This is a genomic window from Nonomuraea sp. NPDC001831 (assembly GCF_042892035.1).
Classification (GTDB): domain Bacteria; phylum Actinomycetota; class Actinomycetes; order Streptosporangiales; family Streptosporangiaceae; genus Nonomuraea.
In genome coordinates, this window is the sequence record NZ_JBIATU010000002.1 from 1 (window position 1) to 115343 (window position 115343).

General features: G+C 71.5%; 99 protein-coding genes and 1 rRNA gene (1 of these 100 running past the window's edge). 38 read left to right on the forward strand and 62 right to left on the reverse strand.

Translation table 11 applies throughout. The annotated features are described in order from the left end of the window. Positions 1-300, reverse strand: a 16S ribosomal RNA gene (locus tag ACFYYW_RS05575); the annotation flags it as partial. 521 nt (positions 301-821) lie between these two features. Here ACFYYW_RS05575 and ACFYYW_RS05580 point away from each other — a divergent pair. Further along, positions 822-1847: an AI-2E family transporter gene (locus tag ACFYYW_RS05580; RefSeq protein WP_387645531.1), complete on the forward strand. Its 1026-nt coding sequence runs from the start codon at positions 822-824 to the stop codon at positions 1845-1847. Here ACFYYW_RS05580 and ACFYYW_RS05585 read toward each other — a convergent pair. The 4 genes from ACFYYW_RS05585 to ACFYYW_RS05600 all read right to left on the reverse strand — a co-directional run bounded on the left by ACFYYW_RS05585 (position 1824) and on the right by ACFYYW_RS05600 (position 6354). Beyond that, positions 1824-2543 carry a DUF6597 domain-containing transcriptional factor gene (locus tag ACFYYW_RS05585; RefSeq protein ID WP_387645534.1) on the reverse strand — a complete coding sequence of 240 codons (720 nt, stop codon included), beginning with the start codon at positions 2541-2543 and terminating at the stop codon, positions 1824-1826. The two genes, ACFYYW_RS05580 and ACFYYW_RS05585, sit on opposite strands and share 24 nt — an antisense overlap. A 36-nt stretch (positions 2544-2579) precedes the next feature. Next, the gene (locus ACFYYW_RS05590) at positions 2580-3434 is read right to left on the reverse strand and encodes a hypothetical protein (protein ID WP_387645536.1); all 855 of its coding nucleotides are present in this window, start codon (positions 3432-3434) and stop codon (positions 2580-2582) included. A gap of 86 nt (positions 3435-3520) precedes the next feature. Then, positions 3521-5296, reverse strand: a complete 1776-nt coding sequence (locus ACFYYW_RS05595; protein WP_387645538.1) for a hypothetical protein — start codon at positions 5294-5296, stop codon at positions 3521-3523. Then, on the reverse strand, positions 5293-6354 hold the full coding sequence (locus ACFYYW_RS05600; protein WP_387645541.1) for an ATP-binding protein: 1062 nt from the start codon (positions 6352-6354) through the stop codon (positions 5293-5295). The genes ACFYYW_RS05595 and ACFYYW_RS05600 overlap by 4 nt, the downstream gene beginning before the upstream one ends. A gap of 232 nt (positions 6355-6586) precedes the next feature. Here ACFYYW_RS05600 and erm point away from each other — a divergent pair, with 232 nt between their 5' ends. Further along, positions 6587-7414, forward strand: coding sequence for an ErmE/ErmH/ErmO/ErmR family 23S rRNA (adenine(2058)-N(6))-methyltransferase (gene erm / locus ACFYYW_RS05605; protein WP_387645544.1), 828 nt, complete (start codon positions 6587-6589; stop codon positions 7412-7414). On the opposite strand, the gene ACFYYW_RS05610 is transcribed toward erm, so the two are convergent. Further along, positions 7400-8743 (reverse strand): hypothetical protein, encoded by a 1344-nt coding sequence (locus ACFYYW_RS05610; protein ID WP_387645546.1) that lies wholly within the window; start codon positions 8741-8743, stop codon positions 7400-7402. The genes erm and ACFYYW_RS05610 overlap by 15 nt on opposite strands. A 117-nt stretch (positions 8744-8860) precedes the next feature. Between ACFYYW_RS05610 and ACFYYW_RS05615 the strand changes: the two genes are divergently transcribed. Then, positions 8861-10447, forward strand: a complete 1587-nt coding sequence (locus ACFYYW_RS05615; RefSeq protein ID WP_387645549.1) for a molybdopterin-dependent oxidoreductase — start codon at positions 8861-8863, stop codon at positions 10445-10447. Here ACFYYW_RS05615 and ACFYYW_RS05620 read toward each other — a convergent pair. The 6 genes from ACFYYW_RS05620 to ACFYYW_RS05645 all read right to left on the reverse strand — a co-directional run bounded on the left by ACFYYW_RS05620 (position 10434) and on the right by ACFYYW_RS05645 (position 20600). Further along, on the reverse strand, positions 10434-12260 hold the full coding sequence (locus ACFYYW_RS05620) for a chitinase (protein WP_387645551.1): 1827 nt from the start codon (positions 12258-12260) through the stop codon (positions 10434-10436). The two genes, ACFYYW_RS05615 and ACFYYW_RS05620, sit on opposite strands and share 14 nt — an antisense overlap. Next, positions 12257-13915 carry a carbohydrate binding domain-containing protein gene (locus ACFYYW_RS05625; RefSeq protein WP_387645554.1) on the reverse strand — a complete coding sequence of 553 codons (1659 nt, stop codon included), beginning with the start codon at positions 13913-13915 and terminating at the stop codon, positions 12257-12259. Before ACFYYW_RS05625 ends, ACFYYW_RS05620 begins: the two co-directional genes overlap by 4 nt. 75 nt (positions 13916-13990) lie before the next feature. Continuing rightward, the gene (locus tag ACFYYW_RS05630; RefSeq protein WP_352326095.1) at positions 13991-15679 is read right to left on the reverse strand and encodes a fibronectin type III domain-containing protein; all 1689 of its coding nucleotides are present in this window, start codon (positions 15677-15679) and stop codon (positions 13991-13993) included. Beyond that, positions 15676-17496, reverse strand: a complete 1821-nt coding sequence (locus ACFYYW_RS05635) for a cellulose binding domain-containing protein (RefSeq protein WP_387645558.1) — start codon at positions 17494-17496, stop codon at positions 15676-15678. The genes ACFYYW_RS05630 and ACFYYW_RS05635 overlap by 4 nt, the downstream gene beginning before the upstream one ends. 509 nt (positions 17497-18005) lie before the next feature. Further along, a complete protein-coding gene (locus tag ACFYYW_RS05640) occupies positions 18006-19835 on the reverse strand; it encodes a M14 family metallopeptidase (protein WP_364388978.1) in 1830 nt (609 codons plus the stop codon). A gap of 72 nt (positions 19836-19907) precedes the next feature. Then, positions 19908-20600 carry a nitroreductase family protein gene (locus ACFYYW_RS05645; protein ID WP_352327563.1) on the reverse strand — a complete coding sequence of 231 codons (693 nt, stop codon included), beginning with the start codon at positions 20598-20600 and terminating at the stop codon, positions 19908-19910. Between the two features lie 94 nt (positions 20601-20694). Here ACFYYW_RS05645 and ACFYYW_RS05650 point away from each other — a divergent pair, with 94 nt between their 5' ends. The 3 genes from ACFYYW_RS05650 to ACFYYW_RS05660 are packed head-to-tail and all read left to right on the forward strand — an operon-like array spanning position 20695 to position 22881. Further along, positions 20695-21207, forward strand: coding sequence for an Lrp/AsnC family transcriptional regulator (locus ACFYYW_RS05650; protein ID WP_352327564.1), 513 nt, complete (start codon positions 20695-20697; stop codon positions 21205-21207). 4 nt (positions 21208-21211) lie between these two features. After that, positions 21212-22123 (forward strand): ATP-binding cassette domain-containing protein, encoded by a 912-nt coding sequence (locus tag ACFYYW_RS05655; protein WP_364416944.1) that lies wholly within the window; start codon positions 21212-21214, stop codon positions 22121-22123. Continuing rightward, positions 22120-22881: an ABC transporter permease gene (locus tag ACFYYW_RS05660; RefSeq protein ID WP_352327566.1), complete on the forward strand. Its 762-nt coding sequence runs from the start codon at positions 22120-22122 to the stop codon at positions 22879-22881. Before ACFYYW_RS05655 ends, ACFYYW_RS05660 begins: the two co-directional genes overlap by 4 nt. 10 nt (positions 22882-22891) lie before the next feature. Here ACFYYW_RS05660 and ACFYYW_RS05665 read toward each other — a convergent pair whose 3' ends face one another. Beyond that, positions 22892-26053, reverse strand: a complete 3162-nt coding sequence (locus ACFYYW_RS05665) for a BTAD domain-containing putative transcriptional regulator (RefSeq protein ID WP_387645562.1) — start codon at positions 26051-26053, stop codon at positions 22892-22894. A gap of 149 nt (positions 26054-26202) precedes the next feature. Here ACFYYW_RS05665 and ACFYYW_RS05670 point away from each other — a divergent pair, with 149 nt between their 5' ends. Genes ACFYYW_RS05670 through ACFYYW_RS05680 form a run of 3 tightly spaced genes read left to right on the forward strand, consistent with a single transcriptional unit; the run spans position 26203 to position 27693 of the window. Then, complete coding sequence (locus ACFYYW_RS05670) at positions 26203-27105, forward strand: hypothetical protein (RefSeq protein WP_387645564.1); 903 nt, start codon at positions 26203-26205, stop codon at positions 27103-27105. 9 nt (positions 27106-27114) lie between these two features. Next, positions 27115-27348, forward strand: a complete 234-nt coding sequence (locus ACFYYW_RS05675; RefSeq protein WP_387645567.1) for a hypothetical protein — start codon at positions 27115-27117, stop codon at positions 27346-27348. A gap of 9 nt (positions 27349-27357) precedes the next feature. Further along, positions 27358-27693, forward strand: a complete 336-nt coding sequence (locus ACFYYW_RS05680) for a hypothetical protein (RefSeq protein WP_387645570.1) — start codon at positions 27358-27360, stop codon at positions 27691-27693. On the opposite strand, the gene ACFYYW_RS05685 is transcribed toward ACFYYW_RS05680, so the two are convergent. Both ACFYYW_RS05685 and ACFYYW_RS05690 read right to left on the reverse strand, forming a co-directional pair. Beyond that, entirely contained in the window at positions 27610-28209 is a 600-nt protein-coding gene (locus ACFYYW_RS05685; RefSeq protein ID WP_387645573.1) for a hypothetical protein, read from the reverse strand. The genes ACFYYW_RS05680 and ACFYYW_RS05685 overlap by 84 nt on opposite strands. Positions 28210-28267: 58 nt before the next feature. After that, positions 28268-29659 carry a selenium-binding protein SBP56-related protein gene (locus ACFYYW_RS05690; RefSeq protein WP_352327571.1) on the reverse strand — a complete coding sequence of 464 codons (1392 nt, stop codon included), beginning with the start codon at positions 29657-29659 and terminating at the stop codon, positions 28268-28270. A 106-nt stretch (positions 29660-29765) separates the two neighbouring features. Here ACFYYW_RS05690 and leuE point away from each other — a divergent pair, with 106 nt between their 5' ends. Beyond that, the gene (gene leuE, locus ACFYYW_RS05695) at positions 29766-30419 is read left to right on the forward strand and encodes a leucine efflux protein LeuE (protein WP_387645576.1); all 654 of its coding nucleotides are present in this window, start codon (positions 29766-29768) and stop codon (positions 30417-30419) included. A 203-nt stretch (positions 30420-30622) separates the two neighbouring features. After that, entirely contained in the window at positions 30623-31264 is a 642-nt protein-coding gene (locus ACFYYW_RS05700) for a VC0807 family protein (RefSeq protein ID WP_352322688.1), read from the forward strand. On the opposite strand, the gene ACFYYW_RS05705 is transcribed toward ACFYYW_RS05700, so the two are convergent. After that, positions 31172-32140 (reverse strand): hypothetical protein, encoded by a 969-nt coding sequence (locus tag ACFYYW_RS05705; RefSeq protein WP_387645580.1) that lies wholly within the window; start codon positions 32138-32140, stop codon positions 31172-31174. The two genes, ACFYYW_RS05700 and ACFYYW_RS05705, sit on opposite strands and share 93 nt — an antisense overlap. 17 nt (positions 32141-32157) lie before the next feature. Next, positions 32158-33333, reverse strand: a complete 1176-nt coding sequence (locus ACFYYW_RS05710; protein ID WP_387645582.1) for a sensor histidine kinase — start codon at positions 33331-33333, stop codon at positions 32158-32160. A gap of 392 nt (positions 33334-33725) precedes the next feature. Here ACFYYW_RS05710 and ACFYYW_RS05715 point away from each other — a divergent pair, with 392 nt between their 5' ends. The 8 genes from ACFYYW_RS05715 to ACFYYW_RS05750 all read left to right on the forward strand — a co-directional run bounded on the left by ACFYYW_RS05715 (position 33726) and on the right by ACFYYW_RS05750 (position 43281). Then, the gene (locus tag ACFYYW_RS05715; protein ID WP_387645585.1) at positions 33726-34343 is read left to right on the forward strand and encodes a DedA family protein; all 618 of its coding nucleotides are present in this window, start codon (positions 33726-33728) and stop codon (positions 34341-34343) included. A gap of 36 nt (positions 34344-34379) precedes the next feature. Next, the gene (locus ACFYYW_RS05720; protein ID WP_352322692.1) at positions 34380-35192 is read left to right on the forward strand and encodes a DMT family transporter; all 813 of its coding nucleotides are present in this window, start codon (positions 34380-34382) and stop codon (positions 35190-35192) included. A gap of 87 nt (positions 35193-35279) precedes the next feature. Continuing rightward, entirely contained in the window at positions 35280-36485 is a 1206-nt protein-coding gene (locus ACFYYW_RS05725) for a glycosyltransferase (protein WP_387645588.1), read from the forward strand. Continuing rightward, positions 36482-37156: a DUF998 domain-containing protein gene (locus ACFYYW_RS05730; RefSeq protein WP_387645591.1), complete on the forward strand. Its 675-nt coding sequence runs from the start codon at positions 36482-36484 to the stop codon at positions 37154-37156. The genes ACFYYW_RS05725 and ACFYYW_RS05730 overlap by 4 nt, the downstream gene beginning before the upstream one ends. 78 nt (positions 37157-37234) lie before the next feature. After that, entirely contained in the window at positions 37235-38026 is a 792-nt protein-coding gene (locus tag ACFYYW_RS05735) for a hypothetical protein (RefSeq protein WP_387645594.1), read from the forward strand. Continuing rightward, on the forward strand, positions 38023-38769 hold the full coding sequence (locus ACFYYW_RS05740) for an isocitrate lyase/phosphoenolpyruvate mutase family protein (protein ID WP_352322696.1): 747 nt from the start codon (positions 38023-38025) through the stop codon (positions 38767-38769). Before ACFYYW_RS05735 ends, ACFYYW_RS05740 begins: the two co-directional genes overlap by 4 nt. Positions 38770-38776: 7 nt before the next feature. Then, positions 38777-41743, forward strand: coding sequence for a BTAD domain-containing putative transcriptional regulator (locus tag ACFYYW_RS05745; RefSeq protein WP_387645598.1), 2967 nt, complete (start codon positions 38777-38779; stop codon positions 41741-41743). A 35-nt stretch (positions 41744-41778) separates the two neighbouring features. After that, a complete protein-coding gene (locus ACFYYW_RS05750; protein ID WP_387645601.1) occupies positions 41779-43281 on the forward strand; it encodes an MFS transporter in 1503 nt (500 codons plus the stop codon). On the opposite strand, the gene ACFYYW_RS05755 is transcribed toward ACFYYW_RS05750, so the two are convergent. Continuing rightward, entirely contained in the window at positions 43250-44488 is a 1239-nt protein-coding gene (locus ACFYYW_RS05755) for an MFS transporter (RefSeq protein ID WP_387645603.1), read from the reverse strand. The two genes, ACFYYW_RS05750 and ACFYYW_RS05755, sit on opposite strands and share 32 nt — an antisense overlap. 228 nt (positions 44489-44716) lie before the next feature. On the opposite strand from ACFYYW_RS05755, the gene ACFYYW_RS05760 reads away from it, so the two are divergent. Beyond that, entirely contained in the window at positions 44717-47281 is a 2565-nt protein-coding gene (locus ACFYYW_RS05760; RefSeq protein ID WP_387645605.1) for a PEP/pyruvate-binding domain-containing protein, read from the forward strand. A 46-nt stretch (positions 47282-47327) separates the two neighbouring features. Here the strand turns inward: ACFYYW_RS05760 and ACFYYW_RS05765 are convergent, their stop codons facing one another. The 9 genes from ACFYYW_RS05765 to ACFYYW_RS05805 all read right to left on the reverse strand — a co-directional run bounded on the left by ACFYYW_RS05765 (position 47328) and on the right by ACFYYW_RS05805 (position 57253). After that, the gene (locus tag ACFYYW_RS05765; protein WP_387645608.1) at positions 47328-48146 is read right to left on the reverse strand and encodes a serine hydrolase; all 819 of its coding nucleotides are present in this window, start codon (positions 48144-48146) and stop codon (positions 47328-47330) included. A gap of 176 nt (positions 48147-48322) precedes the next feature. Beyond that, positions 48323-49267, reverse strand: a complete 945-nt coding sequence (locus ACFYYW_RS05770) for a zinc-binding dehydrogenase (RefSeq protein ID WP_352322702.1) — start codon at positions 49265-49267, stop codon at positions 48323-48325. Between the two features lie 39 nt (positions 49268-49306). Continuing rightward, positions 49307-50200: an alpha/beta hydrolase gene (locus tag ACFYYW_RS05775; RefSeq protein WP_364416918.1), complete on the reverse strand. Its 894-nt coding sequence runs from the start codon at positions 50198-50200 to the stop codon at positions 49307-49309. A 60-nt stretch (positions 50201-50260) separates the two neighbouring features. Continuing rightward, the gene (locus tag ACFYYW_RS05780) at positions 50261-51655 is read right to left on the reverse strand and encodes an NAD(P)/FAD-dependent oxidoreductase (RefSeq protein WP_387645611.1); all 1395 of its coding nucleotides are present in this window, start codon (positions 51653-51655) and stop codon (positions 50261-50263) included. A 176-nt stretch (positions 51656-51831) separates the two neighbouring features. Continuing rightward, positions 51832-52626 carry an ABC transporter permease gene (locus ACFYYW_RS05785; protein ID WP_387645613.1) on the reverse strand — a complete coding sequence of 265 codons (795 nt, stop codon included), beginning with the start codon at positions 52624-52626 and terminating at the stop codon, positions 51832-51834. Between the two features lie 14 nt (positions 52627-52640). Continuing rightward, complete coding sequence (locus ACFYYW_RS05790; RefSeq protein ID WP_358283817.1) at positions 52641-53492, reverse strand: ABC transporter permease; 852 nt, start codon at positions 53490-53492, stop codon at positions 52641-52643. 2 nt (positions 53493-53494) lie between these two features. Further along, on the reverse strand, positions 53495-54688 hold the full coding sequence (locus ACFYYW_RS05795; protein ID WP_387645617.1) for a spermidine/putrescine ABC transporter substrate-binding protein: 1194 nt from the start codon (positions 54686-54688) through the stop codon (positions 53495-53497). 48 nt (positions 54689-54736) lie between these two features. Next, the gene (locus ACFYYW_RS05800; RefSeq protein WP_387645621.1) at positions 54737-55804 is read right to left on the reverse strand and encodes an ABC transporter ATP-binding protein; all 1068 of its coding nucleotides are present in this window, start codon (positions 55802-55804) and stop codon (positions 54737-54739) included. A 15-nt stretch (positions 55805-55819) separates the two neighbouring features. Then, on the reverse strand, positions 55820-57253 hold the full coding sequence (locus tag ACFYYW_RS05805) for a gamma-aminobutyraldehyde dehydrogenase (protein ID WP_387645624.1): 1434 nt from the start codon (positions 57251-57253) through the stop codon (positions 55820-55822). A gap of 203 nt (positions 57254-57456) precedes the next feature. Here ACFYYW_RS05805 and ACFYYW_RS05810 point away from each other — a divergent pair, with 203 nt between their 5' ends. Next, a complete protein-coding gene (locus ACFYYW_RS05810; protein WP_357995502.1) occupies positions 57457-57948 on the forward strand; it encodes an Lrp/AsnC family transcriptional regulator in 492 nt (163 codons plus the stop codon). Here ACFYYW_RS05810 and ACFYYW_RS05815 read toward each other — a convergent pair. Genes ACFYYW_RS05815 through speB form a run of 3 tightly spaced genes read right to left on the reverse strand, consistent with a single transcriptional unit; the run spans position 57945 to position 61044 of the window. Then, positions 57945-58610: a cyclase family protein gene (locus ACFYYW_RS05815; RefSeq protein WP_387647273.1), complete on the reverse strand. Its 666-nt coding sequence runs from the start codon at positions 58608-58610 to the stop codon at positions 57945-57947. The genes ACFYYW_RS05810 and ACFYYW_RS05815 overlap by 4 nt on opposite strands. After that, positions 58610-60115 (reverse strand): purine-cytosine permease family protein, encoded by a 1506-nt coding sequence (locus ACFYYW_RS05820; protein ID WP_387645627.1) that lies wholly within the window; start codon positions 60113-60115, stop codon positions 58610-58612. Before ACFYYW_RS05820 ends, ACFYYW_RS05815 begins: the two co-directional genes overlap by 1 nt. Then, entirely contained in the window at positions 60112-61044 is a 933-nt protein-coding gene (speB, locus tag ACFYYW_RS05825) for an agmatinase (RefSeq protein ID WP_352322711.1), read from the reverse strand. The genes ACFYYW_RS05820 and speB overlap by 4 nt, the downstream gene beginning before the upstream one ends. A gap of 70 nt (positions 61045-61114) precedes the next feature. Here speB and ACFYYW_RS05830 point away from each other — a divergent pair, with 70 nt between their 5' ends. Then, a complete protein-coding gene (locus ACFYYW_RS05830; protein ID WP_352322712.1) occupies positions 61115-62569 on the forward strand; it encodes a PucR family transcriptional regulator in 1455 nt (484 codons plus the stop codon). A gap of 10 nt (positions 62570-62579) precedes the next feature. Here the strand turns inward: ACFYYW_RS05830 and ACFYYW_RS05835 are convergent, their stop codons facing one another. From ACFYYW_RS05835 to ACFYYW_RS05850, 4 genes are read right to left on the reverse strand one after another with little or no spacing between them, the layout of a single operon-like run. Continuing rightward, positions 62580-65306, reverse strand: coding sequence for an alpha-mannosidase (locus ACFYYW_RS05835; protein WP_387645631.1), 2727 nt, complete (start codon positions 65304-65306; stop codon positions 62580-62582). Next, on the reverse strand, positions 65297-66385 hold the full coding sequence (locus ACFYYW_RS05840) for a Gfo/Idh/MocA family protein (RefSeq protein ID WP_387645633.1): 1089 nt from the start codon (positions 66383-66385) through the stop codon (positions 65297-65299). Before ACFYYW_RS05840 ends, ACFYYW_RS05835 begins: the two co-directional genes overlap by 10 nt. After that, positions 66382-67281, reverse strand: coding sequence for a TIM barrel protein (locus ACFYYW_RS05845; RefSeq protein ID WP_387645635.1), 900 nt, complete (start codon positions 67279-67281; stop codon positions 66382-66384). The genes ACFYYW_RS05840 and ACFYYW_RS05845 overlap by 4 nt, the downstream gene beginning before the upstream one ends. Beyond that, a complete protein-coding gene (locus ACFYYW_RS05850; RefSeq protein WP_387645638.1) occupies positions 67272-68450 on the reverse strand; it encodes a CehA/McbA family metallohydrolase in 1179 nt (392 codons plus the stop codon). The genes ACFYYW_RS05845 and ACFYYW_RS05850 overlap by 10 nt, the downstream gene beginning before the upstream one ends. A gap of 225 nt (positions 68451-68675) precedes the next feature. On the opposite strand from ACFYYW_RS05850, the gene iolC reads away from it, so the two are divergent. The 5 genes from iolC (at position 68676) to ACFYYW_RS05875 (ending at position 74250) form a co-directional block, all read left to right on the forward strand. Beyond that, positions 68676-69614 carry a 5-dehydro-2-deoxygluconokinase gene (iolC, locus tag ACFYYW_RS05855; protein WP_387645641.1) on the forward strand — a complete coding sequence of 313 codons (939 nt, stop codon included), beginning with the start codon at positions 68676-68678 and terminating at the stop codon, positions 69612-69614. Between the two features lie 17 nt (positions 69615-69631). Beyond that, positions 69632-70516 carry a deoxyribose-phosphate aldolase gene (locus ACFYYW_RS05860; RefSeq protein WP_352323816.1) on the forward strand — a complete coding sequence of 295 codons (885 nt, stop codon included), beginning with the start codon at positions 69632-69634 and terminating at the stop codon, positions 70514-70516. Beyond that, a complete protein-coding gene (gene iolB, locus ACFYYW_RS05865; RefSeq protein ID WP_352323812.1) occupies positions 70513-71352 on the forward strand; it encodes a 5-deoxy-glucuronate isomerase in 840 nt (279 codons plus the stop codon). The genes ACFYYW_RS05860 and iolB overlap by 4 nt, the downstream gene beginning before the upstream one ends. Beyond that, positions 71349-73184: a 3D-(3,5/4)-trihydroxycyclohexane-1,2-dione acylhydrolase (decyclizing) gene (gene iolD, locus ACFYYW_RS05870; RefSeq protein ID WP_387645645.1), complete on the forward strand. Its 1836-nt coding sequence runs from the start codon at positions 71349-71351 to the stop codon at positions 73182-73184. Before iolB ends, iolD begins: the two co-directional genes overlap by 4 nt. A 61-nt stretch (positions 73185-73245) precedes the next feature. After that, positions 73246-74250: an AI-2E family transporter gene (locus ACFYYW_RS05875; protein ID WP_352323815.1), complete on the forward strand. Its 1005-nt coding sequence runs from the start codon at positions 73246-73248 to the stop codon at positions 74248-74250. Here ACFYYW_RS05875 and ACFYYW_RS05880 read toward each other — a convergent pair. Next, positions 74231-74827 carry a PadR family transcriptional regulator gene (locus ACFYYW_RS05880; RefSeq protein ID WP_387645647.1) on the reverse strand — a complete coding sequence of 199 codons (597 nt, stop codon included), beginning with the start codon at positions 74825-74827 and terminating at the stop codon, positions 74231-74233. The genes ACFYYW_RS05875 and ACFYYW_RS05880 overlap by 20 nt on opposite strands. Before the next feature lie 65 nt (positions 74828-74892). Here ACFYYW_RS05880 and ACFYYW_RS05885 point away from each other — a divergent pair, with 65 nt between their 5' ends. Together ACFYYW_RS05885 and ACFYYW_RS05890 are read left to right on the forward strand one after the other, a co-directional pair. Beyond that, complete coding sequence (locus ACFYYW_RS05885; RefSeq protein WP_387645649.1) at positions 74893-76464, forward strand: FAD-dependent monooxygenase; 1572 nt, start codon at positions 74893-74895, stop codon at positions 76462-76464. A gap of 3 nt (positions 76465-76467) precedes the next feature. Beyond that, positions 76468-77115, forward strand: coding sequence for an HAD-IA family hydrolase (locus ACFYYW_RS05890; protein ID WP_387645652.1), 648 nt, complete (start codon positions 76468-76470; stop codon positions 77113-77115). Positions 77116-77130: 15 nt separating this feature from the next. Here ACFYYW_RS05890 and ACFYYW_RS05895 read toward each other — a convergent pair whose 3' ends face one another. After that, on the reverse strand, positions 77131-77631 hold the full coding sequence (locus ACFYYW_RS05895; protein ID WP_387645655.1) for a DivIVA domain-containing protein: 501 nt from the start codon (positions 77629-77631) through the stop codon (positions 77131-77133). A gap of 173 nt (positions 77632-77804) precedes the next feature. Here ACFYYW_RS05895 and ACFYYW_RS05900 point away from each other — a divergent pair, with 173 nt between their 5' ends. The 3 genes from ACFYYW_RS05900 to ACFYYW_RS05910 all read left to right on the forward strand — a co-directional run bounded on the left by ACFYYW_RS05900 (position 77805) and on the right by ACFYYW_RS05910 (position 80147). Beyond that, a complete protein-coding gene (locus ACFYYW_RS05900; RefSeq protein WP_387645658.1) occupies positions 77805-78617 on the forward strand; it encodes an ATP-binding cassette domain-containing protein in 813 nt (270 codons plus the stop codon). Positions 78618-78736: 119 nt separating this feature from the next. Continuing rightward, positions 78737-79408 carry a hypothetical protein gene (locus ACFYYW_RS05905; protein WP_387645661.1) on the forward strand — a complete coding sequence of 224 codons (672 nt, stop codon included), beginning with the start codon at positions 78737-78739 and terminating at the stop codon, positions 79406-79408. Between the two features lie 31 nt (positions 79409-79439). Continuing rightward, complete coding sequence (locus ACFYYW_RS05910; protein WP_387645663.1) at positions 79440-80147, forward strand: SGNH/GDSL hydrolase family protein; 708 nt, start codon at positions 79440-79442, stop codon at positions 80145-80147. 197 nt (positions 80148-80344) lie between these two features. Here ACFYYW_RS05910 and rlmN read toward each other — a convergent pair whose 3' ends face one another. Beyond that, positions 80345-81445 (reverse strand): 23S rRNA (adenine(2503)-C(2))-methyltransferase RlmN, encoded by a 1101-nt coding sequence (rlmN, locus tag ACFYYW_RS05915; protein ID WP_387645666.1) that lies wholly within the window; start codon positions 81443-81445, stop codon positions 80345-80347. Positions 81446-81599: 154 nt separating this feature from the next. On the opposite strand from rlmN, the gene ACFYYW_RS05920 reads away from it, so the two are divergent. Continuing rightward, entirely contained in the window at positions 81600-82622 is a 1023-nt protein-coding gene (locus tag ACFYYW_RS05920) for a suppressor of fused domain protein (protein WP_352323803.1), read from the forward strand. On the opposite strand, the gene ACFYYW_RS05925 is transcribed toward ACFYYW_RS05920, so the two are convergent. From ACFYYW_RS05925 to ACFYYW_RS05950, 6 genes are all read right to left on the reverse strand, one after another. Further along, entirely contained in the window at positions 82602-83441 is an 840-nt protein-coding gene (locus tag ACFYYW_RS05925) for a phosphatidate cytidylyltransferase (RefSeq protein ID WP_352323802.1), read from the reverse strand. The two genes, ACFYYW_RS05920 and ACFYYW_RS05925, sit on opposite strands and share 21 nt — an antisense overlap. Positions 83442-83498: 57 nt before the next feature. Beyond that, the gene (gene frr, locus ACFYYW_RS05930; protein WP_352323801.1) at positions 83499-84056 is read right to left on the reverse strand and encodes a ribosome recycling factor; all 558 of its coding nucleotides are present in this window, start codon (positions 84054-84056) and stop codon (positions 83499-83501) included. A 43-nt stretch (positions 84057-84099) separates the two neighbouring features. Further along, on the reverse strand, positions 84100-84798 hold the full coding sequence (pyrH, locus tag ACFYYW_RS05935) for a UMP kinase (protein WP_352323800.1): 699 nt from the start codon (positions 84796-84798) through the stop codon (positions 84100-84102). A gap of 145 nt (positions 84799-84943) precedes the next feature. Further along, the gene (gene tsf, locus ACFYYW_RS05940; RefSeq protein ID WP_352323799.1) at positions 84944-85777 is read right to left on the reverse strand and encodes a translation elongation factor Ts; all 834 of its coding nucleotides are present in this window, start codon (positions 85775-85777) and stop codon (positions 84944-84946) included. A gap of 930 nt (positions 85778-86707) precedes the next feature. Then, positions 86708-87628 carry a 30S ribosomal protein S2 gene (rpsB, locus tag ACFYYW_RS05945; RefSeq protein WP_387645671.1) on the reverse strand — a complete coding sequence of 307 codons (921 nt, stop codon included), beginning with the start codon at positions 87626-87628 and terminating at the stop codon, positions 86708-86710. A 242-nt stretch (positions 87629-87870) separates the two neighbouring features. After that, positions 87871-88485, reverse strand: a complete 615-nt coding sequence (locus ACFYYW_RS05950; RefSeq protein WP_387645674.1) for an ArsR/SmtB family transcription factor — start codon at positions 88483-88485, stop codon at positions 87871-87873. Positions 88486-88721: 236 nt separating this feature from the next. On the opposite strand from ACFYYW_RS05950, the gene ACFYYW_RS05955 reads away from it, so the two are divergent. Continuing rightward, the gene (locus ACFYYW_RS05955) at positions 88722-90044 is read left to right on the forward strand and encodes an MFS transporter (protein ID WP_387645677.1); all 1323 of its coding nucleotides are present in this window, start codon (positions 88722-88724) and stop codon (positions 90042-90044) included. Positions 90045-90606: 562 nt separating this feature from the next. Here the strand turns inward: ACFYYW_RS05955 and ACFYYW_RS05960 are convergent. Beyond that, positions 90607-91848, reverse strand: coding sequence for a GNAT family N-acetyltransferase (locus tag ACFYYW_RS05960; protein WP_387645679.1), 1242 nt, complete (start codon positions 91846-91848; stop codon positions 90607-90609). Between the two features lie 530 nt (positions 91849-92378). Between ACFYYW_RS05960 and ACFYYW_RS05965 the strand changes: the two genes are divergently transcribed. After that, entirely contained in the window at positions 92379-93545 is a 1167-nt protein-coding gene (locus ACFYYW_RS05965; RefSeq protein WP_387645681.1) for a M23 family metallopeptidase, read from the forward strand. Positions 93546-94809: 1264 nt separating this feature from the next. Here ACFYYW_RS05965 and ACFYYW_RS05970 read toward each other — a convergent pair. The 13 genes from ACFYYW_RS05970 to rpsP all read right to left on the reverse strand — a co-directional run bounded on the left by ACFYYW_RS05970 (position 94810) and on the right by rpsP (position 105656). After that, positions 94810-95838, reverse strand: coding sequence for a tyrosine recombinase XerC (locus ACFYYW_RS05970; protein ID WP_387645684.1), 1029 nt, complete (start codon positions 95836-95838; stop codon positions 94810-94812). A 306-nt stretch (positions 95839-96144) separates the two neighbouring features. Then, complete coding sequence (gene dprA / locus ACFYYW_RS05975) at positions 96145-97434, reverse strand: DNA-processing protein DprA (RefSeq protein ID WP_387645687.1); 1290 nt, start codon at positions 97432-97434, stop codon at positions 96145-96147. 55 nt (positions 97435-97489) lie between these two features. Then, on the reverse strand, positions 97490-99031 hold the full coding sequence (locus ACFYYW_RS05980) for a YifB family Mg chelatase-like AAA ATPase (RefSeq protein ID WP_352323793.1): 1542 nt from the start codon (positions 99029-99031) through the stop codon (positions 97490-97492). Next, on the reverse strand, positions 99032-99385 hold the full coding sequence (locus ACFYYW_RS05985; RefSeq protein WP_387645692.1) for a YraN family protein: 354 nt from the start codon (positions 99383-99385) through the stop codon (positions 99032-99034). A gap of 1042 nt (positions 99386-100427) precedes the next feature. Continuing rightward, complete coding sequence (locus tag ACFYYW_RS05990) at positions 100428-100751, reverse strand: DUF2469 domain-containing protein (RefSeq protein ID WP_026215037.1); 324 nt, start codon at positions 100749-100751, stop codon at positions 100428-100430. A 39-nt stretch (positions 100752-100790) separates the two neighbouring features. Continuing rightward, positions 100791-101459 (reverse strand): ribonuclease HII, encoded by a 669-nt coding sequence (locus tag ACFYYW_RS05995; protein ID WP_364416892.1) that lies wholly within the window; start codon positions 101457-101459, stop codon positions 100791-100793. Between the two features lie 50 nt (positions 101460-101509). Further along, positions 101510-102106 carry a signal peptidase I gene (gene lepB, locus ACFYYW_RS06000; RefSeq protein ID WP_352330985.1) on the reverse strand — a complete coding sequence of 199 codons (597 nt, stop codon included), beginning with the start codon at positions 102104-102106 and terminating at the stop codon, positions 101510-101512. Next, complete coding sequence (gene lepB / locus ACFYYW_RS06005) at positions 102106-102963, reverse strand: signal peptidase I (RefSeq protein WP_364389018.1); 858 nt, start codon at positions 102961-102963, stop codon at positions 102106-102108. The genes lepB (ACFYYW_RS06000) and lepB (ACFYYW_RS06005) overlap by 1 nt, the downstream gene beginning before the upstream one ends. A gap of 142 nt (positions 102964-103105) precedes the next feature. Then, positions 103106-103468 carry a 50S ribosomal protein L19 gene (gene rplS, locus ACFYYW_RS06010; RefSeq protein WP_352329490.1) on the reverse strand — a complete coding sequence of 121 codons (363 nt, stop codon included), beginning with the start codon at positions 103466-103468 and terminating at the stop codon, positions 103106-103108. A 137-nt stretch (positions 103469-103605) separates the two neighbouring features. Then, positions 103606-104385 carry a tRNA (guanosine(37)-N1)-methyltransferase TrmD gene (gene trmD / locus ACFYYW_RS06015; RefSeq protein ID WP_387645697.1) on the reverse strand — a complete coding sequence of 260 codons (780 nt, stop codon included), beginning with the start codon at positions 104383-104385 and terminating at the stop codon, positions 103606-103608. Then, positions 104385-104885 carry a ribosome maturation factor RimM gene (gene rimM, locus ACFYYW_RS06020; protein ID WP_358283744.1) on the reverse strand — a complete coding sequence of 167 codons (501 nt, stop codon included), beginning with the start codon at positions 104883-104885 and terminating at the stop codon, positions 104385-104387. The genes trmD and rimM overlap by 1 nt, the downstream gene beginning before the upstream one ends. 74 nt (positions 104886-104959) lie before the next feature. Continuing rightward, complete coding sequence (locus ACFYYW_RS06025; RefSeq protein WP_020546537.1) at positions 104960-105205, reverse strand: RNA-binding protein; 246 nt, start codon at positions 105203-105205, stop codon at positions 104960-104962. Between the two features lies 1 nt (position 105206). Then, positions 105207-105656 (reverse strand): 30S ribosomal protein S16, encoded by a 450-nt coding sequence (gene rpsP / locus ACFYYW_RS06030; protein WP_352329496.1) that lies wholly within the window; start codon positions 105654-105656, stop codon positions 105207-105209. Positions 105657-105910: 254 nt separating this feature from the next. Between rpsP and ACFYYW_RS06035 the strand changes: the two genes are divergently transcribed. Continuing rightward, positions 105911-107326 (forward strand): hypothetical protein, encoded by a 1416-nt coding sequence (locus tag ACFYYW_RS06035; protein ID WP_387645701.1) that lies wholly within the window; start codon positions 105911-105913, stop codon positions 107324-107326. Between the two features lie 347 nt (positions 107327-107673). Here ACFYYW_RS06035 and ffh read toward each other — a convergent pair whose 3' ends face one another. From ffh to ACFYYW_RS06060, 5 genes are read right to left on the reverse strand one after another with little or no spacing between them, the layout of a single operon-like run. Beyond that, the gene (gene ffh, locus ACFYYW_RS06040) at positions 107674-109227 is read right to left on the reverse strand and encodes a signal recognition particle protein (RefSeq protein ID WP_352329499.1); all 1554 of its coding nucleotides are present in this window, start codon (positions 109225-109227) and stop codon (positions 107674-107676) included. Positions 109228-109284: 57 nt separating this feature from the next. Then, positions 109285-109845, reverse strand: a complete 561-nt coding sequence (locus ACFYYW_RS06045; RefSeq protein ID WP_352350493.1) for an ATP/GTP-binding protein — start codon at positions 109843-109845, stop codon at positions 109285-109287. Positions 109846-109852: 7 nt separating this feature from the next. Then, on the reverse strand, positions 109853-110245 hold the full coding sequence (locus ACFYYW_RS06050) for a DUF742 domain-containing protein (RefSeq protein WP_352350303.1): 393 nt from the start codon (positions 110243-110245) through the stop codon (positions 109853-109855). A gap of 5 nt (positions 110246-110250) precedes the next feature. Continuing rightward, positions 110251-110673 (reverse strand): roadblock/LC7 domain-containing protein, encoded by a 423-nt coding sequence (locus ACFYYW_RS06055; protein ID WP_364389029.1) that lies wholly within the window; start codon positions 110671-110673, stop codon positions 110251-110253. Next, positions 110670-113495 carry a nitrate- and nitrite sensing domain-containing protein gene (locus ACFYYW_RS06060; RefSeq protein WP_364416886.1) on the reverse strand — a complete coding sequence of 942 codons (2826 nt, stop codon included), beginning with the start codon at positions 113493-113495 and terminating at the stop codon, positions 110670-110672. The genes ACFYYW_RS06055 and ACFYYW_RS06060 overlap by 4 nt, the downstream gene beginning before the upstream one ends. A gap of 462 nt (positions 113496-113957) precedes the next feature. On the opposite strand from ACFYYW_RS06060, the gene ACFYYW_RS06065 reads away from it, so the two are divergent. Both ACFYYW_RS06065 and ACFYYW_RS06070 read left to right on the forward strand, forming a co-directional pair. Beyond that, entirely contained in the window at positions 113958-114944 is a 987-nt protein-coding gene (locus tag ACFYYW_RS06065; RefSeq protein ID WP_352329415.1) for an ABC transporter substrate-binding protein, read from the forward strand. Then, positions 114944-115343, forward strand: the 5' portion of a protein-coding gene (locus tag ACFYYW_RS06070; RefSeq protein ID WP_358283732.1) for an ABC transporter permease. The gene runs 377 nt beyond the window's last position; only the first 400 of its 777 coding nucleotides appear in the window; it begins with the start codon at positions 114944-114946; its stop codon lies off the right edge, out of view. The genes ACFYYW_RS06065 and ACFYYW_RS06070 overlap by 1 nt, the downstream gene beginning before the upstream one ends.

The following is a 115343-nucleotide window of genomic DNA, read 5'->3' on the forward strand; positions in this document are numbered from 1 at the left end:
GGTCGCCCTCTCAGGCCGGCTACCCGTCGTCGCCTTGGTAGGCCACTACCCCACCAACAAGCTGATAGGCCGCGAGCCCATCCCCAACCGAAAAACTTTCCACCACCACCCGATGCCGGAGGCGGTCGTATCCGGTATTAGACCCAGTTTCCCGGGCTTATCCCAGAGTCAGGGGCAGGTTGCTCACGTGTTACTCACCCGTTCGCCGCTCGAGTACCCCGAAGGGCCTTTCCGCTCGACTTGCATGTGTTAAGCACGCCGCCAGCGTTCGTCCTGAGCCAGGATCAAACTCTCCAAACAATGCTTGGAAAAGTGGTTGAATCCCAACCAAAAAGGAATCCGTCCATCCGAAGATTTGGACGGGGTCATGCATGTGTTTCATGCACTGGCTTTTAACACACTGTTGAGTTCTCAAGAAACGGACGCGTACTTCCTCACCAGAACCCGTTCCCGGATCCCCGCTCGGAGGCGTTCATTTCGTCTTGCGTTCTTTCGTTGTGTCTTAATTCTTTCAGCCGTTCAAGTCTCTGTCAAATTGACCGGACTTGCTCGACCTGCTGGAATTAAGTCGCGCCCCGCTTCCGGGACAACCCCTCTAACTTACTCCCAAGCCCGACTCTTGTCGAATCGACCTTCCGTTGGACGCGAACGTCCGCCGGAGTGGCAGTGTCTGGAGGTGGCCCCCGAGTGAGTCCGGCGATCAACGCCTTCCTCGTGGGACTGGTGAACTCTATGTACGGTCCCCAGAACCGTCAAATCGGCGGCCCGCCACACGCCGGCGAGGCATGGTGGGTAGGTATTCCGCCGTGCGAGATCAATCCGTGCCGAGAGCACTCATCCTCCTGGTGGGCATCGCCGGCGCGGTGATCGCCCTGTTCGGGCTGCGTGAGGTCAATTCCATCGTCGGGCCCGTCGTCCTGGCGCTCGTGCTGGTCATCGCCGTGGCGCCGGTGCGCAGCTGGCTGGCGGCGCGGCGGGCGCCCATATGGGTGCAGGTGGCGGTGCCGTTCCTGATCGTGGTGCTGGTGCTGCTCGGCATGGTGGGGATCCTGACGATCTCCGTCACCCAGCTCGCCTCGCTGCTGCCGACGTACGCCAAGCAGTTCGAGGAGCTGCTGGCGGCGTCGCAGCACTGGGCCGCCACCCACGGGCTGGGCAACGACGTGCTGGCCAAGGCGGTGCAGGCGTTCGATCCCGGCCGGATGCTGGGGCTGGCGCAGAGCCTGCTCGGGAGCCTGATCGGCGTGTTGTCGAGCCTGTTCCTGATCGTGGTGCTGTTGCTGGCGATGTGCCTCGACGCGCCGGTGACGGCGCGCATCCTCACCACCGGCGAGGGGAACCGGCCGCAGCTGGTGACGGCGCTGGCGACGTTCGCGCACAAGACGCGGCGGTATCTCATCGTCTCGACCGTCTTCGGGCTGATCGACGCGGTTCTCGACGTCATCGTGCTGTCGTTGCTGGACGTGCCGTTGCCGCTGTTGTGGGGGGTGCTGGCGTTGATCGCCAACTACATCCCGAACATCGGGTTCGTCATCGGGCTGCTGCCGCCCGCCCTGCTGGCGCTCCTGCACGGCGGCGTCAAGACGATGGTGCTGGTGGTCGTGGCCTACATCGTCATCAACGTGGTCACGCAGTCGTTCATCATGCCGAAGTTCCTGGGGGACGCGGTGGGGCTCTCGACCACGATGACGTTTCTGTCGCTGATCGTGTGGACGTTCATGCTGGGGCCGCTCGGCGCGATCCTGGCGATCCCGCTCAGCCTGCTGGCACGGGCGGTGCTGATCGACAGCGACCCGAGCGCGAAGTGGGCGCAGGCGCTGGTGTCAGGCAAGATGCCGGACGGGTGAGAGCAGGCGGCCCAGCGGGACGCCGCTCAGCCGTTTCACGTCGTGGGACAGGTGGGCCTGGTCGGCGTAGCCGGCGCGGGCCGCCGCCTCCGCCGCCGGCACGCCCGCGCGGGCCAGGGTGAGCGCGTGCTGGAAGCGGACGACGCGCTGGAGGGTCTTGGGCGAGTAGCCGAAGGAGGCGACGCTGCGGCGGTGGAGCTGGCGTTCGCTGAGGCCGATGGCCCAGGCGACGTCGCGCACGCTGCGGCCCATGCGCAGCGCGCCGGCGATGGCGGACGCGGCCGGGTCGGGGGCGGGGGTCTCGCGCAGGCGGGTCAGGACGGCGGCGCGCATGGCCGCGAGCCGCGCCGCCGGGTCGGCCGCCATGGCCGCGTCGGCCAGCGAGGGCGGGACGGCGACGGCGGGCAGGGCGGCGAGCGGGACGCGGCGGTCGCGCAGCTCGTGGACCGGGACGCCGAAGACGGCGCCCGCCGCGCCGGGCTTGAAGCGGATGCCGACGTAGGCGTCGCCCGCCGCCATCGGGGTGGGCACCGGGCCGGTGTCGGGGCCGGCCACGAAGAGGCCGCCGGGCCCCCAGATGAGGTCGACGCAGGCGTCGGGCACCACCAGCTGCATGGTCTCGCCCTCGCTGACCTGCTGCCACACGCAGGCGACACGGCCGGAGAGAGCGTCGCCCGGGTGCCGTTCCGCGTACATGCCTCCAACGTACGCGACCCGGCCGACAGAATCGGCTCAGGCGGGCAGGCGGCCGTACGCGTGCAGGGTGCTCAGGCGCGCCAGGGTCAGGTGGCCGGCCCATTCGTGGGCGACCAGCGGGGTCCAGGTGTTCCAGTTCGGGTGCCAGCCGCCGTCCGGGGACTGGGCGGCGGCCAGGGCGTCCAGGTGGAGGTCGAGGGTGGCGGCGTCGAAGAGGGGCAGGGCCGACGGCGCGGGCGCGAAGTCGAGGGGGTGGTGCACCGCGCCTTCGGCGTGCGGGTCGAAGGTGACCGTGGCCAGGACGGCCTCGCGCAGCCGGGCGAACTCGGCGACGGCCCGTTCCCGGTCGGGGACGTGTTCGAGGAACACGAGCAGGGCGCGGGCCTCGTACGGAGTGGTCTGCGTGAGCCCGGCGATGCGCGACCAGCAGAAGTCGGTGGCCGGCCCGAGCCAGGGGTGGGTGACGCCGTGCTTGTGCAGCAGTCCGGCGAGCGCGGCGGTGGGGTTGAGGTCGCCGGGCGGGTCGTCGGGGGTCTGCCACCAGGGCGCGCGCGGCATGTCGCGGACGGACGGCAGCACGAACGGCACCCCGCCCCCGGCGGCCGTGATGCCCGTCAGGTAGTCGCAGGCGGCGGCGACCATCGGCGAGTCGAAGGCGTCGAGCTCGTCGAGGATCCAGAAGGCGACCTCGACCGGTTGCGGCTGGCTGGCGGCGCCGCGCAGGTCGGGTTCCAGGGCGTTGCCGAAGCCGCCGTCGGCGTTCTGGTAGCAGCGCAGAGCGTCGAGCACGCGGGCGCGGGAGCCGCCCGCGAACAGGGCCTCGAACCTCAGCCTGTCGATGAGCCTGCCGTGGAGTCGCAGGAATTGTGCCGCTCGGTCGAGTGTGTCCATGTCCGCTTCCGTCGAGAGAGCCGTGTCCGGCGACGCTACCGCCGAGGGCGGGGACGGGTCTTGTCGGAATCGGACGCGTCCGCGGGTCACTTCATGAAGAAGACCGGGCCGCGCGGCCGGAAGGGCAGCGGCGCGCCCTGGGGCACCAGGAAGGCGTGCTCGCGGCGGATGCGCAGCACGTCGCACTGCCCGTCGGTGATCAGCAGGATGGGGCCGTCGGGCGGGAAGTCGTCGGCGCGTTCGAGCAGCTTGACGCCGGGCTGGAGGATCGTGCCGCCCCGGCCGCGCACCCTGACCCGGCCGGCGATCTCCTCGACCGGCAGGTAGCCGGCGTCGTAGGCGGTGGCGTCGCAGAAGACGACCCTGGCCCGGGGCACGTCGCGGGCGGCGGCGTAGGAGGCGATGGCGCCGAGTGCCTTGCCGAGCAGCTTGACGTCCATGGAGCCGGAGGTGTCGAGGACGACGCCGAACGTCTTCCTGCGGACGACCTCCTCGGGCCGTACCCGGCCGGGGCGCGGGATGCCGGGGCTGGCGGCCTGGCGGCGGGAGGCGCGGGCGTACGAGCGGCGCGACTCCTCGGGCTGGAAGTGCTCGTCGAACCAGCGGGCGAGCTGGGCGTCCCAGGGCAGGGGCGGCTGTTCGAGCGCGCGGATCTCCTGTTCGAGCCCGGCGGGCAGCAGGCCGCGTCCGCTGGAGTGGTGGTAGGCCAGGCCGGTGCACAGGGCGTTGCGGTAGTAGTCGTCGAGGTCGACGTAGCCGCGGGCCTGGCGTGCCGGGCGGTCGAGCACGTCGCCCATGCCGCGGCCGCGCAGGGTGGCCAGCTTGCGCAGGCGTCGCAGGTCGCCGGCGATCCGGTCGTAGACGGCCTCGGCGGACATCGCGCCGAGCGACTGGTCGAACAGCAGCCCTTCGGGCATCTCGCCGACGCCCATCTCGACCAGCCAGCCGTTGATCACGTAGTCGCAGGCGACGTTCCACAGGTACGGCTCGCGCATGCCGGCCCGTTCGCCGTGCCGCAGGGCGGCGTGCAGCATCTCGTGGGCGAGCACGAAACGCCACTCGTGCTCGGTGTGCGTGGCCAGCGGGTTGACGTAGATCTCGGCCGCCTCGGCGCTGACGGCGGCGATCGAGATGTCCCAGGCCCTGGCCAGCTCGGCGTCCGCGACGATCTTCATGCCCGCGGCCAGCGCGCCGAGCAGCGGGTACGACGACATGAACCAGCGCAGCGCGCCGTCCCAGGGACCCTTGACGTGGCCTTCGACGGGGGTGCGCGGCGCGCCGGCCCGGTCGAGCGCGGACGTGGCGGACCAGGCGACGCCGATCGCGAAGCCGCGCTGGAAGTCGAAGTGCTCGGCATCCTCCTCGGTGCCGATGTGGAAGTCGGGCGGGCCGAGCGGCTGGAACGGGGGCGGGACGCCGGCCCTGCGCCACCGTTCGGAGAGCGTGACCTCGTCCTCCTCGGGCAGCTCGGCGGGCAGCGGCGCGGGACAGTGTCCGATCTTGACCGTGCGCAGGAAGCGGTCGACCGCCAGGCAGCAGGCGGCGTGGTAGGCGGGGTCGGGCAGGTCGCCGTCGACGTCCTTGGGGGCGCAGGCGCGCGGGTCGGCGTGGCCGAAGCCCAGGTGGAGCAGCAGGTGGGCGAAGACCCATGCCCACTCCGCGGCGGGGGCGCGGCGTTTGGGGTGGAAGGTGACGTCGCCGTCCTCGCTGACGACGGCCCACGTCTCGGGCGGCAGCCGGCCGTCGGCCGCCTCCAGCAGGGTGCCGTGCAGGCCGGCGAACAGCGGGTGGCCCTTGACGGCGGCCCAGCCGTTCATGACCTCGGCCCGCCAGGGGTCGGCCTTGGGCTTGCGGCGGCTCACGAGCGGGCCGCCATGAGCCGGGGCACGTCTCTGCCGATCTCGACGAGGAACCAGGTGGGCAGCGCGGGCGCGCCGTCGGCGTCGTTGGCGATGACGAGCTGGGCGCATTCGAGGGAGATCTCGGCCAGCTCGACGAGCAGCGTCTTGGCGCGGAAGCCGAGGTCGCGGCCGCGGGCGGAGGCGCCGCGCTTGTCGGCGGGCAGCTCCTTGATCAGGCGGGCGCGGAAGGTCTCGGCCAGGAAGTAGAGCAGGTCGCGCTCCTCGGGGCGGCGCGGCCAGGGCGCCTCGCCCTTGAGCACGGCGTCGAGGTCGTAGGCGTGCCGGACGGTCCTGACGTAGGCCCGGAAGGCGGAGGCGTGGGCGGTGGTGAGGGTGCCGAAGGCGAGCATCGCGAGGGTCTCGTCGCCGAGGTCGTCGCCGTAGGAGGTGAGCACGTCGGAGAGCATGTGCCAGGCGCGCGGCGAGGAGAACGGCTCCTCGGTCTTGGGCGGCGGGCTCCACAGGTGGTCGGGGCGCTGGACGAGGTAGTCGACGATCCAGGGGTGGATGCCGTGGGCCGCCGCCCACTTCAGCCAGTCGTCGGCCGAGGCGCGCAGGTGCACGTGGACCAGGCGGTTGATCAGGGCCGAGGCCATCGGGCGGGCCAGCGCGTTGTCGGTGGCCCGGTTGCCGGCGCCGATCACGACCGAGCCGGCGGGCAGCTCGTACGTGCCGATGCGGCGGTCGAGGATCAGCGAGTAGAACGCCTTCTGCACCTCGGGCGCGGAGGCGTTGAGCTCGTCGAGGAACAGGCAGTAGGGCTCGTCGCGGGCGATGGACTCCGGCGGCGCGAACCGGCTGCGCCCGCCGACCAGCTCGGGCACGCCGATCAGGTCTTCCGGGGCGAGCTGGGTGCCGAGCAGGGTGACGCAGTCGAGGCCGAGCGAGCCGGCGAACTCGCGTACCAGCGAGCTCTTGCCGATGCCGGGGGCGCCCCACAGGAAGACCGGGCGGACCACGGCGACGTGCAGCAGCACCTCGGGAAGCTGCGCAGGGGTGACGGTGACCGTTGCCTGCATGCCTCCAAGGGTGACGAACCGGGCGTTCCCCCGCATCACATTTAATCGTTTGCCCTGGTGGCGCCGTCCGGCCTACTGTCGGCGCCATGTGTTCCATGTTCTGCACCGTGTTCATCCGCATCCGCCGCGGCCGGGCTCTGGCCCGCTAGCGGACGGCTGACACCGCGCGTCCGCCGGCGCGCCCGGGGCCCTTCGAGACCTGTTCATCTCGAGGACCCGAAAGGGCAGTGCTGTGGCGCAGAACTTCGCGCACGGAAACTATTCACACACCCAGAAGCACGTCAGGAACGGCGGCGGCGGTCGTACGCCCGCCGACCGGCTCAGGCGTGAGCTCTCGCAGAACTTCCTGGCCGACCGGCATGCCGTGGAGCTGATGATCAAGGCGGCGGCGCCGGAGGGGCTGGTGCTCGAACCCGGCTCCGGGCCGGGCGTGCTCACGCTGGCGCTGGCCGAGGCCGGGGCGCGGGTGATCGGCTACGAGCTCGATCCCCGGCTCGCCGGGCGGCTGGCCTCGCGTACGCGTGACGATCCGCGGATCGAGGTGGTCAGGGGCGACTTCACGGCCGCGCGGGCGCCGCGTGAGCCGTTCGCGGTCGTGGGCAACATCCCGTACTCGGTCACGTCGAGGATCGTCGACTGGTGCCTGCGGGCGCGCGAGCTGACCTCGGCGACGCTGCTCACCCAGCGGGAGTACGCGCGCAAGCGCACCGGCGACTACGGCCGGTGGAGCCTGGTCACGGTGTCGTCGTGGCCGTGGTTCGACTGGCGGCTCGGCGACACGATCGGCAGGGAGAGCTTCCGTCCGGTGCCGTCGGTGGACTCGGCGATCCTGCGCCTGCGGCGGCGGCCCGAGCCGCTGGTGAACGATCGCGGAAGCTACCTGGAGCTGGTCGAGCTGGGGTTCGGCGGGGTCGGCGGCTCGGTGCGCGCCTCCCTGCGCCCGCGCTACCGGGGGGTGGACGCGGCGCTCGGCGAGGCGGGCGTGGCCCGCGACGCCGTCGTGGGCCACGTGCACCCGGACCAGTGGGTGAGCCTGTGGCGGCGGCTAGAGCGCCGTTGAGGTGATCTTCGGCGGGACGGCGGCGACCCTGTCCTGGGCCGTCGAGACGCGGCGGACCCAGGGCATGGCCAGCAGCAGCACCGGCAGCAGCACGATGGAGGCGCGTGACCAGTCGCGGTGGAGGTACCACCAGTCGTTGACTCCGAACTGCGTCATGTAGAGGTAGCCGTAAGCGGCCCAGAACGAGGTGCCGACGATGGCCGGCCAGGCCCACCTGGTCGGCCTGGCCACCAGGAACGGCATGAACCACAGCAGGTACTGGGCGCCGAGGCGGGGCGTCATGACCATGAAGACCAGCAGGATGGCCGTGGTCAGGTCGATCGGGTCGGCCCGCCGCCACAGCAGCAGGACGGCGACGACGCTGACGTAGATGAGCTTCGTGCCGAACGAGGCCAGCCCCGGCATCAGGGCCCAGTCGCCGCCGGTGAACCACGGGCTGTAGCCCCACTCGCCGACGATCGGGCGGATGTCCTGGATGGTACGGATGACGGCGGGGATCTCGTCGAGCGTGGTGCCCGCGAAGATCGGCGAGGTGAGCAGGAAGAACACCGGGACGATGCCGGTGATGACGAGGGCGGCGATCCGGGCGCGCAGGTGGGGCAGGAGCAGCAGCATGCCGGGGATCAGCCAGATCGGCCAGCTCTTGGCGCACAGCGCGAGGCCCATGAGCAGCCCGGCCAGCATGGCGCGCCGCAGGTCGGCGCGGTCGTCGGAGCCGGGCGTGAGGGCGCGGCGCAGCGTGGCGACAGGGCGGCGCGCCATGGCGCGAAGGCCGGCGACGTCGACGGTCGCGCCGGGACGGTCGGGCGCGCCGGGCCCGCGGGCGACCACGAACGCGGCCACGCCGAACACCAGCGCGACCGGCTCGACCTGGCCGTGGACGCTGGCGATGAGCACGGCCAGCGGGTTGAGCGCGTACTGGAAGGCGCGCAGGGACGCCTTGGGCCCGCCGGCCAGCTTGCCGACCAGCGGCACCAGCACGATGTCGGCGACGACGGTGACCAGGCGGCCGGCGTACTCCCACGGGATGCCGAGCCACAGCAGGATGCCGTAGACGTAGGGGATGGTGGGCAGGAAGTGCCAGCCGCCCTCGCTGGCCAGCACCGGGTCCTTGCCCTGCAGCACCGCCTCGCCGGCGGGCTTGAAGCTCTCCATGAAGTCGACGGGTTGCCATGAGTCGATCGCGGAGGTGTACATGATCAGCACGCGGACGGCGATGCCGACGAGCACGGCGACGTAGAGTGGCGGCCGCCAGTCGCGCCACTGGGCGACGAGGGCGAGCACGACACCGGTGACGAGGACGACCCCCGTGAGAACTGCGTAATCCATGGCGGCCCCTAGCCTGCCGTAACAATCTGAGTGCCGCCACCTGGGCTTCCAATTCTTATCCCCGACATGCGGACACGTAAGGCGATAGAACATGACTGTCTGTGTTGAACTTTTTCCATGGGGGGATCGCAGGTCAACCAGGCACTGGTCAGGCTCTACTTCGAGGTGAGGGACGGGGTCCGTGACCCGGTCGCGGCCTGGGCGAAACTCACAGGCAACTCTCAGGTCTACCAGGCGCGGCGCGGCGAGCGGCGCGTCCCGCTGGACGACGCCACGGCGGCCGAGCTGGCGGCGGCGGCGATCGTGCACACGGCGGCGGAGCACGGCGCGGACCGGGTCGCGGCGCTGGCGACGTCTCCGCTGGCGGGCGTGGTGGACGGGCTGGGCGGCGCGCTGCTGACCGAGCATCCGTGCGCGTCGGAGCAGGTGCTCGGGCCGCGGTTCACGGGGCCGGGCGCCGAGGACTGGGCGCGGGCGGCGTACGTGCTGCTGTGGGGGGAGAACAACCGGCTGGCCCGGACGGCGGACACGCCCTGGGTGATCGCCGGGCGGTACAAGGGCCAGAAGGTGGTGGCGATCGGCACCCACCCGACCCGGTTGTCCGACGAGACGCTGGTCGTGCGGCCGGGCACGGACGGCGCGCTGGCGATGGCGATGGGGCACGTGCTGCTGAAGGAGTTCTTCCTGGACCGGCCGCCGTTCGCCGCGCACGCGATGGAGCGGACGGACCTGCCGTTCCTGGTGCGGCTGCGCGAGCGCGAGGACGCGTACGTGCCGGGCGGGCTGCTCGGCCGGTCCTGCGACCGGCTCAGCGTGTACGGCGGCGAGGCGGTGCAGGTGCTGCTGCCGCGCTTCGACTTCGGGCCGGGCGTGCTGCGGCGCGGCGTGCCGGTCGTCAGGGACGGCGGCGAGCTGGTGACCACGGTGTTCGACCTGCTGCTGGCCGCCTATGGCGTGGCGCGGGACGGGCTGCCCGGGGTGTGGCCGCAGGGGTACGGGGACCGGGAGCCGTACACGCCGGGCTGGCAGGAGATCTACACCGGGGTGGCCGCCTCGCGGACCGTGAAGACGGCGCGGGAGCTGGGCGTGACGGCGGAGAAGACCGGCGGGCGGTGCATGATCGTGCCGGGCCGGCTGGAGACGCCGCACGCCGACACCGCCTACCGGGCGATGCTGGCGCTGCTGGTGCTGACCGGGTGCGGCAGCGGGTGGGCGCAGCCGGCGGGCGGTGCGGGGATCCCGCTGGTGCCGTACCTGTGCCTGCACGCCTGCGGTGAGGACCGCGCCGACGTGGGCGCGCTGAGCTGGGCCCTGTGCGAGGGCCTGTTCGCGCGCCGCACGTCGCGGTCGGTGCTGCTGGAGGCGGTGCGCGACGGGTGGCCGATGGCTCCCTCGCCGCGCGTGCTGGCCATCCCCCGGCCGATCTACCCGCTGCCGCCGGAGGTCGATCTGCTCATCGGCCCCGACGAGCAGTGCGACCTCGCGCCGCCGGACGCGGGCCTGGTGGCCGAGGCGGTGGCCCGGCTGGCCGGGCGGACGTCCCGGGCGGACCCGGACGGCACGCCGGCGGACGGGCGCATGCGCCTGCTGGTCGACCACGCCTGGATGCACGAGTACGGCGAGGCGCTGCCGACCTACCGTCCGCCGGGGTTGGGGGTGCCGCTCAAGCCCACCCAGCTCGTCCGGCCGTTCACAGGCCGTTGAGGTAGGCCCGGTGGCTCCTTGAGAACTCGAAGGCGTTGTACCTGTCCCAGTTGATCGACCAGGTCATCAGGCCGCGCAGGTTCGGGTAGACGCCGCGTGGCCGGTAGGTGCCGCAGTTGCTGCCCTTGGCCAGGCAGTCGAACGCCTTCTGGACCTCGGCGACGGTGGTGAACCCGTTGCCCGCGTTGGGCGAGGCGGGCAGGCCGATGGCCACCTGGTCCTGGCGCAGCGGCGGGAACACGTTGTTCGGGTTGCCCATGATCGGGAAGCCGGCCAGCAGCATGTCCGTCATGGCGACGTGGAAGTCGTGGCCGCCCATCGTGTGGTACTGGTTGTCCAGGCCGGTGATCGGCCCGGAGTTGTAGTCCTGCACGTGCAGCAGGGTCAGGTCGTCGCGCAGGGCGTGGATGACCGGCAGGTAGGAGGCGGCCCTGCTGTCGGCCGAGCCGTTCGGGCCGGGGCCGTAGAACTGGTAGCCGAGCTGCACGAAGAACGTCTCGGGCGCCATGGTGAGCACGAACTTGGCGCCGTAGCGGCTCTTGAGCGCGCGCAGCGCGGAGATCAGGTTGACGACGACGGGCGTGGTGGGGCTGGCCAGGTTGGTGTCGCCCTGGTTGAGGTAGAGGGAGTGGCCCTCGAAGTCCACGTCGAGGCCGTCGAGGCCGTACCGGTCGATGATGGCCGCGACCGACTCGACGAACTTGTCCCTGGCCGCGGTGGTGGTGAGCTGCACCTGGCCGTTCTGGCCGCCGATGGAGATCAGCACCTTCTTGCCCTGGGCCTGCTTGGCCTTGATGGCGGCGACGAAGTCCGCCTCGGGTTCGACGTTCGGGCACTCGGCGACCGGGCACTGGCGGAAGCGGATGTCGCCGGAGGTCACCGAGGTGGGCTCGCCGAAGGCGAGGTTGATGACGTCCCATTCGGCGGGCACGTCGGCCATGCGGATGTAGCCGGAGCCGTTGGCGAAGGAGGCGTGCAGGTAGCCGACCAGGACGCGCTTGGGCAGCCCGCCTCCCCCGCCGCCGCCGACGGTCGTGGTGCCGGTGGCCTCGGCGGTGTAGGGCGAGCAGTTGCCGACGGCGTCGCAGGCGCGGACCTTGAACCGGTAGGAGGTGGAGGCGGCCAGGCCGGTGGCGGTGTGGCTGGTGGCGGTCACGGCGACCGGGGCGCCGCCGTCGCGGGAGACCTCGTACCGGTCCACGCCGACGTTGTCGGTGGAGGCCGACCAGGTGGCGGTGAGCGAGCTGCTCGTCGCGCCGCCCACGGTCAGGTTGCCGGGGACGGTGGGGGCCTGGGTGTCGCCGCCGCCTCCGCCGCCGGGCGCGCCGTCCAGGACGACGTCGTCGGCGACGTAGGCGCTCTGGCCGTACCAGGAGTTGAGGTAGACGGTTACGGACGTGGTGGTGGCGCCGGTGGTGAACGTGGTGCGCAGCTGCGTCCAGGCCGAGCCGGGCGAGCCCCACGTCTGGGGGTCGGTGCCGCCGGTGCCGGTGGCGCCGAGGAAGACGTAGCCGCCCTGCACCCAGGCCGACAGCGTGTACGACGACGACGGCTGCACCTTGATCTGCTGCTGGCAGCGGGCGAGGTCGGCGCCGGCCGGGGTGGCCTTGAGCGCCTTCGTCCCGCCGTGGACGGGCGAGGTGACGGCGGCCGCGCCGGCGGAGGCGCTGCAGGTCCAGCCGGTCAGCCCGTCCTCGAAGCCGGGGTTGACGGCGATGTTGGCCGCCAGGGCGGGGGTGGCGGACAGGCCCGCCGTGCCGAGGGCGAGCGCGAGCGCCGCGACGGCGGTGCGCCACCTGAAGATGCCGGTCATCCGGTGAACCCCTTGAAGATGTTCGTGAACTCGTAGCTGGACTGGGAGATCCCGCTGCAGGTCGGGGAGACCTGGCCGTTGGGGCAGCCGCCGTTGTCGCGGGCGGCCGACCAGAAGCCGACGAATCCGATGTGGTTGCTGTTGGCCCAGGTCAGGAGCTTGCGGGCGTCGGCCTGGGTGGTGGTCATGCCGGTGTCGTTCTTGCCGATCATGGGGGTGACGCCGAGCGCGCGCCTGAGCTGGGCGTCGCTCCTGGCCGGCCAGACGCCCTTCATCTGGCCGAGCGTGGCCTGGGCGGCGGCGGTCATCGCGTCGCCCCAGTTACCGGTGTAACCGAAGTTCATCAGCATCGGGTTGACGATCACGTCGAGGCCCTTGGCGGCGGCGTCCTGGAGGATCTGCAGCGAGAACGGGTCCACGCCGTAGTCCTGGCCCTGCACGCGCAGGGTGTAGCTGATCACCGTGCCGCGCTCGGTCTGGAGCTGCTTGAGCGCGGTGTTGACCTTGTTCGCGTCGATGCTCGCCTCGACGTCGACGTCCAGGTGGTTGGTGCCGACGGTGTCGAGCACCTTCTTGTAGGCGGCCAGCAGCGCCGCCGAGGTGCCGCAGGCGTGCTCCAGGTACGGTCCGACCGCGCCGCCGCTGGCCACGACGACCTGGCCGCCCTGGGCCTGGAGGGCCTTGACGTCGTTGACGATCCGGGTGTCGGCGAGCGGGATGGTGCCGCCCCAGGCCGGGTTGCAGCCGCTGCTGTCGCCGAGCACGAACGCCAGCGTGTAGTTCTTCACGCCGGTCGCGGCCGCCGCGCCCACCAGGGACGGGCTGGTCATCGTGATGTCGATGTAGGGGGCGTACCTGATGTCGCCGGCGGGCGGGACGGTGTCCTTGGAGGTGCGGCCGCCGGCCGGGGGCGAGTAGGCCGAGCAGTTGCCGGCGGCGTCGCAGGCCCGCACGCGGAAGGAGTAGGAGGTGTCGGGGGTGAGGCCGGTCGCGGTGTGGCTGGTCGCGGCGACGGCGACGGGGGCGGCCTCGTCCCTGGAGACCTCGTAGCGGGCGACCGAGCCGGAGTCGTCGGTGGAGGCCGACCAGGTCACGGTCAGGCTGGTGCCGGTCGGGCCGCCGACGGCCACGCCGCCGGGGACGGTCGGCGCCTGCGTGTCGGGCGGGCCGCCGGGGCCGTCGAGGACGATGTCGTCGGCGGTGTAGGCGCTCTGGCCGTACCAGCTGTTGACGTACACGGTCACGGAGGTGGTGTTCGCGCCGGTGGTGAAGGAGGTCCTGAGCTGGCCCCACTGGTTGCCGGGGGCGCCCCACGTGCTGGCGTTGACGCCGGCGCCGGTCGCGCCGAGGAAGACGTAGGAGCCCTGGGCCCAGGCCGAGAGCTGGTAGGCGGTGCCGGGCTTGACGGTGACGGTCTGCTGGCAGCGGGCGAGGTCGGAGCCCTGCGGGGTGGCCTGGAGCGCCTGCGTGCCGCCGTGCGCGGGGGTGGTGACGGCCTGGGCGCCGGCCGGGCAGGTCCAGCCGCTCAGGCCGGACTCGAAGCCGGGGTTGGACAGGATGTTCGCGGCGGCGGCCGGGGTGGCGTGCAGGACGGTGAGTCCCAGTGCGGCCAGGGCCGTGGCCGCCGGTCCGCGCAGTCTCGTGCGGGGTCTCATGCGGGTCCTTTCGGGGGGTGCGGACCGCGCGCCGGTGCGGCCCGCCACCCGGGGGTGGCGGGCCGCCTCAGCGGGTCAGAAACCAGCGGTGATCTTGGTGAACTCCCAGTTGTCCTGGGCGATGCCGCTGCAGTTCTCCGCGACGCCGCCACCCGGGCAGGGGCGGTCGCGGTTGACCGACCAGAACGCGAGCCTGGTCAGGCCGTGGGAGTTGGCGTAGTCGCGGATCTGGGTCCAGGTGCTCTGGTTGGTGAGCTCCTGCTGGTCGGACAGGCCGTTCATGCCGGAGATGCCCATGTGGGCGTACGCCTGGGCGTCGGTCCAGCCCTGGGCGGTCTTCAGGGCGTTCTTGAGCCCTTCGGCCGCGTTGACGGTGTTCTGGTACATGTTGGCGCCGCCGCCGAAGTCGAACGGCATGATCGTGTAGTTGTCGATCGGCACCGCCAGTTCCTTGGCGCGGTTGATCAGGCGGGTGCCGTAGTAGGTCGGGCCGGTGGTCGCGGTGCCGAAGGTCACGGCGATCTTGACGTTCGGGTTGGCCGCCTTGACGATCTTGAGGGCGTTCAGGATGCGGTCCTGGACGGTGACGTTCTCGAACTCGTCGGTGTTCTCGATGTCGAAGTCCACCACGGCCGGGCCGACGGCGTTGATGACCTTCTGCACCGCGCCGGCGAACAGTTCGGGCGTGGAGCAGTTCGGGCCGAGCTTGTTGCCCTGCCAGCCGCCGAAGGACACCTGCACGCTGCCGCCGGCCGCCTTGATGGCCGAGATGGCCTGCGCGTCCTGGCCGCCGGTGAGCGGGCGCTGCCCGTCCCAGGCCGGGTTGCAGCCGTTGCTGGCCAGGATGAAGGCCATCGTGAACGACTTGATGCCGGTCGCGCTCATCACCGTGGTGGGAGAGGGCGGGTCGCCCCAGCCGGTGTAGAGGTAGGGGGCGCCGGGCATCTTGCCGCCGGTCGGGCAGCCGGTCGTGGTCGCCGAGACGTCACGCCCGGCCGACTCGCCCACCGAGTTGTACGCCTTGACGGTGTAGGTGTGGCTCTGGCAGGCGCTCAGCCCGGAGATCGTCGTGCTGGTCCCGGTGACGTCGGCCTTCTGGGTCGCGCCCTCGTAGACGCGGTAGCCGGTCACCGTGCCGGAGGAGGCGCCCCACGACAGCGCGATGCTGGTGTCGGTCACGGTCGTGGTGACCGTGCCGGGCTGGCCGGGCGCGCCGGTGCCGCCGGGGGTGGTCACGCTGAGCGCGTTGCTGGCGCCGGACAGGTTCCCCGCGGCGTCGCGGGCCCGGACGGTGTAGCTGTAGGTGGTCGAGGCCGTCAGCCCGTTGTCGGTGTACGTCGTGCCGGTCGCGGTGCCGACCTGGGTGCCGCCGCGGTAGACGTTGTAGCCGGTCACGCCGACGTTGTCGGTGGAGGCGTCCCAGGCCAGGCCGGCGCTGGTGGCCGTGACGCTGGTCGAGCGCAGGTTGCCGGGCACCGACGGCGGGGTGGGGTCGCCTCCGCCGCTGCCCTGCTTCCACAGCGCGGGCACGTTCGGCGGCTCCCAGCCGGGCTGGGAGGTGTGACCCTGGAGGGCCACGTAGTCCACGCCGTTGTAGGTGACGGCGGCGCCGGTGGCGTAGGCGGTCCACGGCGCCCAGGCGGCGGCCAGCTGCTGCTGGGCGGCGGCGCCGTAGGCGGTGGGGACGCCCGTGGCCAGGCCGGCCCCGGTGAGGGCGATGGCCAGGCCGGCCACCGAGCTGATCAGTCTGGTACGTAATCTCATGGCATCCCCTGAAGGTGCGGCTTGACGGTCTTGGAGAAGGACCAGTTGTTGCTGGCGTCCCAGTTGATGGACCAGGTCATCGCGCCCCGGATGTCGGGGTAGGCGCGCGGCGGCACGAAGGATCCGCAACTGGTGCGCTTGGCCAGGCAGTCGAGCGCCTGGTTGACGAGGGAGGGCGAGACGACGCCGCCACCCGCGGCGCCGGGCCCGGCCGGCAGGCCCAGCGCCACTTGATCGGGGCGCAGGCCGTTCTCCAGCTGGATGCAGGCCAGGGCGGTCATGAAGTTGACCGTCCCCTGCGAGTAGGCCGCGGACTGGTCGCAGCCGAGCATGGAGCCCGAGTTGTAGTACTGCATGTTGACGACCGTGAGGATGTCCTTGATGTTCAGGGCGAGCTTGAAGTACTCCATCCCGGTCGACTGCATGTCGATGGTCTGCGGGGCCATCATGATGATCAGGCCGCTGCCCGCCTTCGCGCGCAGCGCCCGCAGGGCCTGGCCCATGTAGGTGGCGTTGAGGCCGTTCTCCAGGTCGATGTCCACGCCGTCGAAGCCGTAGCTCTGCATCAGCGCGTACACCGTGTCGGCGAACTTCGTGGCGGCCGCGCCGCTGGCGACCTGCACCCGGCCGGCCTCGCCGCCGACCGACAGGATGACCTTCTTGCCGCGCTGGTGCAGGGCCTGCACGTCGGCCTTGAACTGGGCGTCGGTGTAGCCGCCGAGCGCGGTGGAAAGGCCCGGGTCGACCGAGAAGACGACCTCGCCGGCGGTGGAGGTGGCCTCGCCGAAGGCGACGGCGACGACGTCGTACTCGTTGGGCACGGCCGACAGCTTCAGCTCGGTCGCGGCGTTGACGAAGTTGTGCCAGTAGCCGGTGAGGAAGTGCTTGGGCAGCGGGTCGGTGGTGCAGCCCGGGGTGGTGAAGGTCGCGGCGTCGCTGGGCGGGCCGTCGCCGGCCGCGTTGGAGGCGGTGACCGTGACCGAGTACGAGGTGCAGGCGGTCAGGCCGGTGAGGGTGTGGGAGGTGCCGGTCACCGTGGCGACCTGCGAGCCGTTGAGGCGGACCCCGTAGCCGGTGGCGCCGTTGACCGCCGGCCAGCTGAGCGTGGCGCCGGTCTGGGACGTGCCGGACACGGTGACCGGGCCGGCCTTGCCGGGCACGCCGGTGCCGCAGCCCGTGGTGGTCGCGGTCACGGCGTCGCCGGCGGCCGACTCGCCCGCCGAGTTGTACGCCTTGACGGTGTAGGTGTGGCTCTGGCAGGTCCCGAGGCCGGAGATCGTCGCCGTGGTGCCGGTGACGGTGGCCTTGACGGCGCTGCCTTCGTAGACGCGGTAGCCGGTCACCGTGCCGGCGGAGGCGCCCCAGGACAGGGTGATGCTGGTGTCGGTGCTGGTCGCGGTGGCCGTGCCGGGCTTGCCGGGGACCTCCACGGTCGTGCCGCCGCACGAGGAGCCGTTCAGCGTGCAGCCGGTGATGCCGGGGAAGTTGCCCGGGGCGCCGTTGAAGCCGAAGCTCGTGCTCGCCCCGGCCGCCAGCGGTCCGGCCCAGCTCGGCGCGGTGAACGTGTAGTGCTGGCCGCTCCTGGTCAGGACCGCGTCCCAGGCGGACGGGATGGAGAACCCGGCCGGCACGTCGAACTGCACGTTCCAGGCCAGGGGGGCGGTGGTGCCGTTGACGACGGTGACCTTGCCCTCGAAGCCGGACCCCCAGTCGGCGACCTTGACGAAGGTCGCGGTGGCGGCGGCGGCGTGGGCGGGCAGGGCCAGGAGACTCAGTGCGAGGGTCGCGAGCGCTAAGAAGATCGCGCGAAATCTCACTGTCGATTTCCGTTCTTCTGGCGTGCCGTACGGCTTGCACCGGGGGGTGAGAGCGCAAGCCGTACGGCACGGGCCCGTGGAGATGAGACACGGGCCTTTTCGGGGGGTGTCGGCGCAGGCCGGTGGAAAAGCAGGCGCGCGCGGAGCTTGCAGCGGCAGTCAGGGCCGGTGCGTCCGGCCGGGCCGCGTGACCGCTCCAGCGGCTGGGAAAAGGTGGGGGGTGTGCACGCCCGCAGCGCCGGGGGCGTGGGAGAAGGGGTCGTTCGGGCGGATGTCTCCGCAGCTCAGCGATGAGTCATGCGGGCGGCGAGCGAGTCATGGGCCATCCGATCCATGATTTCTTTTAGGAAAGTTTCCTAAGAGTTGTCGCGATCGTAGCCTTGACACCCTGTGCTTACAAGACCCAATCACGTGACGGCCCGTGACGTGCCGAAACGCGGGGTGCCGGAGCCGACGGCAGCGCCCCCTCGCCCGGACCGGGGTCCTGACGAGGGGGCGCGACGGTCGGGTCAGGGCTGCTGGGTGATCTTGACGTCGTCCACGCCGGCCTCCACCAGGGAGGCCCCGGAGGCGTCGGCCGCGTCGATGAGGATGCGGACCGTCTGGCCCGCGTAGGCGGTCAGGTCGGCCGTCGCCACGGCCCAGGCGCCGTTGCGGTTCGTGGCCGCGCCGGCCTGCTGCACCACGGTGGTCGTGGTGCCGCCGACCACGCGGACCCGGAAGTAGTCGGCGCTGGAGGCGTTCGAGCCGTGCGCCAGGTACCACGACAGCGACAGGCTCAGCGTGCCCGTCGAGGGCAGCGTGATCGGCGGCGACTGGATCGAGCTGACGCCGCCGTCGAGGTCGTAGTCACCGGCCGCGGCGCCCGCCAGGCGGCCGGTCACCAGGTCGTTCGTGCCGCTGACCGTGGTGCCGAGCTGCTTGGCGCCCGAGGAGGTGGTCGCCTCGGGGTCGCCCCGCTCCCACGCGCCCGTGGTGGCGGTGTCGGTGCCGGACGGGTTCACCGTCCAGCCGGTCGCCGTCTCGAACGTGTCGGACCAGACCGTCACCGGCGGCGTGCCGGTGCCGCAGTACTGGGACTCCTTGCCGATGATCCGGTAGACGCAGTCGGAGTACTCCAGGAAGCGCAGCACCGCCTCCTTGTTGCGGGTGGTCTGCGGGACGATCTGCTCGTCCGGCGGGTAGAAGCCGGGGCTCGCGCCGACCGGGTACATCTCGAACGTGAAGCTGAAGATCTTGTACTGGCCCCACATCCAGTCGTCGATCGTGCCGTCGGTGATGTAGAGGTCGCTGGACTGCTCGGGCGTGTAGCCGTTGGTGCCGGCCATGTTCTGGCCGAGGGTGGCGTGGGCGTCCCGGTCGTCCTGGGTCAGGCCGGGCGCGGTGTCGTCGTAGGTGAAGCCGTAGGGCCACAGGACCAGCTCGCTGTAGGTGTGCCAGTCGAGGTTCGTCCTGATCTGCTGCACGCCGCCGACGACCCGGCTGCGCACCCAGTCGGCCGCCGCCTTGACCTCGGGGGCCGACTCGGCGCTCGCGCCGCGGTAGGTCTCGCTGGAGGTCGAGCCCGAGGAGCCGCCGCAGCAGCCCCACTGGTAGGCCCAGTTGCGGTTGAGGTCGGTGCCGACCGAGGAGGAGCCGGAGTTCGGCTGCCGGTTCTTGCGCCAGGAACGGTAGGTGCCGCTGGCGATGTCGTACTCGCCGCCGTCCGGGTTGAGGTCCGGCATGATCCAGATCTCACGGGTGTTGACCAGGTTCGTGATCCTGGCGTCGGTGCCGTAGTTGTCGGTCAGCAGGTGCATGATGTACAGCGCCATCTCGACCGTGAGGTGCTCGCGGGCGTGCTGGTGGGCGGTGAACAGCACCTCGGGCTCGGCCTCGTCCGTGCCCACGTTGTCGCTGATCTTGACCAGGCGCATCGGCCGGCCCTCGTACGAGGTGCCGAACGTGCTCTGGCTCATGATCCCCGGATGCGCCGCGACCAGGGTGTTGATCTCGGCCGTCATCTCCGCGTAGTTGTGGTAGCCGGAGTCCGACGGCGGGAAGTCGAACGTCCCGACGGCGTCCGGCGGCGCCGGGCGCGGGGCCTCCGTCACCCGGTAGCCGAGCCGCCTGATGGCCGCGACCTCGGCCGCCGTGGCGGTGACCAGCACCGAGTTCGGCTGCACGTCCTCGATGGCGGCGCCCGTCGCCGCCACGGCGCTGCGCTGGCGCGCGTCGGCCGGGCCGGCGACCCGGTACTGCTTGTTCGCCGGTGGTTCCGCGCCGGCCCCGGCGCCGGTCATGCCGGTCAGGCTGACCATGCTCAGGACCGCCAGCAGAATGAGTAATCGGCGTTTCACCTCGTCCTCCTCGCCCGCGCGGGACTGGGGGTTTGACCCGCGCCTGAACTGAGAGTGAAGACGATGAGTGCCCTAGGAAAGACCCAATTTTCCGTCGAACCGGACCAGAGCCTCTTCCAGCGGTTTCCTGGCAAGATCCGGCACCTCGGCGTCGGGGGCGGCGTACCCGACGGGGAACAGGATGTAGGGCCGCTCGTTGGCCGGGCGCCGGCAGATCTCGCTGAGGAAGGCCATCGGGTTGGGGGTGTGGGTGAGCGTGGACAGGCCCATGGCGTGCAGGGCGGTGATGAACAGGCCGCAGGCGATGCCGACGCTCTCGTTGACGTAGTAGTGCTTGACCCTGCGGCCGCCGGGGCGCACGCCGTACTTCTCGGCGAAGCACACCACCAGCCACGGCACGACCTCCAGGTAGCCCTTGTCGGAGGTCGTCTCCAGCGGGGCCAGCGCCTCGCGCCACTCCTGCGGCAGCCTGCCGCCCTCGTAGTTGCGGCGTTCCTCCTCCTCGGCGGCCTCGCGGATGCGCCGCTTGACCTCCGGGTCGCCGATCACCACGAACTTCCACGGCTGCTGGTGCGCGCCCGACGGCGCGGTGTTGGCCGCCCGCACGGCCAGCTCGACGCACCGGTACGGCACCGGCTCGTCGCTGAAGAACCGCACGCTGCGCCGCCGGTCGGCCAGCGCGTGGAACTCCTCCCCGCGCTTGATCATCTCGTCGGCGTCGTAACGTTCGGGCCGGTAGGGGACGAACGGAAACTGGTGCTCCATAAGATCCGCAGTCTCGGCACGACCGGCGGGTCTGACAACACCGCTCGCCGTATGCTGCCGATCTGACAGCCGAATCGGCTTTTGGGAGGCGAATATGCCGGCACGTCGCCGCGGGCTCGACGATCTGGACCTGCGCGTCCTGCGACTGGTCGCCGACCGGCCGCGCAGCGGGCTGCTGGAGATCGCCCGGCTGCTCGGGGTGGCGCGGGGCACCGTACAGGCCAGGCTGGACCGGATGGCCGCGGACGGCGTGATCATCGACTACGGCCCGAACCTGTCCCCCGCCGCCCTCGGCTACCCGGTGCAGGCGTTCACCACCCTGGAGGTCGAGCAGGCCGCCCGCGAGCACATCTCCAGGACCCTGGAGTCCATCCCCGAGCTGCTCGAAGCCTGCATCGTGACCGGTCCCGGCGACGTCTGGTGCCGCGTCGCGGGCCGCGACAACGAGCACGTCCAGCGGGTGATCGACCGGATGCTGACGATCCCCGGCGTGCGCCGGAGCACCACCGTCATCGCGCTGTCCACCGTGGTGCCGCACCGGGTGCAGCCGCTGGCGGCGGCTGACAGGCAGCTGCCAGGCGGCTGCCAGCCCCCTCCGCGACCGTAGGGGCATGACTTACGCGATCGAAGCGGAAGGGCTCGTCAAGCGGTACGGCGACAAGACCGCGCTGGACGGCGTCGGCCTGCGGGTCAGGACCGGCACCGTGCTCGGCGTGCTCGGCCCCAACGGCGCGGGCAAGACCACCGCCGTCCGCATCCTGGCCACCCTCGCCGCCCCCGACGCCGGCCACGCCACGGTCGGCGGGCACGACGTCGTCACCCAGGCCCGCCGGGTCCGCGAGCTGATCGGCCTGACCGGCCAGTACGCCTCGGTCGACGAGAAGCTGACCGGCACCCAGAACCTCGTGCTCGTCGGCCGCCTGCTCGGCCTGTCCAGGACGGCCGCCCGGGCCAGGGCCGCCGAGCTGCTGGCCAGGTTCGGCCTGGAGGAGGCGGCGGGCCGGGCGGCGGCCGGCTACTCGGGCGGCATGCGCCGCCGGCTGGACCTGGCGGTCAGCCTGGTCAGCCGGCCCCGGATCCTGTTCCTCGACGAGCCGACGACCGGCCTCGACCCGCGGGCCCGCGGCGAGCTGTGGGACGTGGTCAGGGAACTGGTCGCGGACGGGGTGACGGTCCTGCTGACCACCCAGTACCTGGAGGAGGCCGACCAGCTCGCCGACGACCTGCTGGTCATCGACCGCGGCCGGGTGGCGGCGAGCGGCACGCCGGCCGAGCTCAAGTCGCTGGCCGGCGGCCACCGGCTGGACGTCCGGCCGCTGCACGCCGCCGACCTGGAGAAGGCCGGCTCGATCCTCGGCGCCACGGCCGTGGACGGGCTGCTCAGCGTGCCCGTGCACGACCTGGCCGCGCCGCCCGACCTGCTCAGGCGGCTGGACGACGCCGGGATCGTGCTGGCCGAGCACGCCCTGCGCCTGCCCTCCCTCGACGACGTCTTCCGCACACTCACCGGAGCGAGCTCATGACCACCGCGATCTCCCAAGGGCTGACGCTCGCCTGGCGCAGCCTGATCCCCCTGAAGAACAACCCCGGCCAGCTCGCCGGGCTGCTGCTCCAGCCCGTCTTCATGATCGTCATCTTCGTCTACCTGTTCGGCGGGGCGGCCGGGGGCGACCGGGCGGGGGCGGTGTCGTACATGCTGCCCGGCGTGCTCGTCCAGGTGGCGTTGATGGCGACGATCACGACGGGCATGAACCTGGCCACCGACATCGGCAACGGCGTGTTCGACCGGTTCAGGACCATGCCGATCGCCAGGTCGGCGCCGCTGGCCGGGCGCATCATGGCCGACCTGCTGACCCTGCTGATCACCATCGCCATGTCGCTGGCCGTGGGGTACGCCGTCGGCTTCCGCGTGCGGACCGATCCGCTGAGCGCGCTGGCCGGGATCGGCCTGGTGCTGCTCATGGTGACGGCCCTGAGCTGGGGATCGGCCTGGATCGGGCTGGTGGCCAAGTCGGTCGCCTCGATGCAGGGCATCGCCACCGCCGTGCTGCTGCCGCTCACGTTCGGCAGCAGCGCCTTCGTCCCCGCCACCGACCTGCCGGGCTGGCTGACCTGGTGGATGGGCGTCAACCCGGTCTCGCACCTGGCCGGCGCGCTGCGCGGTCTCCTGGTGGGCGGCCTGGCGGCGTCCGACGTGTGGATCACGCTCGGCTGGGCCGCCGCGCTGCTCGCCCTGTTCGCCCCCTTCGCCCTCCGGGCCTACAACAGGAAAGTACGATGATCGCGCTCTCCTACGTGGTGCTGCCGACCATCGAGTAGAGCTCGGCCGGCGGCAGGGCGGCGCCCTCGGCGAAACGGCGTTCGAAGAGCTCGTCGCCGAGTGCCCTCCTGGCCGCCGCGCGTCCTTCCGTGGTGTCGGGCGAGGTGTCCTGCGGGACGGCCGCCGACGCCGCGCCGAACAGCACCGCCGCCCGTTCCTGGTCGCCCGCGGCCTGCGCCGCCAGCGCGAACCCGGCCAGCGTCATCGACAACAGCGGCCGGTCCGGGCTGACGTCGCCGAGGACGTCGAGCGCCTGGCGGTGCCGGGCCAGCGCGGCGTCCAGGTCGCCGGCGCGGGCCAGCGCCCGGCCGTAGGAGGTCAGGTACACCGCGGTGATCTGCGGCACCCGGGGAGCCGCGGCGACGACGCCGTCCATGTCCCGGTAGATCGCCAGGCTGCCGTCCAGGTCGCCGAGCCGCTCCTGGTAGGCGGCCTCGCCCAGGCCGAGCATCACCAGCGTCCACGGCGAGGTCTCCTCGCCCACCCGGGACCTGGCCATGGCGAGGTCGGCGCCCGCGCCGTCCAGGTCGTCGACCCGCAGGCGCAGCTGGGCCAGCCGGATCAGGGTGGAGATCGACTCGTCGTCGCTGATCCATTCGCTGGTCAGCGACCTGGTCTCGGCGATCAGGTCGTCGGTGCCTGCGCCGCGCTCGGCCCGCAGGTCGGCCAGGCCCAGCAGCGCCTCGCTCAGCCCCCAGCGGTCGCCCAGCCGCCGGAACCCCTCGACCGCGCGTTCCAGCTCCCGCTCTCCCCCCGCCTGCATCCGGCCGCCGATCATCAGGGCGGCGGACGACAACCACAGGTCGTCGCTGCGGGCGTAGTCGCCGATCAGCGCGGCCGCCCGCTCGTCCTGCCCGGCCGCCGCAGCCATGACGACCCTGCTGATCAGCAGCAGCGGGTGCACCGGACCCTCCTGGACCGCCCGCTCCACCAGCTCCTCCATCCGGGTCGACAGCTCCAGCATGGCCGCCCGGTCGTTGCTGATCGTCCCGAACACGTCGACGCCGTAGGCGAACATGCAGGACGTGTACGCCCCCGCAAGCCCCGGCGGCGGCGTGTCACCCGCCAGGTCGAGCGCCTGCCTGGCCCAGGCCGCGCTCTCGCGGCGGTAGCCGCACATCCACCAGTACCAGTTGAGCGCCCCGCACAGCCGCAGCGCGGGCCCGGCCTCCCGCCGGTCGATCAGCCAGCGCAGCGCCGCCGCGAAGTCGTCGCGTTCCGCCGCCAGCCGTTCGATCCACTCCACCTGCGTGGCGGTGCGCAGCTCGGGCACCGCGCGTTCGGCCAGGTCGAGCAGGTGACGGGCGTGCCGGTCGCGGTACTCGGCGGTCTCGTCCGCCTCGGCCAGCCGTTCCAGGGCGTAGGCGCGGATGGTCTCCAGCATCGAGTACCGGCCTTCGGGCGACAGGCGCACCAGGGACTTGTCCGCCAGCGCGCCGAGGACGTCGGCCGTGCCGCCGCACACCTCCTCGACGGCCTCCAGGGTCGCGCCGCCGGCGAACACGCCGAGCCGCCTGGCCAGCACGCGCTCCCGCTCGTCGAGCAGGTCCCAGCTCCACTCCACGACCGCCCGCAGCGTCTGCTGGCGCGGCAGCGCGGTACGGCTGCCGCCGTCGAGCAGCCTGAACCTGTCGTCCAGCCGGTCGGCGAGCTGGCGCGGCGTCATCGTGCGCAGCCGGGCCGCGGCCAGCTCGATGGCCAGCGGCATGCCGTCGAGCCTGCGGCAGAGCGCGACCACGGCCGGCGCGTTGCCCTCGTCCACGGCGAACGACGGACGGGCCGCCGCCGCCCGGTCGACCAGCAGCCGCACCGACGGGTACGCCGCCGCCTCGGCGGGCCCGGCCCCCGACGGCGGGGGTTCGAGCGGCGGGAGGGGCAGCAGCCGCTCGCCCGGCACGTTGAGCGGCTCCCTGCTGGTGGCCAGCACCCGCAGCTCGGGGCACTCGTCGAGCAGCCGCTCGACCAGCACGGCCGCGGCCGTCACCACGTGCTCGCAGTTGTCCAGCACGACCAGCGCGGGCCGCTCGCCCAGCGCCGCGGCGACCTGCTCGACCACGTCCTTGGCCGCCTCGGGCGGGCGGTAGCCGGGGCCGTCGTCGCGCAGGCCGAGCGCGTCGAGCACGGCTCCAGGCACGCCGGCCGGGTCGCTGACCGAGGCCAGCTCCACCATCCACGCCACGACCGCCCGCCGGTCCCCGGCCTCTGCGGCCGTCGGAGGTGTGGCGGGTTCGGTGCGGGGCTGGGTGCGGGGTTCGGTGGACAGCTGGAGGGCCGCCTCGGTCGCCAGCCTGGTCTTGCCGGCGCCGCCGGGACCCACGAGCGTGACGAGCCGGTCGTCGCGGAGCAGGCCGGTGAGCCGTGCGAGCTCTGCCTCCCGGCCGATGAAGCTGGTGCGCGGCTTGCGTACGTTGCCCTTCGGCCGGCTCTTCGGCCGGCTCCTCGGCCAGACGACCGGAGGCTGCTCCGCGGACAACACGGCCAGGTGCGCGGCCCGCAGCTCGGCGCCGGGATCGACGCCCAGCTCGTCGGCCAGCCGGTGGCGGGTGCGTTCGAACAGCTCCAGCGCCTCGGCCTGCCGTCCGGACGCGGCCAGCCCGCGCATGGCCAGCCCGACCAGCCGCTCGCGCAACGGGTGCGCCGTCACCTCGGCGGCGAGCTCGACCGGCCGCCCGGCCGCCAGCAGGCGCTCGGCCCTGGCCTCGACCGCCGCCAGCCGCTCCTGCTCCAGCGCGGTAGCCGCGTCCGCCAAGTAGGGGACGGACGTGAGATCCGCCAGCGCCGCCCCACGCCACAACGCCAGCGCCCGGTCGGCGTCCTCGCCCGCCAGCCGCCGGAACGCCAGCGCGTCCACCTGCTCGGCGGGGAGGGTGAGGGCGTACCCGCCGGGACGGCTGTCGATCACCTCGTCCGGCCTGAGCGCCGCCCGCAGGCGTCTGACCAGCGTCTGCAGCGCGTTGGCCGCGTTGGCGGGCGGCTCCTGCGGCCAGAGCACGTCGATCAGCCGCTCGGCCGTGACCGTACGGCCCGCTTCGAGCGCCAGCACGGCCAGCAGCGCCCGCAGCCGGAGACCGCCGACCACGACCGGTCCCCCGTCGTTCTCGACCTCCAACGGCCCCAGGATGGATATCCGCACCCACCACATCCTGCCCTGCCTGCGCACATGCTCCGGTAGAGATCTTTCCCCCGCCCGTTTCCTCCCAGGGATGAACTCTTTCCACCGTCGCGCACCCGCCGTCCTGTTTTCGCGGACACGGAGCGTCATCGGTCGCTAACGTTCCGCCCGTGATCTCCTCCCAGCACGAGGCGCTGCACCGCGTCTTCCGTGACAATCCAGAGCTCTGCACGAGCGTCTTCAAGGTGCTCGACATCCCCTTCCCGTCACCGACCGAGGTCGCGGTGGTGGACACCGACCTGACCGAGATCAAGCCGATCGAGCGGCGCGCCGACACGATCATGATGTTCACGTCCCTGGAGGGACGGCACGTGGTCATCAGCGAGTCGCAGTCCAAGCCCGACGACCGCAAGACCGCGGCATGGGCGCACTACATCAGCCACGTGCACGTCAAGTTCGGCTGCCCGGTGACACTGCTGGTGATCTGCCAGGACGAGGCGACCGCCAAGTGGGCCGCCCTCCCGAAGACGATCGGCCTGCCGGACTGGCCGACGCTGTCCGTCCGCGCGGTCGTCGTGGGCCCGCACAACATCCCCGTGATCGACGACCTCGCCGAGGCGGTGAACGACGTGGTGCTCACCATGTTCTCGGCGCTGACCCACGCCCGTTCCAAGGAGGTCACTGCCATACTGGAAGTCCTGGCAGACGCCTTGGACACCACCGACACCACCAGCGCGGGACACATCGCCGAACAAACGGAAGTAGGCCTCGGAAACACCGACGCCCGACGAATCTGGAGAGACCTGATGGCGACCAAGACCTACCGCTACCAGTCCGAGTACGCCCAGATGCTCCGCGCCGAAGGCGAAGCCAAGGGCAGAGCTGAGGGCGAAGCCAAGGCGCTGCTGCGGATGCTCGACCGTCGTGGCGTAGTGGTCCCCGACGTCGTGCGTGAGCGCATCCTCTCCTGCACCGACACCACCGTCATTGACACCTGGATCGACCGGGCCGTCCACGCCACCAGCCTCACCGACATCTTCGGGATTGACGACGAGCAACCGGAACAGGGCTGACCGGCGGCCATGACGTACCGCTACCGCTCCGAGTACGCCCAGATGCTCCGCGCCGAAGGCGAAGCCAAGGTGCTGCTGATGATCCTCGACGGCCGTGGAGTGGTGATCCCCGACGAAGTGCGCCGGCGCATCACCTCATGCACGGACACCACCGTCCTGGAAGCCTGGTGCGAACGGGCCGTCCACGCCACCAGCCTCACCGACATCTTCGGCACGGACGACGAGCAACCGGAACAGGGGTGACGAGCGGCCATGACGTACCGCTACCGCTCCGAGTACGCCCAGATGCTGCGCGCCGAAGGCGAAGCCAAGGGCAGAGCCGAGGGCATGGCCGAGGGCATGGCCGAGGGCATGGCCAGGGGGCTCTTGTGGCTGCTGGACGGGCGAGGTGTGGAGGTACCCGATGCCGTGCGGGAGGGTGTCACCGCCTGCACGGACATCGCCGTCCTCGAAGCCTGGATCGACAGGGCCGTTCACGCCGACCGGCTCTGTGAGGTGTTCGGGTCAGGCCTGGAGGAGGGTGAGGAGGCCGGCGGCGATCAGGGCGACGGCCCACATGCGGTCCACGTTGAACCAGGCGCGGCGTAGGATCGTCAGGCCGAGCACCTCGTAGACCACCAGGGCCACGACGCCGGCCACCACGAACATGGCCAGCGTGTGCAGGGCCGCCACCGCCAGTCCCCCTGAGACGGCGTGGCCCGCGTGGCCCTCCGCGCGCAGCCCGGTGAGCACGGGCAGCAGCATGAGCCCGGCGCCGTGCGCCGACGACATCAGGAACGACCAGCCGGCGAGCTGGGCCAGCGACAGGCGCATGCCCACCCACCGGAAGTGGCGGGTGGACAGCAGACGCCACAGCCCGAACGCCACCAGCACCAGCCCGCCGGCCACCGGCAGCGCCGCGCCCGTCACCAGGGAGCCGGTGGCGGCCACGACCAGGGCGACCAGGGCCACCGACGCCAGGTGGCCCAGGGCGATCACGGGGATCGACTGGAGCAGCAGGTCGCGGCTGCGCTCCTGCAGGCCGCGGGCCACCGCGAAGAGCCAGCCCATGGCCGGGTTCAGGCCGTGGAAGGCCCCGAGCAGCAGGACCGTCGCGGTGCTCATGGCGGGCATGTGGCGGTGCTCCTGGCGGGCATGGTGGCGAGCACGGTGGCGGGCACGGTCACGGGTAGCAGTAGGAGTCGGAGGAGGCGTCGCCGCCCTGGAGGCGTACCTGGTGGGGGCGCAGGCCGCGGAAGGCGTCGCCGTGGGGGAAGAAGGCGGTGTCGAAGGTGAAGGAGTCGGCGTCGACCTTGGCGAGCCAGGCTCCGACGCCCTCGGGGTAGAACTGGTCGTCCCAGGAGCCGTACAGGGAGTTGGTGAGGTAGACGCGGCGGCCGTCGCGGCTCACCTCGACCATCTGGGGGCCGCCGCGCAGCGGGAGGCCGGGCTCGGCGGGGTGCGGGGTGCGCCGGGTGATGCCGCCGATCCGCAGGGATCCCAGCTCGACCGGCTTGTACGGGTCCGACACGTCGTACTGCTTCAGCTCTCCGGTGCCCCAGCACGAGACGTACAGGCGCTGGTCGTCCACGGACAGGGCGATGTCGGTGACCAGCGGCGGCACGGCGGCGAAGGGCTGCAGCACGGGCGGCAGCAGGGCGGGGTCGGCCGGTTCGGCGGGGATGGTGATGACCTTCCGCGCCTGCCAGCGGCCGTCCTCGTGGAACCACAGCCAGACGGAGGCCGACAGGTCCTCGACGCTGGTGACCACGCCGACGAAGCCGTACAGGCGGGTGGGGTCGTGGGCGGGGCGCAGCTCCAGCGGCATCTGGTGCTGGTCGCCCAGGTCCACCTCCTGGACGTGCCGGCGCTTGCGCAGGTCCCAGAAGTGCAGCTTGTGGCCGTACTTGCGGCCGAGCAGCAGCTCGCCGACCACGCCGTCCTCGATCATGGACGGCGTGCCCCACTCGGAGGTGATCAGCACGTCGTGGTTGATGTGCCACCAGAAGTCGTAGGCGAGGTACTGCGGCCCGCGGTCCAGCTCCCACCGGCCGAGCACCTCGAAGGAGGTGTGGTCGAGCACGGCGATGCCGCCGGGGCCCTCGGCTCCGTCCGCGCCGCCGAGCGCCGAGACGTACAGGCCCTCGGGGCCGCAGTGGACGGTGTGCGGGCGGGAGTAGCCCGCCCGCCTGGCCAGCGACTCGGCGTCGATCACCTTGACCAGCTCGGGGCTGATCCGGTCCTTGGTGTCGTAGATGTGGATGCGCGAGGAGCGCAGGCCGGGGACGACCAGGTAGCGCCGCTCGACGTGCGGGTGCGGCGCGTTGGGGCACAGGGCGCTGCTGCAGGCGTTCCAGCCGAAGTGGTGCAGCTCGTCGCCGGTGCCGGGCAGGTCGGTCCAGCCGATGACCGTGCCGTAGGCCGGGGAGGCGGGGTCGGTGTCGAGCACGGCCAGCGCGTCCGGACGGTTCGCCGACCGGTCGAAGGCGGCGACGTAGGCCAGCTTCTCCACGGGGGCCTCGACGGCGTCGCGCGGGGAGGGGTAGAACGTGGGGTCGGGGGTCCAGAGAGCCATGACACCAGATATTCACGAGTATCCCTACTGGGTCAATAGGCATCAGCGCCGCAAAGCACAGCCACCGACCGACTGAATCGGCACATATCGCGCGATACCGTTAAGTGTGTTCTTCGGTATCACGGACATCTGGACCTACGTCGTCGGCGCCTTCTTCATCGTGCTGCTGCCGGGCCCGAACTCCCTGTACGTCCTCAGCTTCGCCGCCCAGCACGGCGTCCGGCAGGGCTACCGGGCCGCGGCGGGCGTGTTCCTCGGCGACACCGTCCTGATGGTGCTCGCCGCCGCCGGGGCCGCGTCCCTGCTGCGCGCGACGCCCGCGCTGTTCACCGTCGTCAAGTACGCCGGCGCCGCCTACCTGGCCTGGCTCGGCTTCCAGATGATCCGCGGCGCGGTAAGGGCCTGGCGGGCCCGTCCGGGGGCGGCGGACGAGTCCGGGGCGGCGCCCGTGCGGCAGGCCCGGCCGTTCCGCAAGGCCCTGACGATCAGCCTGCTGAACCCGAAGGCGATCCTGTTCTTCCTGTCGTTCTTCATCCCGTTCGTGGACCCCGGGTACAGCGCCCCCTGGTTGTCGTTCCTCATCCTGGGCGCGGTGATCCAGATCTTCAGCGTGCTCTATCTCACCACGCTGATCTTCTCCGGCACGTTCCTGGCCGGCCAGTTCCGCCGGCACCGGAAGCTGAGCGCGGGCCTGACCTCGGGCGTCGGCGCGCTGTTCCTCGGGTTCGGCGCCAAGCTCGCCACGGCGTCACTCGGCTGAAAGCCGGGTTCAAGGGTGAACTGGTTTCGTATGGAACAGATGGAACGCGGCAAAAGCGGCAGTCCTACTCGCCGGGCTCCGGTACGGTAGGCCACCGGCCTTCGGGAGTCGCACCCGGCGGTGACGACGACCGGTCCATCCGGCAAGCCTGGACCCCCGAAGCCCGGGTAGACGCTGATCGTCGGCCTATCTGCGGAGCAGCCTTGAACCACCATCCGGTCGCACTCCCCCGTCTGACCGCGCTCGCCCGTCAGGCGGCCCCCCGCCTGCTCGAAGGCGTGGTCGCCCCCCTGCTGGTGTTCTACCTCGCCATGGTCGTGCTGGGCTTCAAGTGGGCCTTGGTGGCCACGGTCTCCTGGGTGTACCTCGGCGTGGCCTGGCGGCTGGCCAGAGGGGTCAAGGTGCCCGCCACCATGTTCCTGGCCGCGTTCGCGGTCACGGTGCGGGCCCTGGTGTCGTTCTGGACGGGCACCTGGATGTGGTTCTTCATCCAGCCGGAGCTGGGCACGATCTGCATCAGCATGGTCTTCCTGGCCTCCGTCCGGTTCAACCGGCCGCTGGTGCAGAAGCTCACCCTCGACTACATCCACCTGCCGTCGGCCGTGCTCAAGCACGAGCGGGTGCGCAGGTTCTTCGCCAGGATCACGCTGCTGTGGGCGTTCGTGCTGCTGGCCAACTCGACGCTGAGCATCTTCCTGGCGGTCTACGAGAAGCTGGAGGGCTCGCTCGGCGCGTTCATGGTGCTGCGCACCTCAGCGGTGGCCGTGATCAGCGGGCTGGCGATCACGTTCTCGATCCTGGCGTTCAAGCGCGTCCTGGCCAGGCTGCACGTGGCCCACGCCTGACCGTTCGGCCAGCAGGAACGCTCCACACATCCCCATCACCAGCCCGGTCAGCATGCCGAACAGCTCGGCGAAGTCCGCGACGCCCGTGCCGCCGTAGGCCAGCGGGCCGCCCGTGGACCTGACGATCATCGAGAACAGCCCCCAGCCGAACAGCGAGCCCGACCCCAGCCAGGCCAGCGCCAGCGGCCGCCAGAACGGGCCGTTCCCGCGCCGCCTGACCAGGGCCACCAGCGCGGCCGCCCCGCCCACCGCGAGCAGCGCCTTCAACCCGTTCTGGACGGCCTGCACGGTCCCGTCGAACGCCATGACGACGCGCAGCACCGCGACGACGGCCGCCACCACGAGCGCACCCCACGCCACCACCTCCTGGAACGACCTGGTCGCGCTCGGGAACGGCAGCCTGACCGGGGTGGTGAAGACGGCCGGCCAGCGGTCGCGGGCGTAGAGGGCGAAGGCCGTCATGAGGGCGACGCCCAGGGTGATGAAACCGCCGTAGACGACCAGATAGACCCAGGTCTGGATGGGACCGCCGCTGAAGATCGCCAGGCCGCCGATGAGCACGATCAGCGGGGTCGTGGCGGCCAGCACCGACAGCAGGCCGGTGCCCACCCAGAGCGGCAGCAGCACCAGCCAGGCGGGCAGCCGCATGCCCCAGCGCATGGTGAAGGCCAGCGCCAGCAGCAGCCCGGCGGCCTCCATGGCGAAGGTCAGCGCGTTCATCCCGAGCATCTGCCCGCTGTCCATGAGCGCCGGGTCGGAGACGCCGACCGGGGCGCCGGTCAGCCAGAGCGTCTTGATCGTGAGGTAGGGCAGCGTGGCGGCGACCGCCACGATCGCGGCGGTGAGCCGGCCGATGCCCGCTCGCTGTTCTGTCATGCCCCCGATCGTGCGCCTCAGGCGGGCCGGCCCCCTCCCGAGCGGCGGGGATCCGCCTCCCCCTCTCGGGGGAGCTCGACGGCCAGCTGGAAGCCGTCGCCGTCGGGGCCGGCCGTCAGCGTGGCGCCGGCCAGCCGTACGCGCTCGCGCAGCCCCGCCAGGCCCAGCCCGCCGCGCCGGGCGCTGGGACGCGAGCTCGGCGGGCCGTTGCGCACGACCACCCGGTGCGGCGCGACCGACACGGCGACCGCCGCGCCCGGCGCGTGCTTGGCCGCGTTCGTCAGCCCTTCCTGGACGACGGCGTGCGCCAGCTCCGGCGACGCCCCCGGCGCCACCTCCAGGGTGATCGACATGCCGGAGTCCCTGGCCCGGCCGACCAGCTCGGCGACGTCCTCGCCCACCGGGGACAGCGGGGCCTCCTCGGCGTCCTCGCGCAGCAGGCCGATGATCTGGCGCAGCCGCTCGGTCGCGTCGGCCGCCGCCATGCGCAGCTCGCCGGCCGCCTTGACCTGGGCCGGGCCGAGGCCGGGGGCGAGTTCGAGCCCGCCGGCGCGGACCGCGATCAGCGCCAGGTCGTGGCCGAGCGAGTCGTGCATCTCGCGGGCGATCCTGGCCCGCTCGCGCAGCCGCGCCTGCGCCTCGACCGACAGCCGCGCCTGCCGCCGCTGCTGGAGCACGCCCCGCCGGAGCAGCCCCAGCAGGTACGGCAACACGTACGTGCCGACCAGCCCGGTGCCCATCGACACCCACAGCGCCAGGTCACCGCCCTGGAGCAGCACGGCCCCGCAGCCGATGGCCGTGATCAGGCAGAACACGGCGCCCGCGGGCCACAGCCGGGTCGTGCGCCGGCCGGTGAGGTAGGCGTACCAGATGATGAACGGCGAGGTGGCGAGCAGCGGCAGGATCTTCACGCCGCGCCGGGGCAGCAGCCACGTCAGGTCCACCGTCGCGAAGCCCTCGGTGAAGGTCCACGGGCCGAGCGGCAGCAGCAGCACCAGCGCCGCCAGCGGCCAGGGACGGCCCACGAGCACGGCCAGCGCGGCCAGCCCCACCCTGGGCAGCGTCACCAGCACGAACCCGGCCGGATCGGCGAACGGGTCGGGGCCCATGGCGGTCACGAAGATGCCCAGCACGGCCCACAGCAGCAGGTCGAGGACGACCTGACGGCGGTTCTCACGACGCAGACGGTTCACGCACCGACGTTATCCGCCGCCGGGCGGGGCCGGTCCCGCCCGAAGGTCAGGCGGCGCCCCTGACGAAAGTCAGGGTGGGGCCTGGTCCAGTGATCACGGTGGGGCTACCTCCACCTGAAAGGCGGATACCTCCTCTCCTGTGTCCGGGGCCCGCAACCGGTTTGATCGTGGGTGTCACGCGGAAGTCGCACTCCCGCCCCTGACGAAAGTAGGGGGTGGCGCGGGTCGATGGGCCGATGTGCCATGACCTGCGGAATTTCTACCTTCATGGGGTAGGCGGCCCTGACCCTCCTAGGGGACGGGCCCGCGTTCGACCGGGGGCATCCCCGATGTCCCCGGTCCGCTCACGCCGACAGGCTTGGTGAGTGCCCTGACGATCGGAGTCCACGCATATGTCGCACGCCATTCTCGACCTCGTCCAGCAGGTGATGTCATCGCCATGGCTGTACGTGGCGCTGTTCGCCCTGGCGCTGCTCGACGGGTTCTTCCCCGTCGTGCCCGCCGAGACGTCGGTCATCACCGCGGCGGTGTTCGCCGCCTCCGGCCAGACCAACCTGGCCCTGGTGATCCTTGTCTCGGCGCTCGGCGCGTTCGCCGGCGACCACGTGTCGTACCTGATCGGCAACAGGTCGGCGGGGCGGCTGCGGGGCAAGAAGGCATTCGTCTGGGCGCGTGGCGCGCTGGCCGAGCGGGGCGGGCTGGTGCTGGTCGTGGCCAGGTACATCCCCGGCGGGCGGACCGCGACGACGCTGACCATGGGCGCCGTGGGGCATCCGCTGCGCTCGTTCACGTTCTTCGACGCCATCGCGGCGAGCTCGTGGGCCGTGTACTCCGGGCTGATCGGCTTCTTCGGCGGCATGGCCTTCGAGAACGACCCGATCAAGGGCCTGCTGCTGGGCCTCGGGATCGCGCTGTCGATCACCGGCCTCGTCGAGCTGGTGCGGTGGGCCAGGAAGCGGCGCGCCACCCAGCCTTCCCCGGAGCACCTTCCGGTGGACACGTCCGTTTGACCCTGTCGGGCAACCATCCGTCTGAAAGGAGTGCGCATGAGTGTGCTGGCCGCGGCGATCGCGCTGGTCGGTTCGCTGTTCTTCGCGCTCGGGGCCGCGCTGCAGCAGTTCGAGGCGGCGGGCTCGGCCAAGCCCGCGCTGCTGACCCTGCTGCGCAGGCCGCGCTGGCTGCTCGGCGGCGTCTCCATCGTGACGGGCGGCGGCCTGCACATCGTCGCCCTCGGGCTCGGCCCGCTGACCGTGGTGCAGCCGATGGGGGTGGCCAGCCTGCTGTTCGCGCTGCCCATCGCCGCCGCGCTGCACGGCCGCCGGCCCTCCCGCAAGGAGCTGGCCGCGGCGGGCGTGGTCGCGGCCGGGCTGATCGGCCTGGTGCTGCTGGTGCCCGAGTCCGACGGGCCGACGTACCTGGCGCCCACGGGCGTGCTCACCCTGCTCGCCGTGGCCGGCGTCGCGGCGGTGCTGCTGTGGGCCGGCTCGAAGGCGGCCTCCCCTGCCGGCCGGGCCGCGCTGCTCGCCACGGGCTCCGGCGTCCTGTACGGCGCGACCGCCACGCTCATGCGCGTGCTCGTGGACGGCGGCTGGAACTGGTGGTACCTGCTGGCCCTGCCGGTCCCGCTGCTGCTGGCGCTGGTGATGCTGCAACGCGCCTACGCCGTCGGGCACTTCGGCGTCTCCTTCGCCTCGCTGCAGATCGCCGACCCGCTCACGGCGGTGGCCTTCGGGGCGCTGCTGCTCGGCGAGCCGCTGCCGTCCGGCCTCGCGCCGATCGCGGCCGCCGCCCTCACCGCGGCCGGCACGTTCGCCCTGGCGCGGACGTCCCCGCTGGAGGCGCGCAACGACCTCGCCTGACCCCCTCCCCTGACCGAAACCCCCTGTTCGTCCATCGGCCCTCCCCCAGCCGTCCCCCCTTGTGAAAGCGGAGTCACCGTCATGGCCATGCCCCTGCGCAACGTCACCGACCACGCCCAGCTCGCCCCCGCCCCCGAACGTCCCCGCCGCGTCCTGATCTCGACCGACACCTATCCCCCCGACGTGAACGGCGCCGCCTACTTCACCCACCGCCTGGCCACCGGCCTGGCCGCGCGCGGCAACGAGGTGCACGTGGTGTGCCAGTCGGAGGCCGGCCCGGCCAGCGCCGACGTGGTGGACGGCGTGATCGTCCACCGGCTGCGCTCGGCTCCGCTGCTGGTGCACCCGACCATGCGGGTCACCGTGCCGACCAGGCTCGACCGGCTGGTCGCCGACATCGACCCGGACGTCCTGCACACCCAGGGCCACTTCGTGGTCGGCCGGGCCGCCATCGCCGCCGCCCGGCGCCGCGGCGTGCCGGTCGTGGCCACCAACCACTTCATGCCCGACAACCTCTTCCAGTTCGGGCACGTCCCCGAGGCGCTGCGGACCAGGGCGGGCCGGCTGGCCTGGCGGGACTTCAGCCGCGTCTTCAGGCGCGCCGACCACATCACCACGCCGACCCCGCTGGCCGCCAAGCTCCTGGCCGACCAGGGCTTCTCCCGCGACGTCGAGGCCGTCTCGTGCGGCATCGACCTGGCCAGGTTCCACCCGCACGCCGAGCCCAAGTCGTGGGCGCGCCGGCGGTTCGCGCTGCCCGACCGGCCGACCGCCCTGTTCGTGGGCCGCCTGGACGAGGAGAAGCACCTCGACGAGCTGATCCGCGCGCTGCCCCTCGTCCTCAACGAGACCGACGCGCAGGTGGCGTTCGTGGGCCGCGGCAACCAGCGGATGGAGCTGGAGAAGCTGGCCAAGCGCATCGGGGTGGGCGACCGGGTGTTCTTCGTCGGGTTCGTGCCCGACGAGAGCATGCCGCAGGCGTTCGCCGCCGCCGACGTGTTCGCCATGCCGGGCGTCGCCGAACTGCAGAGCATCGCCACGCTGGAGGCCATGGCGTCCGGCCTGCCCGTCGTGGCCGCCGACGCGATGGCCCTGCCGCACCTGGTGGACGGCAACGGCTACCTCTACCAGCCGGGCGACGTGGTCGCGCTGGCCAGGCACCTGACCGCCGTCCTCACCGACGACGACCTGCGCGCCCGTCTGGGCAACGCCAGCCGGGCGCTGGCGCTCACCCACGACGAGCAGGTGTCGCTGGCCCGCTTCGAGCAGATCTACGACGAGGTGACCCGATGACCTGGCGTGCCGTTCTGGCTCCCGTGGCCGGCGCCGTGACCGCGGTGGCCGCACTCGGCTACGCGCAGGTGAGCCTGCCCGAGCAGCCGCTGATCAGCGACTACGCGCTCGTCCCCGGCGGCATGCTGCCGGTGCTGGCCGGGACGCTGGCGCTGGCCGCCGCCTGCCTGTCGCTGGCGTACGGGCTGGCCGCCCGCGAGCCGGGGCGGACCGCCGCGACCCGCGTGCTGCTGCTGGCGGGGGCGGCCGGGCTGATGCTCAGCGCCATCTTCCCCACCGATCCCGGCCTGTCGGACATCAGCACGCTCGGCGGGGAGATCCACCGCTGGTCGGCGGCCGTGGTCTTCACCGCGCTGCCGGTCGCCGGCTGGACCCTGGCCAGAGGACGGGCGGCGGCCGCGCGCTGGAGCGCGGTCAAGGCCCTGAGCGTGACCTCCGGGCTGACGCTGGTCGCCTACCTGGCGGCCCACCCGGCCGCCGTCACCTCCTCGCTGATCGGCGGCACGGCCTACTACGGGCTGCTCGAACGGGGTCTGGTGCTGGCCGAGATCGTGCTCGTCGTCACCATGGCGCTGGCCTGCGCGCCGGGCCGCGCCGCCGTACGGACGCAGGGCACGCGGGCCACCGGGGCGCCCGCGCAGCCCGAGAGCCCGCAGCGGCTGGCGGCGTGACCGGGCGTGACCGGGCGTGACCGGCGGCGCCGCTACACTTCGTCCGCCGTCGAACGGTCGGCGGCCTAGCGTGGACCCATGCTCATCACCCACCACGCCGAAGCCCGGGCGGTGCTGTCCGACAGCCGGTACGTGCCGCCGCCCGTCCCGCAGGACGGCGAGCCGGGGACGCTCGCCTGGCTGCGGGCCCACGTGTCGCGCTTCAGCACCGGCGAGACCCACGCCGAACGCCGCCGCCTGGTCGTCGAGCGCCTGTCCGCCCTGGACCCGGCCGCGCTGCGGACGGCCGCCAGGGCCGCGACGCGCGACCGCCGCGGCAACGGTGACGGCAACGGTGACGGCAACGGTGGCGGCTGCTGGCGCGGCGTGCCGACGGCTGTGCTGGGGGCCGCGCTCGGCGTGCCGGACACCTCGGCCGTGCCCGCGGCCGCGAGCGGCTACCTGTCGGGCGAGGGGAGCCCGCAGGCCGACGCCGCCGTCGCCGAACTGCTCGCCCTGACCGACCTGCCGGCCGTCACCCTGCTGCTCCAGGGCCACGCCGCCACCGAGGCGCTCATCGAGAACGCGCTCGCCCACGCCGTGCCGGGCGACGACCCCGAGGCGGTGCTGCGCGAGACGCTCAGGCAGGACCCGCCGCTGAAGGCCAGCCGCAGGCTCGACACCCGCACCGGCGAGGAGGTCACGATCGACCTCGTCGCGGCCAACCGCGATCCCGAGGTGTTCGCCGACCCCGACCGCTTCGACGCCTCCCGGGCCCCCGCCCCCCACCTGACGTTCGGGGACGGCCTGCGCCCGTGCCCCGCCCCCGCCCACGCCCTCGCGCTGGCCGCCGGCGTGCTCGACGCGCTCCTCGAAGGGACCCGCCGATGAACTTCCACGACCTGCACAAGCCGGGCGACCCGCTGCTGCTGCCCAACGCGTGGGACTACGGCTCGGCCGCGATCCTGGCCGCGCACGGCTTCCCCGCGATCGGCACCACCAGCCTCGGCGTGTCCGCCGTGCACGGCAAGCCGGACGCCGCCGGCGCGACCAGGGCCGAGACGATCGAGCTCGCCGAGACGGTCAAGGACCTCGGCGTGCTGGTCACGGTGGACATCGAGGGCGGCTTCAGCGACGACCCGCAGGAGGTGTCGGACCTGGTCGCGAGCCTGGCCGCGCTCGGGGTGGCGGGCGTGAACCTGGAGGACGGCCGTCCCGACGGCACGCTGCGCCCGGTCGAGCTGCACCGGCGGATCATCGAGGCCGCCAAGGGCCACGGCGTGTTCGTCAACGCCCGCACCGACACCCACTGGCTGGGCACCGGCGACTGGCGCGAACGGGTGGACGCCTACGAGCACGCCGACGGCATCTTCGTCCCCGGGCTGTCCGATCCGGCGGAGATCGCCGAGGTCGTCGCGCGTACGCGGCTGCCGCTCAACGTGCTCTACCAGCCGGGCGGTCCGACGCTGGACCGGCTGGCCGATGCGGGGGTGGCCCGGGTGAGCACCGGCTCGCTGCTCTACCGGGCCGCGCTCCAGGGCGCTCTGGCCGCCGTGCTGGGCGCGCAGGGCAAGGACGCCCCGCCGCTGCCGACGTACGGAGAAATCGCCGCGCTCCTCCCGCAGACCCGATAATCGGGGCATGCGCTTCGAGATCCTCGGACCCACCAGCGTGCTGGACGAGGACGGCGCGCCGGTGGCGCTCGGCGGGCCGCGGGTGCGCGCCCTGCTCACCCTGCTGGCTCTGAACGCCGGCCGCGTCGTCGGCGCCGGCCAGCTCGTGGACGACCTCTACGGCCCCCACCCGCCGGACGGCGTGGCCAACGCGCTGCAGTCCCAGGTGTCCAGGCTGCGCCGGGCGCTCGGCCGGGACCTGGTCGAGTTCCACCCGGCGGGCTACCGGCTGGTCGCCGACCCGCACGACGTGGACGCGCGCCGCTTCGAGCTCCTGGCCCTGGACGGGCGGCGGGCGCTGGCCGCCGGGGACGCCGGGCGGGCGGCGGCGCTGCTGGGCGAGGCGCTGGAGTTGTGGCGCGGCGCGCCGCTCGCCGACGCGCCGCACGCGGTGTCCGCCGCGGCCGGGCTGGAGGAGCTGCGGCTGGCGGCCGTCGAGGACCGCCTCCAGGCCGACCTGGCGCTCGGGCGGCACCGCGACCTGGTCGCCGAGCTGCGCCGGCTCACCGCCGCCCACCCGCTGCGCGAGCGCCTGCGCGCCCAGCTCATGCGCGCCCTGTACGGCAGCGGCCGGCAGGCCGAGGCGCTGGCCGTCTACGACGAGGCGCGGCGGCTGCTCGACCGGGAGCTGGGCATCGAGCCGGGCGCCGAACTGGCCGCCGCGCACCTCGCCGTCCTGCGCGCCGACCCGTCCCTGGCCCCGCAGATCACCCCGCAGATCACCCTGCCGACCACCGCACCAACCATCCTGCCGACCACCGTGCCGACCATCCTGCCGACCGCCGTGCCGACCGCGGCGCCGAACCCCGCACCGATCCAGCCGCCGGTTCCCCCGTCCCTTCCCGGGCCAGGAGGGCCCGCCGGGGCGCCGCGCGGCGGGTTCAAGCAGGGGTTGCGGGCGCAGCTGACCAGTTTCGTGGGCCGGGCGGAGGAGCTGGCGCAGGTGGGCGCGCGGCTGCGGGACAGCAGGCTCGTCACGCTGATCGGCCCCGGCGGCGCGGGCAAGACCAGGCTGGCGCAGGAGGCGGCCGCCCAGGAGCCGGGCGACGTGTGCTTCGTGCCCCTCGCCCACGTGGCCGGCGCCGCCGGGGTGCCCGGCGCGGTGCTGGTCGCGCTCGACATCCGCGACGCCCTGCTGCCCGCGCCCCAGCGCGCCGCGGTCGGCCCCGTCACCCGGCTGCTCACCGCGCTGGCCGAGCGCGACCTGCTGCTCGTCCTGGACAACTGCGAGCATCTGGTCGCCGCCGTGGCCGAGCTCGCCGACGCGCTGCTGGCCTCCTGCCCCGGGCTGCGGGTGCTGACCACCAGCCGCGAGGCGCTGGGCATCACCGGGGAGTCGATCCTGCCGGTGTCCCCGCTGCGCCTGCCGCCGCCGGAGCCGGACGACCCGCTGGCGTACGCCGCCGTCCGGCTGTTCGCCGACCGGGCCGCCGCCGTGCGTCCGGGGTTCGCCGTGGACGCCGGCAACACCGCGGACGTGGTGCGCATCTGCCGGGCGCTCGACGGGCTGCCGCTGGCCATCGAGCTGGCCGCGGCCCGCCTCCGTACGCTGTCGGTCGCCGACGTGGCGGCCCGCCTGGACGACCGGTTCCGGCTGCTGACCCGCGGCAGCCGTACGGCGCTGCCCCGGCACCAGACGTTGCGCGCGGTCGTCGCGTGGAGCTGGGACCTGCTCGACGACGCCGAGCAGCGCCTGGCCGCCCGCCTGAGCGTGTTCGTCGGCGGCGCCACCCCCGAGGCGGCCGAGCGGGTGTGCGGGCTGCCGGAGGAGGTGCTGTTCTCGCTGGCGGAGAAGTCGCTGGTGGAGCACGTCGGCGGCCGGTACCGCATGCTCGACACGATCCGGGCGTTCTGCGCCGAACGCCTGGCCGAGTCCGGCGGGACCGCCGCGATCAGGGACGCCCACACCGCCTACTACCTCGACCTCGTCCTGACCGCCGACCCGCTGCTGCGGACCGCCGAGCAGCTCACCTGGCTGGCCCGCCTCGACCAGGAGAGCGACGACCTCGAAGCCGCCATGCGCTGGACGACCACGTCCGGGCAGCCGGAGACCGGCCTGCGGCTGCTGGCGCACAGCGCCTGCTACTGGTGGATGCGCGGCCACCGCGGCGTCATCGCCGGGCTGGCCGCCGCGCTGCTGGCCAGGATCGGCGACGCGTGCCCCGCGGGAATGGAGGAGGAGTACGTCATGTGCCTGCTCGTCACCGCCTGGACGGGCGTGGCCGACGACGTCGTGCGCGAGCGGCTGGCCGAGGTGCGCGAACTCCTGCCGATCACCCACCTGCCGGAGCGGGTGGAGTTCCTGATGATGATGCGGTCGATGTTCACCGGGCCGCCGGGCGACCTCGAGGAGATCTACCACGAGTTGCAGGCCCACACCGAGGGGCTGCCGCCCTGGCAGCGGGCGTTGTCGTACAGCGGCGCGGGGTTCGTGCTGCAGATCCTGGGGCGGGTCGAGGAGTCGCTGGCCGCCTTCCGGCGCGCCCTGGCCGCCTTCCGGGCCATCGGCGAGCGCTGGGGGGCGGTGCTGGTGCTGTCGGGGCTCGGCGAGCTGGCCTCCCGCGAGGGGGACTACGCGGCCTCGTACGCGCTGTCGGACGAGGCGCTGACGCTGGCCCGCGAGCTCGACGCGCGGGCGGAGATGGCCGAGGCCCTGTGCCGGCGCGGCGACGCGCTGCTCGGCATGGGCGAGCCGCTGGGCGGGCGGGCCGACTACGAGGAGGCGGCCGAGCTGGCCCGTCGCGTGGGTTCCATGGACATGCTGGCCTGGGCGCACCTCGGGATGGCCGAGGTGGCGCTGATCGGCGGCGAGCGGGACGCCGCGCTGTCCCTGCTGGCCCAGGCCCGCGCGGAGTGCCCCGACGACTGGTACAGCACCGAGGACATCCGCAACCGCATCGACGAGGCCCTCGGCCGGGCGGTCAGCGAACGGTAGGCGGCCCGTCAGCCGCCCTCGCCACCGTGGACGGCATGACGCGCAAATGGGCCTGCCTGGCCATCGCCTGCCTGGCGACGCTGCTGCTCTCGGTCGATCTCACCGTGCTGCACCTGGCGCTCCCCCGGCTGGTCGCCGACCTCGGCGCGAGCTCGACGCAACTGCTCTGGATCGGCGACATGTACGGGTTCGCCCTGGCCGGGCTCCTCGTCACCATGGGCAACCTCGGGGACCGCGTGGGCCGCAAGCGGCTGCTGCTGATCGGCGCGGCCGGCTTCGGCGCCGCCTCGGTGGTGACCGCCTACGCCCCGAACCCGGAGCTGCTGATCGCCGCCAGGACGCTGCTGGGCGTGGCGGGCGCGATGATCATGCCGTCCACGCTCTCGATCGTCAGGAACGTCTTCGCCGACCCGCGCGAGCGGACCGCGGCCATCGGGATCTGGAGCGGGATGAGCGCGGCCGGGTTCGCGCTGGGGCCGGTCGTCGGCGGCGTGCTGCTGGACCACTTCTGGTGGGGGTCGGTGTTCCTGATCAACGTGCCGATCATGGCGCTGGTGCTGGTCTGCGGGTTCCTGGTGCTGCCGGAGTCGCGCGGTCCCGCCGGGCGGGTGGACGGGCCCAGCGTGGTGCTGTCCTTCGCCGGGGTCGTGACGGCCGTCTACGCGGTCAAGGAGGCCGCCCACCAGGGCCTGGCGCACGCCGACGTGCTGGGGGCGGCCGTCGTGGGCGCGGTGTGCCTGGTGCTGTTCGTCCGGCGGCAGAGCCGGCTGGCCACGCCGCTGATCGACGTACGGCTGTTCCGGCGGCGGGCCTTCAGCGCGTCCGTGGGCACGAACCTGCTGGCGATCTTCGCGTTGTCGGCCATGAACCTGCTGTTCGCCTGGTACCTGCAGCTCGTCCTGGGGTGGACCCCGCTCCAGGCCGGGCTGGCCCAGCTTCCCGGCGGTCTCAGCGGCGCGGTGGGCGGGGTGCTCGCGGCCCGGCTCATCGGCCGGCTCGGCAGGAACGGCGTGGTCGCGCTCGGCCTGGCGCTGAACGCCGCCGCGTTCGTCCGGTACGCCATGCTCGGCACCGAGCTGGACTATCTCACCCTGCTGCCGGTGATGATGATCGGCGGGCTCGGGGTCGGGCTCACCTTCACCGTGAACAACGACAACATCCTGGCCACCGCGCCCAAGGAGCGGGCGGGGGCGGCGGCCGCGGTGTCGGAGACGGCGTTCGAGCTGGGCGGGGCGCTGGGCATCGCGGTCCTCGGCACCGTGCTCAACAGCGTCTACCGGGCGAACCTGCTAGTGCCCGCCGGGGTGCCCGGCCAGGCGGCGCGGGAGTCGATCGCCGGGGCCACCGCCACGGCGGCGGAGCTGCCCCCGCAGGCGGCCGGGGAGCTGATGCGCGCGGCGCGCACGGCGTTCGTGTCGGGGATGCAGGTGACGACGCTGGTCACGGCGGTCCTGCTGGCCGTGGTCGCGGTGTTCGCGCTGGCCTGGCTGCGCGGCGTGCCGAAGGTCATCCAGGAAGAGCAGCCGGTCCCTCGGTGAGCGAGCGGGCCTCGCTCACCGGCCGGGCGGGCAGCGGGCGCAGGCTGCGGATCCTGGCCAGCACGAGCAGCGCGGCCACGCCCGTCGCGACCGGCGCGACGACGAACGCCAGGGAGGCGCCGAAGTGGTCCACGAGCTGCCCGGCGACCGACGACCCGGCCGCGATGCCGAGGGCGATGCCGCCGTTCAGCCAGGTGAACGCCTCGGTACGGACCTCCGCCGCGACCAGTCCCTCCACCAGGGTGTAGCCGGTGATCACCACGGGGGCGATCACCAGGCCGGCCAGGGCGGCGGCGACGTACATGTGGGGGACGGCTGCGGCCAGTGTGAACGCGCTGGTCGCGACCGCGAGCAGGGCCAGCCCGGCGACCAGCCGGGCGCGGGCGGAGGACCGCCAGCGGACCGCGCCGTACAGCAGGCCGCCGAGCATGCTGGCGCCGGAGAAGACGCCGTAGACGGGTCCGGCGGCGGCGGGCGCGTGCAGGGCGGTGGTGAGCGAGGTGACGCCGACCTGGAGGCTGCCGAAGACCGACCCCATGGCCAGGAAGGCGGCGGCCAGCAGCGCCACGCCGCGCCGCCGCAGCACGCCCTTGGAGGCGGCGATCCGCACCGGCACCGGCTCGGGCAGGCTTGTCCGGACGGCGGCGAAGACCACCGTGCCCACCAGGATCAGCACGAGCCCGCCGAGCAGCGCGACCACCGGCGAGTACGCCGTGGACAACCCCACCAGCAGCACCGGGGCCAGCGTGAAGGTCAGCTCGTCGGTGATCGACTCGACCGCGAACGCCGTGTTCAGCCGGCCGGTGCCGCCGAGCCGGTGCGCCCAGCGGGCCCGGACCATCGAGCCGACCTGCGGTCCCGACGCGCCGACGAGCGCGGCCACGGCGACCAGCAGCGCGAGGTGGGCGTGCGCGGCGGCCAGGGCCAGCAGGCCGCCCATGGCCAGGGCGTGCAGGGCCACCTGCGGGAGCAGCACGCGGGCCTGGCCGTACCGGTCGGCCAGGCGGCCCGTCTGGGGGCCGATGAGGGCCTGGAAGACGGCGGAGGCGGCGGCGGTGATCCCGGCCGCGCCGTAGGAGCCGGTGGACCACTGGACCAGCAGCAGGATGCCCATCTGGGTCATCGCGAACGGCACGCGGGCCAGCAGCGCGGGCACGAGGAACCGCCAGGCGCCGGGGGTGGCCAGCACGTCGAGGTAGGACTTCAAGGGTCTCCGTCCAGATCATGACGGAGTCCTCCCCCGGGGGAGCGCACCGTCGGAGGTGGGCTTCGACCGGGGTAGATACCGGCGGGTGCCGGCCGCCGAGCGGTCAATCAGTCACTTCAGTCAAACGCGACGAGAGCCGATCCTATTGCAGGAATCGGGCGACTTAATTCATTTGTCGTTGACTTCAACGGTGTTGAGATTTACCGTCGGAAGTCTGGAGGCAGTGACATGGATGCGATCCTGAAATTTCCTGACATCGACGGCTCGATGCTCGCGCTGGTGGGCGGCAAGGCGGCCAACCTCGGCGTCCTCACCAGGGCGGGGCTGCCCGTCCCGCCGGGATTCTGCGTCACGACGGAGGCGTACCGCGCGATCACCGCCGGCCTCGGCGACGTGACGGACGCGGCCGCGGCCCGCAAGCACATCCTCGACGCCACGATCCCCGCCGGCCTCGCGCGGGCCGTGGTCGCGGCCCTTTCCGAGACCCTGCCCGAGACCCTGTCCGGCGGCCCGGTGGCGGTGCGCTCGTCGGCCACCGCCGAGGACCTCCCGTACGCCAGCTTCGCCGGCCAGCAGGACACCTTCCTCAACGTGACCGGACCGGAGGCGGTGCTCGACGCGGTACGCCGCTGCTGGGCCTCGCTCTGGACCGATCGCGCGGTCGCCTACCGCGAGTCCAACGGCATCGACCACCGGGCGGTCAGCCTGGCCGTGGTCGTCCAGCGCATGGTGGACGCCCGGACGGCCGGCGTGCTGTTCACCGCCGACCCCGTCACCGGACGCCGCCGGCGGGCGGTCGTCGACGCCGCCCCCGGCCTGGGCGAGTCCGTGGTGTCGGGCGCGGTCAACCCCGACCACTTCCTCATCGACCCGGACAGCGGGCGCGTCCTGGAGCGGCGGATCGGCGACAAACGCCTGGCCGTGCGCCCCCTGCCGGACGGCGGCGTCGTCCACGAGGCGGCCGACGCCGGCGCCGAGCCGTGCCTGACCGACGACGAGCTGCGCGAGCTGGCCACGCTCGGCGCCCGGGTCGAAGAGCTCTACGGCGTGCCGCAGGACCTCGAATGGGCCTTCGACCAGGCGGGCACGCTCTGGCTGACCCAGGCCAGGCCCATCACCACGCTGTTCCCGCTGCCCGCCGGGCACCGGGGCGAGGGGCTGCGCGCCTACTTCTGCTTCAGCGTCGCCCAGGGCGTCCTGCGGCCGTTCACGCCGATGGGGATGGCGGCGGCGCGGGCCGTGTCCGCCGGGGTGTCCGGCCTGTTCGGCTTCCCCGTGGCCGCGCCGCTGGCCGGCGCCCCGGCCTTCGCCGAGGCGGGCGGGCGGCTGTTCGTCGACCTCACGGGGGTGCTGCGGAGCAGGGTGGGCCGGGCGATCGTGCCGCGCGTGTTCGACGTCATGGAGGCCAGGTCGGCGCGGTTGCTGCGCGGCCTGTTCGACGACCCGCGCCTCGGCGTCACCCGGCGCTCGGTCTGGCCGTTCGTCCGCCGACTGGCCGCGATCATGGTGCGCCATCGTCTGCCGGTCACGTTCGTCCGGGCGCTGGCCGATCCGGCGGGCGCGGAGCGGCGGGTGCGTCGGCAGGCCGACGCCCACCTGTCCAGGCTCGCCCCGCCGCCCGGCGCGAGCCTGACCGAACGCGTGGACCACGTGGCCAGGACGCTGATCCGCGAGGTCGTGCCGATCGCGCCGCGGGTCTTCCCGGTGGCCGCCGCCGCGCTGCCCATGCTGCTGCTGGCCGCGCGGCTGCTGAAGGGCAGGGCCGCCCCGGGCGAGCTGCAGACCGTCCTGCGCGGCGCGCCCAGGAACGTGACCACCGAGATGGACCTGGCGTTGTGGGCGCTGGCCCGGCGGCTGCGCGAGGACCCCGAGGTGGCCGCCCGCTTCCTGGCCGAGCCGCCCGAGCTGCTGGCCCGCGAGCCGCTGCCGGCCCCCGTCCGCGCCTTCCTCGACGAGTACGGCCACCGCGCGGTCGCCGAGATCGATCTCGGCCTCCCCCGCTGGTCGGAGGACCCCACGCAGGTCATCGGCATGCTCGCCAACTACCTGCGCCTGGAGGATCCGGCCCTGGCCCCCGACGTGCTGTTCGCGAAGGGCGCGGCCGAGGCCGAGGCGATGGTCGAGGAGCTGGCCGGGCGGGTGGGCGGCCTGCGCGGCCGGGTGGTGCGCTTCGCGCTGGGCCGGGCCAGGGAGCTGGTCGGGGTGCGGGAGCTGCCGAAGTTCCTCATCGTGCGGATCTTCGCCGCGCTGCGCGCCCAGTTGCTCGACGTGGGCCGCGAGCTGGCCGGCCGGGGGCTGCTCGACGCGCCCGGCGACGTGTTCTTCCTGACCCTGGCGGAGGCCAAGTCCGGCCGGGACCTGCGCGGGCGGGTCGCCGTCCGGCGCGAGCGCCACGAGCGGGAGCTGCGCCGCCGGCACGTGCCGCGGCTGTTGTTGTCGGACGGCACCGAGCCCGAGGCCGTCGCCTCCGGGCAGCCGGCCGAGGGCGCCCTGACCGGCTCGCCCGCCTCGCCCGGCCAGGTGACCGGCGTGGCCAGGGTGGTGCTCGATCCCGTGGGCGCGCGCCTGGAGCCCGGCGAGATCCTGGTCTGCCCGTCCACCGATCCCGGCTGGACGCCGCTGTTCCTGACCGCGGGCGGGCTGGTCATGGAGATGGGCGGGTCGAACTCGCACGGCGCGGTGGTGGCCCGCGAGTACGGCATCCCGGCCGTCGTCGGCGTCGCGCACGCGGTCGAACGCCTCCGTACGGGCCAGACCGTCACGGTGGACGGCACCGCGGGCACGGTCGCCTGAGGAGGCCGGGCCTTCCGGCGAGGTCCGGGAGGGCGGGAGGGCGCCGTCAGGGACGCGGGTTCCTCGGGCAGGACCGGATCATCGTCGGCGACAGCTCGTCGAGGCGGGAGCCGATCATCCGGGCCACCCCCTCGATGGTCTCGATGCCCGCCCCCTCCCCCGGCTGCTCGTCGGTCTGCACCGCCAGCAGCAGGTCGCGCCCCGGCCCGACGACGCGGCCGTAGCTGGTCACCGCCCAGGTGTTGTGGATGAACGGGCGTGGCGTCCAGCCGTTCTTCAACGCCACCCGGTCCACCGGACGGGCGGCCGCGCTGATCCCCCACGACTGGTCCTTGACCACGCGTCCCATCAGGCCGAGCACGAGGTCGCGGTCGCGGCCGGACAGGCCCTCGGCGCCCTCCACCAGCGCCCGGAGCAGGCGGATGCGGTCGGCGGGGCTGGTGTTGGTGCCGCCCCAGAAGACGCCGGGCCCGGGGACGGTCTCGGTCAGGCCCATACGCCGGTAGAACTCGCCCATCGCGCCGCCGACCCGGCCCCACAACGCGTCGGCCGCGCCGTTGTCGCTCTCGGTGATCATGCGCTCGGCCAGGTCGCGTTCCTCCTCGCCCAGGCCGCCGCGGCCGAGCACGAGCGCCGTCAGGATGTCCACCTTGACGCCGCTGGCGGTGATCATGTCGTGCTGATGCTCGCCGCGGCCCAGGGTGATGCCGCTGTCGAGCTCCAGCATGCTGTAGGCGACCCGTCCCGGGCGTCTGGACAGGTACTGCTCGATGTCGTGGGCAAGCCGGTCGCGGGCCGCCCTCCCCGCCCTCTTGTCCTGAAATTTCAGGACGCAACGGCCGACCGCGACCGGCGCCTTCCGCACACCGGGCACCTCCGGCAGCCGTCCGGTCGCGCACCCGGCCGCGCCTCCGGCAGCGAGCCCCCAGACCACCACGACAGCCGGCCATCTCCACCACACGCGCAAACCCCCGTGATCGTCACGTCTCGGGGGTTTTGATCACTTTCTGCCCAGTGGCGGCATTGGTCACACCCCGCCCGTCAGGGCAGGAGCACCACCTTGCCGACAGTTCGCCGTCCGGCCAGGTCGGCCACGGCCCGGCCCGCCTCCGCCAGCGGGTACTCGCCGCCCACCAGCGGCCGCAGCCGCCCGGCCGCGGTCAGCGCGAGCAGCTCGCCCAGCGGGGGCCCGACCATCTCCCGCCGCCCCCGCAGCGGACGCAGCCAGAACCCGAGGACGGCGAGGTTGCCCGCGGTGAGCCGGCCGACCTCGACCGGCCGGGCCTGCTCCCCCGACGACGACCCGTAGCTGACCAGCCGCCCGAAGGGGGCCAGCACGGTCAGCGCCGCATCGAAGACCGCGCCGCCCACGGCGTCGAGCACGACGTCCACCGGCCGGTCGCCGTTGGCCTCGATGACGCGCTCGGCGTACCCGTCGGCCGCGCCGTCCACGGCGGCGTCCGCGCCGAGGTCGAGGGCGAGCGAGCGTTTGTCCTCGGTGGAGGCGGTGGCGATCACGCGTCCGGCGCCGAACACCTTGGCGAGCTGCACGGCCAGGCTGCCGACGCCGCCCGCGCCGGAGTGGACGACCACGCTCTCGCCCTCCCTGAGCCGCGCCGACGAGCGCAGCAGGTGCCAGGCGGTGAGCCCCTGGACGAGCAGCGCCAGCGCCTCCCCCGCCCGCAGCGAGCCGGGCACCACCACGACGTCGCCCTCGTCCAGGACGGCCCTGGAGGCGTAGCCGTTGGCGGTGAAGCCCATCACCCGCCGCCCCCGGGGATCGAGCCCGACGACCTCGCTGCCGGGGATGTGCGGCAGGCGGTCGGGGGCGGAGTAGTGGCCGGAGATCTGCCGCACGTCGGCGAAGTTCAGCCCGGCGGCCTCGACGTCGACCAGCACCTGGCCCGGCCCCACGACCGGGTCGGGCACCTCGGCCTCTTCGAGCACCTCCGGGCCGCCGAAGCGGGTGAACTGGATGGCACGCATGAATCCCCCCATTCCGCGCGATACCCCCCAGCGTAGACGTCAGTCTCCGGAGCCGCCCGGCCGGAGGTGCTCGGCGAGGAAGTCCGCGGTGGCGTCCACGGCCTGCGACACGTACGGCTCGCGGTCGTAGAGGTCGATGTGCTGCTTGGCGTCCACCCAGACGAGCCTCTTGGGCTGGTCGAGCCGCTTGAACGCCTCCTCGGCCCCCTCCGGCGGGCAGAACCTGTCGATCACGCCGTGCACGATCAGGGCGGGCTTCGGCGACAGGAAGTCGGCGCCCATCATGTTGTCCATGGTGATCAGCTCGCGCAGCCCGGCCCGGGTCACCGCGTTCCGCCAGGAGGCGGAGGCGCCGCGCTCGGTGCCGTAGTAGGCGAACGGCTCGTCGCCCGGCATCGCGGCCTCGCCCTCCTCGGCCACGGCGGGCAGGTACTCGACCGGGCCGCCCCGGTCCTGCCGTTCCAGCACGCCGGCGAACCCGGCCAGCGCCGCCTGGTAGTCCATGCCGGACCGCATCGTGTACGGGTTGTTGTAGGCCCCGGCGATGCCCGCGAACGCCCGTACGCGCGGGTCGAAGGCGGCGAACCTCAGCGCGTACCCGGCGCCCAGGCAGATGCCGACCGCGCCGATCAGGTCGCCGTCCACCTCGGGGCGCGAGCGCAGCAGCGACACCGCCGCCCGCAGGTCGGCCAGCTTGCCCTGGGGATCCTCGTGCCCGCGCGGCTCGCCGCCGGACTCGCCCCAGTTGCGGTGGTCGAAGGACAGCGTCACGTAGCCGCGCCGGGCCAGCCGTTCGGCGTAGAGGCCGGTGACCTGGTCGCGCACCCCGGTGAACGGCCCGGTGAGCACCAGCCCCGGCCAGGGGCCCGTGCCCTCGGGCGTGCGCAGGTCACCGGTCAGGCGCACGCCGTCGGCGGCGAACTCGACTTTCATGGTGACAAGTGTGCGCCAGGCCCGCGGCGGGCGGGCCCGGCGCCCCCTCGGATCACCGGATCAGGAGTCGAACCCGAGGCCCATCCTGTCGAGCGTGCGCAGCCACAGGTTGCGCTTGCCCTGATGCTGGTCGGCCTGGGCGATCGACCACCGGGTGAACTGGATCACCCCCGACCGGACCGGCTCGGGCGGGAACGGGACCGGCTTCTCCTTGACCATCCGCAGCTCGGTCCGCTCGGTGGCCTCCCCCGACAGCAGGTCCAGCATCACGTTCGCGCCGAACCTGGTGGCCCCGACGCCCATGCCGGTGTAGCCCACGGCGTAGGCCAGCCGGCCGCCGTGCGCCGTGCCGTAGAAGGCGCTGAAGCGGCTGCAGGTGTCGATCACGCCGCCCCAGCGGTGCGTGAAGCGCACCTCGGACAGCTGCGGGAACGTGGTGGCGAAGTGCTCGGCGAGCTTGACGAACGTCTCGTCGCGCTGCTCGTACTCCGGCTTGACCAGGCCGCCGTTGTAGTAGACCGCGTCGTAGCCGCCCCACAGGATGCGGTTGTCGTCGGTGAGCCGGTAGTAGTGGAACTGGTTGCCCGAGTCGCCGACGCCCTGCCGGTTGTGCCAGCCCACCTCGGCGAGCTGGGCCGCGGTCAGCGGCTCGGTCATCAGGGCGTAGTCGTACACCGGGACGACGAAGTGCTTGAGCCTGCGCAGCAGGGGCGGGAAGACCCCCGTGCCCAGCGCCACCCGGCGACCCGTCACCGACCCGTACGGGGTGCGCAGGGTGATCGTCGTGCCGTCGTCGCGCAGCGAACGCACCGGACTGCGCTCGAAGACCCGTACGCCGAGCCGCAGGCACGCCTCGCGCAACCCCCAGGCCAGCCGCGCCGGGTCCAGCATGGCGCAACCGCTGCGCTCCCACAGGCCGCCCAGGTAGGTCGGCGAGTTGACCTCGGCCCGCACCTGCCGCTCGTCCATGGGCACGTAGTCGAGCCCGAGCTCGGAGATCAGGTCCAGGTGTTCGCCCAGCGAGTCGAGCTGCCACGGCTCGGTGGCCACGTGCAGCTCTCCGGTGCGCTCGAAGGAGCAGTCGATGCCGTGCCGCTCCAGCGTGCGCTCGATCTCGTCGAGGTTGTCCACGCCCATGCGTTCGAGGCGGCCGATGTCCTCCGGCCACCGTTCCAGGCCGTTGGCCAGGCCATGGGTGAGGGTCGCCATGCAGAACCCGCCGTTGCGGCCGGTCGCCGCCCAGCCGATCCTGCGTCCTTCGAGCAGGACCACGTCCAGCGAAGGGTCACGTTCCTTGGCCATCAGGGCCGTCCAGAGCCCCGAGAAGCCTCCGCCGACGACGACCAGGTCGGCGTCGGTGTTTCCGATGAGCCGCGCGCGCGGCTCGGGTCTGGCCGGGCTGTCCAGCCAGTACGGCTTGCGCTCCGCGTCAGCCAGCGCCTTCAGCGGATCCACAAATCCCACTTCCCTACGAAAGTCTCAGTTGTTCTTTGTTGATTGCGGGATCCAAAAGCATGATGTGATCACGCGCGGGTTCCCCCCGCCGAAATCCGATCTCGCCTCCCTGTTCTTGGTCGGAATACACCAATCCCCCCGCCGGATCGCGGGGGGAAAGCCTGTTGGAGCAGATCCTAGGCGCGGCGTCTTGCGGCCACCGCGTTCGCCACGGCGATCAGCACACCGATCCCGAAGATGAGCGTACCCATCACGTTGACCTGCGGTGGAATGCCGGTCTTCACCGCACCCACGATCCACAGGGGGAAGGTGACGGTCGAGCCGTTGACGAAGCTCGTCACCACGTAGTCGTCGATCGACAGCGCGAAGGAGAGCATCGCGCCCGCGAGCACGCCCGGCATGATCGAGGGCAGCGTCACCTGCCGGAACGTGCCCCAGGCGGTCGCGCCGAGGTCCTTGGCCGCCTCCTCCAGCGACGGGTCGAGCGTGATGACCCGCGCCCTGACCGTCACCACGACGAAGGAGAGCGAGAACAGCACGTGCGCGAGGATGATCGTGTTGCCGTCGCGCGGCACGTTGCCGGAGACGAACAGCGACAGCAGCGAGGCCCCCATCACCAGCTCCGGCGTGGAGATGGCGGCGAAGACCAGGAAGTTCGTGGCGCCGAGGCCGCGGAAGCGGTGCCGGCCGACGGCCAGGCCCAGCATCGTCCCGATGACGACCGTGATGACGGTGCTGGCCAGGGCGATCACGATGGAGTTGCGCAGCGCCGTGGTCAGGTCGGAGATCTCGAAGAGCTCGCCGTACCACTTGAGGGTGAAGCCCTGCCAGCTCGTGTTCGACTTGCTCTTCTTGTCGTTGAAGCCGAACAGGATCATGACCGCGATCGGCGACGACAGCCACAGGATGATCAGCCAGGTGTAGACGTGCAGCAGGCGGTCGCCGAACCTGCCCCGCGCGCCCCTGCTCATTGCTCGCTCGCCGCTCATCGCGCCGCCGCCTCCAGGACGTTCTCGGTGCCGAGCGCGCGGGCGTAGACGAAGATGCCCACCAGCAGGATCGCCATCAGCGTGAACGACAGCGCCGAGGCGGTCGGGTAGTCGAGGTTGGTCAGGTACTCGGTCTGGATGATGTTGCCGATCATGGTGTTGGCCGTGCCGCCGAGGATCTGCGCGTTGACCGGGTCGGCGGTCGCGGGCACGAACGTCATCAGCACCCCGGCGAAGACGCCGGGCAGCGACAGCGGCAGCACCACCCGGCGGAAGGCCCCGGCGCGGGTGGCGTACAGGTCCTGGGCCGCCTCCACCACCCGCGGGTCCACCCGCTCCAGGGCCACGTAGATCGGCAGGATCATGAACGGCAGGAAGTTGTAGGTGAGCCCGCCCACCACGGCCACGGTCGTGGCCAGCACGTGGAAGCCCTCCGGCAGCAGCCCCCAGCCCTTCAGCGTCCCGAACAGGATGCCGTTGTCGGCCAGCAGGAAGTTCCACGAGATCGTCCGCAGCACGAACGAGACGAAGAACGGCAGCAGCAGCAGGAACAGGTACACCGACTTGCGGCTGCCGCCCTTGAAGGCGATCCAGTACGCCACCGGGTACCCGATCACCAGCATGGCCACCGTGGCCAGGCCGCCGTACAGGAGCGAGCGCAGCAGCTGGTCGCTGTACCTGCCGAGCGCGTCGGCGTAGTTGGAGAAGCTGAACGTCATCGCGTAGCCGTCGATGGCGTTGCCCGTCTGGAGCGAGACCGACGCCATCGCCACCATGGGCACGACCAGGAAGATCGCCAGCCACAGCCAGCTCGGCAGGGCGAGCAGGTAGGGGGTGAGCCGTTTCATGGCTATGCCTGGGTGATCGACTGGAAGATGGAGTTGAACACCTGCTCCTGCTGGGTGGTCAGCGTGGTGTAGGTGCGCAGCTTGGCGTAGTCGGCCTCCGAGGGGAACATGAGCGGACTGTCCACCATGTCCTCCAGGGCCTTCTTGTCCTCGCCCTTGGCCGTCGTGGCCTTCTCGCGCAGGAGGTCCTGCACGGCCGGGATCGGGGTGACGAACTGGATGAACTCATCCAGATCGGCGGCCACCGCGGGCTGGTACAGGTAGTCCATGAGGGTGAGCGCGTCCACGGGGTTGGCCGCGCCCTTGGGGATGAGCATGTTGTCGGTCCAGATCGTGCCGCCCTCCGCCGGCACCACGAACTTGACCGGCTCGCCGGCGAGCTGCCGCTGGAAGACGTCGCCCGACCAGGCCATGGTCAGCCAGACGTCGCCCTTGGAGACCGCGTCGATGTAGCTCTGGTCGTAATATTTCCGGACGATTCCCGCGTCGCGCTGCTGCTTGAGCTTCTCCCCGGCCTTCTTCCAGTCGGCCTCGGTCGACTTCTCCGGATCGACGCCCAGCGCGAACATGCCGAAGTTGCCGATCTCCTGCGCGTCGGCCATCATCCCGACCCGCCCCTTGTACTTGGGGTCGAACAGGGCCTCGATGCTGGTGATGTCGTCCTTGACGTACTTGGTGTTGTACGCGATGCCGGTCACGCCCGAGGTGTAGGGCATCGTGTACTGGTTGCCCGGGTCGTAGGCGCGTTCCTTGTACTTCTCACCGGCGTTGGCCAGGAAGTTCGGCATCCGGCTGTGGTCGAGCGGCACGATGTAGCCGAGCTCGACCATGTGCTGGAGCTGCACGCCGTTGGTCATCACGATGATGTCGTAGCCGAGCGACTGGCCGGCGCGGAGCACGGGGTCGGCCTTGCCGAAGAACTCCGCGTTCTCCTGGATGACCTCCTTGTACTCCACGGAGATCCCGGTGGTCTGGGTGAACTTCTTCAGCGGGGCCTGGTCCTCGGGCATGTACTCGGGCCAGTTGGCGAAGACGAGTTTGCCGTGCTTGCTCTGCTTGGACCAGTAGTCCTGGACGGCGTCGGCCTTCGGAGGGGCGGCCTTCTGACCCTGGACGCCGCAGGCGGCGAGCGCGAGGCCGGCGGCGGACAGGCCGGTGACACGGAAGAAGTCGCGGCGGGTGCGGGGCTGGGTCATGCCCCTCAGGAGGGCGGGGGTGATCTGGCGGGGGTTCATGGGGTGCTATCAACTTCCAATCACGTAAGAATGCTGCGCCTCCCACGACAGCCACACGGAGTCGCCCCGCTCCGCGGTCGCCGTCGCGTCATGCGCGTTCTGCTCGAACACGGTGATGTCGGCCCCGTCGGCGAGCTTCACCGCGTAGCTGTTGGAGGTGCCCAGGTAGACCATCTCCGTGACGGTCCCGGGGACGGCGCTCAGCCCGGGTCCCGGCTCGTCCGCGCAGATCGTGATCTTCTCGGGGCGGACGGTCACCGTCACGTCGCCCTCGTGGTCCGGCACCAGCACCCGGCCGCCGCCGATCGCCAGCACCCCGCCGATCACCGTCCCGGTGATCAGGTTGGAGGTGCCGATGAACCCCGCCACGAACGCGGTGGCCGGCCGTTCGTAGATCTCCCGCGGGCTCGCCAGCTGCTCGACCAGCCCGTCGTTCATCACGGCGATCCTGTCGCTCATGGTCAGAGCCTCGTTCTGGTCGTGCGTCACGTACACGAACGTGATGCCGACCTCGCGCTGGATGCGCTTGAGCTCGATCTGCATGGCCTGGCGCAGCTTGAGGTCGAGCGCGCCCAGGGGCTCGTCGAGCAGCAGCGCCCGCGGCCGGTTGACCAGCGCGCGGGCCAGCGCCACGCGCTGCTGCTGGCCGCCGGACATCTCGCGCGGCCGGCGCTTCTCCCGGCCGGTCAGGTCGACGATCTCCAGCATCTCGCCGACCCGCCGCCGGATCTCCTCCGGCGGCGTCTTGCGCTGCTTCAGGCCGAACGCCACGTTGTCCCACACGCTCATGTGCGGGAACAGGGCGTAGGACTGGAAGACCATGTTGACGTCACGCTTGTTCGGCGGGACGTCGGTGACGTCCTTGCCGTGCAGCCTCACGAGCCCCTTGGTGGGCTCCTCGAAGCCGGCGATCATCCTCATGGTCGTGGTCTTGCCGCATCCGGACGGGCCGAGGAGGGAGAAGAACTCCCCCTCGGCGATGTCCAGCGACACACCCTTGACCGCCTGGACGACCTCGCCGTGCGAGAGGTACTCCTTGACGACGTCCTCAAGCTGAATCGCGGATAGCTCGGTCATGTCCAGGGTTCGTCCTTATTCGCCGATGTAGTGCATGACGTGCTTGACCCTGGTGTAGTCGTGCAGACCGAACACCGACAGGTCCTTGCCGTACCCGGAGTGCTTGAAGCCGCCGTGCGGCATCTCCGAGACGAACGGGATGTGCGTGTTGACCCAGACCACGCCGAAGTCGAGGCGGTTCGACATGCGCATGGCGCGGCCGTGGTCGGAGGTCCACACCGAGCTGGACAGGCCGTACTTCACGTCGTTGGCCTTGGCCAGCGCGTCGGCCTCGTCGGTGAACGTCTGGACGGTGATGACGGGGCCGAAGACCTCGTTCTGCACCATCTCGTCGTCCTGCCGCAGGCCGTCCACGACGGTCGGGGCGAAGAACCAGCCCTTGTCGCCGACCCGGTTGCCGCCGGTGAGCACCTTGGCGTGGCCGGGGACCCGGTCGATGAAGCCCTGGACCCTGGCGAGCTGGTTCTCGTTGTTGAGCGGGCCGTAGAGCGCTTCCTCGTTGCCCAGGTCGCCGGTCACGGTCGCGGCGGCGGCCTCGGTCAGCGCGGCCACGAACTCGTCGTGCACGCTCTCCTGGACGAGCACGCGGCAGGCCGCGGTGCAGTCCTGGCCGGCGTTGTAGAGACCGGCGGTGGCGATGTCGGCGGCGGCCTTGGCGAGGTCCTTGACGTCCTCGAAGACCACGACCGGCGCCTTGCCGCCGAGCTCCAGGTGCACCCGCTTGAGGTCGTCGGCGGCGCTCTTGGCGACCGCCATGCCCGCGCCGACGGACCCGGTGATCGCCACCATGGCGGCGGTCGGGTGGCCCACGACGAGCGCGCCGGTCTCGCGGTCGCCGGTGACGACGTTGAAGACGCCGGGCGGCAGCACCGAGCCGACGATCTCGGCCAGCTTGAGCGTGGAGGCCGGGGTGGTGTCCGACGGCTTGAGGACGATCGTGTTCCCGGCGGCCAGCGCCGGGGCGATCTTCCACACGGCCATCATCATCGGGTAGTTCCAGGGGGTGACCTGGCCGACGACGCCGATGGGCTCGTGCCTGATGACGCTGGTGTGCTCGGCGAGGAACTCCCCGGCCGTGGGCCCCTCCAGGGTGCGCGCGGCGCCGGCGAAGAAGCGGAAGTGGTCGGCCGCCACCGGCGTCTCGTCCTCGGCCATGCGGGCGCGGGGCTTGCCGGTGTTGAGGCACTCGGCCTCGTTGATCTCGTCGGCCCGGGCGTCGATCGCGTCGGCGACCTTGAGCAGCAGGTTCGCCCGCTCACCGGGGGTGGTCCGACCCCACGACTCGAACGCGGCGGCCGCCGCGGCGTAGGCCGCGTCGACGTCCTCGACGCCGGAGATCGGGGCCTGAAGGTAGGCCTCTCCCGTGCAAGGGTCGATGATGTCGGAGAACCGGCCGCTCTGGGCGTCCACGAACTCACCGTTGATGAAGTTCTGCAGACGGGTGGTCAATGCACGACCTCCTCGTTGAGGTGGCTGAGATGCCGCGACTCTTACAGAGCAGATGCATCTGGACAAGGGATTTCGTGGTGAAGATATCAAATTGCTACGAATTCGCTTGACACACCGCCAAGAACTGACAACATGTCGCACCAGGACGGCAATCGAGCGGGAACGCCCCCGTAACGCCGGACCGCTAGGAGGATTCCTCTGACATGACGACGCCGCCCCGCGTACGACGAAACAACGCCAGTTCCGGGCCCGTCGTGCTCGACGATCTCTCCAAGCAGATCATCGAGCAGCTCCAGTCAGACGGGCGCATGCCCTACGCGGCGATCGGCAAGGCCGTCGGGCTCTCCGAGGCCGCGGTCCGTCAGCGCGTCCAGCGGTTGCAGGACGCCGGGGTGATGCAGATCGTCGCGGTCACCGACCCCCTCACCCTCGGCTTCCCCCGCCAGGCGATGATCGGGGTCAACTGCGAGGGCGACCTGGAGTCGGTGGCCGACGAGCTGTCGGCCATCGAGGAGATCGACTACGTGGTGCTCACGGCGGGCTCCTTCGATGTGATCGTCGAGGTGGTCTGCGAGGGCGACGGGCACCTGCTGGAGATCCTCAGCAAGATCCGGGCCATCCCCGCCGTCCGGGCCACCGAGTCGTTCGTGTACCTGAAGCTGCGCAAGCAGACGTACTCCTGGGGCACGCGCTAACCGATCCGCGCCACGGCCCGCACGGGCGCGCCGTCGGCGCCGTCGAGCCGCAGCGGCATCATCCAGACCTCGATCGGCCGCCCCCGGGCCTGGGCGTCGAGCAGCCGGTCGAGGCCGGTGAGGTTCTCGGCGATCACGGCGTGCGCCCCGCACAGGACGCGGTGGGCCGGGAAGTCGTCGGCCGGCGTCGGATCGACGCTCAGCGCGTCGATGCCGACCGTGCGCACACCCCGCTCGACCAGCAGCGTGGCGGCCTCCTCGGTGAGGAAGGGATGGCCCAGGTAGGACTCGCCGCCCCAGTGGGCCGACCAGCCGGTCGCGACCAGCACGATCGGCGCCTGGCCGCCGGACGGCCAGGCCGGCCGGGCCGGGCCGTCGAGCAGCCCGGCCCCGATCGGCGACCGGGGCGCGAGCCCCCGGGCGTCGGCCACCACGGCGGGCCCGGCGAAGCGGGACAGCGGCAGGTCGCCGAGCGCCGGCAGCGCGTCGTCGATGTGGAAGGGGGCGTCGACGTGGGTGCCCGACTGCGAGCCGAGGTGCAGGCCCAGCACGTTGACGCCGTCGCGGGCGACGGTGAGCGCCGGGGCGAGCGAAACCTCGGGGTCGCCCGGATAGACCGGCATCCCGGTCTCGACGGGCACCGACAGGTCGACGAGTTCCATCACGCCATCGATTCTGCCGCGTCCACGATGGGCAGGATCGGCGTGTCGGCCGAGCGCACCAGGCGCGGGCCCCGGGGGCCGTACACCTCGCGCGGTTCGGGGAAGAGCGCGAGCAACGCCAGGTAGAGCACGGCCGCGACCGCGAGGCCCAGCGGCAGCGAGACGTCCACGCCGCCGGCCAGGTCGCCCAGCGGCCCGACGAACTGGCCGGGCAGGTTCACGAACATCAGCGCCACGGCGGCCGCGAGCAGCCACGCCGTGAGGCCGCGCCAGTTCCAGCCGTGGGTGAACCAGTACCGCCCGCCGCGCTGCCGCCGGTTGAAGACCTGCAGGGCGTCGGGGTCGTACCAGCCTCTGCGGGTCACGTAGCCGAGCATCATGATCACCATCCAGGGGGCGGTGCAGGTGATGATCAGCGTGGCGAACGTGGAGATGCTGGCCGTCAGGTTGGCCGCGAAGCGCCCGACGAAGATGAACACGATCGACAGGGTGCCGATGAAGACGGTCGCCTGCACCCGGGAGAAGCGCGGGAACACGCTGGAGAAGTCGAGCCCGGTCCCGTACAGGGAGGTGGTGCCGGTGGACATGCCGCCGATCAGCGCGATCAGGCAGACCGGGACGAAGTACCAGGCCGGCGAGATCGCCAGCAGCCCGCCCACGTAGTTGGGCGCGGCCGGGTCGACGTACTCGGCGGCCTTGGCGGCGATGATCGAGGCGGTGGCCAGCCCGAAGAAGAACGGCAGGATGGTGGCGATCTGCGACAGGAAGGCCGCCGCCATCACGCGGGAGCGCGGGGTCGAGGCCGGGATGTAGCGGGACCAGTCGCCCAGGAAGGCGCCGAAGGACACGGGGTTCGACAACACGATCAGCGCCGCGCCGATGAACGACGGCCAGAACAGCGGGTCGCCGGCCGCCAGCGTCCCGGGATAGGACGGGTCGAAGTCCCCGGCGAAGGCGAACAGCCCGAGCACGAACAGCAGCGACGCCGCCGCGACCGCGATCTTGTTGACGAACAGCATGAAGCGGAAGCCGTACACGCAGACCACGAGGACGAGCAGGGCGAAGACGGCGTAGGCCACCCCGTAGGACAGGTCGGTGTCGGGCAGCCCGACGAGCCGGTGCGCGCCGCCCACCAGCGCGTCGCCGGACGACCAGACCGAGATCGAGAAGAACGCGATGGCGGTCAGCAGCGACAGGAACGAGCCGACCACCCGGCCGTGCACGCCCAGGTGGGCCGAGGAGGAGACGGCGTTGTTGGTGCCGTTGAGCGGCCCGAACAGCGACAGCGGGGCCAGGATCAGCGCCCCGACCACCAAACCGAGCACGGTGGCCGCGAGCCCCTGCCAGAACGACAGGCCGAACAGGATGGGGAAGGCGCCCAGCACGCAGGTGGCGAACGTGTTCGCGCCCCCGAAGGCGACCCGGAACAGGTCGAACGGCCCCGCGGTGCGGTCGGCGTCGGGGATGCGCTCGACGCCGTAGGTCTCGATCTCGGTGATGCTCATGTCTTCTCCTGCATCGCCAGCAGGCTGACGAGGTCGTAGGCCACGTGGGAGGCGGCGACCGAGGTGATCTCGGCGTGGTCGTAGGCGGGGGCCACCTCGACCACGTCGGCCCCGATCAGGCGGCAGCCGGCCAGACCGCGGAGGATCTCCAGCAGCTCCCGGCTGGTCAGCCCGCCGGCCTCCGGCGTGCCGGTGCCGGGGGCGTGGGCGGGGTCGAGCACGTCGATGTCGACGGAGACGTAGAGCGGTCGGTCGCCGACGCGCTGCCGCAGCACGTCGATGACCTCGTCCAGGCCGCGGCGGAGCACGTCGGCGGCGGTCAGGATGCCGAAGCCGAGCCGCCGGTCGTCCTCCAGGTCCTTCTTGCCGTACAGCGGGCCCCGGATGCCGACGTGGCTCAGCGCCTCGGTGTCGAGCAGGCCCTCCTCGACCGCCCGGCGGAAGGGGGTGCCGTGGGTGTACTCGGCGCCGAAGTAGGTGTCCCAGGTGTCGAGGTGCGCGTCGAAGTGCAGCAGCGCCACCGGGCCGTGCTTCCTGGCCGCCGAGCGCAGCAGCGGCAGCGCGATCGTGTGGTCGCCGCCGATGGTGACCAGCCGGGCGTCCAGCTCGTCGGCCGCGGCCTCGATGGTCTCGACGGCCTCGCCGATGTCGAACGGGTTCGCCGCGATGTCACCGGCGTCGGCGACCTGGACGCGCTCGAACGGCGAGACGTCCAGCCCCGGATGGTAGGGCCGCAGCAACCGGCTGGCCTCCCGTACGGCGGCGGGGCCGAACCGGGCGCCCGGACGGTAGGACACGCCCGCGTCGAAGGGCACGCCCACGACGGCCACGTCCGCCCGCTCGACCTGGTCGAGCCGGGGCAGCCGGGCGAAGGTGGCGGGCCCGGCGAAACGCGGGACCCGAGAGGAGTCAACGGGACCGATGTGCATGCTCGTCAGTGTTCGTCACGCCTCTGACCTGCGGCAATTGTTACTCCCACAAAGTAATACGGTGTGTGTTGTGGCTGACCACAAGCTGACGGTCGAAGACCTTCTCCGCTCCCCCGCTCTCCAGCTCCGCGTGCTCGCCGGCGAGGCCGGGCTGTCCCGCTCGGTCTCGTGGGCGCACGTCAGCGAGCTGGCCGATCCGACGCCCTGGCTGCTCGGCGCCGAGGTCATCATGACGACCGGGCTCGCCCTGCCGCGCCCGGCCGCCCGGCAGCGCGCCTACCTCGAACGCCTCGACGACGCGGGGGTCTCGGCGCTCGCCCTGTCGGCCCAGTTGCACGTCCCGCCGCTGCACCAGGCGTTCTTCGAGGCCGCCGAGGAGCGCGGCATGCCGGTGCTGGAGGTGCCGCTCGCGGTGCCGTTCATCGCCGTCTCGCAGGAGGTGGCGGCGGCGCTCCAGGAGGACGCCAGCCACCGGCTGGGCGCCCAGCTCCAGGTGTTCGGCGCGCTGCGCTGGCTGGCCGCCGAAGACCTCGACACCGTCACCCTGTTCAAGCGCCTGGAACGGCTGTCCGGCTACGACGTCTATCTGTGCACGCCGCAGGGCCGGCCGTTGCTGCCCGGCGTGCCGGTGCCGGCGCTCGACGTCCTGCCCGCCGAGCCCGACGCGCCGCCCACGATCCCGGGCGGCTTCGCGCTGCCGGTGCCGGCGCCCGGCGGCCCCGCCGGGTTCCTGGTGGCCTTCGAGCGGGAGGGCGCGCGGCCCGCCGGGCTGGCCGTGGTCCAGCACATCGCCACCGTGGCCGCCCTCCAGGTCGCCATGGCCAGGCACGAGCGCGAGACGCTGCGCCGCGAGGGCGCCGAGACGCTGGCCGAGCTGCTCCAGGACGTGCTCGACCCGCCCGCGGCCCGGCGCCGGCTGGCCAGGATGGGCCTGCCCCTGGAGACCGGGTCGGTGCTGCTGGTCGTGCGGCACGCGCCCGACGACGCGCTGCGCCGGGCGGTGGGCGAGCTGCCGCACCTGCTGCTGCGGCGCGGCGACGACCACTACCTGCTGGGGCCGCCCGAGCTGGGGCCGGCGGTGGCCGCCGTGCCCGGGGTCAGCGCGGGGGTGAGCCGGCCGTTCCCGCCGGGCGAGTCGTTGCGGGTCGCCCAGCGCGAGGCCGTGTGGGCGGCCGCGCACGCCGCCGAGTCGGGCAAGGCGCTGGTCCACTACGGCGACGACACCACCGGCCGCTGGCTGCCCGACGACCCCTCGACGCTGTCGGCCCTGGTCGACCACGTGCTGGGCGAGGTGCTGGCCTACGACGAGGCCCACGACTCGCGGCTGTTGTTGTCGGTGCGCACGTGGATGGAGCGCAACCGCCACGTCGAGGACGCGGCGGCGGCGCTGCACGTCCACCCCAACACGCTGGCCTACCGGCTGCGCCGGTTCGCCGCGCTGAGCGGGCGCGACCTGTCGTCCAGCGCGGCGTTCGCCGAGGTCTGGCTGGCCGTGCGCGCGGCCCGCCAGCTCGGCCTGTGCTAGGGCCGCGGGGTCAGCGGAGCTGGACGGTGGCGATCTCCCACGGCCTCAGCGGCAGCCTGAGGGTGCCGTCCGCCGTCTCCAGCGGCTCGCCGGGGCTGCCGGTCAGGCCGGCCCGCCTGGCCCGGGTGAAGGCCCCCCGCACCACGGCCTCGGTGCCGGACGCGGTGAGCGCCACCAGGCGCAGCTCGTGCCAGTCGTCGCGGCGGCGCAGCGAGCTCATCGTCACGCCCTGACCGGACACCGACAAGCCGTGCGCCGCCGGCGGCGGGGTCAGGTCGCGGTCGCCGCCGCCCGGCACCACCAGCAGGTCGTGCCGGTACAGCTCCGCCTGCGGCGGCACGTCCCGCCAGTCCATGTACGGCATCAGCGCCAGCGACACGGTGTGCGGCCCGCGTGACTGCGCGGCGGGGGTCGGCAGTTGCGGGCCGGCGGGCTCGGGGCGCAGCCTGTTGTGGTTGCGCGACAGGTAGCCGACCGAGCGCAGCAGCGTGAGCGCCAGCTCGTACCCGTCGTCCAGCAGCTCGTACTCGGTGACGTGCTCCAGCAGCGCGGCGACGCCGCCGGCGGCCACCCAGCCGGAGGCGGGGAAGGTGGGCAGCGGGGTCTCGCCGCAGCCGCCCTCCGCCTCCAGCTCCCGCCGCACGATCGCGAACTGCCCCTCGGCCAGCGAATGGTCGGCCCGCCTGGGCAGCGGCACGTGCAGCCGCACCCGGTGGTCCGCGCACCGGTTGTCGAACGACACCCGCAGCCGGACGAACGGCTCGCCCGCCCGCAGCTCGACCCGCATGGTGACCACGACGTCCTCGGTCGCGCCGGTCCGCGCGGGCGGCGGCAGCTCCGGCGTGTTCGGGACGGCCTCGCCCGCCGCCGGCCACAGGTAGACCCGGGTGATCTCCACGGCGGCGACGAGCGGGCCGCCTTCGATGATCTCCGCCTCGATCGAGATGGGCTCGGACACGACCAGGTCGTCGGCGGGGGGCGCGTGGTTGTAGGTGTCGCCGGAGTCGCCGCCGTCCTCGATGCGGCCCACGCCGGTGATCGTCCGGCCGTCCTCGCCGAACAGGCCGAGGGTGCCGTCGGGCTCGATCTCGACCCGCAGCAGCCCGTTGTCCATCACCCTGCCGCTGACCTTGATGGGCAGGACGCCGGTGTCGGAGGAGAGCCAGCAGTCCTGGTGGTGGCCGTTGTTGCGGACCTCCGCCAGCGGAGCGGGGTACGTGGGCTCGGGCGGGCCGGGGCGCAGGCTCGTGTGGCCGAGCGCGGGCACCTCGACGAAGGCGGCGACCGTGCTCCGGATCTCGGCCTCGACGCGGACGTGGGTCACGCCGTCGAGCGCGCGGCGCACCTCGGCCTGGTCGAACGGCCCGCGCGGCTCCCTGCCCACGGTGATGAGGAGGGTGTCGTCGAACACCTGCCAGCCGACGATGTGCTGGCCGTACAGCTCGGTGCCGTGCACGAAGCCCAGCACGGTGAGGGGGTCGATGCGCTCGTCCAGCAGCAGCACCGGCGCGCTGTCGAGGGGCTGGGTGGGCACCGCCGCGCCGGCGGGGTCCACCAGCGGCCCGCTGCCGCCGGCCACGTCGGCGATCACCACGCCGCTGCGCACGGCCGGCGTCGGGTTGACGACGAGCACGCCGTCGGCCGGCACCGCCGCCGCCAGCCGCGTGGTCACCATGTCGCGGACGGCCTGCCCGAGCTGCTCGGCCTCGGCGATGCGGGCGGCGACCTGCTGGGCGGTCTCGTCCACGCCGCAGCCGGTGACCGAGTCGTGGCCGCTGGCCTCCACCAGCCGCCGCCAGGCCATGTCGAGGAACCGGCCGGGCCACGGGCTGCCCCAGAGCGTGGCCAGGGGCTCGGCGTAGCGCTCGACCATGCGCTCGGCCCGGCCCATGGCCTGCTTGACGGCGGCGCGGACGGAGATGACGCCGGGCAGGATGTTGGCGCGGGCGTGCGAGCGCAGCTCGCCGACGACCTGCGGCAGCCCTGCGGTGTCACCCGAGAATTTCTCGATATATCCAGACAAGGTGTCCATGCGGGCGCCAACGGCCGCCACCATCTCCGGCAACCCGCGCACGGGGGCCGAGTGGTCGGCGCCGTACATGGCCAGCAGCTCGCCCTCGGGGCCGTGCCAGGCGCGCATGGCGGCGACGAACTCCGCCGCCCGCTCCTCCAGCCCCTTGGCGTCGGAGAACAGGTGGGCGCCGTTGCCGTAGCCGCCCTCGGGCAGGTACTGGGTGCGGATCGCGGTGCCGTCGGGGGCCACCCAGGCGAAGGCGTCGGTCGTCACCGACGCCGGCACCCCCCGGTAGACGCAGGCGTGCTCCAGACCGGCCAGCCGCAGGATCTGCGGCATCTGGGCGGTGTGACCGAACATGTCCGGCAGGTAGCCCACCCGCATCGCGCCGCCGAGCTCGTCCGCGCCGGCCAGCCCGAGTTCGAGGTTGCGCACGATGTTCTCGCCCGAGCACAGGAACTCGTCGAGCAGGATCTGCCACGGCCCGACCGCCAGCCGTCCGGACGCGACGAGCGCCGCGACGCGGTGCCGGTTCTCCGGGCGCACCTCCAGGTAGTCGTCCACGCAGGCGAGCTGGCCGTCGAGGGTGAAGTGGTAGGCGGGCTCGCGTTCCATGGTGTCGAGCACCTCGTCGAGGAGGTCCACCAGCCGCAGCCTGAAGCGCTGGAACGGCTCGTACCACTCCCTGTCCCAGTGCGTGTGCGGTACGACCACTATGTCCATGCCGCCGCCTCCCCTCCGATGGGCAGCCGATGCTGGACGGCGTAGCGGGCGGCGATCCGCTGAGCCGTCACGATGTCCTCCAGTGCGCCGGCCGCGTCGGTGAGCGGCGGGCTGCCATCGTTCACATAAGCATGGAAGGCCGTCAGTTGTACCTCGAACGCCTCGGTCACCTGGCGGTGTTCGGCGCGGGTCTCGGCCCCGGAGACCACGGTCAGGGTGGTGGGCGCGTTCATCAGGTAGGGCGTGGGGAAGACCAGTTCCAGCGTGCCCCCGTCGTGGTGGATCGCGACGGTCTCGCGGTAGGCGGGGTAGCCGTCCAGGTAGTGCCAGCGGATGTGGAACCGGCCCGCCACGGGCAGCGGCCCGGAGATCTCCACGGAACCGGGCGCCGGCCCCCAGCTGTCCACGTGCGCGATCTCCCGCGGCGCTCCGGTGAAGCGCCGCAGCAGGGACAGGTCGTGGCAGATCGAGCCCAGGGAGACCGCGTACACGTTGCGCAGCGACTCGGGGGCGGCCTGGCCCAGCGCCCGGGAGACGAGCGCGTCCTCGGTCTCGCGCAACGAGCCGAGCACGCCGGGATCGACGTCGCCGGCCCGCGCCAGGTTCGCGAACGCCAGCTGCGACTCCCCGCTGGGATGCAGCACGGTCACCTCGACCGACCGGACGGCCGCCGGGCCGCCCAGCTCCTCCAGCAGCGCGACGGCCCGGCGCACGGCCGGGTCGTACTGCTTCATGTAGCCGACCATCAGCCGCCCCTCGGGCAGCGCCGCCACCTCCGCCCTGGTCAGCGCGAGCGGCTTCTCGCACAGCACGGCGTACCCGGCGGCCAGCGCCCGGCGCACGGTCTCGCCGTGGGAGCCGGAGGCCAGCACCACCACGGCCTCGAACCCGCCGTCGGCCAGCATCTTCGCCAGGGAGGTGTAGCGCCGGGGCGCGCCCAGCCGGTCGCCGACGACGTCGGCCAGCGTGCGCGACAGGTCGCAGACGGCGCTCACCTGGAACAGGTCCCGCCGCCTGGACAGCAGCGGCACGTAGACCGCCTGGGTGACGGCCCCGCACCCGACCAGCGCGATCCTCACAGGCCCAGCTCCCTCAGCCGCTCGCGGTTGGCCGCCTGGTCGGCGATGTTCCGCCCGACCGGGCGGCGGCCCGGCATGGTGTCCTGCTCGACCACGATCCAGCCCTCGTAGCCGATGGCGTCGAGCGCCGCCACGACCCCGGGCAGGTCGAGCTCGCCGTCGCCCAGACGGGTGAAGCCGCCCCTGGCCATCAGCTCGCGCAGGTCGGCGCCGTCGTCCAGGGCGGCGGCCAGGATCCTGGTGTCGCCGTCCTTGACGTGCACGTGCCCGACGCGGCCGGCCCACGCGCGCAGCGCCGCGACCGGGTCTCCGCCGGCCAGCAGCAGGTGGCCGGTGTCCAGGCAGAGCTGGACGTCGGTCAGCTCCAGAAGGCGCTCGACGTCGTCGGGGGTCTCGACGTAGGTGCCGAGGTGGTGGTGGAAGGCGGGTTCCAGGCCGCGTTCGCGGCAGCGGTCGGCGGCGTCCTGGACGCGGGCGGCGTACCCGGGCCAGTCGGCGGCGGGCAGCCCGGGGACGCTCCCGCCGGGCCTGGCGAACCTCTCGGGCGAGCCCGAGCAGGCCAGCGTGGGCCGCGGCGCGAAGAGGGCGGGCGCCTGCGGCGCGGCGGCGAACACGTCGAGCGCCGCCTCCAGCGCGGGCAGCCCCCGCCGGTACGCCTCGGCGTCGCCGTAACGCAGGTCGACCCAGCCGCCGGCGAGCAGCAGGCCGTGCGCCGACAGCCGGGCGGCCAGGCCGGGGCCGGTGCCGAGATAGCCGATGGGCCCCGAGTCGATGCCCGCGTAACCGGCCTCGGCCAGCGCGCGGACCATCTCGTCGGGGCCCAGGGGCGGCGGCGCGTCGCTGAGCTCGAACACGCCGAAGCTCACCGGCGCGTTCGCGACTCTCCTCACTCGCATAGGGCGATCACCTCGTTCTCGTGGGTCTCCAGGCGGTGGCGTCCCTCGGTCGCGGGAAGCAGCGCCCGCTCGCCGCGTACGACCTGGCGGGCGCCGCCGGGGCGGACCAGCACCAGGCCGTCGGCGTCGAGCGCGAGCAGCTCGTCGCCCAGCCGGAGCAGCAGCGGCGCGTCCGGTGCCGCCGAGACCGCGGTGCGCCCGGCGCGCACGCCGTCGAGCACCGCGCCCGGCTCCTCGGCCAGCACCCACGTGGTCGGCGCGCCCGGCAGGCCGTCGCTGCCGGGCCGGTGGAAGTCGCTGCCGCCGATCGCCACCACGTCGTCGCGCCAGGCGTCGGCCCAGGCCAGCGGCGCGCCCCAGCGACGGTCCCACCACCCGGAGCTCCACACCTCGGCCACCCTCGGACGCTCGCCGACCGGCAGCAGCCAGGCGCAGTCGCCGCCCAGCGGGTGGTTGATCGAGATCAGGCCGCCGGCGCGCCCGGCGTGCTCGGTCCAGGAGTCGGCGGGCCGCCGGAAGTCCACCCAGCCGACCTCGCCGAACACGTTGGCGTGGCCGCGGTCGGTGGTGACCTCCTGGCCGGGGATGAGCGTGACGCCGCGGTCGGTCGCGCGCAGCCAGGGGTGGTGGCTGACGGTGTTGTGGTCGGTGACCGCCAGGAAGTCGAGCCCCCGGCCGCGGGCCAGCTCGGCCAGCTCGGCGACGGTGAGCGCGCCGTCGCTGTGGACGGTGTGCGCGTGGAAGTCACCGGCGAACCAGCGCAACCCGCCGACGTCGGGCACGTCCCTGCGCGGCGGCCGTTCGCCGGGCGGCGGCTCGGCGGCGACCGGCTCCGGCGGGGCCGTGCGCGCGGCCGAGATCTCCAGGCTGAAGTCGAGCCCCTGCGGCGGCACGCGGTGCAGCCCGAGCCACACGTGCCAGGTGCCGGGCTCGGGGACGCCGGGCAGGTAGCCGGGGGTGGCCCAGCCGCGGGTGATCGTGAACTCCGAGCGCGCGCCTCCCGACCAGCCGCGGAAGCCGCCCGGCGAGCCGCAGCCGAGGTCGAGCACGCCCTGCGACCGGTCGTAGTCGAGCCGCACGGTGACGGACTCCGACCCGGCGGGCACCTCGAAGGGCACCTCGCGCAACGACCGCTCCAGCCGGTCGTCGAGGCTCCAGTGGCCTTTCACGCCGGTCCGCCCTTGCCTGAGGCGGGACGGAAAGAGAGCTTGGTGATGTGCTGTTCGTGATGGACGCCGTTGGGGACGAACATGAGCGAACCTCCTCACCGCCCGACACTACAGAAGTGAGGTGACGGTGGCCCGTCCTGAAGGATCATCAACAACATAGCGGACATCCTTATGTCATGACAATATGCCATAGTGTCGAGGTAGGGTGCGTCCTCTGGAGGTGCGTTGTACGACCTGATCACGATCGGCCGCTGCGGCGTCGACGTCTATCCGCTGCAGACCGGCGTCGGGCTGGCCGACGTCGAGACCTTCGGCAAGTTCCTCGGCGGCAGCCCGACCAACGTCGCCGTCGCGGCGGCGCGGCACGGGCTGCGCTCGGCGGTGATCACCGCGGTGGGCGCCGACCCCTTCGGCGCGTACGTCCGGCGGGCCATCCGCGACTTCGGCGTGGACGACGCCTACGTGACCGTCATCGAGGGCCCGGCCACCCCGGTCACGTTCTGCGAGATCTTCCCGCCCGACCACTTCCCCATCTGGTTCTACCGCGGCGAGCACCCGCCCGACCTGCGCCTCACCCCCGGCCACCTCGACCTCGACGCCATCCGCTCGACCGGCCTGTTCTGGTTCTCCCTCACCGGCCTGAGCAAGGAGCCGAGCCGCGCCGCCCACGCCGCCGCCCTGTCGGCCCGCACCTCCGGCTGGACCGTGTTCGACCTCGATCACCGTCCGGCGCTGTGGGAGTCCCGTGCGGCCGCCCGCGCGGCGGCGCGCGAGGCGCTGCCGCACGCGAACGTGGCCGTCGGCAACCTGGACGAGGTGGAGACCGCCGTGGGCGTGCGCGAGCCGGAGGCGGCGGCGCAGGCCCTGCTCGACGCCGGGGTCGAGGTGGCGATCGTCAAGATGGGCCCGGACGGCGTCCTGGCCCGCACCGCCGCCGAGACCGTCGTGGCCGAGCCGGTCGAGGTGAAGGTGGTCAACGGCATTGGGGCCGGGGACGCGTTCGGCGGCGCCGTCTGTCTCGGGCTGCTGCGCGGCTGGCCGCTGGAGCGCACGATCCGCTTCGCCGGCGCCGCCGGCGCGTTCGTGGCCGCCCGGCTGGCCTGCGCCGACGCCATGCCCACCACCGACGAGGTGCACGAGCTGCTGAACGAGGTGCCCAGGTGAGCGACCTCACGCTGCCCATGACCGCCCGCTACGAGTGGCTCACGCGGATCCGCGCGACCCGCCCCGAGGAGATCGCCGCGGCCGCCGCACGCCGGCAGCGCCGCCGGATGCCGGGGCCCGACGAGCGGCTGCTGATCATCGCCGCCGACCATCCGGCCAGGGGCGCCCTGTCCGTACGCGACCGCCCGCTGGCCATGGGCAGCCGCCACGACCTGCTCGACCGCCTCCAGGCGGCCCTGGCCCGGCCCGGCGTGGACGGCATCCTCGCCTCCCCGGACGTCCTGGAGGACCTGCTGCTGCTCGGCGCGCTGGAGGGCAAGCTGGCCTTCGGCTCGATGAACCGGGGCGGCCTGCAGGGCTCGGTGTTCGAGCTGGACGACCGGTTCACCGGCTTCGACCCCGAGGCCATCGACACGATGCGCCTCGACGGCGGCAAGATGTTGTGCCGCATCGACCCCGGCGACCACGCGACGGCCGCCACCCTGGAGTCGTGCGCCCACGCGGTGACCGGGCTGGCCCGCAGGCGGCTGGTGGCCATGGTGGAGCCGTTCTGGGCGGCGCGCTCGGAGTCCGGCGTGCTGCGCAACGACCTGTCCCCCGACGCGGTGATCCGCTCGATCAGCGTCGCCCAGGCGCTCGGGGCCACCTCGGCCCACACCTGGCTGAAGATCCCCGTGGTGGCCGAGATGGAGCGGGTGATGGCCGCGACCACGCTGCCCACCCTGCTCCTCGGCGGCGACCCGCCCGACATCGGCACGGCCTACGCCGACTGGCACCGCGCGCTGGCCCTGCCCGGCGTGCTCGGCCTGGTCGTCGGCCGCGCCCTGCTCTACCCATCCGACGACGACGTGGCGACGGCGGTGGACGGCGCCGCCGCCCTGGTACGAGAGGCACACACATGACCTACCTGCCCTACGGCAAGGCCGCCGGCGGCCCTTGGTCGGTGGAGATCACCCCCTCGCTGGCCGGCTGGACCTACTCCGGGCTGCGCGTGGCGGACCTGACCGGCACGCCGCTGTCGTTCGGCACCGGAGAGGAGGAGATGATCGTCCTTCCGCTGTCGGGGTCGTGCACGGTCGAGGTCGGCGGTGAGACGTTCGTGCTGGCCGGGCGCGGGTCGGTGTTCGAGGGGCCGAGCGACTTCGCGTACCTGCCGATCGGCGTCCAGGTCACGCTGAGCGGCGCCGGACGCGTCGCGCTGCCGTCTGCCCGCGCGACCCGGTCGCTGCCGCCGCGCCACGTGCCCGCCTCCCGGGTGCCGGTGGAGATCAGGGGCGCGGGGCAGGCCAGCCGGCAGGTGAACAACTTCTGCGCCCCCGGCGTGTTCGACTGCGACAAGCTCATGGCCGTCGAGGTGCTGACCCCGGGCGGCAACTGGTCGTCCTACCCGCCGCACAAGCACGACACCCCGAACCCGGGCGAGGCCGTGCTGGAGGAGGTCTACTACTTCGAGGTCGCCGGCGACGGGCCCGGCTACCAGCGCGTCTACTCCTCCGAGCGGGGGCAGGTGGACACGCTGGCCGAGGTCTCCTCCGGCGACGTCGTGCTGGTGCCCTACGGCTACCACGGGCCGTCCATGGCCGCCCCCGGCTACGACCTGTACTACCTCAACGTGCTGGCGGGGCCGGCGGAGGAGCGTTCGATGGCGTTCTGCGACGATCCCCGTCACGCCTGGATCCGCTCCTCCTGGACGGGCCAGGACGTCGACCCGAGGCTGCCGTTCGGAGGGCACGCATGATCCGGTTGACCGTCGCGCAGGCCGTCGTGCGCTTCCTGGCCGCCCAGTGGAGCGAGCGCGACGGCGAGGAGCGCCGCTTCTTCGGCGGCTGCTTCGGCATCTTCGGCCACGGCAACGTCGCCGGGCTCGGCCAGGCGCTGGCCACCGCGGGCGACGACCTGCCCTACTACCTGGCCCGCAACGAGCAGGCCATGGTGCACACGGCCGCCGCCTACGCCCGGGCCGCCGACCGGCTGGCCACGCTGGCCTGCACGACGTCGATCGGCCCCGGCGCGACCAACATGATCACTGGCGCGGCCGGCGCGACGATCAACCGGCTGCCCGTGCTGCTGCTGCCCGGCGACGTCTTCTCCACCCGTGCCGCCAACCCGGTGCTCCAGGAGCTGGAGGACCCGCGTTCGTACGACATCTCGGTCAACGACTGCTTCAAGCCGGTCTCGCGGTACTGGGACCGGATCAACCGCCCCGAACAGCTCCCGTCCGCGCTGACGGCGGCCATGCGGGTGCTCACCGACCCGGTCGAGACCGGCGCGGTGACGCTGGCGCTGCCGCAGGACGTGCAGGCCGAGGCGTACGACTGGCCCGAGGAGCTGTTCGCCCGCCGGGTGTGGCACGTGCCGCGCCCGCGCCCCGAACGTGCCGCGCTGGCCAGGGCGGCCGAGGTGATCAGGACGGCGGCCCGCCCGCTGATCGTCTCGGGCGGCGGGACGATCTACAGCCGGGCCACCGCCGAACTGGCCGCCTTCGCCCAGGCGCACGGCATCCCGGTCGCCGAGACCCAGGCCGGCAAGGGATCGCTGCCGCACGGCCATCCGCTGGCGGTGGGCGCGGTGGGCGCGACCGGCACCACCGCCGCCAACACGCTGGCCCGCGAGGCCGACGTGATCATCGGGGTCGGCACCCGCTACAGCGACTTCACCACGGCGTCGAGGTCGCTCTTCGCCGCGGACGCCAGGTTCGTCAACGTCAACGTCGCCGCCTTCGACGCCGCCAAGCTGTCGGGGCTGCACCTGGTCGCCGACGCCCGCGAATGCCTGACCGACCTGGTCGCGGCCGTCGCCGGCCGGCGCTCAGACGACGCCTGGACGGCCAGGGCCGCCGCGCTCTCCCGGGAGTGGGACGCGCAGGTGGACCGGGCGTACGCGCTCGACGGCTCCCCGCTGTCGCAGGCGGCGATCATCGGCGCCGTGAACGCGGCGGCGGGCCGGGACGGCGTCGTGGTGTGCGCGGCCGGTTCCATGCCGGGCGACCTGCACAAGTTGTGGCGGCCGAGCGGCCCCGGCGGCTACCACGTCGAGTACGGCAACTCCTGCATGGGCTACGAGATCGCGGGCGGCGTCGGCGTCAAGCTGGCCGCGCCGGAGCGCGAGGTGTTCGTCCTGGTGGGCGACGGGTCGTACCTGATGATGGCGCAGGAGCTGGTCACCGCGGTCGCCGAGGGCGTCAAGCTGGTCGTCGTCCTGGTGGACAACTCGGGCTTCGCCTCCATCGGGCGGTTGTCGGAGAGCGTGGGGGCGCGCCGCCTGGGCACGTCCTACCGCTCCCGTACGGGCGGCCCGCTGCCGGTGGACCTGGCCGCCAACGCCGCCAGCCTGGGCGCGGCCGTGCTGCGTCCGGAATCGCTGGCCGACCTGCGCAAGGCCCTGGAGGAGGCGCGCTCGTCCGGCGAGACGACCGTCGTGCACGTGCGCACCGATCCCATGGCCGACGACGTCCCCTCCTCGCAGGCGTGGTGGGACGTGCCGGTGGCCGGGGTGGGCGCGCCGGCCGAGCGGGCGGCGTACGAGGAGGCCAAGCGGTCGCAGCGCGCGCACCTGAGCCCGCCGTCCTGACCAGGGTTGCCCTCGATCACCGCCGGGAAGGCCACTGACCAGGCACGATCGGGGGGTGGACATGAGGCCGTGGCGGGTGCTGGGGTGGATCGCGATCATCGCGGTCGCCTTCTTCTGCCTCTATCACCTGCGCACGGTCGTCATGTCCGTGATCATCGGCGTCTTCCTCACGGCGCTGCTGCATCCGCCGGCCCGCTGGCTCACCTCCCGCGGGCTCGGCCCGGCGCTGGCCACCACGATCGTCTTCGTCGGCGGCCTGCTGCTGGCCGGCGCGCTGATCGCGCTGCTGGTGCCGCCCACGGTCGACAGCCTGAGCGAGATGCGCACCAGCCTGGGCAAGGCGCTCGGCGACCTGCACGGCCTGGCCGCCCGGTTCGGGCTCGACGACCAGCGGCTGCTCGCCCAGGCCAGGGACTACGTGTCCAAGCAGGGCAAACAGATCACCAGCGGCGCCATCGCCGGGGTCAGGACGGCCGGCGAGATCGTCGTCGGCGCGGTGCTGGCGGTCATCCTGTCGGTGTACTTCGTGCACGGCGGCGAGCGGCTGTTCGCCTGGATCGTCGATCTGATGCCCGACGCGGCGAAGACGCGCTGCCACGACACCGGCGTGCTGATCTTCGGCGTGATCGGGCGCTACATCCGCGGCGTGGCGATCGTCGGCGTGGTCGACGGCTTCTTCATCGGGCTCGCGTTGTGGATCCTCGGCGTGCCGATCGCGCTGCCGCTGGCCGTGCTGACGTTCGTGGGGGCGTTCCTGCCGGTGGTGGGCGCGTTCATGGCCGGGCTGCTGGCCGCGGTGGTGGCGCTCGTGGCCAAGGGGTGGCTGGTGGCGCTGATCGTGGTCGCGGTGACGGTGGCGGTGCAGCAGCTCGAAGGGCACGTGCTGGCGCCACAGGTCTACGGCAAGGCGCTCGACCTGCCGGGGGCGGTCATCCTGATCGCGATCACGGTGGGCAGCGTGATCGCCGGCATCACCGGGGCGTTCCTGGCCGCGCCGGTGACCTCGGTGCTCGTCGCGCTGCTGCGGCGGCCGCGCCCGCACCTGATCACTCCCGGGCCGAGCTGACCGCCTCCAGCTCCTCGCGCGACCACTGGATGCGGCCTTCCCGCAGGTCGGCGATGACGGCGCGGAGCCAGCGGGCCTCGGCCGCCGTCACCTCGCGCAGGTACTCGGACTCCAGCATCGTGATGCGCGGCAGGTCCTGCTCGGCCGACAGGCTCGACTCCAGCTCGGCCAGCGTCTGCTCCACGGCCGCCGCCCGCCGCTCCAGCGCGTCGGCCAGCACGCCGGGCGGGAGCAGCATCGCGTTCGACAACGCGGCCGGGAACTGCGGGAACTCCTGTCTGGGACGGCTGAGCATGTCGTCGAGCCACACGTCGAGCCGCTCGCGCCCGGCGTCGGTGAGCTCGTAGACCGTGCGCTCGGGGTACTGCTGGTCGCGGCCGGTCTCCCTGACCCTGAGCAGCCCGGCCTCCCCCAGCCGCTCGATCGTGCGGTAGAGCCCGGCCCGCTGGCCGACGTTGACGACCTGGTCCTTGCCCCACTGCTTGAGCAGGCGCTGCATGCCGTACGCGTGCAGGGGCCGGGACCGCAGCAGGGCCAGCACGGTGAGGGCGAGCGGCGAGCCGCGGTCGAGAGCCATGGCCCCCATCATAGCCGCACGGCAACTAGTTGACTTGAGACTAGTTGCAATGCAACTATCTCCTCATGACCACAGCAGACCGCCCGGAGGGCGTCATGACCGAGATCCCCGTGCTGATCGTCGGCGGCGGCTACGCCGGGCTCACCGCCGCCCTGTTCCTGTCCCACCACGGGGTGCCCTGCGTGCTCGTCGACCGCCACCCCGGCGTGTCGCTCCTGGGCAGGGCGCGCGGCATCACCCCGCGCACGATGGAGATCTACCGGCCGCTCGGCCTGGAGCAGGCCGTCAAGGAGGCCGGGCGGCCCTTCGACGAGGAAGCGGGCGTGGCCCGCTGCGCGACGCTGGCCGGCGCATGGCAGTGGATCTTCGAGGGCGACTCCTCCCGGGCGATGCCCGAGCTGACCGCGGGCGAGTTCGGCATGGCCGACCAGAGCACGGTCGAGCCGATCCTCGCCGAGGCCGCCCGCGCCCGCGGCGCCGACCTGCGCTTCGACACCATATGCAGGTCGATCGAGCCCGACGCGGACGGCGTCACGGTGGTGACCAAGGACGCCCGCACCGGCGAGCGCCGGACCCTGCGCGCCCGCTACCTGATCGCCGCCGACGGCTACCGCGGCACGATCAGGGAGCGGCTGGGCATCGCCCGCGAAGGGCTCGGCGTCCTGCGCGCCTACCAGTCCTTCGTCTTCAGGGCCGACCTGTCGGAGCTGGTCACCAAGCGGGCGCTCTTCTGGATCCTCGGCGCGCCCGGCGGGACGGCCTCGGGCGCGATGGTCTCCCACGCGCTGCCGGACCACTGGGGCATGGCCCTGACGTACGACCCCGCCACCGAGTCGCCGGACGACTTCACCGACGAGCGGCTGGCCGCCTCGGCCAAGGAGCTGATCGGCCGTGACCTGCCCCTGGAGATCGTCAGCAAGGCCGCGTGGGAGGAAGCGGTGGGCGTCGCCACCCGCTACCGCGAGGGCCGGGTCTTCCTGGTCGGCGACGCGGCGCACGTCTGGCCGCCGGCCGGCGGGCTGGGCGCCAACTCGGCCGTCCAGGACACGCACAACCTGGCCTGGAAGCTGGCCGCCGTGCTGGCCGGCCGGGCCTCCGACGCGCTGCTCGACACCTACGAGGCCGAGCGCCGCCCGGTGGCCCTGGAACTGGCCGACCTGACCGTGCGCAGCCAGGCGACCAGGTTCGGCCCCAACCCCGAGGACGACCCGCTGGACCACGTCCTGGCGATCCTGGGGCAGCGCTACCGCTCGTCGGCCATGGTCGGCGCCACCCACGAGACGGTGTTCGGCGACTCGGCGGCCCAGGGCGCCCGTCCCGGCACCCGCGCCCCGCACCTGTGGCTCGACCGCGACGGCGTGCGCATCGGCGTCCACGACCTGTTCCACGATGCCTTCGTCCTGCTGTGCGGCCCCGGCGGCGCGGACTGGGCGCGGGCCGCCGGGCCGGGCGTGCGGGTGCACCAGGTGGGCGGCGACGTGCTCGACGTCGAGGACGCCTGGGCCGAACGCTACGGCGAGGCCACCGCCGTCCTGGTCCGCCCCGACGGCTACGTGGCCTGGCGGACCGAAGGACCGGCGGTCGAGAGCGAGGTCGGCCGGGCGCTCGACCAGGTGCTCGGAAGGGTCATCATGTGAGCCATGCGATGGATCACGTTCGACTGCTTCGGCACCCTCGTCGACTGGCGGCACGGCATCGGCACCACCCTTGAGCTGATCGCGCCCGGCAGGAGGGAGGAACTGCTGACGGCGTACCTGCGGCACGAGAGCGCCGTCGAGGCCGAGACGCCACGGGCCCGCTACCGGGACGTCATGGCCGAGGCGCTGCGCCGCGCCTGCGCCGGAACCGGAGTCCCGCTGCACGACGACGACGCCTCGGTGCTGGCCGCCACGCTGCCCTACTGGCCGGTGTACGCCGAGGTCGGGGAGGAGCTGTCGGCCCTGCGCGCGGCGGGCCGGCGGCTGGCGCTGCTGACCAACTGCGACCGCGACCTGATCGCCCAGACGCTGCGGCGGCTGCCCGTGCCGTTCGACGCGGTGGTGACCGCCGAGGACGCCGGGGCCTACAAACCGGACGAGGCGCACTTCGAGCACTTCAGGAGGGCGCACGAGCCGGCCGAGTGGGTGCACGTGGCGCAGAGCCACTTCCACGACATGATCCCGGCCGAGCGGCTGGGCGTGCGCCGGGTGTGGATCAACCGGCACGGCGAGCGGCCCGCCGGGCGCGAGGTCGTCCGGGTGGTCCTGCCCGACCTCCGCGGCCTGCTCGCGGCCGTCGAACGGGCGTGACGGCGGCGCCCGGACCTAGCGGGGTCTCTCGAGGATCTCGGCGACGCCTTCGAGGAAGGAGTCGACGTCGGCGATCAGGTAGCCGGCGCGCAGCAGCACGGTCGAGAACCGGGCCTCGCGCACCTCCTGGGCGGTCACCGCGAACTCGGTCGTGCCGCGCAGGGTGGCCACGATGCGGTCGAGGAAGGCGTCGACCTCGTCCTCGTTGTAGCCGGTGCCCATGCGGCCGGGGCGGAAGGCCACCCGTTCGACGCGGGCCGCCTGGGTCTCGAACCACTCCTCGCGCAGCAGCTCCCCGGTGGGCTCGGCCATGGCGAGCCGCACCGGGCGCTTGGCCTGGGTCTCCAGGGCCACGACGAACGCCTCCAGCGCGAAGTCCACCGCCGTCTCGTGGTAGCCGCCGCGCTTGGCGCGGAAGGTCGCGGTGCGGACCTCGTCGGCGGTGACGGGCTCGACCGTGTGCGGGCCCCTGCCCAAGGTCGACTCGATGCGCGTGATCAGGGCGTCGACTTCCACGGGGTCATAGCCTGAACGCATACCCATGACGCGCGGAAAGCGGTTCAAGCCCACTCCTCCTGAGATGTGCCGGGGGCTTCTCCATTGTGAGGCCCTTTTTCACGGTGAGGCCCCTTTTAGCGGTGAGGCTCTTTATCACGGCCCTGCGCCCTGACATATACCGTTACAGCACCATGCGACTGTTACAGGTCTCTTTTCGCTACCGAAGACGTCAGCCCTTCGTCCTGGAAGAGGCCGACGCGCAGCTCGCGCCGGGCGACGCGATCGAGCTGACCGGGGTCAACGGGGCAGGGAAGTCCACGCTGCTGCGGCTCCTCGCGGGGCTCGCGCGGCCGACGCGGGGCCGCATCGCCGACCGTCCCGGCGTCGTGGGCTTCGCCCCCGACCGCTTCCCGACGGCCCAGCCGTTCACGGTGACGTCCTACCTGACGCACATGGCGTCCGTACGCGGCGGCGCCCGATGGCGGCCCTGGGCCGAACGCCTGAACATGGGTCATCTCCTCGGCCTGCCGCTCGGCGAGCTGTCCAAGGGCAGCGCGCACAAGGTCGGCCTGGTCCAGGCCCTGATGGCCGACCCCGGCCTGCTGATCCTGGACGAGCCCTTCGCCGGCCTGGACGCCGACGCCCGCGAGACGCTGCCGGCCATCGTCACCGAGGTCGCCGGGCGCGGGGGCATCGTCGTCGCCAGCGACCACCAAGGCGGCCTGCGCGGCCTTCCCGGGCTGCGCTCGTGGTCGCTCGTGGACGGCCACCTCAAGGAGGCCACCCCCGCGACCCCCGTGGCCCCGACCTCCGCCGCCGCCGTGGCTCAGGCGACCCCGGCGGCCTCTGTGGCCCCTCCGACTCACACTCCGGAACGCCCGCTGACCACCGTGGCGGTCACCCTGCCCGCCGACGAGCTCCCGCTCTTCCTGACCAGGATGCGCGACCAGGGCTACCGGACCTCCGCCCTCGACCACCCCCATACGCCCGAGGAGCCCGGATGATCGCCCTGGCCGTCTCCCGCCTGACCGAGGAGTGCCGGTGATCCCTCTGGCCGTCTCCCGCCTGACCGAGGAGTGCCGGTGATTCCTCTGGCCGCCGTCCGCCCACGCGAGGAGTGCCGGTGATCGCTCTGGCCGTCTTCCGGCTGGCCGCCTATGTGCGGTCGCACCGCGTTCATCAGGCGCTCCTGCTCACCCTCGCCATGCTCGCGATCGTCTACGGCAGCCGCGCTCCCAAGGGCACGGAGGCCGCCGTGCTGGCCGACGGCGCCGTCCTGATCATCCCCATCCTGGCCTGGGCCACGCGGAGCCTCCTGGACACCGAGCCCGACCGGCAGCGCGAGCTGTCGGCGGTCACCGCGGGCGGGCGCGGCAAGGAGGTGGCCGCGGGGCTCGTGGCGAGCCTGGTCGCCTGCGCGGTGCTGGCCACCGTCGGCCTGGCGTGGGCCGTCCTGCTCGGCCTGAGCGAGCGTCCCGGCCGGGACGTGCTCGGCGCGGCCCTCGTCCTGCACGCCCTGGCGGTGCTCGCCGGGACGGCGCTCGGCGCGCTCACCAGCCGGGCCGTGCTGCGCTCCCCCGCGGTCTCGATCATGTCGCTGGTGCTCGGGTACCTGGTGATGCTGCTGCTCAGCGCGTCCCCCGCGTACTGGCTGACGGTTCCGCTGGTGGTCTGGATGCGTGCGGCCGGCGGCGGCGAGCTGCTCGACCAGCTGCCCCAACTGTCCGCGATCTCCCTGGTGTGGTGCCTGGCGGGACTCGCCTTGTATGCCTGGAGGCGCCGTAGGGTAGGTTAGTAAGCGTTCACTCACCCCTGAGGAGGCAACGGTGAAGGTGATCTGCCTGGGTGACAGCATCACCCGCGGACAGGTGAGCGTCGACTATGTGGCCATGCTGCGCGACCGGCTGCCCGGCGCGACGGTGATCAACGCGGGCGTCAACTACGAGCCGTCGTCCGAGTTGCTCAAGCGTCTCGACGACGTCGTGCGGCAGGATCCGGACGTGGTCACCGTGCTCGTCGGCACCAACGACGCCAACGCCACCTTGAGCGAGAAGCGGGCCAGGGCCCTGCGCAGACGCTGGAAGCTCGCCGAGACCCCCACGGCGGCCGCGTACGCCGCCAATCTGACGGCCATCGCCGCCCGCCTGCAGAACGAGACCATGGCCCGCGTGGCGCTGCTGTCCCCGCCGGTCATCGGCGAGGACCTGGACTCGCTCCCGGTGCGCCGCACCCAGGAGTTCGCCGAGATCGTCAGGACGGTCGCCGCCGAGCAGGGCGTGACCTACCTGCCGCTCAACGAGCGCATGACCGCCGACCTGGAGGGCACCTCGCCCCGCACCCACTACCGTCCCGAGAGCAACCAGGCGCAGACCGCCGCGATGCAGCACTTCCTGCTCGGCCGCAGCCTGGACGCCATCTCCAGCAGCCGCGGCCTGCGGCTCACCACCGACACCGTGCATCTCAACAGCCGGGGCGCGGCCATGATCGCCGACCTGGTCGAGACCTTCGCCGCCCGCTCGACCGCCACGAGATAGACCGGAGCCGCCCCGAGCCAGGGCGGGCGCCGTCACGAGATAGACCGGCGGCGCCACGAGACAGGGCGGGCGCCGTCACGAGACAGGCCCGCAGCGCCCCAAGACGGTCCAGCGGCGACCGCCACCTTGCTCGGCGGTCGCCGGTGCTCGGCGGTCGCCGGTGCTCGGCGGTCGCCGGTTGCTCGACGGGTCGCCGGTTACTCGGCCGCGGCGAGCTGGCCGCAGGCGCCGTCGATCTCGCGGCCCCGGGTGTCGCGCACGGTCACCGGCACCCCGTGGAACTCCAGCCGGCGCACGAACGCCCGCTCGTCCTCCGGCCGGGACGCCGTCCACTTGGAGCCGGGCGTGGGGTTGAGCGGGATCAGGTTGACGTGCACGAGCTTGTTCCTGACCAGCTTGCCGAGCAGGTCGGCCCGCCACTCCTGGTCGTTGACGTCCTTGATCAGGGCGTACTCGATGGAGACGCGGCGCTTGGTCTTGGCCGCGTACGACCAGGCCGCGTCGAGGACCTCGGCCACCTTCCAACGCGTGTTGATCGGGACGAGCGTGTCGCGCAGCTCGTCGTCGGGCGCGTGCAGGGACAGCGCGAGCGTGACCGGCAGCCCCTCCTCGGCGAGTTTGCCGATGGCGGGCACCAGCCCCACGGTGGAGACCGTGACCCCGCGCGCGGAGATGCCGAGACCGTGCGGCGCGGGCTCGACCATGCGGCGCACGGCGCCGATCACCTGCTTGTAGTTGGCCAGCGGCTCGCCCATGCCCATGAAGACGATGTTGCTGACCCGGCCGGGCCCGCCCGGCACCTCGCCCGCCGCCAGCGCGCGGGCGCCGGCGACCACCTGCTCGACGATCTCGGCGGTGGACATGTTCCGGGTCAGGCCCGCCTGGCCGGTGGCGCAGAACGGGCAGTTCATGCCACAGCCGGCCTGCGACGACACGCACATCGTGACCCGCTCGGGATAGCGCATGAGCACCGACTCGACCAGCGCGCCGTCGAACAGCCGCCACAGGGTCTTGCGGGTCGTGCCGCCGTCGGTGGTCAGCTCCTTGACCGGCGTGAGCAGCGTCGGCAGCAGCGCCGACAGCTTGTCGCGGGCCGCCGCGGACAGATCGGTCATCTCGGCGACGTCGGCGGTGTGGCGCTCGAAGTAGTGGCGCGAGAGCTGGTCGGCGCGGAACGCCTTCTCCCCCAGCTCGGTGACCGCGGCCCGGCGCTCGGCCATGGACAGGTCCGCCAGGTGCCGCGCGGGCTTGGCCCGTCGCGGTGCGACGAAGGTGAGCTGGCCTGGCTGCTGGGACACGTTCCTGCCTTTGCTTGGGGGGACTTCCTGGGACTCTGCTCGGACTTCCGGGATTTCTCACCGGCCAGGTTAGTGAACGCCTGCCGCGAAGGAGGCATTCCTGATCACGGTACGGCTCGCGTCAGGGTCACCGCCCGATCTACAGTCATCTCGTATGGCGATTTTCCGGTCGGCATCTGGCGAGGGTGGCACCGAGGTCGTCCTCGCCGCGGGTAACCCCTACGGCAGCCGCACGCTCGTGGTCGAGCGGGACGAGGACTCCTCGGTAGCTTACCTGTGCTCGCCCGAGGGCGCCGTCCACGGAGCCGTCTGGCTGGCCAATCATCGGCCGGCCCCGGCCGTGGTCGACCTGGCCCGGATCAACTCCGGCCTGCCCCCGCTGATGCCCAGGGCCAACACCACGCACCCCGAGGGCCGCAGGCCGCTCGGCCAGTTGTCCGCCCTGTGGTTCGAGGAGGGCGACGGCGTCGCCCTTTACGAGGACGACGACCTGCTCGCGGTCATCCCCGGCTGGGCCGACATGAGCAGGGGCATGCCCGGCTACGCCCGTGACGCCGTGGGCGAGTCGCCGTTCGCGTGGGCGCTGTCGGAGGCGCTGGAAGGGCTGCGGCCGCGCATCTCCAACGCCACGTCCTACTGGCGCTGGCGGCACGGCGAGGGGTCGTGGCCGTCGTTCCAGCAGTTCGTCATGGGCCATCTCGACCGGGTGCTCGGCCCGGCCGGCCGCTACTGGGACGCCAGCGGCGAGCGCCTGCCGACCGTCGGCATCACCGAACGGCCCCCGTACGAGGGCCGCGAGCCGACCGTGCTGTCCACGGTGGGGATGAGCTGCCAGCGCATGCCCACGGTCGAGCAGTGGATCGACCGCCCCGACGCCTACGCCCGCATCGAGCTGGCCGTGGCCACCCACGACGACCCCAGGGACGCGGCGCTGCTGCTGGTGTGGCTGGCCCAGTATCCGTGGCACTCGGTGACCTGGCTCGGCCACGGGCACACGGCCAAGTGGTACCACGAGCCCTCGACGTTCCCGCTGGGGTCGCAGTACTCGGGGGTGCTCATGCGGGCCGATCCACCCGACATGCCGGACATGTCAGGGTTCGCGTTCGGCGGGGAGGCCGTCCGGTGGTTGTGGCTCACCCCCGTCACGACGGAGGCGCTAGAGGAACAGCGTCAGTAGCAGCCAGACCGGCACCAGCGTGGTCACCAGCGAGTCGAGGCGGTCCATCAGGCCGCCGTGCCCCGGCAGGATCGTGCCGAGGTCCTTGATGCCGAGATCCCGCTTGATCATCGACTCGATGAGGTCGCCCACGGTCGCCAGCAGCGCCGCCAGCGCGCCGATCAGCGCGCCCAGCCAGAGCGGGCCGTCCAGCAGCCAGGTCACCAGCCAGCCGCCGACCAGCGTGCAGGCGATCACCGACCCGGCGAAGCCCTCCCAGGTCTTCTTCGGGCTGATGACCGTCATCTTGTGCCTGCCGAACAGCACACCCGCGACGTATCCGCCGATGTCGCTGGCCACCGTCACCGCGATGAAGATCAGCACCCGGTCGCGGCCGTCGTGCGGCGCCAGCAGCAACGCCGCGAACGCCGCCAGCATCGCCGGGTAGAACAACGTGAACACCGAGGCCGTGCCGTCGCGCACGTAGCCGTCGGTGCCGTCGCTGAACATCCGCCAGACCAGCAGCACGAACGCGAACACCGCGAACGTCCCCAGCAGCCAGAACGGCCCGCCCCAGTACGCCCCGGCCTGCATCGCCACCAGCCCCGCGAGCACCGGGACGGCCGGGACCTTGATCCCGCGCGTGGCGAACGCCTTGGTCAGCTCCAGCACGCCCACGCCGACGCACACCACGATCACCAGGAGGAAGAGCTCCTTGATCGTGTAGAGGGTACCGAGGACCAGCGCACCCAGCCCCACACCCACCGCGATCGCGGCCGGCAGGTTCCTTCCGGTACGGCTGCCGCCGTCGGGGCCGGTGCCGGCCGTACGTTCTTCCACAGACACTCTCCATAGCCACGGCCCCCGCCTTCCGGCGAGGGCCGCGAGGCGTGCCGCTCAGACTTCGAGCAGCTCGGCTTCCTTGTGCTTGAGCAGCTCGTCGATCTTGGCGACGTGCTTCTGGGTGAGGTCGTCGAGTTCCTTCTCCGCGCGACGGACCTCGTCCTCGCCCGCGTCGCCGTCCTTGATCATCTTGTCGAGGGCCTCCTTGGCCGTACGACGGATGTTGCGGATCGACACCTTGGCGTGCTCGCCCTTGTTCTTGGCGACCTTGATGTACTCCTTGCGGCGCTCCTCGGACAGCTCCGGGAACGTCACACGGATCACGTCGCCGGTGTTGGTCGGGTTGACGCCGAGGTCGGAGTCGCGGATGGCCTTCTCGATCGCGCCCATCGCGCTCTTGTCGAAGGGCTGGATGATGACCATGCGCGCCTCGGGCAGGTGGAACGAGGCCAACTGCTGGACCGGCGTCGGAGTGCCGTAGTACTCCGCATTGATCTTGTTGAACATCGCGGGGGTGACCCGGCCGGTCCGGATGGTCGCGAAGTCTTCCTTCGCGACCGAGACGGCCTTGTCCATCTTTTCCTCGGCTTCGAGGAGGGTTTCGTCGATCACAGCGGCTCCCTGTCTACTAGCTGGCGGTGTCGGGCTAGCTCCCTCATTTGCCTGCGGGACTCACCAGCGTGCCGATTTTCTCACCGCGTACCGCTCGCAGGATGTTGCCCTCGCCCATCAGGTCGAAGACCACGATCGGCAGATCGTTGTCCTTGCACAGGCTGATCGCGGTCGCGTCCATGACCGCGAGGTCGCGCAGCAGCACCTCGCCGTAGTCAAGATGGTCGAACCGGACCGCGTCGGGGTTCTTGCGCGGGTCGGAGTCGTAGATCCCGTCGACCTGCGTGCCCTTGAGCAGCGCCTCGGCGCCGATCTCCAGGGCCCGCTGCGACGCCGCGGTGTCGGTGGAGAAGTACGGCGAGCCGAGACCCGCCCCGAAGATGACCACGCGGCCCTTCTCCAGGTGCCTGATCGCGCGGCGCGGCAGGAAGGGCTCGGCGACCTGCTGCATGGTGATGGCGGTCTGGACGCGGGTCTCGACGCCGCGCCTCTCCAGGAAGTCCTGGAGCGCCAGGCAGTTGATCACCGTGCCGAGCATGCCCATGTAGTCGGCCCTGGCGCGGTCGATGCCGCCCTGGGACAGGGTGGCGCCGCGGAACATGTTCCCCCCGCCGACCACGACCGCGACCTGCACGCCCTCGCGCACGGCCTCGGTGATCGAGTCGGCCAGGTGGTCGACGACGGCCGGGTCGATGCCCAGCGGGTCGTCTCCGGCGAACGCCTCGCCTGACAGCTTCAACATCACCCGCTTCCACCTCAGTGGACCCTGCGGGCTGGGTGATGAGGAAGCCGCCGTCCGTGTGGATTCGTGGGCTGACTCCCGGTGGTCCTGCACGGCGGCGGCCTCCTTCATTGGGTGGAACTCTGGGCAGGCAGTTCGCTCAAGCCTAAGCCTGGCCGACCTTGAATCGGACGAAGGCGAGCACCTCGACGCCGTTCTCCTCGGCGTACTTGCCCACGCTCTTCTTGTTGTCCTTCACGAAGGCCTGCTGGACCAGGGTGAAGTCCTTGTACCAGCCGTTGACGCGACCCTCGACGATCTTGCCGATGGCGGCCTCGGGCTTGCCCTCCTCGCGGGTCATCTCCTCGAAGAGCTTGCGCTCCTTCTCGACGACCTCGGCGGGGACGGACTCGGCCTTGAGGTACTGCGGGGCCATCGCCGCGGCGTGCTGGGCGATGTCCTTGGCGACCTCGGCGTTCGGCTTGTCGAGCTGCACGAGCACGCCGACCGCCGGCGGCAGCGCCGGGTCCGTCTTGTGCATGTACGAGCCGATGTAGCCGCCCTCAAGCACGGCGAAGCGGCGGATCTCGATCTTCTCACCGAGCGCGGCGTTGGCCTCGTCCAGGTGCTCCTTGACGGTCTTGCCGTCGAAGGAGGAGTCGAGCAGCGTCGCCACGTCGGCGGGCTTGCTGGCCAGGATGTGCGCGACCACACCGGCGGCCAGCTCCTGGAAGCGCTCGCCCTTGGCCACGAAGTCGGTCTCGCAGTTGAGCTCGAGAAGAGCGGCGGAGGAGTCGCTGTCCTGCTGGAGCGCGACGAGGCCGTTGGAGGCCGTACGGGCCTCGCGCTTGCCCACGTCCTTGGCGCCCTTGAGGCGAAGGAGCTCGATGGCGCGGTCGAAGTCGCCTTCGGACTCCTCAAGCGCCTTCTTGCAGTCCATCATGCCGGCAGCGGTGATCTCGCGAAGCCGCTTGACGTCGGCCATGTTCACGGAAGCCATTGCTCTTATTCCTTGTGGGATTTCGTCGTCGTCGTGGATCGGAGTGGACGCCCTGGGCGCCCGCCCCTGGTCGGTACGGCTGGCGCGTGCCGCACCAGGGCCTTGTCATGCGCGGGTCGTGCGCGGGTCGTGCGTTCTGCCTCGGTCTTGCGCGGTGTTGCCTGGTCTTGCGTGGTGTTGCGCGGTTCCAAGCGGTGGTGCCGGTCGTGCCAGGTTGTGCCCGGACGGTCGTGCCTGGGTCAGGTGCGGAGGGCGCCCTGCGCCGGGCTTCCACCCGACCAGCCGAGCACCTATCCGTTTCACCTGACCGGCCCGGCCTTCGGCTGGCCCGTCCAGCCCTTTCGGTTTCGCCTGACCGGCCCGGCTTTCACCTGGCCTGTCCGGCTTCCGCCAGGACCTTCGCTCGTACCTGGGCTTGGTCTGGGCTCGGGTTTCGTCCGGCCTGGGCGCGGACTCCGCTCGGGCCCGGGCTTTCGCCCAGGTCTCCGCTCAGCAGGAACGGGCTCCGCCGGTGGAGCTCCGCTCCGCCTCGCTCGGCATACTGCCCAGCCAGGCTCGGCTTATCGCTCCGGCCCGATGGTCATCCACCTCGGCTCACCGCCTCGGCTTCCGATGCCCGGCCCTGGCTCACCGCCCGAACCCGATCGCCACCCTGCCTTGACTTATCGCCTCGGCGGGGTGCCGTCCTGTCCGGCTTGCCGTCCCGGCTCGGCCGTTTGCCCAGTCGAGACGCGTACCTTGCCCAACCAAGCCTCAGCCCGCACAGGACCTCGGCCTTGCCCTTCACAACCTCGGCCCGCGCAGGACCTCGGTTCCGCTCACCCTCGATCGGCCGGCTGCCCGCCCCGCACCGCGGTCGATGACAACCTGCGGCGCGGAGCCGGCGCCTGTGCCGTGCCCGGCCTCACGACCGGACCCGGCGGCCGTGTCTCAGGCCTGCGGCTCGGACTCGGGGGTCGCCTCGGCAGCCGGAGCAGCCTCGGCGGCGGGCGCCTCCTCGGCCGGAGCCTCGGCAGCGGGGGCCTCCTCGGCGGCGGCCTCGGGCGCAGCCTCAGGGGCGGCCTCGGCGGCCTGCCCCTGGCCCTGCTCGATGAGCTCGCGCTCCCACTCGGCCAGCGGCTCGGCGGCGGCCGGCTTCTCGTCACCGCGGGCGGCGCCGGAGCGAGCCATCAGACCGGCGGCGACACCGTCGGCGACGACCCTGGTGAGCAGGCCGACGGCGCGGATGGCGTCGTCGTTGCCCGGGATCGGGTAGTCGACCTCGTCGGGGTCGCAGTTGGTGTCGAGGATCGCGACGACCGGGATGCCAAGCTTCTTGGCCTCGCTGATCGCGATGTGCTCCTTCTTCGTGTCCACGACCCACACCGCGCTGGGCACGCGGCCCATGTCACGGATGCCGCCGAGCGTGCGCTCGAGCTTGTCCTTCTCGCGACGGCGCATGAGGAGCTCCTTCTTGGTGAGCCCCGAGCCGGCGACGTTGTCGAAGTCGAGCTCCTCGAGCTCCTTCAGACGCTGAAGCCTCTTGTGCACGGTGGAGAAGTTGGTGAGCATGCCGCCCAGCCAGCGCTGGTTCACGTACGGCATGCCGACCCGCGCGGCCTGCTCGGAGATGGCCTCCTGAGCCTGCTTCTTGGTGCCGATGAACAGGATCGTGCCGCCGTGGGCGACGGTCTCCTTGACGAAGTCGTAGGCACGGTCGATGTACGACAGCGACTTCTGCAGGTCGATGATGTAGATGCCGTTGCGCTCGGTGAAGATGAAGCGCTTCATCTTCGGGTTCCACCGGCGGGTCTGGTGGCCGAAGTGAACGCCGCTCTCGAGCAGCTGTCGCATGGTGACGACGGGGGCCATGTGATGGTCCTCCAGGTCTGGGCGCCCTGCGGATGGGCGCAGTTCTCGGTTGTGCCGCGGCAGCGCGTTGTCTACCGCCCTGATGCCCCAAAACCGCTCCAGCCGGGCCGAGGCCCGGACCGAGGGTGCGGTCCGCAACGGGGCATGCGAAGTCGGCCTGTTGCCACAGGCCATCGAAAAGTCTACCTCCCACACCGCCCCAGGCTGACCGTCGGAGGTCAAACCGACATACCGGGTACGGCTCACCCCACATCGTGGTCCTCCGTGGGCAACCCGGGCGACGTCCTGGGGGCGACCGGGAAGAGGTTGATCTGCGCCTCCGCGATCCTGGCCCCGCTCGGCGCGTCCTGCTGGCTGCGCTGGTGAGCGATGTACGGCTCCAGGAGCTTCTCGATCTCCTGGCTCAGCCGTCCCAGCTCGCTCGCGTCGACCCTGATCCGGGTGCGGCTGAAGCGCGTCGCGTCGCGCCATTCGTCCGTGTCGTTCTCGATGCTGGCCAGGGCCCGGTCGGCCTCGTCGCCGGCCTCCTTGCGGAACGCCTTGATCAACAGGGTCTTGGCGTCACGGACCTCCGGCTGGTCGTCCGGAAGCACTCCCACGCTGAACGGCTTGTGCGTCGATCTCCACAGCCGTTCGCGTCCGTCCCCTCTGGGGGGGGCGTCCTCGACGAAGCCGTACTTGGCCAGCATGCGCAGGTGATAGCTGGCGGCGCTGGGCGTGATCCCCGCGATCTCGGCCACCTCGGTCGCGGTGGCACTGCCCTCCACGCCGAGCCGGTTGAGGATCAACAACCTCGCCGGGTGAGCCAGCGCCCGCATCATCTTGGGATCGCTGAGCCCCTCCATGTCCTGCGTCATGTGCCAAAGGTACCCGGCGGGAGATATGAAGCATTCCCTTTACAACTCTGAAGGGATCCCTTCATACTTATGAAGTCTTCCTTTCACATCTCCCGTCCCGCCGCTATCCGTCCCCTCGAACCACTACCCGCACCGGCTGGTAAGCGCCCGCCATCAGCAGCGCTCCTCCGAGCCCCGCCCGGCCTGCACCCCTTCGAGCCCCGCCCCCACCCGAACTCGCACCCGGAGACCCCAGCATGGACACGACGCCCCCACTCCCCCTGCGCAAACAGCGCGACTACCGCCTGCTGTGGAGCGCCCGCACGATCTCGATCACCGGCTCGGAGGTCTCCAAGCTGGCCGTCCCCCTGACCGCCATCACGCTGCTGACCGCCTCACCCGTCGAGATGGGGCTGCTGACCGCCGCCGCCCCGCTGCCCGCCCTGCTGTTCGGCCTCCAGTCCGGCGCCATCGCCGACCGCCTCACCCGGCACCGCCCGCTGATGATCGCCTGCGAACTCGTCTCATGCGCCGCCGCCGCCACCGTCCCGCTGGCCTGGCTGCTCGGTGTCCTCACCGTGCCCTGGCTGATCATCGTGGCCCTGGTCATCGGTACGGCCGGCGTCATCTTCAAATCCGCCAACTTCCCCTACACAGCCGCGGTCGTGGCCCCGTCGCAGCGCACCGAGGCCATGGCCGGCTTCCAAGCCTCGTACTCGGTGGCCTCCGTGAGCGGCCCCGGCCTGGCCGGCATCCTGGTCCAGACGCTCACCGCGCCGTTCGCCGTACTGGCCGAGGCGCTGTCCTTCCTCGCCTCCGCCCTCCTGCTCCGCTCGATCCGCACTCCGGAGCACAACGAGCCCACCCGCTCGTCCGGCATGTGGCGCGACATCGTCGAGGGCCTGCGAACCAGCCTCACCCACCCGACGCTCCGAGCCGTCCTGGGCGCCGGCGTGACGATCAACTTCTTCGCCATGGCGTACATCGCCGTCTACATGCTCTACATGGTCAACACGCTCGACATCCCCAAGGGAATGATCGGCTTCCTCACGGCACTGAGCGGTGCGGGCGGGCTCCTGGGCGCCTGGCTCACCTCCCGCCTGTCCAAGCGCTACGGCGAGAACCGCATCCTGCTCGTCTCGGTCCTGTTCTTCCCGCTGGACATCCTCGCCGTCGGCCTCCTGACCGGCCCGCTCTGGGTGAAGCTCACCGTTCTCGGCCTGACGGGCATCATGACCGGCGTCATCGTGGTCGCCTTCGCCACCTGCATGGGCGTCATCACCCTCCGCGACGCCCCCACGGCCCTCCGCGGCCGCGTGAACGCCACCATGACCTTCGCCGTACAGGGCGTCCTGGCCGTCGGGGGCCTGACGGGCGGCGTACTGGCCGAGTTCATGGGCCTGCGCCCGGTGATCCTTCTGAGCGCGGCGGGCATCGCCCTGAGCAGCCTCTGGATCTGGCTCTCCCCCCTACGCCCCAACCGCCCTCAGATCTCCCAAACCCCGCCCCCTCCCCCGTACGACCCCACTCCCCAGACACTGAAGAACCTGATCGAATCCAAGCGCCACTCAGTCATCTAGCCACTCCCACTCCCCCAGATCCCGCACCGCGCCCGCCCAACGCCTCGCTCCCGCCACCACCACCATCACCACCCCGCGTCCCGCTCCCTCCACCGCTACGACCCCGCGTCCCGCTCCCGCCGCCACCGCGACCCCCGCCCCCACCGCTCACGGCCCCTAGGCATCGCGGGAACCGCATCTACGCCCACAGCGTCTGCACCGGTCCTCACGGCATGCAGCCAGAGCCCTCGCCCTCACGGGCCTACGGCGCCCCTCGCCGGGCCCTCCGTTGGTCCCTCCACCTCCCGGCGTCGGTGGTTCCCGTCACTGGGGCGGCCCGCTCCTTTGCCACAGCCTTTCTCCAGTTCTTGGAGCAGCTCTGGATCGATCGGCACATCGGCCGTGTGGTGGTGACGCAACGGTGACCTGCCCTGCACCGTCGCGGCTCCGGTGCCCCTTGCTTGTCACCATCCTGAGGCCGCCTGAGCCGCCACCGCTGAAAGCAGCCATCGATGGCCGCAGATGCCGCAGCATTCGGCCATATCGCGCTCCGCCGAACAACGACCTGAAGCTGGAACCGGGCCTAATACGGCAGGTAGTAGCTGAGCAGATCGGCGGTGAGCGGCGGGAAGAGCGCCTGGAACAGCTCTTCCTCTCCGGTGTAGACGTCGGGCCGGATCCGGGTCAGCCCCTCGATCCCGTACGGACCGAACAACAAGGCGGGCAAGTGGTCGGGTGCCACTCCGATGCCCTTCACGGATCCGGGTCTCTGCATCGGGCCACCGGTGACGACCTCGCCGAGGCCGTCGACACCAACAGGGATCCTGTAATGAGCGCCGAAGGTGGAGATGACGATGTCCTCGCCGGTGCGGTCCGTCCCCTCTGCGGTGAGGCGCTGCCAGAGCAGCGGCCGGAGGCGGTCGAGCAGCTCCGCGACGTCCGGAATGCGCACGTAGTACTGCTCCGCCCGCTTCCGCGGTTCGTGGTCGAGGAACTCCTGCCAGGCGGTGGCCGTCACGGACCCGGCCCGATGGACCACCCTCAGCTCACTCCCCGGGAACCGGGCGACGACGGCACGGAGCAGGTCGAGTGCCGCGATCTCGTCGGCGGCGGCAGCCTCGGCCAGCAGCACCTCGCCATCGTCGTCGGGAGGCGTGGTGCGTCCGGTGGCGATGACGGTGCCCGAGTGCTCCAGGACCCATGACGTGCTCGCCTGGTGGTCCAGCAGCCATCGCCAGCAGGCCGCCGAATGCGGCATGGCCAGGTCGAACCGGTCCTGAGCCATGTCCTGCAGGGCTGCCATGGCCGGAATGTCGGTGGGCCGGGCGGCGCGGAGTGCGGGCGTGCCCTCACCGGCCGGTGGCGTGCGCAAGGTCAGCGCAGACGGTATGTCGATGGCGTACTCGTAGCCGAACAGCCGGTAGAAGTACGGGATCCCGATCATCACCTGAACAACGTGACCACGGGCGGCGGACCGGCCGTGAGCCCATCGCACGAGCGCCCGTACGAGCCCGCGCCCTTCGTATTCGCGGTCGGTGGCGACCAGTTCGACCTGGCCGGCGGGTAGGCGGATGCCGCCGATGCGCACTTCCTCGTCAAGGAGCGTCGCAGTGGACACGACCCGATCTCCATCCACGACCACGGCGCAGGCGGACCAGCCGGCGTCGGGATCCGAGACGACCAGCCGATGGTCGAGGGCGTCGGCCGAGTCGCCACGTTCGGTGAGCAGCGCGCTGATCTGGTCGAGGTCCGCGGGCCGTGCCTGCCGCAGAACGAGGCCATCGGCCAGCGGGACGGTTTCGGGGATGGCTGCGGTCGGGCTCACGGTGGGACTCTTGCATCGCCCGGATGACCTCGTCCATGGGATTTCCACCGGACGGGATTTCCACCGGACGGGATTTCCACCGGACGGGATTTCCACCGGGCGGATTTCCACCGGGCGGATTTCCACCCGGGGGTTTCCACCGGGCGGGCGGGCGACGGAGCTCGGCACAGGCAGGTTGTCCACAGGAGGCTCCCCACCGCTTCCTCCGTCCACAGAATCCTGCTCGCCTCGACCTCCGCGGCTCGCTCCCGGCAAGACTCCCCGCCATGCCCCCTCGTCCACGCCTCCCCGCCCTGTCCCCTCGCCCAGCACCACCACCGCCGAGATCATGCACGCAGAACGCGGCCCGCCGTGCCGTGATCTCCCTGGTGGTGCTCGCGACGGCGATCATGCTCATGACCATCGCCACCCCAGCTCCCCTGCTGGCGAAGGCCGCCCCACCTGTCTGGCGCTGGCCACTCGACGGCAACCCCCGCATCCTGCGCCGCTTCGCCCCGCCCGCCGCACCGTGGCTGGCCGGACACCGCGGCATGGACCTGGCCGCCTCCGCCGACACACCCGTCCTGGCCGCAGGTTCAGGCACCGTCCGCTACGCAGGTCCAGTAGGCGGAAGAGGAGTCGTCACGATCGACCACCCAGGCGGCCTCCGAACGACGTACCTGCCGATCAGCCCATCGGTGAAGCGGGGTGAGCCGGTCACGATGGGCAGCCGTCTGGGGGTCGTACAAGCCGTACACGGCCACTGCCAGGAGTCATGCCTGCACTGGGGCCTGATCCAAAGCGCCCGCTACCTGGACCCACTCCTCCTCCTGGGCCACGCCCCCATCCGCCTCCTCCCCATCTGGCCTACGACGGCCCCGCCCCCGATCACCCCACCCCTGCTCCCCCCGGCCCCCAAACCACCCACCGAAGCACTCCTGGCCAATCCCCCCGTGCCTTCCGAAGCGCTCTCCGCCGTCCCCCTCGAACCCTCCGAAGCGCCCCACGCCGTCCACGTCGAGCCCTCCGAAGCTCCGCTTGATGTCCCCCTCAATCTCTCGCAAGGCTTTGCACTCATCACCTCGCCCCCATCCGCCCTCCCTCGGCTCACCAGCCTGTCCGCCGCCTTCTACCGCCCGTCTCCGCCCCTACTTCCGCCCCTGAACCCGCCTCCCCCGCTGGCACGGAACCTGCTCCTCAATGCCCCCGTGCCTCCTCCTCCTCCTCCGCCCCCGCTTCTCGTCCCCCTCCCCCCGCCCCTGCTCACAGCCCTTGCACTCCAGGACTCATCCTCGGACGCACGGAAGGCGCTCCCATCCCCCTACTCCACAGTCCTGCAGGCACTTGCCCTCGCCTCAGAGCCGAACCCCGAGCCCCCGCTCACCACCCCTGAAGTCACCCCCTCCAACCCGGAGATGCGCTCCAGCGACCTTCCCGCCCGCAACGAATCAGCCAGAGCTCACGAGCAGCGCCATGAGCCAACGCGCGTCCCCACCAGGCCCCTAGCAACCGTCCTCCGGCTCCTGACACATGCGGCTTCGCTGTCAGCAGCCCCAGCGATCGGACTGGGCACCCTCCTCGGCGTCGCCCTCCTGATCACAGCCCTACGCCGCCGCCGACGCCCCCACAAGCACTACGGCTCAAGAACCGGCCAACACCGCAAACCCCCGACGGAAGGGGTGCACAGACGCCCCAACCCACCCTCACGACGCTCCTAATCCTGTCGAAACCGCCCCCGAAGACTCACTCTTCAATCCCCCAGACCCACCCGCCAACCGAAGAGCTGCAAGCTCACGACGAGAGCCCCACAACGACCACGCGCACCAACCCATAGATTCCTTCAAGGCAACCACGATGCCCATTCACCGCCACTGGATGAAACACGATCGGCAACGCCGTAGGTCAGCCCAGTCGCCGCATGGCCACCGTTCCCCTGGAAGCGAGACGCTTCTCTCCACCGCAAGAGGAAGCTCGTCCAGCAGGGGGCCGCACCAAGCGGGGACTCACTCGGGCGAAAGCTGGCCCCTCGCCGGACTCACTCGGGCGAGGGCTGGCCCCTCGCCGGAGCCGGGCACTCCCCGGGCGAGCTGGAGACTCGCTCGGATAGTGGCTGGATCTGTGCCAGATCCTGCACCCCCTGGTGGGGCGGGAGACTCCCGGGCGGCGGCTGGCCCCTGGCGGGAAACCACGCCCGCGAGTACCCCCTCCAAGGCTGGAGTGGCTTCTTCCTCTACCGTCCGCGCCGCTTCCGTACCCGGTCCTTCGTTCCCGGCTCCTCCTCGAAGCGGGCCGGCTGCAAAGGCGTCCTGCTGTGGGATACCGTCCGCGCCCCTCCCGTGCGCGGTTCTTCGTGCCCCGCTCCTCCTCGAAGCGGGCCGGATACAGAGGCGTCCTGCTGTGGGATGACGGCAGGTGATCCGGAACGTCCAGCAAACCAGCGCCAGCCAGCAGTTTCAGACCCTCAACCAAGCCGCTGTACGTCACCCACGTCCCCGCGCGCCCGCCTCCCGCGTGCGCTCCCATCCGGTAGAGCAACCAGCGGTTAGGTGGGTCGCCGCCGCTCTCTCGCTCACACCGTGGATCCAACACGGCCTGCGCGGCAGGAACATGCTCATCGCATCATTCCCTCTCGCCTCTCCACATGCCTCGCGCATCGACGCCGTTCCCGTGTCGTCGCACCATCGGGTACCCAGGACGACGTGGCCTTCAAGTCTTGGGCCGTTGGCGTCGGTACGAGAACTGCTCAGCACGTAAATGCGCAGCACGCCCGAACGCCTCGTGCTGCGTCGCCTGTGGGTTCTGTCGGGGCGTCTGCCCTTGTAGGCGCTTGGTTCGACGGCTTGTGCCCCTTGCGCTCAGCAGGACAGCGAGGGGTTGACGAGGGGGAGCTGACGGGCCGCACGAGACTCCGGGTCGGGCTGCCTTGCGCTCAGCAGGGCAGCGAGGGGTTGGCGACGGGAGCAATGGCGTCTGGTGTCTGTGTCAGGCGCGGGGGTGGGCTTGGCGGTATGCGGTGCGGAGGCGGTCGATCGAGACGTGGGTGTAGATCTGGGTCGTGTTGAGGGAGGCGTGACCGAGTAGTTCCTGGACGCTGCGCAGATCCGCGCCCCCTTCGAGCAGGTGGGTTGCCGCGGTGTGCCGCAGTCCGTGTGGGCCCATGTCCGGGGCGCCCTCGGTCTGGGCCAGCCGCGCGTGCACCACCCGTCGTACGGTGCCGGCGTCGATCCGGCCGCCACGGACTCCGAGGAAGAGGGCCGGCCCGGAGCGTTCCCGAACCCAGACGGGACGCCCGTTGATGCACCATCGGTCCAGAGCTCGAAGCGCCGGCAGCCCGAACGGCACGGAACGTTCCCTTCGTCCCTTGCCCAGGACCCTGATGACATGCCGGTCACGGTCCACGTCATCGACATCGAGCGCGCAGAGCTCACCCACGCGCACACCTGTGGCGTACAGAAGCTCAAGGATGGCCTGGTCTCGGAGGTCCTTGGGATCGCCGGTGGACTGCGGCGCGCTCAGGACGGTCTGCGCCTGCTCCTGGTCGAGCACGGCAGGCAAGGGACGTGGCGCCTTGGCGCTGCCCAACAAGAGGCCGGGGTCGGCGGCCAGCCAACCCCGGCGGTGGCAGTACGCGGTGAAGGTACGGACGCAGGCCGTTCTGCGTGCCAGCGTGGCTCTTGCCTTGCCTGCACTGTGCTGGTCGGCCAGCCAGCCTCGCAGCTCGCTGATGTCCAGGCCGTCAAGCCGTCCACGGAGGTGGTCGAGGAGGGCGGTGACGTCGGAGAGGTAGGCGCGCACTGTATGTGGGGAAAGGTCTCGCTCGAACCGCAAATATCTCTCGAACTCGGCAAGCACTTCGTCGGCATCCAAGTCACGATTCAGATCAGGGTTCAGATCACGATTCAGGCCGGCGTTCACATCCGGGTTCAGGTCGGGGTGCAGATCGTGATTCGGGTCGCTGCTCAGGCTGTCATTCACGTCGCGGTTCAGGTTGTCGTTCAAGTCGTTGTTCAAGGCTTCACCCACTGTCCCCACGAACGTTCGCCATTACTTGTCACTGCTGTGCCGCCCGATGGCACGGGCTCGCCATGGGGGCCGTGTGCAGCTCAACCTCCCGAGCATCCGTCCGAGCGGCCCGGCACCGCACGGCACGAACGGCGGCTACGGCGCGTGGTTGAGCATCGCATTACCCACATGTCAGTCATTTTCGGTCGCTTCCATGCCCCCATCCCCCCACCATCTCACCCCATGAACTCTCCGCCTGGGTCTTGGTGGCTGCCACATCGGTGGTGCCGCATGCCCCTACGTCGCAAGGGTTGGTCAGGTAAGGGGTGCGAGTTCTTCGGGGTGGGGCGGGGGTGGGGTGTCGTCTTCCGCAGGTGGCGGGAGGTCTGTGGCTGGGGCTTCGTTGGCCGGGGGTGGGGCCAGGGCCATGGTTTCTGGGGCTTTCGGGTAGCTCGATGTGGTTTTGCGCAGGCGCCAACCGCCGCCAGCTCGTTCTATGTATCCGGCCGCGGCCAAACCGCCCAGGGCGCTCAGTGTGATGTCCATGCTGACGCCCGCTGAGACCGCTATCGACGCCGGACCGGCGCCGCCGCGGGTGGGGATGGCGTCCAGGACTCTCTTGGTGGATTCGCTCAGACCGTCGCGGGGGACGACGGGCGTTCGGGTCTGGGGGGCCAGGTCGTCGCCGATGACGCCGACGAGTTCGATCATTTCCTCCGGAGTGGTGACACAGACCGCCTTGCGTTCGCGCAGGAGTTTGTGACAGCCGGCCGACAACGCGGACGTGGTGGGCCCCGGCACGGCGCCCAGGTGCCGGTTGAGAGTGAGCGCGTGGCCTGCGGTGTTCAGGGCACCGCTGCGCAGGGCTGCCTCCACGACGGCCGTACCCCTGGTCAGGGCGGCGATGAGGCGGTTCCTGATCAGGAAGCGGGCACGGGTGGGGTGGACGCCGGGCGGGCATTCGCTCATCACGACGCCCTGCTCGCGGGCTTGGGCGAAGAGCTCCTGGTGGCCGCTCGGGTAGCAGATGTCCACTCCGCAGGCGAGAACGACCACCGTGGGCGAGCCGCCCAGCAGGGCGCCCTTGTGGGCCGCGCCGTCCACCCCGTAGGCGCCGCCGGAGACGACGGACCAGCCCGCTTCGCTGAGGCCGATGCCGAAGTTGGCCGCGATGTGCAGGCCGTACTGGGTGGCGGCTCGGGCTCCTACGACGGCCACGGACTGCAGGCAGGCGAAACGGAGGTCTGCCGTGCCGTGCAACCAGAGGCCGAGGGGGCGGCTCGGGCCGAGATCGTCCAGTTGCGTGGGCCATTCGGGATCGCCGGGGACGATCAGCCTGGCTCCGCGCTTCTCGCCGGCCTCCAGATCGGCGGCGGGCTTCGACGCCGCCAGCCGGAGGAACCAGGCGTTCAGCCGCCCCGACAGGTCACACGGACGTTCCTGCCGGGACTCCTGGGCGGTGAAGGCCGGTGGAAGTGCGCGCTCGCGGATCGCCTCCACCGCTCCGGAGGCACCGAGGTGCGCCACCAGACGGCCCATGGCCGTGTCGCCCACGTCGGCGGCTCGCATGAGGGCCGCACGCGCCTCATGCTCTGGACTGGTCACAGGGGCCTCCTGGTGATTTTCATGGGCGGGTTCGTGGGCAAGCGGTTGGCCGGGGTCACGGTCGTACTCCGAGCCAGAAGCCGAGGGCTGCGGTGGTCTCGTCCTCTTCTGGACGGTCCTTGCCGGCGAGGTCGGCGAGGGTCCAGGCGACGCGCAGCGTGCGGTCGAGGCCGCGGGCGGTGAGTGAGCCCGAGTCGAGGCAGGAGGTCATGGGCTTCATCGCCGCATCCGACGGACGGAAATCGGAGTGGAGGACGGATGAGGGGATCTCGGCGTTCGTCCGCCAGGGGGTGTGGGCCAGGCGTTTGACGGCGCGTTCGCGGGCCAGCAGGACGCGTTCGGCCACTGTCTCGCTGGATTCGACGAAGTGCCGGTCGGCCAGGAGTTCGCGTCTGGACGAACGGGCGACCGTGACCTTCATGTCGATGCGGTCGAGGAGGGGGCCGGACAACCGGCCCAGGTATCGGCGTCTTGTGGTGGGCGAACAGCGGCACGTCGCGCCGGCCTGGTCGTCGGCCTGGGCGCAGGGACACGGGTTGGCCGCCAGGACCAGCATGAACCGGGCGGGGAACGTGACCGACGCCGCGGATCTGGACACCGTGACGCGCCCCGACTCCAGCGGTTGCCGCAACGAGTCGAGGACGTGACGAGGGAACTCGGGGGCCTCGTCCATGAACAGCAGGCCCCTGTGCGCAAGAGAGACCGCTCCTGGACGGACGACCGTGCTGCCACCACCGATGATGGCGGCCGCCGTCGCCGTGTGGTGGGGGCTGACGAACGGCGGACGGTTGATCATGGGACTGTCCGGCGGCAGCAACCCCGCGACCGAGTGGATGGCTGTGACCTCCAGGGCGTGGTCGAGCTCCAGGTCCGGCAGGAGGGTGGGAAGGCGTTCGGCCAGCAGGGTCTTGCCCGTGCCGGGCGGGCCCACCATCCACAGGTTGTGGCCGCCCGCGGCGCACACTTCCAACGCTCGGCGGGCCACGGGCTGGCCGACGACGTCCGCCAGGTCGACGGCGGACTGGGCCACGGGCTTGGGCGTGTCGACACGGTCATCGGCCACGGGTTCGGGCGGCTTGTCGCCTTTGCGTAGCCATTCGACCAGCTGGCGCAGGTGAGCCACCGGGACCACGTTCACGTCGGGGACCAGGCCGGCTTCCCCCGAGTTCTCCGAGGGGACGATGATCGTGGCGTCTTCGTGCGCGGCCGCGGCGCCGAGGATGGACGGGAGCACGCCGCGCACTGGCCTGATGCGACCGTCGAGGCCGAGTTCGCCCAGGAAGAAGGGCTCGGCGATGCGTTCCGCGGGGACGACTCCTGCGGCGCCCAGGATGGCCATGGCGATGGCGAGGTCGAACTGGGACCCGCGCTTGGGGAGGCTGGCGGGGAAGAGGCTGACGGTGATACGGGCGTCGGGCCATGGGTAACTGCTGTTGACCACGGCGGATCGCACCCGGTCGCGGGCCTCGCTGAGCGCCGTGTCGGGAAGGCCGATGAGGTGGATGCCGGCCAGGCCGTTGCCCACGTCGGCCTCGACCTCGACGCTGCGGCCGCTCACCCCGACCAGCGCGACGCTGCGGGTCCGGGCCACGGCCATCTAGATCGCCCCCCGTATGTGGCGCAGGGCGAAGTTGCCCGCGAAACGCTCAAGGGCGATCACGTCGATGCGAACGGCTTCGAAGGACCGGGACTGCGCCGACAGCCATTTGGTGGCCAGCATGCGGAGCCGCGCCAGTTTGGTGTGGTTCACGGATTCCAAGGCTGTGCCGTGGGATCTGCTCGATCTGGTCTTGACCTCGACGACCACCAGGACTTGACCGTCCACGGCGATGATGTCGATCTCGCCGCGGCGGCAGCGCCAGTTGCGTTCGAGGATCGTCATCCCCTTGGCTTCGAGGTAGATGGCGGCCAGGTGCTCGCCTTCTTTGCCGAGCTCGTCTTTCGGGGCCATGGGTGGCGTCCCTTCGTCCGTCGTCGGTGCGGTGTTCGGTCACCGACCTTGGCGGATGGCAGGGAGATCAGATGGAGGCGAACGGGGTTCTGGGGATAACCGGGAGAGCTGGGCGGCGGCTTGTGGATAACTCCCCACAACGGAGACTCGTTGCCGGCACCAGGAGGCGTCGTCATCGGTGCGTCCCATGCCGGACGACGGAACCGGACGTTGCTGATCAGGCGCAATGTACGGGGTGACGGTCCTGCGGGGATGGTTCACGCCATGGAATCTGCAGCTGCCCAGCTCCGGCGGACGGTGGCGGACCACGAGCCCTACGGCCCCTGTGCCGCCCCCTGCGGCCCTCCACAGCCCCTGATGCCCATGCGGACGGCTGACGGCGATGGTGTGACACGACGCGGCCATTTCGCGAGGCGGCACGTGCGGGGCGGCATATGGCAGGAGGCGGGTCTCACGCGGCGGGGAGGCGGCCCCACGCGGCGGGATGGGGAAAGACGCCCTGTGTACTGGGCCAGATGGCGTTCATCTTGAGCTAGCTGTCAACGCTCTTCGCGGGCCAGGCGTCGCTACCCCGAGCCGGCTAGCGCTTCCGCATGCCCGGCGGCCCCACCTTGCGTTCAACGACGACTCACCGCAGGCCGGATGACGGCCAATGCGTGCTGATGGCGCCGGCGTGGACGCGGGAGCGCCCCAGCCCACGCCAGTGCCGAGCGGGTGCCGAGCGGGTGCCGATAATGCCCGGCAATCAGCAGACAAGGTGCCAGCGGGCATCAGGGGTGATCAGCATGGGCCGGTGCGCGGGTCACATGCGCACAAGGCACCGGCCCGATGAGGTCGGGCATTGGTCAATCAGCAGCAAGGCTTCCTGGGACCTGGGGCCGATCAGAGCGATGTCCGCCCAGGGCTGCGGCGTCAGGCGCAACACCAGAACCCTGGAACTCCAGGTCCAAGCACAAGCGCACCCAACCCCGACACGCCGCCACCGGACGCACCGAGAACCCCCGCCATCCCACCGGCCCCGCCTGGACGGCGCCCCTTCGACCTACCCCGAGAACCCTTCCTTGGGCATCTCCAGGTCGGCCTTGGCCAGCTCTTCCACGTTCACATCCTTGAACGTGACCACCCGCACGTTCTTCACGAACCGCGCCGGCCGGTACATGTCCCACACCCAGGCGTCCTGCATCTTCACATCGAAGAAGACGTCGCCGTTCTCCGCCGTACGGACGTCGAGATCGACCGAGTTGGTCAGATAGAACCGACGCTCGGTCTCCACGACGTAGGTGAACAACCCGACGACATCACGGTATTCGCGGTAAAGCTGCAGCTCCATCTCGGTTTCATATTTTTCGAGATCCTCTGCGCTCATCGCGGTCCTCCTGTCGTACCGGTCCCCCGGTTCGCCTGCTCAGGCAACCCCGGCCCCCATCTCATTTTCACCCATGCCCCTGGCCACCGTGACGAAGGAGTAACGGTGTTCAGGGCACGGGCCATGTCTCTCCAGTGCCAAACGGTGTCCTGGCGTGACATACCCCTTGTGCTCGGCGAAACCGTACTGAGGGAACCTTCGATCCAGCTCGACCATCAGGCGGTCCCTCGTCACCTTGGCCACGATCGACGCGGCCGCCACGCAGGCGGCCACCTGATCCCCCTTCCACACCGCCAGGGACGGCGCGGGCATGCCGGGCACCGGGAAGCCGTCCGTGAGGATGTACTCCGGATCACATGGCAACTGCGCCACAGCCCGCCGCATTCCGGAGATGTTGCTCCTGTGCAGCCCCCGGGCGTCGATCTCGGCGGCCGGGATCACCACGACGCCCACGTGGGCGGTGGCGACGACGCGGTCGTACAGACGCTCGCGCACCAGCGGAGACAGCAACTTGGAGTCACCGAGACCGTCGATCTCCCTGCGCAGGACGACGGCCGCGACGACCAGCGGTCCGGCGCAGGCGCCACGGCCCGCCTCGTCGACGCCCGCGATCGGGGTCAGCCCACGGCGGGCCAGCGCCCGCTCGTAGGCGTAGAGTCCGGAATCGCGCCGGACGACGCTCGGTCGTGGGCGGAACGCAACTGTCATGACACTCGAAGCGTACGCCCCATTCGCCGCAAACCGCGACCGAAAGCCCCTTACTTGACCTTGTCGAAAGTCTCGGGCGTGGAGAACAGGTAGCCGCGCGACAGCGGCCAGTAGCGGACGACCGCCTTGCCGATCACGTCGTCGACGGAGATGAAGCCGCCGCCGGGCTCGTCCATGTGCGCGCGCGAGTCCGCCGAGGCGGTGCGGTGGTCGCCCATCAGCCACAGTTTGCCGGCCGGGACGGTGACGCTGAACTTGTCGCCACCGCCGAAGTCGCCGGGGTAGAGGTAGGACTCCTCGTCGAGCGGCGTGCCGTTGACGCTGATGCGGTGCTTGGAGTCGCAGCACACCACCTTGTCGCCGCCGACGCCGATGACCCGCTTGATGGTGTCCTCGCCGGTGCGCCAGCCCTTGAAGACCACGATGTCGCCGCGCTCGGGATCGCCCGCCAGCTTGTTGACGAAGACCCGGTCGTTGATGAGCAGGGTGTTCTCCATCGACTCCGACGGGATGTAGAACGACCCGATCACGAACGCCTGGAGCAACAACGCGATGCCCACGCCGAGCACCAGCAGCAGGACGGTCTCCCGGAAACCGCCCTTTTTCTTCTCTTTGGCCACGCCCTCCGCCTTCTTGGTGACGGCCATCAGCGCTTCCTCCCCAACCGGCGCCGACGAACCAGGACCAAGGGTACGGCCAGCCCGAACCCGGCCACCAGCGGTACGGAGCCTCCAAGTGCCTGAAGCGCGGGCTGCGCGAAGGTGTCAGGTATGGACAACACGCCCGCCCGGTTGAACGGCCAGACGATCACGAAGGCCCGGCCGATGACCTGACCTTCGGGAATCGAGCCGCCGCCCTGGTCGCCGGTGTGCGAGCGGGAGTCGAGCGAGACGGAACGGTGGTCGCCCATCACCCACAGCCGCCCGGGCGGCACGGTGATGTCGAAGAACCTGTCGGACGGCACGTTGCCCGGATAGAGGTAGCTCTCCTCGTCGATGGCCGTGCCGTTGACCGTGATGCGCCCCTTGGAGTCGCAGCACTTGACGTGGTCGCCGCCCACGCCGATGACCCGCTTGATGTAGTCCTTCTCGCCGGGGACGACGCCGAAGGCCGTGCCGACCCAGCGGAAGAAGGCCGCGATCGGGTTGGACGGCTCCTCGACCTCGAACTCGCCGTCCCAGGAGTCGACGCCGGAGAAGACGACCACGTCGCCGCGCTCGATGTCACGGGTGTGGTAGACGAGCTTGTTGACCAGGACCCTGTCGTTCTTGAGCAGGGTGTTCTCCATGGACTCCGACGGAATGTAGAAGGCCTGGATCACGAACGTCTTGATGATCAGGGCCAGCACGAGGGCCACAACGACAAGAACGGGAAGTTCTTTCCAGAACGACCCCTTCTTCTCCTTGTCGCCCTTTGCCGGCTTCTGAGTCTCTTCGGCGACCACGTCCACCTCGTCCTCGACAGGGCGGCGCGAAGCGCCGTACTCCTGGTCTTCGCTTGTCATCGCTGACGAGCCTAGATGATGGAACGGCTCGACAAGCCTCGACCGACGTTACACCCACGCACGAGTCGCTCCACATAAAGGAAATGGCCCCGCAAAGCCGAAAGGCCCGTGCGGTGCACGGGCCTTTCGGAAAAGATTGGGGTTACTTCGCGGGCGCGGTCTCACGCTTCTCGCGGATACGGGCGGCCTTGCCGCGCAGGTCGCGCATGTAGTAGAGCTTGGCGCGACGCACGTCACCGCGGGTCACGAGCACGATCTTCTCGATGACCGGGCTGTGCACCGGGAAGGTGCGCTCGACGCCGACGCCGTAGCTGACCTTGCGGACCGTGAAGGTCTCGCGGGCGCCGCTGCCCTGCCGGCGCAGCACGAAGCCCTTGAAGACCTGGATACGGGAGCGGTTGCCTTCGACGACTCGTACGTGGACCTCGAGCGTGTCACCGGGGCGGAACGCCGGGACGTCGCTCCGAAGGGTCGCCTTCTCGAGCTCCTGGATCTTCGTGTGCATGAGAGCTGTCCTCAAGTCCTCGCGAGCACGCGGAGGTCCACCCGGCCGGAGCTCGCGGCGGACACGCTTGCTGATTTGATGAACCCGGGACCGTTACCCGGGCATGACGGACCAACCGTGTGATGGTCGGCAGCGATTCAGTTTGCCACATCTTCCGGCCGGACGCGAAACGAGAGCTCGTCGAGCAGCTTCCTGTCGTGCTTGTCGAGCGTCTCGGGATCGAGTGCCGCGGCCAGTTCCGGCCGGTTCCGCACCGTACGCCGGAGCGCCTCGTCCCGTCGCCATCGGGCGACTTTTCCGTGATGTCCGGACAGCAGCACCGCGGGCACCTCGTGCCCGCGCCAGACCGGCGGCTTGGTGTAGACCGGGCCCTCGACCAGGTTCTGCATCGAACCCGGCGCGAAGGAGTCGTCCACGGCCGACTGGGCGTTGCCCAGCACGCCGGGCAGCAGCCTGCCGACGGCCTCGACCATCACCAGCACCGCGACCTCGCCGCCGGCCAGCACGTAGTCGCCGATGCTGACCTCGTCGACGCGCAGCCGGGCGCCGTACTCGGCCATGACCCGCGAGTCGATGCCCTCGTAACGCCCGCAGGCGAACAGCAGCCACGGCTCGGCGGCCAGCTCCTGAGCCATCTCCTGGGTGAACGGCCGCCCGCTCGGCGTCGGCACGACGACCCGCGGCGCGCCGTCGCCGATCACCGAGTCGATGGCCTCGCCCCAGACCTCGGGCTTCATCACCATGCCGGGACCGCCGCCGTACGGCGTGTCGTCGACCGTCCTGTGCACGTCGTGCGCCCAGTCGCGGAGCTGGTGGACGCGTACGTCGAGGGTGCCGCGCTCGCGCGCCTTGCCGATCAGCGAGACGTCGAGCGGGGCGAAGTACTCGGGGAAGATGGAGATGATGTCGAGGCGCATCACAGCAGGCCCTCTGGCGGGTCGACGACCAGGCGCCCGCCCGTCAGATCGACCTCGGGCACCAGGGCCTTGACGAACGGGATGAGCGCGTCGTCCTGCCCGCGCCGGCGCACGACCAGCAGGTCCTGGCCGTGGTGCAGCACGTCGGTGACCTCGCCGACGGGCTCGCCCGACACGGTCTCCACCGCCAGCCCGACGAGCTGGTGGTCGTGGAACTCGTCCGGGTCGTCCGACGACTCCACGTCGGCCGAGTCGATGACCAGCATGGTGCCCCGGAGCTCCTCGGCCGCGTCGCGGCCGTGCACGCCCTCGAACGCGATCAGCAGCACGCCCTTGTGCCAGCGGCGGCTCTCGACCACGAGCGGCCCCGCGCTCGCCGGGTCGGTCGCGACGGCCACGCCCTCGGCGAAGCGCAGCTCGGGATCGTCGGTGCGCACCTCCACGGTCACCTCGCCGCGTACACCGTGCGGACGGCCTATCCGGCCGACGACCAGCTGCACGTAAACCCACCTTCTCCTAACGCAAGCGCCCCCATCAGCCCCTTCGGGACCGATGAGGGCGCGAATTCCTGACGCTAACGGACTGCTTCGTCCAGGTCGAGCAGATCGACCCGTACGTACTTCCCGTCGGCCAGGGCGTTCACAACGGTGCGCAGCGCCTTGGCGGTGCGCCCGCCGCGTCCGATGACCTTGCCCAGGTCCTCGGGGTGCACCCGGACCTCCAGGACGCGCCCGCTGCGAATGCGGCGAGCGCGGACCCGGACATCGTCGGGATGTTCGACGATGCCCTTAACGAGGTGCTCGAGAGCCTCCTCGAGCACGTCAGCCCTCGCCCTCGGTCGGGGTCTCGGCGGCGGGGGCGGCCTCAGCCTCTTCCTTCTTCTTGGCACGCTTGGGCGCCGTGGTGGCGGCCGTGCCGGTGTCGCCACCGGACAGCGCCTCCTTGGCCGCGGCCTCGTAGAGGGCGTGACGGTCGGGCGCGGGCTCGGCGACCAGCAGCGGCGCCGGGGCGGCCTCGCCCTTGAACTTCTGCCAGTCACCGGTGAGCTTGAGCAGCTTGAGCACCGGCTCGGTCGGCTGCGCGCCGACACCCAGCCAGTAGGCCGCACGCTCGGCGTTGACCTCGATGCGCGAAGGGTTTTCCTTCGGGTGGTACAGGCCGATCTCCTCGATCGCCCGGCCGTCACGCTTGGTGCGGCTGTCGGCGACGACGATTCGGTACTGAGCGTTGCGGATCATGCCGAGCCGCTTGAGCTTGATCTTGACTGCCACTGGTGTGGTCTCTCCTGCATTCGAGCGTGGGTGAACGGCACCTCATCGAGTGGGGCACGATGAGAGGACGTTCCAGGGACAGGCGTGGCCGGCAGGAGATGAGAGGGCACCCACCTGGTCACGATGTTCCAACATGTCATTCTGCCAGACCGCGGACAGTGCCTTCGACCTGTCCCGGCAGGCCGCGGCAAAGGCTCGGCAAGGGGCGCGTGTCACCTCGCCCGACTTGATCAACTTCCCTGCGGAATGGGTGGGTGACCACCACGACCCATCCGCTGCTCACGCGCGCGCGAGTGCTTACCGCCGGCGCGTCCGTCCTGCTCACCGGCGCCCTGTTCGGGCTCACGGCCACCGCCGCGGCGGGCGAGTTCGCCAACGCCAACGGTATGACCCTGACCATCACCGAGATCCCCGACGTGGGCCAGCCCGGCTTCTCGGGCACCTGGGGCACCGCCTCCGTGGGGCCCGACCCGGGCGTCGACAACGGTGACTGGAGCGACCCCGACAACGTCACCCAGTTCACCGACCTCGCCAACGAACAGCTCAACGCGAGCGGCCTCGATGCGCCCGACGTCTGGGAGGCCAGCGCCTCATTGGTCGTCGACAACCTCTTTCTCAACCCGAACGCCTCCGAGCCGCTGCTCGTCACGGGGAACGTCTCCACGCACGCGCGGTGCACGCCGCCGGCTCCGGCGATGGCGTCCACCCTGGTGACGCCCGGGTCCGTCACAGTGCTTGGCGTGCCCATCGAGGCGGGGACCACCCAGGTACGCGCGACGGGCGAACAACTCGGCTACCCGGGTGTGGCGTTGTCGTTCCTGACGGTGACCAGAACCGACAACGCCACGACGAACGACGCGACCTCCGCCGAGGCGGACATGACGATCTCGATCTCGGCTGACCTGCGGAGCGAGGACGGCGCCACCATCTACCAGGGGCCGCTGACCGAGGTCGTGATCGGGCGGGTCGAGGTCAACTGCGTCCCCAACCAGCCCACCCCGACACCCACGATCACACCCACGGTGACCCCGACGCCCACGCCCACCGTCACTCCTACGCCCACGGTGACCCCGACGCCCACGGTGACGCCCACCGTGACGCCCACGCCCACCGTGACGCCCACGGTCACACCCACGCCCACCGTGACACCCACGGTGACCCCGACCGTGACACCCACACCGACCGTGACGCCGACCGTCACCCCCACGGTGACGCCCACGCCCACCGTGACCCCGACCGTCACACCCACACCCACCGTGACGCCGACCGTGACACCCACAGTGACGCCCACGCCTACAGTGACGCCGACAGTGACGCCGACACCCACGGTGACCCCGACAGTGACGCCCACGCCGAACCCGACTCCGACGCCCAGCCCGACGCCCACCCCTGACTGCACTCACCGGCCGCACAAGCCGCACAAGGGACACGACAAGAGCTACTGGCCCCCGTGCGGATGGCCGCACAACCCGCATGATCCGCACCACCACGGCGGCCCGAGCGGCCACCACTGGCCCGACCACGACGGCGACTTCGGCATGGCGCCCGAAGACGCCTGGATGACCCAGACGTCGCCGCTCACCGGCCTGCCGATGTGGATGCCCGTACCCGCCGCCTCAGGCTGGCTCCTCATGGACCCCGCTCTGCAGTGGCTGCTCCTCTGCCGTTAGAGCAGGCCGAACGGCCTCACATCCGCGCGCCCGGTGACCGACCACGGTCCCGGGCGCGCTCCCGTTCGGACGAACGCGCACGCACCGGAGAACAGCGACGCACCCCCGACGCGCGGACCACCGTCATGGAGCCGGCGCGAGCAGGGGGCAGTGCGGCAAGGGCCGACGCGAGCAAGAGCGACGGCGAAACCACCAGCACCAAGACCGCCGGAGCAGGGGCCACCGACGCAGGCCCCGCAGGCGGACGCAGCGAACCTGGCAGGCGCACAGCCAAGCCGGGCGGACGTGCGGGCGGGGCGGGCGGGGGCGGGCGGAGTCAGGGGTCGTGCCCGCCCCGGCCGGTGCTGTTACTGCCCGGGCAGCTTCAGCTTCGACGGGTCGAAGCCCGGCGGCAGTTCGAGGCCCGGCGGCAGCTTGCCGCCCAGGTTCCCCAGCACTCCCCCGGCCTTGGGCGCGCCGCCCTCGCCGTCGGGCGACGATGACGCCGACTTCTCCAGGCCCGCCTTGCGCGGGTCGCCGCTGACGCGCCGCCCCTTCTTGGCCTTCTTCTGGGCCTTGGACGCCTTCCCGCGCCCCCCGGGCATGCCCGGCAGCCCCATGCCCCCGGCCACCCGCTTCATCATCTTCTGCGCCTCGAAGAAGCGCGTGACGAGGTTGCTCACGGCGCTGACCGTGACGCCGGAGCCGGCGGCGATGCGGGCGCGACGGGAGCCGTTGATGATCTTCGGGTCCTGCCGCTCGCCGGGCGTCATCGAGCGGATGATGGCGGCGATGCGGTCGAGGTCGCGGTCGTCGATGGAGTTGAGCTGGTCGCGCATCTGCCCCATGCCGGGCATCATGCCGAGCAGGTTCTTGATGGGGCCCATCTTCTGGACCATCATCATCTGCTCGAGGAAGTCGTCGAGCGTGAAGTTCTCGCCCGAGGTGAGCTTGCCCGCCATCTTGGCGGCCTGCTCCTCGTCGAACGTCTTCTGCGCCTGCTCGATCAGGGTGAGGATGTCACCCATGTCGAGGATGCGGGAGGCCATCCGGTCGGGGTGGAAGGCGTCGAAGTCTTCCAGCTTCTCGCCGGTGGAGGCGAACATGATCGGGCGGCCGGTGATGTGCCGCACCGACAGCGCGGCGCCGCCGCGGGCGTCGCCGTCGAGCTTGGTCAGCACGACGCCGTCGAAGCCGACGCCGTCCATGAACGCCTGGGCCGTGGTGACGGCGTCCTGGCCGATCATGGCGTCGACCACGAACAGGACCTCGTCGGGGCGGACCGCGTCGCGGATGTCGGCGGCCTGCTTCATCATCTCCTGGTCGATGCCCAGGCGACCGGCGGTGTCGATGATGACGATGTCGTGGTTGAGCCGCCGGGCCTCGTCGATCGAGCGGCGGGCGACGTCGACCGGGTCGCCGACGCCGCTGCCCGGCTCGGGCGCGAAGACGGCGACCTGGGCGCGCTCGCCCACGACCTGGAGCTGCTGCACGGCGTTGGGCCGCTGGAGGTCGGCGGCGACCAGCAGGGGCGCGTGGCCCTGCTCGCGCAGCCACCGGGCCAGCTTGCCGGCCAGGGTGGTCTTACCGGCGCCCTGGAGACCCGCGAGCATGACGACGGTCGGCGCGGTCTTGGCGAAGCGGAGCCTGCGGGTCTCGCCGCCGAGGATCTCGATCAGCTCGTCATTGACGATCTTGACGACCTGCTGCGCCGGGTTGAGCGCCTGGGAGACCTCGGCGCCGCGGGCGCGCTCCTTGACCTGGGCGACGAACGCCTTGACCACCGGGAGCGCGACATCGGCCTCGAGCAGGGCGATGCGGATCTCGCGGGTGGTGGCGTCGATGTCGGCGTCGGACAGCCGACCCTTGGATCGGAGGGAGGAGAAGACCGATGTCAGCCGGTCGGAAAGCGTCTCGAACACGTGGTTGGCCAGTCCTCGAAGCGAATGTACGTCTAAGACTTCAGCCTATCCGCTCTCCTAGCCGCTCCAGCCTGGCACGGCCATCCGGACGGTCAACGCGTGCTCGACGAGGTTGATCAGAGCGCTTTTGACCGAGTCCTTCTGGCGGGCGTCGAGACGCACCAGCGGGATGTGGGGGGCCAGCGTGAGGGCGTCGCGGACCTCGGCGTCGCTGTGGGCGTACGTGCCGTCCCAGCCGTTGATCCCCACGATGAAGGGGAGTTGCGCCTCCTCGAAATAGTCGATCGCGGGGAAGCTGTCGGCCAGGCGGCGGGTGTCGACCAGCACGACGGCGCCGATGGCGCCGCGGACCAGGTCGTCCCACATGAACCAGAACCGGTGCTGTCCGGGCGTGCCGAACAGGTAAAGGATCAGGTCGCGGTCGAGAGAGACGCGGCCGAAGTCCATCGCGACGGTCGTGGTCGACTTCAGCGGCGTCATGCCCAGGTCGTCGATGCCGGCGGAGGCGTCCGTCATGACGGCCTCCGTCGTGAGCGGCATGATCTCCGAGACCGCGCCGACGAACGTCGTCTTGCCCACGCCGAAGCCGCCGGCCACCACGATCTTCGTCGAGGTCAGACCGGGGCTAGAGCCTGCGAAGTCCACTGAGCACCCTTTCCAGCAGGTTGACGTCCGGCCTACCCGCATCCAGCTGCGGCTGATGCACCCGTACCAGGCCCTCGGCCGCCATGTCGGCGATCAGAACACGCACCACACCGAGCGGGATCCGCAGCAGCGCCGACACCTCGGCGACCGACCGCACCTGACGGCAGAGCTGGCTGATCGCCTTGTACTCGGGGGTGATGTGGGAGAACTCCCGGTGTTCGGCGGTCGCCGACGAGACCAGGGCCTCCATGGCCAGCTTGACCTTGGGCGCGGTACGCCCGCCCGTCACCGCGTACGGGCGGACCGGCGAGGCCGGGTCCGAGCTGACCGGCGGCTGGGGCTCCCAACCGCCGCTGTTCCAGGAATCCGTCACCTACATCACCTGGTCTGGCTGGCGCGCAGCTCCGCGCGCACCGCCGGGGTCAGCACCTGACCGGCGCGATCCACCATCAAGGTCATCTGGTACGCCACCAGCCCCATGTCGCAGTCGGGAGCCGCCAGGACCGCCAGACACGAGCCGTCGCTGATCGACATGATCAGCATCAGCCCGCGCTGCATCTCCACGATCGTCTGGTTGACCGCACCGCCTTCGAAGACCCTGGCCGCACCCTGCGTGAGACTCACCAGTCCCGACGCGATGGCGGCCAGCTGGTCGGCCCGGTCAGGCGGGAAACCCGACGATGCCGCGAGCGGCAATCCGTCGGATGACACGACCACCGCGTGCGCGACCCCCGGGACGGTACTGACGAAGTCGGTGATCAACCAGTCGACTCCGCGCGCCGAGTGGCTCAGGTCATTCACGCGCCCTCCTCCCTACTGTCGTTCCTCGGGCCGGATTGGTAGGTCCTGCCCTCGCTGATGTCGTCACGCGCTGCTCGGAAGCCCTGCTGGAAGCTCGACAACCTGCTGCGCACCCGGTCCGGCGAGACCGACGGCATGGGAGCCACGCCCTTGGGCGCGGACGCGGTGTCCGCCGATCCGGGCACCAGGTTGGCCTTGGGCACCCGCTTGGGCAGTCCGGCCGCCGTCGAGCCGTCGCGTACGGGCTCCACCACGGATGCCGCCGCGTTCCAGCCGGCGTCGGCCTTGGCCGAGCCCCAGGTGGCGCTGGGCTCGCCCTGGTCGAACCAGGCCGACTCCACCGCGGCGAAGATCGGCAGGTATTCGTCCCCGCCGGAGGCGGGCTTGACGACGGGGATCGGGCCGGTCGCCGCCGACTCGGTCTCGGGGTAGTCGTACTTGGAGGCGGGCGACGTCTCCTGCGGAGGAGCCGACCAGGGGCGGGGCTCCTCGGGGGGCAGGCCGCGCTGCGGCGGCGCGTGCTCTCCGGTGACCGGCCCGCGCGAGGACACCCAGACGTCGGACGACGAGTCCGGCAGCCAGTCGGAGCCGGTGTTCGTCGACTCCGTCGAGGGCCACTGCGGCATCGCGGACGGCATCGCGGACGGCATGGAGGACTGCATCGAGGACGGCAGCGAGTTCGGCATCGACGGCCACGACCCGCCGGCCGGCTCGGACGGGTACGAGGGGTAGGACGGGTGCCCGGGGGCGAGCCCGAAGCCCGAGGCGCCGGGCCACTGCTGGGCCCCGGCGGCGGGCTGGGAGGCGGCGAAGGCGTCCTCGCGGGCGGTCGGGGCGGCGGTGTTGCCGCCCGCGCCGGCGACCGCGGCGGGCTGGGCGCCGAGCAGCGTCTCGGGGATGAGGACCATCGCGGTCAGGCCGCCGGAGCCGTGCGGGCGCAGCTGCACCCTGATGCCGTGCCGGTGGGCGAGCCTGGCGACCACGAACAGGCCCATGCGGCGGGAGACCGACACGTCCACGGTGGGGGCGTCGGTCAGGCGCTCGTTGGCCTGGACCAGTTCCTCGCCGGTCATGCCGATGCCGGAGTCGCTGATGGAGAGCATGATCCCGCCGCCGTCGATCCTGCTGCCGGAGACGGGGACGCGGGTCTCGCGCGGCGAGAACGACAGCGCGTTCTCGATGAGCTCGGCCAGCAGGTGGATGACGTCGTTGACGGCCTGGCCGGCGATGGAGACGCCCTCGGGGACCTCCAGGACGACGCGCTCGTAGTTCTCGACCTCCGACAGGGAGGCGCGGGCGACGTCGACCAGCTTGACCGGCTGGCTCCAGCGCCGCGGCGGGTCCTGACCGGCCAGCACCAGCAGGTTCTCGCTGTTGCGCCGCATACGCGTGGCCAGGTGGTCCAGCTTGAACAGGTTGCCGAGCCGCTGCTCGTCCTGCTCGCCCTGCTCCAGGCCGTCGATCAGGGTGATCTGCCGCTCCACCAGCGTCTGACTGCGCCGCGACAGGTTCACGAACATCGCGTTGACGTTCGAGCGGAGCCTGGACTCCTCGCCGGCCAGCCGGACGGCTTCGCGGTGGACCTCGTCGAAGGCGCGGGCGACTTCACCGATCTCGTCCTTGGAGTTGACCTCGATCGGCGGGACCTGGAGCTGTTCCGGGCTGACGTCGGTGTTGCGCAGCTGCCGGACCAGGTCGGGCAGCGTCTGGCCGGCGATCTTCAGGGCGTCCGAGCGCAGGCGGCGCAGCGGGCGCACCAGCGAGCCGGCCATCAGGGCGGTGATCGCGAGGACCAGCACGAGCAGGCCCACCACGACGCCGATGTTGATCGCGGCGAGCTGCCGGTCGCTGCTGGCGATGTCGGCGCTTCGGGTGGCGATCTGCTCCGACAGCGACTTCTGCACGGTGTGCAGGCGCTCGACGGTCTCGGTGATGGACTGGAACCACTGGTCGGTGTCGTCCCTGGTCGAGGTGTCGAGCCGGCGCAGGGACTGGTTGGCGTTGTGCAGCAGCACCGCGCGGCTGGCGTAGAACTCGGCTCGGCCGATCTTCAGGCTGGCGACGGTGTTGTCGTAGAACTGGCGCTGCGCGGGCGTGGCGACGGCGCGGAAGGAGTCGCGCTCGCTGTTGCGGCGGGAGCGGGCGTCGAGGAAGGCGTTGTACTCCGGTTCCTCGAACGAGCCCCTGATCAGGGCGCTGGTCAGCAGGCCGCGCTGCTTGGAGGCCTCCTCTTCGGCGCGGGCGACGGCGCGCAGGGCCGCGCTGGTGGCGATGATCTCCTCGTCCGTGGAGCCCTGGCCGAGCTCGTCGTAGAGCTGCAGCAGCTCGGCGATGACCTCGGAGTACTTCTCGCTGGTGGGCAGCGGGCCGAGCTTGGTCTCGGCGACGGCCTTGCGCATCGTGGGGATCTGGCCGAGCCGGATCCGGATGTGGTCGAGGGACTTCCTGCCGAGGTCGGACAGCGACGTTTCGGACTTCTTCCCCGCCTCGAGGGTGCTGGCGATGCGCTTGTCGACGATCTCGTGCTGGCTCTTCAACCGCTGCTCGTCGGAGGCTCCGCGGTTGGTGGCGACGTGGCGGGTGGCCAGGTCGCGTTCGAGCCCGAGGTCGCGGGAGAGCTCGCCCAGCTGGGCGACCAGGGTCCCCACGCTGCTGATGTCCTGGTACTGCTGCGCGCTGTTGATCGACGTCGTGACCCGCAGGGCGCCGAGGACGACGGCGACGAGCGTGGGAATGGCGATGAGGGCGATGAGGCGGGTACGCACGCGCCAGTTGCGCAGGGCGAACGGGCTGCCCGCCTTGGGCGGGTGGGCCGGCTGCACCTCGCCGTCCGCGGCCTTTTCCGGGGCGTCCGGAGCCCTGCCACGACCGGATCCGGTCGTTGTTGTCCTCACTGGTGGCAACCTCTCGCCATGGCCTGCTTCAGGGGGAATCAGCGGCTTCGTCACGCGGACGAGTGATCGCAGGCAAGTTCGAGGCCCAATTTGAGCACAAACCTCATACTTAGGCCAACGTTTCGGTGGTTTTCAACCGTTCCACATCGCACTCCCTTCACGTCGCATACCAGTGCACACGGAGCGCAACCACCGTCCCAATACGGACAAATCGCCACTAAACATACTTAATCTCCAGATTTACATCTACAACGCTGATTTGTCATATTTTCGCGATAAACCTACATATACGCGGCATAGCGCTGTAGATCCGAAGTCGGCTCCGGTACGCTTCACGCCCGGCATCCCGTGCCGATCTCCGGAACTTCCCCCTGGTAGGAGAACCCCCCCATGACACGCACTATGCGCGGTCACGCCATTGTCGTCGGCGTGGCTCTGGCGCTCACCCTTGCCGGCTGCGGCGGAGGCAGCGGCGAGACCGCGAAGAGCTCGGCCAACAGCAAGGGCCTGGAGAAGACCACCATCAAGGTCGGCGCCCTCCCCGTGCCCGACGTTGTGTCGGTCTATCTTGCCAACGAAAAGGGCTTCTTCAAGGAAGAGGGACTGACCGTCGAGCCGGTCACCATCACCGGTGGCGCGGCGGCGTTGCCGCAGATCGAGAGCGGCGCGCTCGACATCTCGCAGACCAACTACGTCTCGACCTTCCTCGCGGTGAGCAAGGGCAAGAAGATCAAGCTGGTCGCGGACATGTACCAGGCCGCGCCGAACACGTTCAACATCATGGTGCCCAAGGACTCCCCCATCAAGACGGTGTCGGACCTCAAGGGCAAGACGATCTACGTCAACAACCTCAAGAACATCGCCACCCTGGCCGTGGAGACGCAGCTCAAGGTGGCCGGTCTGGCCGACACCGACGTCAAGTTCGTGGAGAAGCCGTTCCCGGAGCAGGGCAACGCGATCAACACCGGGCAGGCGGACGCGGGCTGGATGACCGAGCCCTTCATCACCGCCAACCAGAGCACCTTCGGCTTCCGCAAGCTCGCCGACACCATGACCGGCCAGACGGAGGACTTCCCCATCGCCGGCTGGATGGCCACCGAGGACTGGGTGCAGAAGTACCCGAAGACGCTGGCCGCCTTCCAGCGGGCCATCGCCAAGGCGCAGCAGCTCGCCTCCAGTGACCGCAAGGTCATCGAGGAGACGCTGCCGAAGTACACCAAGATCGACGCCAAGACGGCCTCGGTGATCACGCTCGGCACGTACCCGAGCGAGCTGAACGAGAACCGGCTGCAGAAGGTCGCCGACCTGATGCTGGAGTACAAGTACCTCACCAGCCCGGTCGACGTGAAGTCGGTCATCGCCGCCCCTGCAAGCTGATGAACACCGCGCGTCTGCTCCGCGGCGCCGCCGGCGCCGCGGGGTTCCTCATCGCCGGTGAGCTGGTCATCCGTTTCGCGCTCAGCGACGGCGTGATCTTCCCGGCGCCCTCCGTGATCCTGTACGAAGCCGTGCGCCTGCTCGCCGACCCGGTGTTCACGGAGGGCCTGGTCACCACCCTCACCAACTGGGCGCTCGGCCTGCTCGCCGCCATCGTCGTGGCCGTGCCGCTGGGCGTGCTGCTGGGGGCGGTGCCGCCGGTGGAGCGGGCGATCCGGCCGCTGCTGGAGTTCATGCGCCCGATCCCCTCGGTGGCGATCATCCCGCTGGCGATCCTGCTGATCCCGGTGGACGGCCTGATGAAGGTCTCGGTCATCGTGTACGCGTCCATGTGGCCGA

Bases quoted from the DNA above. Each gene is read 5' to 3' on its own strand.
- iolD (WP_387645645.1), top strand. From the start codon at position 71,349: ATGATCCGGTTGACCGTCGCGCAGGCCGTCGTGCGCTTCCTGGCCGCC.
- ACFYYW_RS05795 (WP_387645617.1), bottom strand. From the start codon at position 54,688: ATGACCCAGCCCCGCACCCGCCGCGACTTCTTCCGTGTCACCGGCCTG.
- ACFYYW_RS05620 (WP_387645551.1), bottom strand. From the start codon at position 12,260: ATGACCGGCATCTTCAGGTGGCGCACCGCCGTCGCGGCGCTCGCGCTC.
- ACFYYW_RS05655 (WP_364416944.1), top strand. From the start codon at position 21,212: ATGACTTACGCGATCGAAGCGGAAGGGCTCGTCAAGCGGTACGGCGAC.
- ACFYYW_RS05985 (WP_387645692.1), bottom strand. From the start codon at position 99,385: ATGGCCCCGAAAGACGAGCTCGGCAAAGAAGGCGAGCACCTGGCCGCC.
- ACFYYW_RS05980 (WP_352323793.1), bottom strand. From the start codon at position 99,031: ATGGCCGTGGCCCGGACCCGCAGCGTCGCGCTGGTCGGGGTGAGCGGC.
- ACFYYW_RS05610 (WP_387645546.1), bottom strand. From the start codon at position 8,743: ATGGATTACGCAGTTCTCACGGGGGTCGTCCTCGTCACCGGTGTCGTG.
- ACFYYW_RS05725 (WP_387645588.1), top strand. From the start codon at position 35,280: ATGCCCCTGCGCAACGTCACCGACCACGCCCAGCTCGCCCCCGCCCCC.
- iolB (WP_352323812.1), top strand. From the start codon at position 70,513: ATGACCTACCTGCCCTACGGCAAGGCCGCCGGCGGCCCTTGGTCGGTG.
- ACFYYW_RS05600 (WP_387645541.1), bottom strand. From the start codon at position 6,354: ATGCAGGCAACGGTCACCGTCACCCCTGCGCAGCTTCCCGAGGTGCTG.
- speB (WP_352322711.1), bottom strand. From the start codon at position 61,044: ATGCACATCGGTCCCGTTGACTCCTCTCGGGTCCCGCGTTTCGCCGGG.
- ACFYYW_RS05950 (WP_387645674.1), bottom strand. From the start codon at position 88,485: ATGACGCAGGACATGGAGGGGCTCAGCGATCCCAAGATGATGCGGGCG.
- ACFYYW_RS05730 (WP_387645591.1), top strand. From the start codon at position 36,482: ATGACCTGGCGTGCCGTTCTGGCTCCCGTGGCCGGCGCCGTGACCGCG.
- ACFYYW_RS05680 (WP_387645570.1), top strand. From the start codon at position 27,358: ATGACGTACCGCTACCGCTCCGAGTACGCCCAGATGCTGCGCGCCGAA.
- ACFYYW_RS05720 (WP_352322692.1), top strand. From the start codon at position 34,380: ATGAGTGTGCTGGCCGCGGCGATCGCGCTGGTCGGTTCGCTGTTCTTC.
- ACFYYW_RS05835 (WP_387645631.1), bottom strand. From the start codon at position 65,306: ATGGACATAGTGGTCGTACCGCACACGCACTGGGACAGGGAGTGGTAC.
- ACFYYW_RS05920 (WP_352323803.1), top strand. From the start codon at position 81,600: ATGGCGATTTTCCGGTCGGCATCTGGCGAGGGTGGCACCGAGGTCGTC.
- ACFYYW_RS05685 (WP_387645573.1), bottom strand. From the start codon at position 28,209: ATGAGCACCGCGACGGTCCTGCTGCTCGGGGCCTTCCACGGCCTGAAC.
- ACFYYW_RS05735 (WP_387645594.1), top strand. From the start codon at position 37,235: ATGCTCATCACCCACCACGCCGAAGCCCGGGCGGTGCTGTCCGACAGC.
- ACFYYW_RS05995 (WP_364416892.1), bottom strand. From the start codon at position 101,459: ATGACAGTTGCGTTCCGCCCACGACCGAGCGTCGTCCGGCGCGATTCC.
- rpsB (WP_387645671.1), bottom strand. From the start codon at position 87,628: ATGGCCCCCGTCGTCACCATGCGACAGCTGCTCGAGAGCGGCGTTCAC.
- ACFYYW_RS05615 (WP_387645549.1), top strand. From the start codon at position 8,861: ATGGGGGGATCGCAGGTCAACCAGGCACTGGTCAGGCTCTACTTCGAG.
- ACFYYW_RS05645 (WP_352327563.1), bottom strand. From the start codon at position 20,600: ATGGAGCACCAGTTTCCGTTCGTCCCCTACCGGCCCGAACGTTACGAC.
- ACFYYW_RS05630 (WP_352326095.1), bottom strand. From the start codon at position 15,679: ATGAGATTACGTACCAGACTGATCAGCTCGGTGGCCGGCCTGGCCATC.
- ACFYYW_RS05785 (WP_387645613.1), bottom strand. From the start codon at position 52,626: ATGAGCAGGGGCGCGCGGGGCAGGTTCGGCGACCGCCTGCTGCACGTC.
- ACFYYW_RS05955 (WP_387645677.1), top strand. From the start codon at position 88,722: ATGGACACGACGCCCCCACTCCCCCTGCGCAAACAGCGCGACTACCGC.
- ACFYYW_RS05750 (WP_387645601.1), top strand. From the start codon at position 41,779: ATGACGCGCAAATGGGCCTGCCTGGCCATCGCCTGCCTGGCGACGCTG.
- ACFYYW_RS05810 (WP_357995502.1), top strand. From the start codon at position 57,457: ATGACGACGCCGCCCCGCGTACGACGAAACAACGCCAGTTCCGGGCCC.
- ACFYYW_RS05705 (WP_387645580.1), bottom strand. From the start codon at position 32,140: ATGACAGAACAGCGAGCGGGCATCGGCCGGCTCACCGCCGCGATCGTG.
- ACFYYW_RS05900 (WP_387645658.1), top strand. From the start codon at position 77,805: ATGCGACTGTTACAGGTCTCTTTTCGCTACCGAAGACGTCAGCCCTTC.
- ACFYYW_RS05885 (WP_387645649.1), top strand. From the start codon at position 74,893: ATGACCACAGCAGACCGCCCGGAGGGCGTCATGACCGAGATCCCCGTG.
- ACFYYW_RS05860 (WP_352323816.1), top strand. From the start codon at position 69,632: ATGACCGCCCGCTACGAGTGGCTCACGCGGATCCGCGCGACCCGCCCC.
- pyrH (WP_352323800.1), bottom strand. From the start codon at position 84,798: ATGTTGAAGCTGTCAGGCGAGGCGTTCGCCGGAGACGACCCGCTGGGC.
- lepB (WP_352330985.1), bottom strand. From the start codon at position 102,106: ATGGCCGTCACCAAGAAGGCGGAGGGCGTGGCCAAAGAGAAGAAAAAG.
- tsf (WP_352323799.1), bottom strand. From the start codon at position 85,777: ATGGCTTCCGTGAACATGGCCGACGTCAAGCGGCTTCGCGAGATCACC.
- ACFYYW_RS05845 (WP_387645635.1), bottom strand. From the start codon at position 67,281: ATGCGAGTGAGGAGAGTCGCGAACGCGCCGGTGAGCTTCGGCGTGTTC.
- ACFYYW_RS05800 (WP_387645621.1), bottom strand. From the start codon at position 55,804: ATGACCGAGCTATCCGCGATTCAGCTTGAGGACGTCGTCAAGGAGTAC.
- ACFYYW_RS05990 (WP_026215037.1), bottom strand. From the start codon at position 100,751: ATGAGCGCAGAGGATCTCGAAAAATATGAAACCGAGATGGAGCTGCAG.
- lepB (WP_364389018.1), bottom strand. From the start codon at position 102,963: ATGACAAGCGAAGACCAGGAGTACGGCGCTTCGCGCCGCCCTGTCGAG.
- ACFYYW_RS05745 (WP_387645598.1), top strand. From the start codon at position 38,777: ATGCGCTTCGAGATCCTCGGACCCACCAGCGTGCTGGACGAGGACGGC.
- ACFYYW_RS05760 (WP_387645605.1), top strand. From the start codon at position 44,717: ATGGATGCGATCCTGAAATTTCCTGACATCGACGGCTCGATGCTCGCG.
- ACFYYW_RS05875 (WP_352323815.1), top strand. From the start codon at position 73,246: ATGAGGCCGTGGCGGGTGCTGGGGTGGATCGCGATCATCGCGGTCGCC.
- ACFYYW_RS05650 (WP_352327564.1), top strand. From the start codon at position 20,695: ATGCCGGCACGTCGCCGCGGGCTCGACGATCTGGACCTGCGCGTCCTG.
- ACFYYW_RS05880 (WP_387645647.1), bottom strand. From the start codon at position 74,827: ATGGCTCTCGACCGCGGCTCGCCGCTCGCCCTCACCGTGCTGGCCCTG.
- trmD (WP_387645697.1), bottom strand. From the start codon at position 104,385: ATGCGCCTCGACATCATCTCCATCTTCCCCGAGTACTTCGCCCCGCTC.
- ACFYYW_RS05660 (WP_352327566.1), top strand. From the start codon at position 22,120: ATGACCACCGCGATCTCCCAAGGGCTGACGCTCGCCTGGCGCAGCCTG.
- rplS (WP_352329490.1), bottom strand. From the start codon at position 103,468: ATGCACACGAAGATCCAGGAGCTCGAGAAGGCGACCCTTCGGAGCGAC.
- ACFYYW_RS05815 (WP_387647273.1), bottom strand. From the start codon at position 58,610: ATGGAACTCGTCGACCTGTCGGTGCCCGTCGAGACCGGGATGCCGGTC.
- ACFYYW_RS05625 (WP_387645554.1), bottom strand. From the start codon at position 13,915: ATGAGACCCCGCACGAGACTGCGCGGACCGGCGGCCACGGCCCTGGCC.
- ACFYYW_RS05770 (WP_352322702.1), bottom strand. From the start codon at position 49,267: ATGCGTGCCATCCAGTTCACCCGCTTCGGCGGCCCGGAGGTGCTCGAA.
- ACFYYW_RS05965 (WP_387645681.1), top strand. From the start codon at position 92,379: ATGGACCTGGCCGCCTCCGCCGACACACCCGTCCTGGCCGCAGGTTCA.
- ACFYYW_RS05675 (WP_387645567.1), top strand. From the start codon at position 27,115: ATGACGTACCGCTACCGCTCCGAGTACGCCCAGATGCTCCGCGCCGAA.
- ACFYYW_RS05690 (WP_352327571.1), bottom strand. From the start codon at position 29,659: ATGGCTCTCTGGACCCCCGACCCCACGTTCTACCCCTCCCCGCGCGAC.
- ACFYYW_RS05715 (WP_387645585.1), top strand. From the start codon at position 33,726: ATGTCGCACGCCATTCTCGACCTCGTCCAGCAGGTGATGTCATCGCCA.
- ACFYYW_RS05585 (WP_387645534.1), bottom strand. From the start codon at position 2,543: ATGTACGCGGAACGGCACCCGGGCGACGCTCTCTCCGGCCGTGTCGCC.
- ACFYYW_RS06065 (WP_352329415.1), top strand. From the start codon at position 113,958: ATGACACGCACTATGCGCGGTCACGCCATTGTCGTCGGCGTGGCTCTG.
- ACFYYW_RS05740 (WP_352322696.1), top strand. From the start codon at position 38,023: ATGAACTTCCACGACCTGCACAAGCCGGGCGACCCGCTGCTGCTGCCC.
- ACFYYW_RS05820 (WP_387645627.1), bottom strand. From the start codon at position 60,115: ATGAGCATCACCGAGATCGAGACCTACGGCGTCGAGCGCATCCCCGAC.
- ACFYYW_RS05590 (WP_387645536.1), bottom strand. From the start codon at position 3,434: ATGGACACACTCGACCGAGCGGCACAATTCCTGCGACTCCACGGCAGG.
- ACFYYW_RS05890 (WP_387645652.1), top strand. From the start codon at position 76,468: ATGCGATGGATCACGTTCGACTGCTTCGGCACCCTCGTCGACTGGCGG.
- ACFYYW_RS05775 (WP_364416918.1), bottom strand. From the start codon at position 50,200: ATGAAAGTCGAGTTCGCCGCCGACGGCGTGCGCCTGACCGGTGACCTG.
- ACFYYW_RS05790 (WP_358283817.1), bottom strand. From the start codon at position 53,492: ATGAAACGGCTCACCCCCTACCTGCTCGCCCTGCCGAGCTGGCTGTGG.